Annotated in this window: 114 protein-coding genes, 2 tRNA genes, 1 other RNA gene and 1 pseudogene (2 of these 118 running past the window's edge); 54 read left to right on the top strand and 64 right to left on the bottom strand. The window is 61.9% G+C overall.

Translation table 11 applies throughout. The annotated features are described in order from the left end of the window. On the bottom strand, positions 1-200 hold the start of the coding sequence (locus tag J2T57_RS17390) for a pentapeptide repeat-containing protein (protein WP_253482274.1). 571 nt of this gene lie to the left of the window's left edge; only the first 200 of its 771 coding nucleotides appear in the window; the start codon lies at positions 198-200; its stop codon lies beyond the left edge, outside the window. A gap of 175 nt (positions 201-375) precedes the next feature. Here J2T57_RS17390 and adk point away from each other — a divergent pair, with 175 nt between their 5' ends. From adk to pdxH, 3 genes are all read left to right on the top strand, one after another. Continuing rightward, positions 376-1029 carry an adenylate kinase gene (gene adk / locus J2T57_RS17395; protein WP_253482278.1) on the top strand — a complete coding sequence of 218 codons (654 nt, stop codon included), beginning with the start codon at positions 376-378 and terminating at the stop codon, positions 1027-1029. Positions 1030-1182: 153 nt separating this feature from the next. Then, positions 1183-2634, top strand: a complete 1452-nt coding sequence (locus J2T57_RS17400; protein ID WP_253482281.1) for an NfeD family protein — start codon at positions 1183-1185, stop codon at positions 2632-2634. A 29-nt stretch (positions 2635-2663) separates the two neighbouring features. After that, positions 2664-3251 (top strand): pyridoxamine 5'-phosphate oxidase, encoded by a 588-nt coding sequence (pdxH, locus tag J2T57_RS17405; protein WP_253482283.1) that lies wholly within the window; start codon positions 2664-2666, stop codon positions 3249-3251. A 14-nt stretch (positions 3252-3265) separates the two neighbouring features. Here pdxH and J2T57_RS17410 read toward each other — a convergent pair whose 3' ends face one another. Continuing rightward, positions 3266-4510 carry a hypothetical protein gene (locus J2T57_RS17410; RefSeq protein WP_253482300.1) on the bottom strand — a complete coding sequence of 415 codons (1245 nt, stop codon included), beginning with the start codon at positions 4508-4510 and terminating at the stop codon, positions 3266-3268. A gap of 302 nt (positions 4511-4812) precedes the next feature. Here J2T57_RS17410 and J2T57_RS17415 point away from each other — a divergent pair, with 302 nt between their 5' ends. Then, a complete protein-coding gene (locus J2T57_RS17415) occupies positions 4813-5130 on the top strand; it encodes an H-NS histone family protein (protein ID WP_253482303.1) in 318 nt (105 codons plus the stop codon). 55 nt (positions 5131-5185) lie between these two features. Here J2T57_RS17415 and J2T57_RS17420 read toward each other — a convergent pair whose 3' ends face one another. After that, a complete protein-coding gene (locus J2T57_RS17420; protein WP_253482306.1) occupies positions 5186-5959 on the bottom strand; it encodes an ABC transporter permease in 774 nt (257 codons plus the stop codon). A gap of 19 nt (positions 5960-5978) precedes the next feature. Then, the gene (locus J2T57_RS17425) at positions 5979-6911 is read right to left on the bottom strand and encodes an ABC transporter ATP-binding protein (RefSeq protein WP_253482309.1); all 933 of its coding nucleotides are present in this window, start codon (positions 6909-6911) and stop codon (positions 5979-5981) included. Between the two features lie 301 nt (positions 6912-7212). On the opposite strand from J2T57_RS17425, the gene J2T57_RS17430 reads away from it, so the two are divergent. The 3 genes from J2T57_RS17430 to J2T57_RS17440 all read left to right on the top strand — a co-directional run bounded on the left by J2T57_RS17430 (position 7213) and on the right by J2T57_RS17440 (position 9282). Then, a complete protein-coding gene (locus J2T57_RS17430; protein WP_253482313.1) occupies positions 7213-7743 on the top strand; it encodes a hypothetical protein in 531 nt (176 codons plus the stop codon). 64 nt (positions 7744-7807) lie between these two features. Continuing rightward, positions 7808-8218 carry a DUF2721 domain-containing protein gene (locus J2T57_RS17435; RefSeq protein ID WP_253482316.1) on the top strand — a complete coding sequence of 137 codons (411 nt, stop codon included), beginning with the start codon at positions 7808-7810 and terminating at the stop codon, positions 8216-8218. Between the two features lie 101 nt (positions 8219-8319). Then, positions 8320-9282 (top strand): glutathione S-transferase family protein, encoded by a 963-nt coding sequence (locus J2T57_RS17440; protein ID WP_253482329.1) that lies wholly within the window; start codon positions 8320-8322, stop codon positions 9280-9282. A 47-nt stretch (positions 9283-9329) separates the two neighbouring features. Here J2T57_RS17440 and J2T57_RS17445 read toward each other — a convergent pair whose 3' ends face one another. Together J2T57_RS17445 and xseA are read right to left on the bottom strand one after the other, a co-directional pair. Continuing rightward, positions 9330-9551, bottom strand: a complete 222-nt coding sequence (locus tag J2T57_RS17445; RefSeq protein WP_253482331.1) for a hypothetical protein — start codon at positions 9549-9551, stop codon at positions 9330-9332. 148 nt (positions 9552-9699) lie between these two features. Further along, positions 9700-11100: an exodeoxyribonuclease VII large subunit gene (gene xseA, locus J2T57_RS17450; protein WP_436262718.1), complete on the bottom strand. Its 1401-nt coding sequence runs from the start codon at positions 11098-11100 to the stop codon at positions 9700-9702. Between the two features lie 228 nt (positions 11101-11328). Between xseA and guaB the strand changes: the two genes are divergently transcribed. From guaB to tadA, 4 genes are read left to right on the top strand one after another with little or no spacing between them, the layout of a single operon-like run. Then, positions 11329-12789, top strand: a complete 1461-nt coding sequence (guaB, locus tag J2T57_RS17455; RefSeq protein ID WP_253483034.1) for an IMP dehydrogenase — start codon at positions 11329-11331, stop codon at positions 12787-12789. 52 nt (positions 12790-12841) lie between these two features. After that, positions 12842-14419, top strand: a complete 1578-nt coding sequence (gene guaA, locus J2T57_RS17460) for a glutamine-hydrolyzing GMP synthase (RefSeq protein WP_253482354.1) — start codon at positions 12842-12844, stop codon at positions 14417-14419. A 21-nt stretch (positions 14420-14440) separates the two neighbouring features. Continuing rightward, a complete protein-coding gene (locus J2T57_RS17465; protein WP_253482357.1) occupies positions 14441-14857 on the top strand; it encodes a hypothetical protein in 417 nt (138 codons plus the stop codon). Further along, positions 14854-15354 (top strand): tRNA adenosine(34) deaminase TadA, encoded by a 501-nt coding sequence (tadA, locus tag J2T57_RS17470; RefSeq protein WP_253482378.1) that lies wholly within the window; start codon positions 14854-14856, stop codon positions 15352-15354. Before J2T57_RS17465 ends, tadA begins: the two co-directional genes overlap by 4 nt. Here tadA and mltF read toward each other — a convergent pair. Further along, positions 15343-16812, bottom strand: coding sequence for a membrane-bound lytic murein transglycosylase MltF (gene mltF, locus J2T57_RS17475; protein ID WP_253482380.1), 1470 nt, complete (start codon positions 16810-16812; stop codon positions 15343-15345). The genes tadA and mltF overlap by 12 nt on opposite strands. A 65-nt stretch (positions 16813-16877) precedes the next feature. On the opposite strand from mltF, the gene J2T57_RS17480 reads away from it, so the two are divergent. Both J2T57_RS17480 and J2T57_RS17485 read left to right on the top strand, forming a co-directional pair. Continuing rightward, positions 16878-16967 (top strand) — tRNA-Ser (locus J2T57_RS17480). Positions 16968-17022: 55 nt separating this feature from the next. Then, a non-coding RNA gene (locus J2T57_RS17485) (RtT sRNA) lies at positions 17023-17147 on the top strand. A 384-nt stretch (positions 17148-17531) separates the two neighbouring features. On the opposite strand, the gene J2T57_RS17490 is transcribed toward J2T57_RS17485, so the two are convergent. The 4 genes from J2T57_RS17490 to modA are packed head-to-tail and all read right to left on the bottom strand — an operon-like array spanning position 17532 to position 20751. After that, entirely contained in the window at positions 17532-18185 is a 654-nt protein-coding gene (locus J2T57_RS17490) for a class I SAM-dependent methyltransferase (protein ID WP_253482384.1), read from the bottom strand. After that, the gene (locus J2T57_RS17495) at positions 18182-19303 is read right to left on the bottom strand and encodes an ABC transporter ATP-binding protein (RefSeq protein WP_253482386.1); all 1122 of its coding nucleotides are present in this window, start codon (positions 19301-19303) and stop codon (positions 18182-18184) included. The genes J2T57_RS17490 and J2T57_RS17495 overlap by 4 nt, the downstream gene beginning before the upstream one ends. Next, positions 19293-19964, bottom strand: a complete 672-nt coding sequence (gene modB, locus J2T57_RS17500; RefSeq protein WP_253482395.1) for a molybdate ABC transporter permease subunit — start codon at positions 19962-19964, stop codon at positions 19293-19295. Before modB ends, J2T57_RS17495 begins: the two co-directional genes overlap by 11 nt. Positions 19965-19968: 4 nt before the next feature. Further along, positions 19969-20751, bottom strand: coding sequence for a molybdate ABC transporter substrate-binding protein (modA, locus tag J2T57_RS17505; RefSeq protein ID WP_253482397.1), 783 nt, complete (start codon positions 20749-20751; stop codon positions 19969-19971). A 132-nt stretch (positions 20752-20883) separates the two neighbouring features. Here modA and J2T57_RS17510 point away from each other — a divergent pair, with 132 nt between their 5' ends. Genes J2T57_RS17510 through J2T57_RS17520 form a run of 3 tightly spaced genes read left to right on the top strand, consistent with a single transcriptional unit; the run spans position 20884 to position 24008 of the window. Further along, the gene (locus J2T57_RS17510; protein ID WP_253483037.1) at positions 20884-21207 is read left to right on the top strand and encodes a winged helix-turn-helix domain-containing protein; all 324 of its coding nucleotides are present in this window, start codon (positions 20884-20886) and stop codon (positions 21205-21207) included. A gap of 51 nt (positions 21208-21258) precedes the next feature. Then, positions 21259-23082 carry an AsmA family protein gene (locus tag J2T57_RS17515; RefSeq protein WP_253482399.1) on the top strand — a complete coding sequence of 608 codons (1824 nt, stop codon included), beginning with the start codon at positions 21259-21261 and terminating at the stop codon, positions 23080-23082. A 26-nt stretch (positions 23083-23108) separates the two neighbouring features. Next, positions 23109-24008: a mechanosensitive ion channel domain-containing protein gene (locus J2T57_RS17520; RefSeq protein ID WP_253482402.1), complete on the top strand. Its 900-nt coding sequence runs from the start codon at positions 23109-23111 to the stop codon at positions 24006-24008. A 25-nt stretch (positions 24009-24033) separates the two neighbouring features. On the opposite strand, the gene J2T57_RS17525 is transcribed toward J2T57_RS17520, so the two are convergent. The 3 genes from J2T57_RS17525 to J2T57_RS17535 all read right to left on the bottom strand — a co-directional run bounded on the left by J2T57_RS17525 (position 24034) and on the right by J2T57_RS17535 (position 28180). Then, positions 24034-25746 carry a hypothetical protein gene (locus tag J2T57_RS17525; protein ID WP_253482404.1) on the bottom strand — a complete coding sequence of 571 codons (1713 nt, stop codon included), beginning with the start codon at positions 25744-25746 and terminating at the stop codon, positions 24034-24036. 145 nt (positions 25747-25891) lie between these two features. Continuing rightward, on the bottom strand, positions 25892-26296 hold the full coding sequence (locus tag J2T57_RS17530) for a DUF423 domain-containing protein (protein WP_253482407.1): 405 nt from the start codon (positions 26294-26296) through the stop codon (positions 25892-25894). 81 nt (positions 26297-26377) lie between these two features. Further along, entirely contained in the window at positions 26378-28180 is a 1803-nt protein-coding gene (locus J2T57_RS17535; protein ID WP_253482410.1) for a monovalent cation:proton antiporter-2 (CPA2) family protein, read from the bottom strand. Between the two features lie 44 nt (positions 28181-28224). Between J2T57_RS17535 and J2T57_RS17540 the strand changes: the two genes are divergently transcribed. From J2T57_RS17540 to J2T57_RS17570, 7 genes are all read left to right on the top strand, one after another. Beyond that, on the top strand, positions 28225-28758 hold the full coding sequence (locus tag J2T57_RS17540) for a hypothetical protein (protein WP_253482414.1): 534 nt from the start codon (positions 28225-28227) through the stop codon (positions 28756-28758). After that, on the top strand, positions 28751-29464 hold the full coding sequence (locus J2T57_RS17545; protein ID WP_253482417.1) for a BCCT family transporter: 714 nt from the start codon (positions 28751-28753) through the stop codon (positions 29462-29464). The genes J2T57_RS17540 and J2T57_RS17545 overlap by 8 nt, the downstream gene beginning before the upstream one ends. 185 nt (positions 29465-29649) lie before the next feature. Beyond that, positions 29650-30303 carry an ABC transporter permease gene (locus J2T57_RS17550; protein WP_253482420.1) on the top strand — a complete coding sequence of 218 codons (654 nt, stop codon included), beginning with the start codon at positions 29650-29652 and terminating at the stop codon, positions 30301-30303. After that, positions 30300-31043, top strand: a complete 744-nt coding sequence (locus tag J2T57_RS17555; protein ID WP_253482427.1) for an ATP-binding cassette domain-containing protein — start codon at positions 30300-30302, stop codon at positions 31041-31043. The genes J2T57_RS17550 and J2T57_RS17555 overlap by 4 nt, the downstream gene beginning before the upstream one ends. A gap of 2 nt (positions 31044-31045) precedes the next feature. After that, positions 31046-31495 carry a JDVT-CTERM system glutamic-type intramembrane protease MrtJ gene (mrtJ, locus tag J2T57_RS17560; protein WP_253483040.1) on the top strand — a complete coding sequence of 150 codons (450 nt, stop codon included), beginning with the start codon at positions 31046-31048 and terminating at the stop codon, positions 31493-31495. 84 nt (positions 31496-31579) lie between these two features. Continuing rightward, complete coding sequence (locus J2T57_RS17565; protein ID WP_253482430.1) at positions 31580-33001, top strand: autotransporter outer membrane beta-barrel domain-containing protein; 1422 nt, start codon at positions 31580-31582, stop codon at positions 32999-33001. Positions 33002-33080: 79 nt separating this feature from the next. Continuing rightward, a tRNA-Arg gene (locus J2T57_RS17570) sits at positions 33081-33157 on the top strand. A 744-nt stretch (positions 33158-33901) separates the two neighbouring features. On the opposite strand, the gene J2T57_RS17575 is transcribed toward J2T57_RS17570, so the two are convergent. Beyond that, the gene (locus J2T57_RS17575) at positions 33902-34039 is read right to left on the bottom strand and encodes a hypothetical protein (RefSeq protein WP_253483050.1); all 138 of its coding nucleotides are present in this window, start codon (positions 34037-34039) and stop codon (positions 33902-33904) included. 309 nt (positions 34040-34348) lie between these two features. Between J2T57_RS17575 and J2T57_RS22490 the strand changes: the two genes are divergently transcribed. Then, complete coding sequence (locus J2T57_RS22490) at positions 34349-34981, top strand: restriction endonuclease (RefSeq protein WP_366519127.1); 633 nt, start codon at positions 34349-34351, stop codon at positions 34979-34981. Positions 34982-35300: 319 nt separating this feature from the next. Next, on the top strand, positions 35301-37496 hold the full coding sequence (locus J2T57_RS17585; protein ID WP_253482433.1) for a lactonase family protein: 2196 nt from the start codon (positions 35301-35303) through the stop codon (positions 37494-37496). A 225-nt stretch (positions 37497-37721) separates the two neighbouring features. Here the strand turns inward: J2T57_RS17585 and J2T57_RS17590 are convergent, their stop codons facing one another. Then, entirely contained in the window at positions 37722-38414 is a 693-nt protein-coding gene (locus tag J2T57_RS17590) for a GntR family transcriptional regulator (RefSeq protein ID WP_253482436.1), read from the bottom strand. A gap of 254 nt (positions 38415-38668) precedes the next feature. On the opposite strand from J2T57_RS17590, the gene J2T57_RS17595 reads away from it, so the two are divergent. The 6 genes from J2T57_RS17595 to J2T57_RS17620 all read left to right on the top strand — a co-directional run bounded on the left by J2T57_RS17595 (position 38669) and on the right by J2T57_RS17620 (position 43909). Continuing rightward, positions 38669-39445, top strand: coding sequence for an ABC transporter permease (locus tag J2T57_RS17595; protein ID WP_253482439.1), 777 nt, complete (start codon positions 38669-38671; stop codon positions 39443-39445). 45 nt (positions 39446-39490) lie between these two features. Further along, positions 39491-40486 (top strand): ABC transporter substrate-binding protein, encoded by a 996-nt coding sequence (locus J2T57_RS17600; protein ID WP_253482442.1) that lies wholly within the window; start codon positions 39491-39493, stop codon positions 40484-40486. 87 nt (positions 40487-40573) lie between these two features. Further along, positions 40574-41344 (top strand): ABC transporter ATP-binding protein, encoded by a 771-nt coding sequence (locus J2T57_RS17605; RefSeq protein ID WP_253482445.1) that lies wholly within the window; start codon positions 40574-40576, stop codon positions 41342-41344. Positions 41345-41393: 49 nt separating this feature from the next. Beyond that, a complete protein-coding gene (locus tag J2T57_RS17610; protein WP_253482447.1) occupies positions 41394-42212 on the top strand; it encodes an alpha/beta hydrolase in 819 nt (272 codons plus the stop codon). 33 nt (positions 42213-42245) lie between these two features. Next, on the top strand, positions 42246-43229 hold the full coding sequence (locus J2T57_RS17615) for an ornithine cyclodeaminase family protein (protein ID WP_253482450.1): 984 nt from the start codon (positions 42246-42248) through the stop codon (positions 43227-43229). 32 nt (positions 43230-43261) lie between these two features. After that, a complete protein-coding gene (locus tag J2T57_RS17620) occupies positions 43262-43909 on the top strand; it encodes an isochorismatase family protein (RefSeq protein ID WP_253482453.1) in 648 nt (215 codons plus the stop codon). A 189-nt stretch (positions 43910-44098) separates the two neighbouring features. On the opposite strand, the gene J2T57_RS17625 is transcribed toward J2T57_RS17620, so the two are convergent. Further along, positions 44099-46708, bottom strand: a complete 2610-nt coding sequence (locus tag J2T57_RS17625) for a hypothetical protein (RefSeq protein ID WP_253482456.1) — start codon at positions 46706-46708, stop codon at positions 44099-44101. A gap of 181 nt (positions 46709-46889) precedes the next feature. Between J2T57_RS17625 and J2T57_RS17630 the strand changes: the two genes are divergently transcribed. Then, positions 46890-47525 (top strand): class I SAM-dependent methyltransferase, encoded by a 636-nt coding sequence (locus J2T57_RS17630; RefSeq protein ID WP_253482459.1) that lies wholly within the window; start codon positions 46890-46892, stop codon positions 47523-47525. Between the two features lie 66 nt (positions 47526-47591). Here J2T57_RS17630 and J2T57_RS17635 read toward each other — a convergent pair whose 3' ends face one another. Together J2T57_RS17635 and J2T57_RS17640 are read right to left on the bottom strand one after the other, a co-directional pair. Further along, a complete protein-coding gene (locus J2T57_RS17635; RefSeq protein ID WP_253482462.1) occupies positions 47592-47981 on the bottom strand; it encodes a hypothetical protein in 390 nt (129 codons plus the stop codon). Between the two features lie 87 nt (positions 47982-48068). Continuing rightward, positions 48069-48257, bottom strand: a complete 189-nt coding sequence (locus J2T57_RS17640; RefSeq protein WP_253482466.1) for a hypothetical protein — start codon at positions 48255-48257, stop codon at positions 48069-48071. A 380-nt stretch (positions 48258-48637) separates the two neighbouring features. On the opposite strand from J2T57_RS17640, the gene J2T57_RS17645 reads away from it, so the two are divergent. The 3 genes from J2T57_RS17645 to J2T57_RS17655 are packed head-to-tail and all read left to right on the top strand — an operon-like array spanning position 48638 to position 50228. Then, entirely contained in the window at positions 48638-49072 is a 435-nt protein-coding gene (locus J2T57_RS17645) for a phage tail protein (protein ID WP_253482469.1), read from the top strand. Further along, on the top strand, positions 49072-49479 hold the full coding sequence (locus J2T57_RS17650) for a DUF8453 domain-containing protein (protein WP_253482472.1): 408 nt from the start codon (positions 49072-49074) through the stop codon (positions 49477-49479). Before J2T57_RS17645 ends, J2T57_RS17650 begins: the two co-directional genes overlap by 1 nt. 5 nt (positions 49480-49484) lie before the next feature. Beyond that, a complete protein-coding gene (locus tag J2T57_RS17655) occupies positions 49485-50228 on the top strand; it encodes an FMN-binding negative transcriptional regulator (protein ID WP_253482475.1) in 744 nt (247 codons plus the stop codon). A 44-nt stretch (positions 50229-50272) separates the two neighbouring features. Here J2T57_RS17655 and J2T57_RS17660 read toward each other — a convergent pair whose 3' ends face one another. After that, a complete protein-coding gene (locus tag J2T57_RS17660) occupies positions 50273-50722 on the bottom strand; it encodes a DUF302 domain-containing protein (RefSeq protein WP_253482478.1) in 450 nt (149 codons plus the stop codon). A gap of 137 nt (positions 50723-50859) precedes the next feature. Between J2T57_RS17660 and J2T57_RS17665 the strand changes: the two genes are divergently transcribed. The 5 genes from J2T57_RS17665 (at position 50860) to J2T57_RS17685 (ending at position 53971) form a co-directional block, all read left to right on the top strand. Beyond that, the gene (locus J2T57_RS17665) at positions 50860-51714 is read left to right on the top strand and encodes a hypothetical protein (RefSeq protein WP_253482481.1); all 855 of its coding nucleotides are present in this window, start codon (positions 50860-50862) and stop codon (positions 51712-51714) included. A gap of 6 nt (positions 51715-51720) precedes the next feature. Next, positions 51721-52194 (top strand): hypothetical protein, encoded by a 474-nt coding sequence (locus J2T57_RS17670; protein WP_253482484.1) that lies wholly within the window; start codon positions 51721-51723, stop codon positions 52192-52194. Positions 52195-52257: 63 nt separating this feature from the next. Next, positions 52258-52464: a hypothetical protein gene (locus J2T57_RS17675; RefSeq protein ID WP_253482488.1), complete on the top strand. Its 207-nt coding sequence runs from the start codon at positions 52258-52260 to the stop codon at positions 52462-52464. A gap of 75 nt (positions 52465-52539) precedes the next feature. Next, the gene (locus tag J2T57_RS17680; RefSeq protein ID WP_253482491.1) at positions 52540-53226 is read left to right on the top strand and encodes a DUF3047 domain-containing protein; all 687 of its coding nucleotides are present in this window, start codon (positions 52540-52542) and stop codon (positions 53224-53226) included. 4 nt (positions 53227-53230) lie between these two features. Continuing rightward, complete coding sequence (locus tag J2T57_RS17685; RefSeq protein ID WP_253482494.1) at positions 53231-53971, top strand: glutathione S-transferase family protein; 741 nt, start codon at positions 53231-53233, stop codon at positions 53969-53971. Positions 53972-54013: 42 nt separating this feature from the next. Here J2T57_RS17685 and J2T57_RS17690 read toward each other — a convergent pair whose 3' ends face one another. The 3 genes from J2T57_RS17690 to J2T57_RS17700 form a co-directional block, all read right to left on the bottom strand. Further along, positions 54014-54295, bottom strand: a complete 282-nt coding sequence (locus J2T57_RS17690; protein ID WP_253482497.1) for a hypothetical protein — start codon at positions 54293-54295, stop codon at positions 54014-54016. A 340-nt stretch (positions 54296-54635) separates the two neighbouring features. Continuing rightward, the gene (locus J2T57_RS17695; RefSeq protein WP_253482500.1) at positions 54636-55880 is read right to left on the bottom strand and encodes a sulfotransferase family protein; all 1245 of its coding nucleotides are present in this window, start codon (positions 55878-55880) and stop codon (positions 54636-54638) included. A gap of 73 nt (positions 55881-55953) precedes the next feature. Next, entirely contained in the window at positions 55954-57129 is a 1176-nt protein-coding gene (locus J2T57_RS17700) for a DcaP family trimeric outer membrane transporter (protein ID WP_253482503.1), read from the bottom strand. Between the two features lie 313 nt (positions 57130-57442). On the opposite strand from J2T57_RS17700, the gene J2T57_RS17705 reads away from it, so the two are divergent. Then, positions 57443-58123 carry a hypothetical protein gene (locus J2T57_RS17705; RefSeq protein WP_253482506.1) on the top strand — a complete coding sequence of 227 codons (681 nt, stop codon included), beginning with the start codon at positions 57443-57445 and terminating at the stop codon, positions 58121-58123. Positions 58124-58280: 157 nt separating this feature from the next. Here the strand turns inward: J2T57_RS17705 and J2T57_RS17710 are convergent, their stop codons facing one another. The 4 genes from J2T57_RS17710 to corA all read right to left on the bottom strand — a co-directional run bounded on the left by J2T57_RS17710 (position 58281) and on the right by corA (position 62218). Then, positions 58281-58979: an AbiTii domain-containing protein gene (locus J2T57_RS17710; protein ID WP_253482510.1), complete on the bottom strand. Its 699-nt coding sequence runs from the start codon at positions 58977-58979 to the stop codon at positions 58281-58283. A 146-nt stretch (positions 58980-59125) separates the two neighbouring features. Then, positions 59126-59917: a phage baseplate assembly protein V gene (locus J2T57_RS17715; RefSeq protein WP_253482526.1), complete on the bottom strand. Its 792-nt coding sequence runs from the start codon at positions 59915-59917 to the stop codon at positions 59126-59128. Next, positions 59802-60974 carry a hypothetical protein gene (locus J2T57_RS17720; RefSeq protein ID WP_253482529.1) on the bottom strand — a complete coding sequence of 391 codons (1173 nt, stop codon included), beginning with the start codon at positions 60972-60974 and terminating at the stop codon, positions 59802-59804. Before J2T57_RS17720 ends, J2T57_RS17715 begins: the two co-directional genes overlap by 116 nt. Positions 60975-61141: 167 nt before the next feature. After that, complete coding sequence (gene corA, locus J2T57_RS17725) at positions 61142-62218, bottom strand: magnesium/cobalt transporter CorA (protein WP_253482532.1); 1077 nt, start codon at positions 62216-62218, stop codon at positions 61142-61144. A 308-nt stretch (positions 62219-62526) separates the two neighbouring features. Between corA and J2T57_RS17730 the strand changes: the two genes are divergently transcribed. Both J2T57_RS17730 and J2T57_RS17735 read left to right on the top strand, forming a co-directional pair. Continuing rightward, entirely contained in the window at positions 62527-62844 is a 318-nt protein-coding gene (locus tag J2T57_RS17730; RefSeq protein WP_253482535.1) for a c-type cytochrome, read from the top strand. 101 nt (positions 62845-62945) lie between these two features. Next, positions 62946-64226 carry a PQQ-dependent sugar dehydrogenase gene (locus J2T57_RS17735; RefSeq protein ID WP_253482538.1) on the top strand — a complete coding sequence of 427 codons (1281 nt, stop codon included), beginning with the start codon at positions 62946-62948 and terminating at the stop codon, positions 64224-64226. 147 nt (positions 64227-64373) lie between these two features. On the opposite strand, the gene J2T57_RS17740 is transcribed toward J2T57_RS17735, so the two are convergent. After that, on the bottom strand, positions 64374-65435 hold the full coding sequence (locus tag J2T57_RS17740) for a class I SAM-dependent methyltransferase (protein ID WP_253483046.1): 1062 nt from the start codon (positions 65433-65435) through the stop codon (positions 64374-64376). Positions 65436-65585: 150 nt separating this feature from the next. On the opposite strand from J2T57_RS17740, the gene J2T57_RS17745 reads away from it, so the two are divergent. Both J2T57_RS17745 and J2T57_RS17750 read left to right on the top strand, forming a co-directional pair. Continuing rightward, on the top strand, positions 65586-66629 hold the full coding sequence (locus J2T57_RS17745) for a GlxA family transcriptional regulator (RefSeq protein WP_253482541.1): 1044 nt from the start codon (positions 65586-65588) through the stop codon (positions 66627-66629). Positions 66630-66732: 103 nt separating this feature from the next. Next, on the top strand, positions 66733-67461 hold the full coding sequence (locus tag J2T57_RS17750; RefSeq protein ID WP_253482545.1) for a class I SAM-dependent methyltransferase: 729 nt from the start codon (positions 66733-66735) through the stop codon (positions 67459-67461). Between the two features lie 8 nt (positions 67462-67469). Here the strand turns inward: J2T57_RS17750 and J2T57_RS17755 are convergent, their stop codons facing one another. Further along, positions 67470-68273 carry a pirin family protein gene (locus J2T57_RS17755; protein WP_253482548.1) on the bottom strand — a complete coding sequence of 268 codons (804 nt, stop codon included), beginning with the start codon at positions 68271-68273 and terminating at the stop codon, positions 67470-67472. Between the two features lie 213 nt (positions 68274-68486). Between J2T57_RS17755 and J2T57_RS17760 the strand changes: the two genes are divergently transcribed. After that, positions 68487-69392, top strand: coding sequence for a LysR family transcriptional regulator (locus tag J2T57_RS17760; protein ID WP_253482551.1), 906 nt, complete (start codon positions 68487-68489; stop codon positions 69390-69392). A gap of 67 nt (positions 69393-69459) precedes the next feature. Continuing rightward, positions 69460-70398 carry a VOC family protein gene (locus J2T57_RS17765; RefSeq protein ID WP_253482555.1) on the top strand — a complete coding sequence of 313 codons (939 nt, stop codon included), beginning with the start codon at positions 69460-69462 and terminating at the stop codon, positions 70396-70398. 82 nt (positions 70399-70480) lie between these two features. On the opposite strand, the pseudogene J2T57_RS17770 reads toward J2T57_RS17765, so the two are convergent. Beyond that, positions 70481-70567, bottom strand: a pseudogene (locus J2T57_RS17770) (nucleoside deaminase); the annotation flags it as partial. Positions 70568-71094: 527 nt separating this feature from the next. Between J2T57_RS17770 and J2T57_RS17775 the strand changes: the two are divergent. After that, the gene (locus J2T57_RS17775) at positions 71095-71427 is read left to right on the top strand and encodes a hypothetical protein (RefSeq protein WP_253482558.1); all 333 of its coding nucleotides are present in this window, start codon (positions 71095-71097) and stop codon (positions 71425-71427) included. A gap of 24 nt (positions 71428-71451) precedes the next feature. Then, positions 71452-73143: a B12-binding domain-containing radical SAM protein gene (locus J2T57_RS17780; protein WP_253482561.1), complete on the top strand. Its 1692-nt coding sequence runs from the start codon at positions 71452-71454 to the stop codon at positions 73141-73143. 12 nt (positions 73144-73155) lie between these two features. On the opposite strand, the gene J2T57_RS17785 is transcribed toward J2T57_RS17780, so the two are convergent. Together J2T57_RS17785 and J2T57_RS17790 are read right to left on the bottom strand one after the other, a co-directional pair. Further along, positions 73156-73482, bottom strand: a complete 327-nt coding sequence (locus J2T57_RS17785) for a DUF4387 domain-containing protein (RefSeq protein ID WP_253482564.1) — start codon at positions 73480-73482, stop codon at positions 73156-73158. After that, positions 73482-74858 carry an acyclic terpene utilization AtuA family protein gene (locus J2T57_RS17790; protein ID WP_253482568.1) on the bottom strand — a complete coding sequence of 459 codons (1377 nt, stop codon included), beginning with the start codon at positions 74856-74858 and terminating at the stop codon, positions 73482-73484. The genes J2T57_RS17785 and J2T57_RS17790 overlap by 1 nt, the downstream gene beginning before the upstream one ends. A gap of 197 nt (positions 74859-75055) precedes the next feature. Between J2T57_RS17790 and J2T57_RS17795 the strand changes: the two genes are divergently transcribed. Beyond that, positions 75056-75412: an SDR family oxidoreductase gene (locus tag J2T57_RS17795; protein ID WP_253482570.1), complete on the top strand. Its 357-nt coding sequence runs from the start codon at positions 75056-75058 to the stop codon at positions 75410-75412. A 74-nt stretch (positions 75413-75486) separates the two neighbouring features. Here the strand turns inward: J2T57_RS17795 and phnN are convergent, their stop codons facing one another. The 16 genes from phnN to phnG all read right to left on the bottom strand — a co-directional run bounded on the left by phnN (position 75487) and on the right by phnG (position 88617). After that, positions 75487-76080, bottom strand: coding sequence for a phosphonate metabolism protein/1,5-bisphosphokinase (PRPP-forming) PhnN (gene phnN / locus J2T57_RS17800; protein WP_253482573.1), 594 nt, complete (start codon positions 76078-76080; stop codon positions 75487-75489). A gap of 213 nt (positions 76081-76293) precedes the next feature. Further along, a complete protein-coding gene (locus J2T57_RS17805; protein WP_253482576.1) occupies positions 76294-77265 on the bottom strand; it encodes a permease in 972 nt (323 codons plus the stop codon). Positions 77266-77375: 110 nt separating this feature from the next. Continuing rightward, on the bottom strand, positions 77376-77684 hold the full coding sequence (locus J2T57_RS17810) for an ArsR/SmtB family transcription factor (RefSeq protein WP_253482598.1): 309 nt from the start codon (positions 77682-77684) through the stop codon (positions 77376-77378). Between the two features lie 96 nt (positions 77685-77780). Beyond that, the gene (gene phnX / locus J2T57_RS17815) at positions 77781-78638 is read right to left on the bottom strand and encodes a phosphonoacetaldehyde hydrolase (protein ID WP_253482601.1); all 858 of its coding nucleotides are present in this window, start codon (positions 78636-78638) and stop codon (positions 77781-77783) included. Between the two features lie 13 nt (positions 78639-78651). Next, positions 78652-79476 carry a phosphonate ABC transporter, permease protein PhnE gene (phnE, locus tag J2T57_RS17820; RefSeq protein ID WP_253482604.1) on the bottom strand — a complete coding sequence of 275 codons (825 nt, stop codon included), beginning with the start codon at positions 79474-79476 and terminating at the stop codon, positions 78652-78654. Continuing rightward, positions 79477-80295: a phosphonate ABC transporter, permease protein PhnE gene (gene phnE / locus J2T57_RS17825; RefSeq protein ID WP_253482608.1), complete on the bottom strand. Its 819-nt coding sequence runs from the start codon at positions 80293-80295 to the stop codon at positions 79477-79479. Beyond that, positions 80282-81148 (bottom strand): phosphonate ABC transporter ATP-binding protein, encoded by an 867-nt coding sequence (gene phnC / locus J2T57_RS17830; RefSeq protein ID WP_253482611.1) that lies wholly within the window; start codon positions 81146-81148, stop codon positions 80282-80284. Before phnC ends, phnE (J2T57_RS17825) begins: the two co-directional genes overlap by 14 nt. A gap of 62 nt (positions 81149-81210) precedes the next feature. Next, positions 81211-82107, bottom strand: coding sequence for a phosphate/phosphite/phosphonate ABC transporter substrate-binding protein (locus tag J2T57_RS17835; RefSeq protein ID WP_253482614.1), 897 nt, complete (start codon positions 82105-82107; stop codon positions 81211-81213). A 138-nt stretch (positions 82108-82245) separates the two neighbouring features. Beyond that, positions 82246-82968, bottom strand: a complete 723-nt coding sequence (locus tag J2T57_RS17840) for a DUF1045 domain-containing protein (RefSeq protein ID WP_253482616.1) — start codon at positions 82966-82968, stop codon at positions 82246-82248. Beyond that, positions 82965-84104 carry an alpha-D-ribose 1-methylphosphonate 5-triphosphate diphosphatase gene (locus J2T57_RS17845; RefSeq protein WP_253482620.1) on the bottom strand — a complete coding sequence of 380 codons (1140 nt, stop codon included), beginning with the start codon at positions 84102-84104 and terminating at the stop codon, positions 82965-82967. Before J2T57_RS17845 ends, J2T57_RS17840 begins: the two co-directional genes overlap by 4 nt. Continuing rightward, complete coding sequence (phnL, locus tag J2T57_RS17850) at positions 84101-84808, bottom strand: phosphonate C-P lyase system protein PhnL (RefSeq protein WP_253482623.1); 708 nt, start codon at positions 84806-84808, stop codon at positions 84101-84103. The genes J2T57_RS17845 and phnL overlap by 4 nt, the downstream gene beginning before the upstream one ends. 27 nt (positions 84809-84835) lie before the next feature. Continuing rightward, positions 84836-85612, bottom strand: a complete 777-nt coding sequence (gene phnK / locus J2T57_RS17855) for a phosphonate C-P lyase system protein PhnK (RefSeq protein WP_301289519.1) — start codon at positions 85610-85612, stop codon at positions 84836-84838. Beyond that, the gene (locus J2T57_RS17860; RefSeq protein ID WP_253482626.1) at positions 85609-86466 is read right to left on the bottom strand and encodes an alpha-D-ribose 1-methylphosphonate 5-phosphate C-P-lyase PhnJ; all 858 of its coding nucleotides are present in this window, start codon (positions 86464-86466) and stop codon (positions 85609-85611) included. Before J2T57_RS17860 ends, phnK begins: the two co-directional genes overlap by 4 nt. After that, on the bottom strand, positions 86463-87554 hold the full coding sequence (locus J2T57_RS17865; RefSeq protein ID WP_253482628.1) for a carbon-phosphorus lyase complex subunit: 1092 nt from the start codon (positions 87552-87554) through the stop codon (positions 86463-86465). The genes J2T57_RS17860 and J2T57_RS17865 overlap by 4 nt, the downstream gene beginning before the upstream one ends. Next, complete coding sequence (gene phnH, locus J2T57_RS17870; protein ID WP_253482642.1) at positions 87539-88141, bottom strand: phosphonate C-P lyase system protein PhnH; 603 nt, start codon at positions 88139-88141, stop codon at positions 87539-87541. The genes J2T57_RS17865 and phnH overlap by 16 nt, the downstream gene beginning before the upstream one ends. Continuing rightward, positions 88138-88617, bottom strand: coding sequence for a phosphonate C-P lyase system protein PhnG (phnG, locus tag J2T57_RS17875; RefSeq protein WP_253482645.1), 480 nt, complete (start codon positions 88615-88617; stop codon positions 88138-88140). The genes phnH and phnG overlap by 4 nt, the downstream gene beginning before the upstream one ends. A gap of 92 nt (positions 88618-88709) precedes the next feature. On the opposite strand from phnG, the gene phnF reads away from it, so the two are divergent. Then, on the top strand, positions 88710-89426 hold the full coding sequence (gene phnF, locus J2T57_RS17880; protein WP_253482648.1) for a phosphonate metabolism transcriptional regulator PhnF: 717 nt from the start codon (positions 88710-88712) through the stop codon (positions 89424-89426). 10 nt (positions 89427-89436) lie between these two features. Here phnF and J2T57_RS17885 read toward each other — a convergent pair whose 3' ends face one another. The 5 genes from J2T57_RS17885 to J2T57_RS17905 form a co-directional block, all read right to left on the bottom strand. After that, on the bottom strand, positions 89437-90408 hold the full coding sequence (locus J2T57_RS17885) for a pirin family protein (RefSeq protein WP_253482651.1): 972 nt from the start codon (positions 90406-90408) through the stop codon (positions 89437-89439). A 16-nt stretch (positions 90409-90424) separates the two neighbouring features. Beyond that, a complete protein-coding gene (locus J2T57_RS17890; RefSeq protein WP_253482654.1) occupies positions 90425-91708 on the bottom strand; it encodes a phospholipase D-like domain-containing protein in 1284 nt (427 codons plus the stop codon). Between the two features lie 82 nt (positions 91709-91790). Continuing rightward, positions 91791-92348: a hypothetical protein gene (locus J2T57_RS17895; RefSeq protein ID WP_253482658.1), complete on the bottom strand. Its 558-nt coding sequence runs from the start codon at positions 92346-92348 to the stop codon at positions 91791-91793. Between the two features lie 114 nt (positions 92349-92462). After that, positions 92463-94043 (bottom strand): methyl-accepting chemotaxis protein, encoded by a 1581-nt coding sequence (locus tag J2T57_RS17900; RefSeq protein ID WP_253482661.1) that lies wholly within the window; start codon positions 94041-94043, stop codon positions 92463-92465. 193 nt (positions 94044-94236) lie between these two features. Further along, on the bottom strand, positions 94237-96648 hold the full coding sequence (locus J2T57_RS17905; RefSeq protein ID WP_253482665.1) for an EAL domain-containing protein: 2412 nt from the start codon (positions 96646-96648) through the stop codon (positions 94237-94239). 144 nt (positions 96649-96792) lie between these two features. Between J2T57_RS17905 and J2T57_RS17910 the strand changes: the two genes are divergently transcribed. Next, positions 96793-98058 carry an FAD-dependent oxidoreductase gene (locus J2T57_RS17910; protein WP_253482668.1) on the top strand — a complete coding sequence of 422 codons (1266 nt, stop codon included), beginning with the start codon at positions 96793-96795 and terminating at the stop codon, positions 98056-98058. Positions 98059-98080: 22 nt separating this feature from the next. Beyond that, on the top strand, positions 98081-98836 hold the full coding sequence (locus J2T57_RS17915) for a creatininase family protein (RefSeq protein ID WP_253482672.1): 756 nt from the start codon (positions 98081-98083) through the stop codon (positions 98834-98836). A 294-nt stretch (positions 98837-99130) separates the two neighbouring features. On the opposite strand, the gene J2T57_RS17920 is transcribed toward J2T57_RS17915, so the two are convergent. The 5 genes from J2T57_RS17920 to glnT are packed head-to-tail and all read right to left on the bottom strand — an operon-like array spanning position 99131 to position 104100. Further along, on the bottom strand, positions 99131-99784 hold the full coding sequence (locus J2T57_RS17920) for a helix-turn-helix domain-containing protein (protein ID WP_253482675.1): 654 nt from the start codon (positions 99782-99784) through the stop codon (positions 99131-99133). Continuing rightward, entirely contained in the window at positions 99771-101105 is a 1335-nt protein-coding gene (locus J2T57_RS17925) for an FMN-binding glutamate synthase family protein (protein ID WP_253482678.1), read from the bottom strand. The genes J2T57_RS17920 and J2T57_RS17925 overlap by 14 nt, the downstream gene beginning before the upstream one ends. 29 nt (positions 101106-101134) lie before the next feature. After that, entirely contained in the window at positions 101135-101818 is a 684-nt protein-coding gene (locus tag J2T57_RS17930) for a GltB/FmdC/FwdC-like GXGXG domain-containing protein (RefSeq protein ID WP_253482681.1), read from the bottom strand. Continuing rightward, positions 101815-102741 carry a class II glutamine amidotransferase gene (locus J2T57_RS17935; protein WP_253482683.1) on the bottom strand — a complete coding sequence of 309 codons (927 nt, stop codon included), beginning with the start codon at positions 102739-102741 and terminating at the stop codon, positions 101815-101817. Before J2T57_RS17935 ends, J2T57_RS17930 begins: the two co-directional genes overlap by 4 nt. A gap of 24 nt (positions 102742-102765) precedes the next feature. Next, on the bottom strand, positions 102766-104100 hold the full coding sequence (gene glnT / locus J2T57_RS17940; protein WP_253482686.1) for a type III glutamate--ammonia ligase: 1335 nt from the start codon (positions 104098-104100) through the stop codon (positions 102766-102768). A gap of 318 nt (positions 104101-104418) precedes the next feature. Here glnT and J2T57_RS17945 point away from each other — a divergent pair, with 318 nt between their 5' ends. Continuing rightward, positions 104419-105615 carry an amidase gene (locus tag J2T57_RS17945; protein ID WP_253482689.1) on the top strand — a complete coding sequence of 399 codons (1197 nt, stop codon included), beginning with the start codon at positions 104419-104421 and terminating at the stop codon, positions 105613-105615. Between the two features lie 340 nt (positions 105616-105955). On the opposite strand, the gene J2T57_RS17950 is transcribed toward J2T57_RS17945, so the two are convergent. The 6 genes in view from J2T57_RS17950 to J2T57_RS17975 are tightly spaced (at most 3 nt apart) and all read right to left on the bottom strand, a layout consistent with a single transcriptional unit that may run on beyond the window. Beyond that, entirely contained in the window at positions 105956-106144 is a 189-nt protein-coding gene (locus J2T57_RS17950) for a hypothetical protein (protein ID WP_253482692.1), read from the bottom strand. A gap of 3 nt (positions 106145-106147) precedes the next feature. Then, positions 106148-107134 carry an ABC transporter ATP-binding protein gene (locus tag J2T57_RS17955; protein ID WP_253482695.1) on the bottom strand — a complete coding sequence of 329 codons (987 nt, stop codon included), beginning with the start codon at positions 107132-107134 and terminating at the stop codon, positions 106148-106150. Then, on the bottom strand, positions 107131-108108 hold the full coding sequence (locus tag J2T57_RS17960; protein WP_253482698.1) for an ABC transporter ATP-binding protein: 978 nt from the start codon (positions 108106-108108) through the stop codon (positions 107131-107133). The genes J2T57_RS17955 and J2T57_RS17960 overlap by 4 nt, the downstream gene beginning before the upstream one ends. Then, a complete protein-coding gene (locus tag J2T57_RS17965; RefSeq protein WP_253482701.1) occupies positions 108108-109439 on the bottom strand; it encodes an ABC transporter permease in 1332 nt (443 codons plus the stop codon). Before J2T57_RS17965 ends, J2T57_RS17960 begins: the two co-directional genes overlap by 1 nt. Further along, complete coding sequence (locus tag J2T57_RS17970; RefSeq protein WP_253482705.1) at positions 109436-110560, bottom strand: ABC transporter permease; 1125 nt, start codon at positions 110558-110560, stop codon at positions 109436-109438. Before J2T57_RS17970 ends, J2T57_RS17965 begins: the two co-directional genes overlap by 4 nt. After that, positions 110557-111360 carry the final stretch of an ABC transporter substrate-binding protein gene (locus tag J2T57_RS17975; RefSeq protein WP_253482708.1) on the bottom strand. The gene runs 1731 nt beyond the window's last position, so the window shows 804 of its 2535 coding nt (coding positions 1732-2535); its start codon lies beyond the right edge, outside the window — the gene reads right to left on this strand; it ends in the stop codon at positions 110557-110559. The genes J2T57_RS17970 and J2T57_RS17975 overlap by 4 nt, the downstream gene beginning before the upstream one ends.

Here is a 111360-nt window from a genome sequence, read left to right on the forward strand (position 1 = left end):
TCGAGACTTGCCCTGCTGAATACCGCGTTGTCGAGATTCGCGTCGCGGAAAGACGCGCCATCGGCCGTCGTGCGGGACAGCAGTCCGCGGCTGAGGTCCGCGCCAGTCAGGTCTCGATCACGCAGATCACAGCCATGCCAGCGGGCTCCCGGCCGTGGTTCCTCTTCATTGCAGTCGGCGAGGGCAGGTGATACGCTCACCGCCAAAAATATCAGGGTGATCAATGTGATCGGCAAAAATCCACGGTAGCTGCGACGACGCGCTGATACGCCGTGGCCACCTTCCGAGATTGGCGTTTTGTGGTTCCCGCCAGCCGCATTGGTCGTCGGCAGACAGAATTTTTCGACTTTGCATTTTTGAGGAGGTAGATATCGCATGCGTATCATTCTATTGGGGCCGCCCGGCGCGGGCAAAGGCACCCAGGCAGCGTTCATTTGTGAGCGGTATGGAATTCCCCAGATTTCCACAGGGGACATGCTGCGCGCCGCCGTGAAGGCCGGGACGGAATTGGGCAAGGCTGCGGACAAGGTTATGAAGTCCGGTGGGCTTGTGTCCGACGAGATCATTATTGGCCTCGTCAAGGAACGCATTGCCGAAGACGACTGCGCCAACGGCTTCCTTTTCGACGGATTCCCGCGGACCATCGCCCAGGCAGATGCCCTGCGCAATGAGCAGATCGCCCTCGACTACGTGCTTGAGCTTCAGGTTGCGGATGAGGAAATCGTCAGCCGCATGGCGGGTCGGCGCGTGCATCCGGGTTCCGGTCGCGTCTACCATATCGAGCACAATCCGCCGCGGGTCGAAGGCAAGGACGACGAGACGGGCGAGTCGCTGGTTCAACGTGATGACGACCGCGAGGAGACCGTTCGCAAGCGCCTTGAAGTCTATCATGAACAAACCAAGCCCCTGGTTGATTACTACCGCAAACTCGCGGAGGGTGGCGCCGAACTGGCGCCGAGTTATGTCACGGTCAATGGTGTCGGCGAGCTTGCCGCCGTGCGAGAGCGCATTGTCAGTGCCCTGACCTGATCCCGCCCGGCTGTAGTCCCGACCTTCGGCCCACGGGTCTGGACTACAGCCATCGCCTGCAGCGTTTAGACTCTGATTGACGAACATGTTCACTGGTGGAACGCCGGCAGTTCCGCGCAGTCGAATCTCTGCAGGCGCAAGAAGGTCATTATCATGCGACGTCATCTTGTCATCATGCTGCTGTTGTTCGCGGCATTTCTGGTAACCGGCAGTCAGGCGGAAGAGTCCCAGAGCCGTGCCTACGTGCTGAAGGTCGAGGGTGCGATCGGGCCAGCCACCAGCGATTACCTGATTCGGGGCTTTGAGCGGGCACGGTCCGACGGCGCCGGGCTCATTATCATTCAGATGGATACGCCCGGCGGCCTCGATACCGCCATGCGGGACATCATCCGGCAGATCATGAATAGCCCGATCCCTGTGGTGAGCTATGTTTCGCCGGGCGGCGCGCGTGCCGCCAGCGCGGGCACTTACATCATGTATGCCTCCCATGTTGCAGCCATGGCACCCGGAACCAATCTGGGCGCGGCAACGCCGGTCCAGGTGGGCGGCCCGCAGCCACCGGGAACAGACGACAGCGATGACGACGACGGCAACGGCAACGGTGACGACGCCGCGGTCGAGGAGAATGGCGAGGAGGCCGAGGAATCGTCGGGTGAGGGCGGAGATCGCTCTTCCCGAGAGCGGGAGGGTGCCACGGCGATGGAGCGCAAGATGGTCAATGATGCCGTCGCCTACATTCGCGAACTCGCTGAGACACGCGGCCGCAATGCAGATTGGGCAGAGCGGTCCGTTCGTGACGCTTCCAGCCTCGGAGCCCGGGAAGCGTTGGAGAAAAACGTCATCGACCTGATGGCGGATAACATCGAAGACTTGCTTGAGGCTATCGATGGGCGGACCGTCCGGGTCTCCACCGGTGAGACCACCATCTCCACTGAAGGCATGACCCTGGAATACATTGATCCGGACTGGCGGACCGAGTTGCTCTCGATCATCACCAACCCCAATGTCGCCTACATCCTGATGCTGGTGGGCGTGTACGGCATCATCTTCGAACTGATGAACCCCGGTGGCATCGTGCCAGGTGTGCTAGGCAGCATCTGCATTCTGGTGGCCTTATTCGCTTTCCAGGCCCTGCCCATCAATTATGCAGGCATGGCGCTGATGATATTGGGCGTAGCGTTCATGGTGGCGGAGGCGTTTGCCCCCAGTTTCGGCATACTCGGTATCGGTGGTTTAATAGCCTTTGCACTTGGCTCGCTGCTGTTGATTGACACCGGGGTTGAGGCCTACCAGATTTCCCTCGAAGTGGTTCTGGCCGTCTCCGCCCTGAGCCTGGTGATTTTCCTTGGCATCAGTTCCATGGCCGTCAAATCCTGGCGACGGCGAATCGCCTCTGGTGCCGAGGCCATGGTTGATGAAACCGTGCTGGCGGTCACCGACTTTGTGGATGGCGGCGGCAAGGTTCGCTTCCAGGGTGAAGTCTGGAATGCGGAATGTCCGGTTCCGGTGCGCCGTGGGGATCGCCTGCGGATCAACCAGGTCGAGGGGCTGCGACTGCACGTCGAGCCGGCCAACGGGGCATCCCGGGACGCGGTTTCTTCCTGAAAGAACACAGATTTTGACGAGGACCAACCATGATCCTGCCGGATGAGGCTGTACGTCGTTTTCGTGAGGTTTTTGATCTGGCCAGGGCCGACGCAGTGCCGGAGCACAACGCCATGACACTGGCCACGGCGCGGGCTGACGGCCGGCCATCAGCGCGTACGGTGCTGCTCAAGGCCATGGATGAGCAGGGCTTCGTCTTCTATACCAACAAGCAGAGTCGAAAGGGCGAGCAAATGCTTGCAAACGCGCATGCGGCCTTGTGCTTCCACTGGGCACCATTGGGTCGGCAGGTACTGGTGGAAGGCTCTGTGGAGCCTGTCAGCGACGAGGAGTCCGATGCCTACTTTGCCAGTCGTCCACGGCTGAGTCAGATCGGTGCCTGGGCGTCCCGGCAGTCGCAACCGCTCGATGGACCGGAGCAGTTGGAGGCGCAGGTCAAGGACGTGGAGGTGCGCTTCGAGGGGCAGAAGGTCCCCCGGCCGCCCCACTGGGGCGGATTCCGGGTCCGTCCCCGCATGATCGAGTTCTGGACTTCACGGGAGGGCCGCCTGCACGTGCGGGATCGATACGAGATGGACGACAGTGATCGCTGGTCCCATTTCTATCTGAACCCGTAGCCAGTGCCCGGATGTCAGTGCCGCGCGGCTGAATCGACTTCGGTGGCGGGAATCAACGCCGGCGGATCCGTCCGATAGCAGAGGCTTTCGGGTCGGTGCATGGTCAACTCCACACCCAGTTCCCTCGCCTCGGCACGCCAGTTATCGGGAATTTCCTGAACAGCCTGGGGCAGTAGGGGATAATCGTTGATCATGGCGAGGGTCTCGCCGCGCGGGCCCTCGAATACGGCGGTGTAGGCCACGGGTCCCAGGCCGGGCAGGCTGTGCTCCGTCAGACTGATCCGCGTGGCGGTGGCGCGATTTCCCTCATCGATGATGACGTCGCGCAGGTTCAGCGTATCGCCCGGGGCTGCCGACATCGCTGCGAGGCCCCAAGCCTCGGCGACGGGTTGTTCGGCCAGCCCTCCTACCTCATTGCCCGATGTCACACGAACCTCGATACCGTGCGCCAATAGCCCCGCAGTGAACTGCCTTTGCCTGCGGTGCCAATGGCCCCAGGCCTCTTCCAGTGAAGCGTCACCCGAGTACTGAGCCGCCCACTGCCCGAAAGGCTGGAATCGCGTAAAGCAGGACGCCTCCCGAAGTAGAAACAGATTGCCTTCCGGCAGACTGACCCGCCGCACCGTCTCCGACGGAAATAGTGCTGCTTCCAGCAGTTCCCAGAGTTCGGCAAAGCCGTTATGTTCCAGTTGGATACGCAGCAGGGCGCACAGGTCATTGAAGGTGGCATAGCTCAGGTTCACCGGACGGACGCCGAAGTGCTCGGTGATGAGTTCGCCGGTCCGCATGGATGCCTTTCCCTTCTCCAGCAGCGTTTTCTCGAGCTTTCCGCTCAACTCGTCAATATCTGCACGTTTGCCAACAAACAGGAATGGCACTGCAAACAAAGGACCGCTTCCCGGTTCACAGGCTGGAGCAATAGAGGGTATCGGGAAGCTGTCACCCTGCGTACCGATGGTCATGAACTGTGGCTGAAAGCGGCTATCCGGAAGGCTCCTCAGATAAAGATCCATGAGCACGTCAACCAAGGGCAGCCCGGGGCGAAGTAATTCTGTCATGTCATAGAGACCGCCCAAAATCACCAGCCCATGGGATTCCAGTTTGCCGACCATGCGTGTGAGATCCTCGGCGATCGCCCAGCCCAGTGCGTCCGCCTGTTCCCGGGTCAGAGGTCCTGGGGGCGGGGCGTTGCTTGCGCTTCGCTGGAAATCGAGCTCGACGGTGAGTACGCCGGGGGTGGCTGAAACCTGATCTTGCATGTCAACTCCGGTTTTGGGCCGATATCAAACGCCGCGTCGCCAACCGTGTATACGGGCCGCGCCGAGGCGCAACTATACTCCGAACGGAAGTGCTGCCCAATGCCTGTCATGTTTTGAGGTTTGAATTGGGTTGTCTTCCAATTGCCATGGTGATTCCGCCTTTTTATTGGGAGATATCAAAAAAAATTCTAATCCATAAAAAAATGCGCAATAATGGCGCTGCTTAATGGTATCGGTCGGCTACAGGCAGTCTCCCATGCTGCCTTGTCGATCGCAGTTTGTCGGGTTCTCGAGGAGAAGTAATGGATCTTTCAAAGTACAACCCACAGCAACTCAAGCAATTGAAAAAAGATATCGACAAGGAGCTCAATCGTCGGCGCAAGGAAGATGTCAAGGAAGCTCAGAAAGAGCTAAAGAACATAGCAGAGCGATTCGGCATCACGGTTCAGGACCTTGTTGCTGGTGCCGCGGGCGTCAAGACAGCAAAGAAACCGGCTCAGGTCAAATTCCGCCATCCCGACGACCCGTCAAAAGGGTGGAGTGGTCGCGGTCGCAAGCCTTCCTGGATCAAGGAGTGGGAACAAAAAGGTCGTTCCCTGGACGCGCTCAAGGTCGATTGATCCGCCATTTCCCGCGTCGCCCTGCGCGAACTATCGCGCAGGGCCTCATTCTCGCCTAAGACCGTAATCCCACTCCACGCTCCAGCAGCCAGAGGCTGAAACCTGCCAACGCAACAATGAATGCAATAATGATTGCGTAGGCGAACCAGATGTTGATATCCGACGTGCCCAGAATGCCGTAACGGAAGGCATTCACCATATAAAGTATCGGATTCATCATGGAAACGTGTCGCCAGAAGTCAGGTAGCAGCGTCACTGAGTAAAAGACACCGCCCAGGTAGGTGAGGGGTGTCAGCACGAAGGTCGGTACAATCGAGATATCATCGAACTTTCGCGCGAATACGCCGTTGATAAAGCCCCCGAGCGAGAACAGCACTGCTGTCAGGAAAATCACCGAGATAGTAATGGTGATGCTGTGAATGGGCATGCGCGTGAACAAAAGTGAAACGATGGTCACGATGAGGCCAATCAATAGGCCGCGTCCGACACCGCCGGCGACATAGCCCAGGAGAATTACCGCATTCGGTGTGGGCGAGACCATGATCTCTTCCACATGTCGTTGGAACTTTGCTCCGAAAAAAGAAGAGACGACATTGGCATATGAATTCGTGATCACCGCCATCATGATGATGCCGGGCACAATAAAATCGATGTAGGTGTAGCCGTCCATCGATCCGATTCGCGGCCCGATTAGATTGCCGAAGATCACAAAGTACAGGGCCATGGTGATGGCGGGAGGAACAAGAGTCTGCACCCAGATCCGCAGATAGCGATGGGTCTCCTTTGAGGCGATGGTTAGCAGAGCGGTGAGCGAGCGTTGCCAGTACATGGTGGTCTCCGATTCGATATCAGGACGCCTGGGCCGCGTGGTTCTGCTGAAGCATGCGCAGAAAGAGCTCTTCCAGCCGGTTGGACTTGTTCTTCATACCCGTCACTTCGACCCCTTGCGCTGAAAGTTCGGTGAACAGGTGACTAAGGCTCTGGCCGCGACTCACCTCCACTTCCAGTTGTTTCGGTGCCAGCAAAGTTACTGCGTAGTCGGTCAGTGCTGGGGGTTCGCCCATGGCGGTACTTGTGTCGAGGATGAAGGCCTGGGTGCTCAGCCTTTCAAGCAGGGACTGGGTGTCCGTATCCTCGATAAGCCGCCCCTCGTCGATGATGGCGATCCGGCGACAGAGGCTCTCCGCCTCTTCCAGGTAGTGCGTGGTCAAAATGATGGTCACGCCCTCATCGCGGTTGATGCGGCGCAGAAATTGCCACATCGAGCGGCGGACCTCGATATCCACTCCGGCGGTGGGCTCGTCCAGGATCAGCAGCTTCGGGCCGTGTATCAGCGCCCGGGCGATCATCAGGCGCCGCTTCATGCCACCGGACAGGGTTCGCGAGACCGCGTGGCGTTTTTCCCACAGATCGAGTTCCCGCAGGAAACGCTCGAGGCGTGAACGTGCCTCCTTTCGGGGCATGCCGTAGTAGCCCGCCTGATTCAGTACGATCTGCTCCACGGTTTCGAAGTTGTTGAAATTGAACTCCTGGGGAACCAGGCCGAGTTGGCTTTTCGCCTCCCATGGTTTCGCCATGAGATCGTGTCCCATGACCTCGATTCGGCCACCGCTTGGCGTGACCAGCGAGCTTACGATACCGATTAGCGTCGATTTTCCCGCGCCGTTGGGGCCGAGCAGACCGAAAAACTCCCCCTGCTCAACATCGAGGGTGATTTCGCGCAGGGCAACCACCCCGGACTTGTACGTCTTGGAAAGCTGATGCAGCGACAGCGCTTTCATGGTGACGTTCCTTGAGCGGCCGTGGGTCAGTGTGCCCGGACCACCGTTGCGGTTTTCAAAAAGGCGCATAAGTCTACCGGGGTGCCGTAAGCATGAATAGGGAGGCTGGGGGAACGTTTCCCTGTTGGCGGCGGTCGGAGCACCACAACAATAAACAGGCCTGGCCGGTTGAAGTCGTTGAAAAGCGACTATAAAACCGACACTTGCTTGACAGGGCTCCGGCCGACACTGGTATGGTGAGCGGCTAAGTCGACAATTCACTGGCTACATTGAGAGCCATCGACAGGAGATAGAACGCGTCATGATGCGTCTAGTCTGTGCACGTAATTTCATAGTGGCAGGAATCGCCATGCTGGCGTTTGCCTTCACCGGGTCCGCAATGGCCCAGCAGCAGGGACAGGAAGAGATCCAGCAACTGCAGCAGCGGTTGATCCAGATCCAGCAGCAGGCCGTTGAGAACAATCCGGAGCTGCAGGATCAGGCTGAAGAACTCGAGAGCATGGTTCGCAGCACCATGGAAGATGCAGGGTTCGATCCGGATGGAGCCATCGCGCGATTGGAGCAGATCCAGGCGGAATTCGAAGCCGAGGGAACTAGCGACGATCAGCGTCAGGCCATGATGGAAGAAGCTCAGGAGATCCAGATGGACCTCCAGCAGGGACAGCAGATGGCCCTGCAGGATGAGCAGGTCATTGCTGCCCAGCAGAGCTTCGAAGATAACCTGATGGATGCCATGCGGGCCGAGGATCCGGACACGGACGAGTTGCTTGCCCGCTTTGACGAACTGCGGTCGCAGATGGAACAGCAGTTCCAGCAGCAACAGCCGCAGTAAGCATAACCGCAGCGTGTGAAAAGCCGCCGTGGGCATTGGCCCACGGCGGTTGCATAATAGGGCAATGGAACTGACCCTCTCTACGCCAGCACTACTCTTTCCCGCAGTCTCTCTGTTACTGCTCGCCTATACCAACCGCTTCCTCGCCTTGGCCGCCTTGATTCGCGACCTGCAGTCGAAATACCGCGACACCCACGATCGGTTGCTGATGGGACAGATCGATAACCTCCGCCGCCGGGTCATCCTGATTCGCTCCATGCAGACAGCGGGTGTGGCCAGTCTGTTTCTCTGCGTTTTCTGCATGTTCCTGCTGTTTGCCGGCTTCATTCTTCTGGGAAAACTTATTTTTGGCCTGAGTCTGATTTTGCTGATGGTGTCGCTTGGTCTGTCCGTACGGGAGATCCAGATGTCGGTTACGGCCCTGAACCTCCAACTCAGTGACCTCGAGGAAGAGCGCCGACAGGGCGGTCGCTGAACTGGCGAGAGAGATGGTGTAGAGCTTGATTGGACAAATAGTCCGATAATGGACTAATATCGTCCACATTGAATGCTTGCTCCGCATTGACTGGAGGTCCCATGGGCGGTCGACTCATCGAAGGTGTCTGGTACCAGCAGGGCTACGAGCCGGACGACAAAGGGCGCTTTGTCCGGCAGCAGTCGAAGTTTCGTAACTGGGTGCGTGACGTCGAAGGCGAGCGCTTTCGTCCGGAAGGCGGTCGATACCATCTGTACGTGTCCCACGCCTGCCCGTGGGCACATCGCACGCTGATCATGCGCCGCCTGAAGGGTCTGGATACGGCGATTCCCGTCTCAGTCGTGCATCCGCTTATGCTGGAAGAGGGTTGGGAGTTCAAGGACTGGCCTGGCAGCACGCCGGATCCGGTGCACAATGCTCGCTACATGCGCGACGTCTATACGGCCGCCGATCCCGAATTCACTGGCCGGGTCACCGTCCCGGTGCTGTGGGATCGTCGCGAGAACACCATCGTCAACAACGAGTCCCGTGAAATCCTGCGCATGTTTGACCATGAATGGAACAGCGTGGCGCAGGACACCACGGATTATGCACCGGAAGATCTGATGGACGAAGTAGAGCGTGTCATCGACGCAATCTACGAGCCCATCAACAACGGGGTGTACAAATGCGGGTTTGCCCAGTCCCAGGAGGCCTACGACGAGGCCGGTGATGCGCTCTATGCAGCGCTTGACCATTGGGATGAAGTGCTTGGCGGGCAGCGCTTTGTGGCTGGAAACAGGGTGACAGAGGCGGATATCTGCCTTTTCACCACCCTTGTGCGCTTCGACGCGGTCTACTCAGTGCACTTCAAGTGCTCGGAACGTCGTATCGCCGACTACCCCAACCTTTGGAATTATGTGAAGGATCTCTACCAGCGCCCCGGTTTCGGTGATACCACGAATATGGACCATATTCGCAATCACTATTACCGCAGTCATGAATTCATCAACCCGACGCGCATCGTCTCCCGGATGCCGCGGATCGACTTCAACGAAGCTCATGATCGGGACCGGTTTGCGTGACGATCTACGGGTGAGTCGACCAGCAGGGCGATTCACCCGCACAAACGTCAGAGTTCCGGGTAGTCGCTATCCAGATCGCTGAGCAGGCTGCGCAGCATGCGCTGCTCCTGCAAGTCCTCGATCCGTCGCCGATGCGATACCGCATCGGCTCTGCGGCCATTTAGACTTCGATGCGAGCGGTGGTTGTCTGTCTGATCCCACCGATCCTCGAAATCCCCGTCACCTTCCGCTCCGATCAGGTCGGATTCATCACGCACGCGACGAGCCATCTCTACACCCTCGAGCGCCCAAGGACAGCGGCTCCGAACCGCCACTTCCGCGCCGCGACGGAAGACCGTTCTCGGCCGGATACGCGCTATATACACGTAGTGCGGGAGCTTGAAAAGTGCCTGATGCGCTGCGGGGATGTCCAACTCGTTATTTCGGTAGCAGGGGTGTCTCCGGCGCTACATTGACGACTGGTTCAACGTCCTCGACGCGGCAGTGCAGGGCGCCCTTGCCGAGGGTTGCAACGATCCTGTCGCCCGGGGTGGCGGCTCCCGCCTCCCGGACGACGCGGCCCTGCTGATCGCGGACAATGGCGTAACCCCGGGCCACTGTCGCCAGGGGGCTCACCGCCTCCAACTCGCGGGCAAGCCCGCCAAGGTGACGCACTCTTGGGTCATGGCCATTGCGCCAGCTGTTTCGCAACCGCTGACCAAGCTGCTGGATCTGCTCCCGGTATTGCTGCAATCGTTTCCGTGGGTGCTGGGCGGTCAACCGCTGCTGAGCCGCATGCAGGCGCTGGGCATCGCGGCGCGACAAACGGTTCATGGCCGCTGCCAGCCTGAGTTGCAGTTCATCCAGCCGTTGGCTGTTGTCCCGCAGGCGACGCGCCGGGTGCTCCCGTGCAAGGCGCCGCTCCAGTGTCGACAGACGTTCGGCTTGCCTGCTCAGCTTCAGGTGGATTCGCTGTGCAAGCCGGCTGGAGAGGCTGCCGATCCGATCAAGTAGGGCGGCGCCATCCGGGCTCAGCAGTTCGGCGGCGGCTGATGGTGTTGCGGCGCGGTGATCTGCCACGAAGTCGCTGATGCTGAAATCGATCTCGTGCCCCACGGCGCTCACCACCGGCAGTGAGCAGGCGGCAATGGCGCGGGCCACGATTTCCTCATTGAATGCCCAAAGATCCTCCAGAGAACCACCGCCCCGGGTCAGGAGCAGGGCGTCGACTTCCTGCCTGTTGTCGGCGAGCTTCAGCATGTCGGCAATGGCTTGCGCTGCGCCGCTGCCCTGCACAGGGACCGGGTAGATCAGTACGTCAATACCGGGGAAGCGCCGGCCCAGCGCATGCAACACATCGCGAATGGCGGCACCGCTGGGGGAGGTGACCACCCCTATGCGCTTCGGGAACGGTGGAAGAGCCTGCTTGCGCACCGGATCGAACAGGCCCTCACGTTCCAGGCGGGTCTTCAGTTCCTCGAACTGTCGGCGCAGCGCGCCGTCGCCGGCCTCTTCCAGGCTGTCGATGATCAGCTGATAGTCGCCACGGGGCTCGAACAGGCTGATCCGGCCCCGGGCAAGGACTTGCGCGCCATTGGAGGGCCGAAACCGCAGCAGCCGGTTGCGGCCCTTGAACATGGCGCAGCGGATCTGGGCGCGACTGTCCTTGAGGGTGAAATAGAGGTGACCGGATGCTGGTTGGGCCAGGTTTGAGATTTCTCCTTCCACCCAGAGGAGCGGCAGCCCCTGTTCAAGCAGATCGCGGACCTCCCGGTTCAACTGGGACACCGTGAGCACAGCGCGGTCGGGGGGTTGATGTTGCAAGGTATTTTCGGCCATCGCGGCATGATACCTGCGATGGCCCGAGCCTTGCCATTATGGCGCGTAGGCCATTGGTCGTTTACGGCGAGGGGCAAGAGTTCTTATACTAGTCGGCTTACTCAAGGAGCGGTGCCGCACTGCCGCAAGACGCCCGGGGCAGGTCACCCAGACCGCTTGACCGGGCATAAGTCGATCGCTACTTGGGCTACCGGCCTACCCACTCCCCGGATGCAAGGTGTCTCGATGATTCGAATTGCTCAGGAAGCACTGACCTTCGACGACGTGCTGCTGTTGCCCGCCTATTCCGCCGTGCTGCCCCGCGAGGTGCAGCTCCAGTCCATGGTCACACGTGAGATCACGATCAACATTCCATTGCTGTCGGCAGCCATGGACACGGTCACCGAAGCGCGGCTTGCCATCGCCCTGGCCGAGCAGGGCGGCATTGGCGTGGTGCACAAGAATATCGGTGTCGCCGAGCAGGCGGAGCACGTCCGTCGGGTCAAGAAATTTGAAAGTGGAGTGATCAAGGAGCCCATCTCGGTCACCCCGGATACCACCATCGGCGATGTGCTCGCCCTGACGCGCGCGCACAGCATCTCCGGGGTTCCGGTGACGGATGGCGAGCGACTGGCGGGTATCGTTACCAGTCGGGATCTGCGGTTCGAGACGCGCCATGATGCGCCGGTGCGCGAGATCATGACCGGGCGCGATCGCCTGGTGACTGTTAAGGAAGGCGCGAGCCGCGGGGAAGTCCTCGATCTGATGCATCGCCACCGGATCGAGAAGGTGTTGGTGGTGGACGATGACTTCCGGCTGCGTGGGTTGATCACTGTCAAGGATATCCAGAAAGCCAAGGATTTCCCCAATGCCTGCAAGGACGAGCAGGGGCGCCTGCGTGTCGGCGCGGCGGTTGGCACTGGTGGAGACACCGAAGAGCGGGTTGATGCCCTGGCCAGGGCCGGGGTGGACATGGTGGTGGTGGACACCGCTCATGGCCACACCAAGGGTGTGATGGACCGGGTGCGCTGGATCAAGCAGCACTATCCCGAGGTGCAGGTGATCGGCGGCAACATCGCCACCGGAGACGCAGCACTGGCATTGGTCGAGGCCGGTGCCGATGCGGTCAAGGTGGGAATTGGGCCCGGTTCCATCTGTACAACCCGCGTCGTCGCGGGTGTCGGTGTTCCGCAGATCACTGCCGTTGCCAATGTGGCGGCCGCCCTGAAAGGCACCGATGTACCACTGATCGCCGATGGCGGCATTCGTTATTCGGGTGATCTGGCAAAGGCGCTTGCCGCCGGCGCGCATGTGGCCATGGTGGGTGGCATGCTGGCCGGTACCGAAGAGGCGCCAGGTGAGGTGGAGCTGTTCCAGGGCCGCAGCTACAAGTCCTATCGCGGCATGGGTTCCATGGGTGCCATGCAGCAGGGCTCCAGCGACCGCTACTTCCAGGACACGGTCGAAGAAGTGGAAAAGCTGGTGCCGGAGGGCATCGAAGGGCGTGTGCCCTACAAGGGCAGCATGGTGGCCATCGTCCATCAGTTAATGGGTGGCTTGCGCGCCAGCATGGGCTACGTCGGTTGCGCGAGCATGGAGGAAATGCGCACCCGGCCGGAATTCGTGCGCATTACCGGAGCCGGCGTGCGGGAAAGCCATGTGCACGACGTCTCGATCACCAAGGAAGCGCCCAACTATCGCAGCGACTGAATCGCAGGGCGCCCCGGTGCCGCCGTTATAGATACGATCCAGCAGGAGTTCCATGGCCGTCGATATTCATGCAGACCGCATCCTCATTCTCGACTTTGGGTCGCAGTACACGCAGTTGATCGCCCGGCGCGTGCGCGAGGCGGGGGTCTACTGCGAGATTTATGCCTGCGATGTGGCGGATCAGGCCATTGTCGACTTTGCGCCCACCGGGCTGATTCTGTCCGGTGGCCCGGAGTCGGTGACCTTTTCCGAGACGCCACGTATTCCCGCCGCCGTTTTCGAGCTTGGCGTGCCGCTGCTGGGCATCTGTTACGGCATGCAGGCGATGGCGTCGCAGCTTGGCGGCAGCGTCGAAGCCTCTGACGAGAAGGAGTTCGGGTACGCCAGCATCCGTGCTCGGGGGCACTCGCGGCTGCTGCGTGACATCGAGGATCACACCACGCCGGAAGGCTACGGCATGCTCGATGTGTGGATGAGCCATGGGGATCGGGTCAGCGTGCTGCCGGACGGGTTCAAGATCATCGCCAGTTCCGAGTCCGCACCCATTGCCGGTATTGGTGATGATGAGCGCGGCTGGTACGGCGTGCAGTTTCACCCGGAGGTCACCCACACCACCCAGGGTGCGCGAGTCCTGTCCCGGTTCGTGCACGACATCTGCGGCTGCGCCGGTGAGTGGACGTCCGGGAATATCATCGAGGACAGCATCGCGCGGGTGAGGGAACAGGTGGGTAACGGCAAGGTATTGCTGGGGCTCTCCGGCGGGGTCGATTCCTCGGTGGTGGCGGCGTTGCTGCACCGGGCTATCGGTGATCAGCTCACCTGCGTGTTCGTGGACAACGGCTTGCTGCGCCAGGATGAAGGCGACCAGGTGATGGCGACCTTCGCCCGTCACATGGGTGTGAACGTCATCCGCGTTGATGCCGAGGCGCGATTCCTCGCCGCGCTGGAGGGTGAGACCGATCCCGAGCGTAAGCGCAAGATCATTGGAAACCTGTTCATCGACGTGTTCGATGAACAGGCGGCAAAGTTGCAGGATGTGGACTGGCTGGCCCAGGGCACAATCTATCCCGATGTCATCGAATCCGCAGGTGCGGCCACCGGCAAGGCCCATGTGATCAAGTCCCACCACAATGTGGGTGGGTTGCCGGAGCACATGAAGCTCAAGCTGGTAGAGCCGCTGCGAGAACTGTTCAAGGACGAAGTGCGGCGCATCGGTCTTGAGCTTGGCCTGCCCTCCGACATGATTCAGCGCCATCCCTTCCCGGGGCCGGGTCTTGGTGTGCGCATACTCGGCGAGGTCAGGAAGGAGTATGCAGATCTGCTGCGCCGTGCCGACGCCATCTTTATCGATGAACTGCGCCGCCATGACTGGTATGACAAGGTCAGCCAGGCGTTTGCCGTTTTCCTGCCGGTGAAGTCCGTGGGTGTCACCGGTGATGGCCGACGCTACGAGTACGTGATCGCGCTTCGTGCCGTCGAAACCGTCGACTTCATGACCGCCCGCTGGGCGCATCTGCCCTATGAGTTCCTTGATCTGGTGTCCCGGCGCATCATCAACGAGATTCATGGCATTTCCCGGGTGGTTTACGATATTTCCGGTAAGCCACCGGCCACCATCGAGTGGGAGTAGGGGGCGCCCTCGGAGCAAGCCATGGATCTTCACTCCGCCGCTGCGACCATCGAACAGGTACTGGAAATCGCGCAACGCCGGTACCGGCGGCATGGGCGTTCCGCCACGGAGCTGGAAGCCGAGAGGCTAGGCAACCTGGCAGCACTGGAGCAGGTCGATCACCTGTTGATGGACTACTGGGACACGCTGGATGACATCGCCGCGGGTCGGCCGAGCGATGATCTGAGCAGCGGCTATCAGCCCCATGTCTGGGAATTGAGCAGCGGTGTCCGGGTGGCGCAGCCACCCAGCGAGGCGCTAAAGCGGGTCGCCAGGCTCGCTGAGCTGGATCTCAGTGACCCGAGCGTCGGGTCGGCGTCCGACCGGCAAGCTGTCCGCTGGCTGCAGGAGTACGTCCGCCGCCACGCCGCGACCCTGGATCGCGTTTCCGACACATGAGTAGTGATGACGATGTTGCGCCGTCCTCAGTGGAGGATCAGCGCTGGATGGATCGCGCGCTGACCCTTGCAAGACAGGGCGAAGCGGCAGGCGAGGTGCCGGTCGGTGCGGTACTCGTCAAGGACGGCGAGGAACTGGCTGCGGGATGGAATCATCCCCTTGGCGCCCATGATCCGACCCTGCATGCGGAGATCCACGTGATCCGGGAGGCGGCGCGGCGCCTGAGCAACTACCGTCTCCCCGGCACAACCCTGTATGTCACCCTGGAACCTTGCGTCATGTGCGTCGGGGCCTTGATCCACGCCCGCATCGCAAGGTTGGTCTATGCAGCCCCGGAGCCGAAGACCGGCGCGGTCACCAGCCGATTTCAATTGCTAGAACCCGGCTTGCACAATCACACAATCGAGGTGCTCGGCGGAGTTCGGGCCGATGAGAGTGCGGAACTGCTGAAGCGTTTCTTCATGGCGCGACGGCGAAGATGCCGTTCACAGTGTTGACTGCAACAACCCCGCCAGATTCAGGGCGCGGCGGCGGGCCTCCGGTTCATAGGGCCGTCCCACGGTCACAAGCGTAGTGCCTGGTTCCGGGTCGGTAATGCGCGTCAGCAGATCGTAGTAGGTGCGGATCTGCGCGACGTACGTGACCGGCTCCTGGCCGCGGGCATAACCGAATCGCGTCTGTTCGTACCATTCCCTCTGACTCAATAGCGGCAGTGAGTCCTTGATGTCCTTCCAGGTGTCGGGGTCGCCACCGCGGATCTCCGTCAGCCGCCGCGCGTCTTCGAGGTGGCCCATGCCCACGTTGTAGGCGGCGAGTGCCAGCCAGGTGCGAACCGGCTCCTCGATGCGTTCCGGGATTCGCTGTCGCAGGCTGGCGAAATAACGTGCTCCGCCGTCAATGCTTTGCACCGGATCCAGTCGATCCTCAATGCCCATTTCCCGGGCCGTAGGCAACGTCAGCATCATGATGCCACGCACCCCAGTCGGGGAGACAGCGCGGGGATTCCAGTGGGACTCCTGATAACCGATGGCTGCCAGCAGCCGCCAATCTACCCCGGTGCGGGCAGCGGCCTCTTTGAATACCTCGCGGTATTCCGGGAGGCGTTCGGTGATGTGGCGCAGGAAGACCCGCGCGCCAACGTAGTCGAACTGTCCCAGGTGGCCAAGATAGCGCTCCTCGATTTGCGCCAGGCGACCACTGTTGCGCATCTGCTCGAAAAAGTGTCCAGAGGCACGGTACAGCGTATCGTCGCGGCCGTTGCGAAAGGCCCAGACCAGATCGCGGGCGCCTTCCAGGGTGAAGGCAATGCGAAGCTCGGGGTAAAAGTGCTGGGTCAGCTGCAGGTCGATGGAGTCCACCACGGTGAGTTCCGCCTCGCGATTCCACACCCGGTACAGTAACTCTTCGGTACCGGGGCTCGCGACCTCGTTCCAGGACAGCTCCGGGTAATCGCCGCGCAGGTGCTGCAGCCGCTCGATCTGGCTACCATAAGCCGCTATCTGTAGATCGGCGCTGTCCATGGCCGCCAGATCTGCGACCGTTTCCGGCCGACGCTGTCCGAAGCGATAGATCACGTGCTGCTCCACCGACAGATAGGACTCAGTGAAGCGGAAATGCCGATTACGTGCTTCAGATGGGCTCAGCCCCGCCGCCGCGAGGTCAGCCGAACCGGTGGCCAGCGCGTGATAGACATCCGCCTTGCTGCTCGCGACCAGCATGTCCAGTTCAACGCCCAGATAGTCTGCAAAGGCCCGCGCCAGATCGTATTCCAGGCCGGTGGGCCCATCCGAGGTATGGCTCAAGGTCGCGGGGCCGGCAACGGTTACCACGCGCAATACACCGGATTGCTGTACGCCCTCGAGCGCCGTTGGCTTGTACAGAAGCCCGGAGGCCGAAGCGCCAAGCAGCCCCAGACAAAGCGTCGCAATGAGTATCCGTAGCACACGTGACGGCATGGGCGTCATTCAAAAGCAAAGGGCTTTTATTGTAGACTACGCGCTCGCTCAAGTAAGCGGCCTGCGGAGAGGTGCCAGAGCGGTCGAATGGGGCGCACTCGAAATGCGTTGACCCCTCGCGGGGTCCGGGGGTTCGAATCCCTCCCTCTCCGCCACATACACAAAAGCGGCTCCCATCGGGAGCCGTTTTTGTGTATGTCGAATAGCCGGGATTCGAGCCCCCGGGGATAGACAAGTCGGGTTCGACGACCGAGCGTTGCGAGGGAGAACGTCGCCGCAGGCGGCGGCCCGAAGGGTGAGGCGCGCGGCGCCGAATAGGACCTCCCTCTCCGCCACATACACAAAAGCGGCTCCCATCGGGAGCCGTTTTTGTGCGTGGGTCGAATAGCCGGGAAATGTTGGGCGCGCCAACGCACTGACAGACTTCGCTGACCGTATCATTGTGCGCCTGTAAGCACCCCTTGGTTTCCCCCGGGTGCTCTAACAGCACGAGGCACGCCATGGTTAACGATTATCCCCAATCTGCAGCCCGAGACAGCAATACCCCTCCCCGAAAAGCGCCTCCGGGGCCAGCAGGAGGAGAGGACCGTTCGAAGCAAGCACCCGGCAAGCAGGCTGAACACAAACCCCGAAAGGCGCCTCCTGGGCCGGCAGCGCATCAGGGGAGTGGCGATAAAGAGCGAGAATAGCTGGCAGTCTCAAGGGCTGGTGGACAACGACTAGCCCTTGCGAAACAGCACGACATTTTTGGCTGGCACCTGCATTTCCCATTCAAATAGTTCCGCCAGCCACGCCAGGCTCTTCTCGCTGTAGAAGGATACGTGGGTCGGGTCGCGCACATAGTGCCAGTTTGCGAACCGCTCTTGCTCGGGGCGAAAGCCCGTCATTACCGCTAGCCACCCCCTTGGCCGCAACAAGCTGTCGAGTTCGCGGAATTCCGTGCCGGGGTTGTGGAAGTGTTCTGCGGTTTCGGTGCAGGTTACGAAATCGTACTGGCGCTCTAGCGCTGCCTGAGCGGGTGCAAAGTAGGGATCATACAGCGCCATCGTGTGTCCGGCCTCCTGCAACATGTACGCAAGGGCTGGCCCTGGCCCGCAGCCGTAGTCGAGCCCGTGGGAGCCGGGGGCAAGGCGCGCTAGTAGTGGCTCTGCAGCGCGGCTTAGGAAGCGGCGATACCCCGGATCTCGTGGATCATTCTCGTGGGTCGCATAGTAGGTGCGCTCGGCGGCGGGGTTCAGGCGTTGGGCGGGGTCAAGCCAGACCAGATCACAGTTTTCACAGTGCAGATAACGGCGCTCCCGCCAACTGGCATAGGGTACACCGCTTGTTGTGTCGCAGAGTGGGCACATGCTCGCTTCGGCCGTTGTGTTCACCGTGGTTCCTGCACCGTTTCGGGCACCATGACGTGAATGCCGTCACTCAAGAGCGAGACGCTAGCCTCGGCCCCGGGGGTGAGGCCATTGCGCGCCGCCGCGTGGGTGGAGACGTTGATCTGCAGGCTGTCCGCCGTCTCGCTGCAGTGCAGGGTCACGTAAGTCTGCGCCCCAAGCGTCAGGCACTCCTCAATCACGCCATTGACGGGATTCTCGCGCTCACCACGGGACGGGCGCTCGCGGCGGTGCAGGACGATATCCGAATCCGGCACGTACCAGTGCACCGGTGTACCGGGCGGCAGCCCCGTGGTGTCGCGGATTTCCAGCTCCAGGGAGCCCCAGCGCAGGCGCTCTCCCTGTCCGTTATTGACAATCATCCCCTGGAACACGTTCGGCCTGCCCAGTAGCCGCGCTACCTGGGGAGAGGCTGGGCGTCGGAACAGTGCCTCGGGCTCGTCCGTCTGCAGGGCATGGCCCTCGTGCAGCACGCAGATGCGGTCCGCCAGGGCGGTGGCTTCGGTGAGGTCATGGGTCACGAAGAGGATGGGGATGCGGATATCGCGCCGCAGGGCGGCAAGCTCTCGCTGCAGCCGTTGCCGCGTCATCATGTCCACGGCGGAAAAGGGTTCGTCCAGCAGAAGGATGTCGGGCTCCCTGGCCAAGGCCCGTGCCACGGCCACCCGTTGTTGCTGGCCACCGGAGAGTTCGCCAGGCAGTCGTCTTTCAAGTCCCTCCAATCGCACGCGTGCCAGCAGCGCACGCGCCATGGTGGCTCGCTCCGAAGGGCTGCCGCGATCCATCGCCAGCATGAGGTTCTCAAGCGCATTGCAATGCGGAAACAGCGCGTAGTCCTGGAAGACCATGCCGACCCGTCGCGCCTGGGGCGATAGCCTTAGCCCCCGCGCTGTGTCGAGCCATACCCGACCCGCGCAGCTGATGCGGCCAACGACGCGCCGCTGCAAGCCGGCAATGGTGCGAAGGATAGTGGTTTTGCCGCTGCCGGATGGGCCTACCAGAGCCAGCAGTTCGCCGGGCTTCACGTGGAAGTCCACCGCCAGCGGAATCGGGCGCTGGGCCTTCAGCTCGATGGACAGGCCGTATTCTCTATCAGCGGACACCGACCCCCCTCGCGCGCCCGGCCAGTCCGTAGACCAGACCGATTGCGATGAACGACGCGATCAGCAGGACCAGGGACATGGCGCCGGCAGCCTCGTCGTCAAAGGCCTGAACGCGGTCGTAGATGGCGATGGCCACGGTCTTCGTCTCGCCGTCGATGGCCCCGCCCACCATCAGCACCACGCCGAATTCGCCAATGGTGTGGACGAAGGTGAGCACCATGGCCGAGATGAGGCCCGGCCAGATCAACGGTAGTTCGATGCGCGTCAGGGTGCGGGAGGTGGACAGTCCACAACACCAGGCGGCCTCACGTACATGGGCGGGGACGGTCTCGAATGCCCGTTGAACCGGCTGTATTGCGAAAGGGAGATTGAAGATCACCGATGCCAGCACGATCCCGGCAAAGCTGAAGTTCAACCCATCGCCGGTGAACGCAAGCCACAGTTGGCCGATGGGAGCGTCGCGGCTGAAGCTGACCAGCAGATAGTAGCCGAGGACGGTGGGCGGCAGCACCAGGGGCAGGGCGATCAGCGCTTCGACGAAGCCACGACCACGAAAGCGATGATAGGCCAGCCAGCGCCCCACCAGCAGGCCAATGGGTAACAGGATGGCGGTGGTCCAGGCCGCGAGCTCCACTGAGAGTCTGAACGCCGTCCAGTCCATCGTGTCAGGGTGTGTCCGGCAACTCGAAGCCGAAGTCCGCGAGCACGGCGCGGGCCGCTTCTTGCTGCAGATAGTCGTAAAAGGCCCGAGCTGTCTCACCGGCATCTGCCACCAGTGCCATGCGCTGCCGCAGGGGATCGTGGGCGCTTTCCGGAATCAGGGCGTAGGTAGCACGCTCGGCCAATGGCCCACCGCGCACCAGGGAGTAGGCGATGATGCCTCCATCGGTGTCACCGGAAAGCGCGTATCTTGCGGCCTGCGACACGTTCTCTCCATAGACGAGCCGTGGCTCGATCAGCTCCCACTGTCCGGCAGCCTGCAGTGCCTGTCTGGCCGCAACGCCGTATGGCGCATGGTCCGGATTGGCGATGGCGAAGCGCCGCAGCGTGCGGTCATCCAGGGCGGAGCGCAGGCGGACCAGGCTGCCATCCACAATCCTGTCCTCTCCTCGGGGTGCGACAATAACGATGCGGCCGATGGCATACAGGATGCCGCCATCCTCGAGATGCCCTTCCTCGTGCAGAGCATGGACGTAAGTCTCGTCCGCCGACAGGTACAACTCATAGGGAGCACCCTGGGCGATCTGCCGGCGGAAGTTACCGCTGGAGCCGAAATTAAGCCGGACGCTGCGGCCTGTTTCGGCCTCGAATTGTTCGGCAATTTCCGATAAAGCAAACTGCAGGTCCGAAGCGGCAGCGATTACCGGACGGTCCTGCTGGGCATGCATGGATAAGGGCAGTGCCAGCGTGGTGCTCAGGATTGCGGTGCGCAGAAGGGCTTTTAACACGGTAGGCTCCCATGAACCGTCTGGCGAATTCGCTGTATATCAGAAAATATAACGGACGTGACGATGACACAAATCAGGGCTGTTCGCGACGTGGCTTCGGAGGACGGCGATGACGTGCGGCTGAGTCTGCGCATGCGCCTGGGGCACGGCGTTCGCCTTGGCCCCGGCAAGATCCGTCTGCTTGAGGCCATCGACGATACGGGTTCCATTTCTGCAGCGGCCCGCAGCATGGGCATGTCCTATCGACGGGCCTGGCTGCTGGTGGACAGCATCAACCAGGCCATGGCCGAACCAGTGGTTGAGAGCCACTCCGGGGGGGCCCGGGGAGGTGGTGCCCGGTTGACGCCTGGCGGACACGAAATCATTCGTCTCTACAAGGCCATGGAGGAAAAGGCTCTACAGGCGGTTGCTACTGAACTTGATGCGCTGGGGGCGCTTGCCCGTGCGCCCGACTGATCCTCCTCCCACAGTCGATGACGCTGCTCGCTGTCTGGCCGGGGTCTCCCGATGTTGACGGGATTGCTGCGACTCGGGCTCGCGGCCCTGGCGTTTCTGTTGTTTATCGTCATCGCGGTCGCTGCGGCGCTGCTCTGGTTTGACCCGAGTGCCCATCTGCCCCGGGCGAATGCCTGGCTCAGCGAGGCCGTGGGTGCGCCGGTCGAGATCGAAGGGGAGTTCACGCTTGCTCTGCTGCCCAGGCCTGCGATCAGTGCCGATCGGGTCAGTGTCGGAGATGTCGATCCGCTGGACGGAGCAGTGCTGCACGGGCTGCGCGCCGATGTTCACCTTCTGTCGCTGCTATCCGGTGAGCCGGTGTTGCGCCGCGTCTGGATCGAGCACCTGACGGCGGATACGGCCGTGGGGCATGTGCAGGGGTCAGACATTGAACTGTTGGAAGCCGGGCTCAACACCGAGGCCCGACTGCGCATGAACCTGTCGCTCGACCACACCTCGGGCAACACGGCCACGGGCACATTTGCGGCGAGGCTACGCCCGGATCCCGATGCGAACAGCCTGCAGGTCCAGATCGATGATCTGTCGCTCCACGTCGGCAACGGGAGCGAAACGCGTGAAGGCTGGCCGCTGACGTTGCAGGGGCTCGTGGGGCTCAATCAGCCGGATCGCGAGGTGACCCTGCAGGATGTTCAGTTGCAGGCCGCAGAAATCGCAGTGGTAATGACCGGCGCGCTCAGAGCGGAGGCGGATGGCTATTCAGCCCTGGGCAGGTTGGCCATCGAATCGGACAATTTCCGCGCCGGTCTCCAGCGTCTGTTCGGGTTCGAGCTGGACGCGGAAGACGATACCGCCCTGCGTCGGGTGAGCCTGGAGAGTGGGTTCCGGCTGGAGGCTGGCGAGTTCGCATTCCGCGACGCCGATCTGCGGGTCGACGAGGCGTCCGCCGAGGCAAGCATTCGTTACACCGGCGGTGAGGATCCGTTGCTGCAGTTCGACGCGGCGATCATCGACCTCGAAGCTGATCGTTACACCCCCGAGGAGGTGGATCCGGCGATCATAAGGTTTCTGGTGCACGGTCTGCTTGATCTTGCCAGCGCCATGCGTCTGGACGGTTCGCTGGACTTCAACGCGCTGACCTCCCTGGGTCTTGTTCTCGATCGCTTGCAACTGGGCGTGACGAGCGACCGCAGCACGCTACGCTTTGAGCCTGCCCGTGCCGACCTCTACGGCGGCAGCATCCACGGTAATCTCCGCGCCGACTTGGGAAGTGAGCCCGAGCAGGCCCGTATGGATCTCTCCATCGTCGATGTCGATCTTGCCGAACTCCAGAACGTCCTTTTTGACCTGGTGGCATTGGACGCGCGGGTAGACGCCGATCTGCGGGCCAGGTTCATCGCCCGGGAGCCCGCCGACTTTCTCGATAGCCTGGATCTGGAAGTGGACCTGCTGCTCCGCGAAGGGGAAATCCTCGGTTTCAGCCTCAAGGACATGGTGGAAGACGCCGTCCCCCGAGCCCTGGGTGGACAGGATCGGGATGCCTTCGCCGATGGCGCCGGTACCCGATTCACCAATCTCACCGGGGATCTGACGCTGCGGGATAGGCAGTTGCGTAATGACGAGGCACAGGCGCGCTCTGACCATTTCCGCGCCGATGGGCAGGGCGAGTTAAGCTTACCCGGCGGCGAGTTGGACTATCGTATAGACCTGACACTGGTCGAGGCCTTCGACACGCCCAGCGAGACGCTGCTCGGCTGGCTTGAGGGGCGCAGCGTTCCCCTGCGCCTGCATGGGCCGCTCAACGACCTCAGCCTCGATGTGGAGTGGGGTGACGACGTCGAGGATCTAGAGGACGAACCGTCGGCCGGGGCACACTGATCGGCGATGGCTTCGGAGGAGTGACGATGTTCGACGTAGCAACGGAGTGGTTCAGCGCCCATAAGCTTTTCTCCTCCGTTATTCTGATAGCGGCCTATCTGCTCCTGCGGTGGATGTCCAACCGCTTCCTGCGCGGGGAAGACGAGTTCGTCAACGAGGAACGCCGCCGCCTGCTGTCCTATGTGCGCAATGGGCTGGTCCTATTGCTCGTGCTGGGGTTGGCAATGGTCTGGGCGCCGGCACTCCGGGTCTTCGCATTGTCGATCACCGCTTTCCTTGTGGCCCTGGTTCTGGCCACCAAGGAACTCATTCTGTGCGTCACCGGCGGCCTGCTGCGCACCGCGGCTGGCGCGTTCAGCGTGGGTGACTGGATACGCGTCGGCCAGCATCGCGGTGAAGTGGTGGATCAATCCTTCCTGTCCGTGACCTTGCAGGAGCTGGAAGCGGGCCCCCACAGTCACGAGTTCACCGGCCGGACCATTACGCTGCCCAACAGCCTGTTTCTGAGCACGCCGGCGATCAACGAGCATTTCTACAAGCGCTACGTCTATCACCCTGTCGAGATCACGCTGCAGGAAGGCGATGACCCCATGGCCACGGCGCGGCTCATGGAGCGCACAATGGCTGAAGCCGCCGCTGATAGTGAGGAAGTCGCCCGGCGCTATGCTGCGCTGATTCGTCGTGAAGCCGGTGTTGCCATGCCCCCCATCAACCCGACGGCACGGCTGACCACAAGCGCCGAAGGCCGCACCCGGATTACCGTGACGGGCTTTTTGCCCACCGGAGAAGTCGACCGCATCGAAAAAGCCGTCATGGAAGCGACTGTTACGGAGCTGTACCGGGGCCGGGAAGCCAGGGCCGCCCAGAAGCTGGCCGCCGCCGCCCAGCCTGTTCCTGACCGGGCGACACCCCCGGCAACGCCTTAAGCCCCGCCGGCCACGCTGCCTGCGCTCACCGCGCGGTGATGCCGTATCCGCGGGTTCGCGATCCGCTCCCCTGTGTGCCGGTGACCGTGTCGCGCTGATTGATGATCTTGAGCCAGTAGGTCCCGGAACTCGGTCCCTCTCCCAGGTCAAGCTGGACCAGGCAGTCCCGCGTGCTTTGGCGTTGCACAATCAGGTTGTCCGTGCTCCATGCCTGCGACGGATCTCCCGTGCTCAGGCGGTAGAGATGGAACGTCGAATTGTCACCGATGAAGCCGCATGAGGTGCGTTGTTCGATATCAATCCTGGAGAATCCGGCTCCGAGATCGAAGCGATAGTAGGAGTGGTTGTTTTCGATGCTGGTGGTGTTGGTCGTGCTGCTGCCATTCTTACCACCGGCGAGGGTGGATTCAGTGCGTCTGTCCGGATAGATGCGCCGTGGATCAGTGGGGGAGCCGGCATTCAGATTCCCCGGTGTGATCGTGAGCTCCCTGCCGGCCGTCAGGCCACTACTCAGACTGACGCGAACGTAAATCTTGCTCCCCCGGGATACGATTCTTGTGCCGAGACCGCGGCCGTCGCCTGAGGGAACCCGCTCGTGGGCTGACGGTGGCAGCGTGCCATCGGCGTTTCTGCTGAGATAGACGTTGAGCTCCCTGCCCGCCGTGCCGCCAGGCGTGAGAAACCGGAAAGCGCCGTCATAGGGTGCCTCGAAGCGGAACAGCTGTTGTTCCCCCGGCTCCAGGGTGAAGTCGTAGCGCTGGCTCAGGCAGAGCTTGATGAACCCGTACTGGTCCGCTCCCCCCTGGGAGCAGGAGGCCGTGAGCCCCAGGCCTCCCTGATCCGAGAGCTGCCGTGAAACCTCCAGCGCGTCAAAGTTGTCCGCCAGGCGGGTGAGCGACTCCACGATGGTGCCATCTGCCACCAGTTCCCGGGCGTCGGCGCGCAGTTCGCTCCACAGCGTCTGCAGGGCATTGCTTACATTAGAGGTGCTCCAGGCCTCCGGGCCACTGAGCAGCGCCAACGCCTCGGTCACATCAGATCTCGCCGAGAGTGCTGCCATCAGCTTCGTGAACACGCCGCTCAGCTGTTGATCAAGCGGATGCTGATCAGGTAACGCGAACAGGTTGACTGACCGCGGATCCGTCGGGAAGTCCAGGTCCTCGTCCAGACGACGCAGAGCAAAATCGACGCGACCATCGAATTCCTGCCCGGCGGCCATGCGATCCAGCACATACGTGGTCATCACGGTTGTCAGCACATTCACCGCCGTCGGGAATGGAGGCGGCGAGGACTCGTCTTCCGGAATACGCACCACACTGCGAAGCGTTACCGGGCTCCCCGCGACGGTGCCAGTGGCCTCGCTGAACCAGTCACCCGTCACCGTAATCAGTGACGGGCCATGCCAGTCGATATTGTCGAAGCGAAAATCCCCGTAGGTGTCCAGGGTTGTTGCGACGCCCTCGCTTGCTGCGGTGCCATCTGCGGCGAGTGGCTGGATGGTGACGGTTCCGCCGGGTGCCAGCGGCCCCTTTTGTGCGAAACCATCTGCTGACTGCAGCCTGGCCAGGAGTGACTCCGGCGCTTCACTGTCCCCACCGCCTACGGCGGGGTCACCTTCCGTGTCCGGGTTTTGTGCGCTCGACCCGCCGCCACCGCCACCACCGCTGTTACAGGCGGAGATGGCAAGGGCGCCCACCAACAGGCAGAGCGGCCAGAACCCGCGTAGCTTGAATGTCATCGTTCATGTTCCTCATCAGAGAAGCGCCGCCGGGAACCCTTCCCGGCAGATAGGGTTGAACGTGGCATTAAGCGGCTATCGATGGGATTGCGGTATGACCCGAATGGGCTAGCCTCCGGGCTAGCCCGGTTGCGGATTCAGGACACTACTGCGGGCTGGGCGAACGCCCCGGTAACGCCGTAAGCGCCGCCCAGGCCAGCACTAGCCAACCGAGCATCAACGTGATGCCGCCCACCGGCGTGACCATGGTGATGGCTGGTTGGTTGAGCACCGCCGAGAGGTAGATGCTGAAGCTGAAGAGCAGGGTGCCGGCCACGAACAACCAGCCGCTCAGCGCCAGGCGCTTTGCCGTGTGTCGCGCCAATGGGGTGAGCAGTGCAAGGCCGATTGCCGTGACGATCAGGGCGCCGATCTGGTGGTAGCGGACTGCCGTCATCAGGTGGCGAAAGACTTCATCGCTCACCGACGGGCGCAGCGCGTGTTCGGCGGATGCACCAATGGCCACGGACAGAAAACCCAGAACGGCACCAACTGCCAGTACGCTGCGCAAGATCCGATCTCCTCTGCGAAGGCGCCCCGTTTGGCGCCGAATGCTGCCCGCCGTGAGACTCCCGCGCCGGCCTGTGGTTCCTCAGCCTGGATTCTTCTTGCGCCGTTGTTCGGCGTCCGCCGCATAGAGTGTCTGCAGTTCCCGCGCCGCCTCCTGCGTTGTCTGGATCAGTTTCTGTTCATCGCCGAAGACAGAAAGCTGCCGCAACAAGGTGGCCTCGTCGTGGATACGGAAGGTCTCCACGGCCCGCTCGGCCTCGACTCGGGGCATACCCAGGCGGCGGAGCAACTCCTGGGTCAGCACCAGGCTGGAGTGCAGCGTTTCCCGCACAAGCCGATGAACGCCAAGGCGCAACAGCCGGTGCGCATGGTGCCGCCCGCGGGCCCGGGCCAGCACGGGCAGCGTTGGATACTGACTCCGGATCAGCTCGGCGACCTGCATTGATGCATCAATATCGCCAATGGCGAGCACCAGCGCCTGCGCATCCCGCACGCCGGCTGCCTCGAGGAGATCCAGCCGGGTGGCATCGCCATAGTAGACCTGGTTACCATAGCGCCGGACGAAATCGACCTGTTCGGGATTGATGTCCAGCACGGTGTAGGGGATGTCCAAGCCTTGCAAGACGCGGCCGACAATCTGCCCGAAGCGGCCGAATCCGACAATGATCACCCGGGGCTGGGTGTTCTCCGGTTCGTCGAAGCTGCGTGCCGGTGTTTCTATCCGGAAGCGGGGCCGCAGCCAGCGGCTGCTGGCAAGGAACAGCACCGGTGTCGTCGCCATTGACAGGGAAACCACCAGGATCAGCGTGTTGACCAGATCCACCCCCAGCACCTGGGCTGTCACTGCTGCGGTGAGCAGCACGAAGGCGAACTCACCGCCCTGGGAGAGCAGCACGCCAAGGTCGGCAGATTCGCGCCAGGGCAGGCCGTAGAGGCGGGATGCGAACAGGATGGATACACCCTTCAGCACCAGCAGCCCCAGGGTCAGCGCCGCAATTACCAGGGGTTGTTCCAGCAGCAGCCCGATTTCCGCGGTCATGCCGACGGCCATGAAGAACAAGCCGAGCAGCAACCCCTTGTAGGGCTCGATATCCGCTTCGATCATGTGCCGATACTCGGAATCGGCAAGCAGCACGCCGGCAATGAAGGCCCCTAGCGCCATGGATAGTCCGGAGACGTCCATGAGAAGCGCTGCGCCGATCACCACCGTGAGTGTCATGCCGGCGAAAACCTCCCGGCTTGCTGCCCCCGCGGCCAGGCGAAACAGGGGGCGTAGCAGGTAACGCCCGCCAACGGTAAGCGCGATCAATGCGGCCGCGGCAATGCCGACCTCCGCCAGCGCCTGCAGGGGCGCCTCGGTAAGGAGCAGTCCACCCCCCAGGATGGGCACGATGGCCAGCACCGGGATCGCCGCCAGATCCTGGAATAGCAGCAGAGCGAAACCGTTCCTGCCGTGCCGCGTCTGCAGCTCGCGGCGTTCTGCGAGCAGTTGCAGGACCAGCGGCGTGGAGCAAAGCCCCAGGCTGAAGCCGACCACCAGCGCTGCGATGGGGGGCAGGCCCAGTGCCAGACCAGCCGCGGCCAGAATTGCCGTGGTGATGAGGACCTGCAGGCTGCCGAACCCGAAGACCGGTTTGCGCATGGCGCGCAGACGGGAGGGCTTGAGTTCCAGCCCGATGACAAACAGCAGGAACACGATGCCGACCTGGGCGAACTGGAAGACGTCTTCCGGGCCAGGCACCAGGCCAAGCAACGACGGGCCGATCACGACCCCCGCCGCCAGGTAGCCGAGCACTTCACCCAGGCCGATGCGCTTGAACAGCGGTACAAGCACCACCGCTGCAACCAGGAATATCAGGGCATTAAGGAACAGGCTTGTATCCAAGTGTTTGATCTCGCGTTTCTTTCAAACCAGGTCGGAGGCACGTTATGGAAGCGCTGAAGTATTCGCGCCGTTGCGCTCGAGTCCGGTTTTCGTTCGTGGCTAGGAGCAAGGTGCCGCAGGTAGTGGTTCTACCTGTGGTGGCTTGCGACAACGCCATGGGCGAAAACCGGCCGAGCCCCATGGGGTTACACACGGATTTTCCGCGCTGCGTTGTTGCGACGCTTGGTCGTGGAACCACCACGACGCTGCGCGCCGCGCCTAGCATCACGAAAAATCGATGTGTAACGCAGCGGCGTGAATACTTCAGCGCTTCCTTATACCAAAGCAACATGTACCATAACGCTTCCGGGCGCTATGCTGACTTGACGTTATGCTTTTGCCGGCACGTCGCTGCCGGTGTCTCCTGCCATCCCGGCATTCTGATCGTGATGGCGTCCGGACTCTCTCGCGCCCTGTCGCGCGCAACCAGGGAGGAGCGAATGACCGCTTCAGAAAAGCGCATCAAGACAACCATCCTTAGCCTCTGGCGGGGCCCAGAACACGCCGGTATGGCAGAGGGTATTCTGGGCGGTGATTGAGGGCCTGATCGCGTCGATTCTGCTGATCGCCGGTGGACTCAGTGCATTGCAGACCGCGTCCGTTGCCAGCGCATTGCCGTTTGCGATCATCATGCTCATTGCAGCTGTCGGTATGTGGCGCGCACTGGTCATCGAGGTGCACCACGAGGCGAGCCTCCAGGCACACATGCAGCGTGGCCATCAGGGCACGAAATCCGGCATGGGGCTCTGGAAGCAGCGTCTGTCCAGCCTGGTGGGCTTCCCTGCGCAGGACAAGGTCTGGGGCTTCATCCGCGAGACGGTACACCCGGCCCTGCGGGAGGTTGAGCGCGAGTTGAAGCGCCGCGACTGGCCGGCCGAAGTGGTTACCGATGACGAAAACGGTCGTGCCTACCTCAGCGTGGTGAAAGAGAACCAGCTCGAGTTCGTCTATGACGTGCGTCTGCGGCAGTACACCAAACCGGACTATGCCTATCCGGAGCGCAGCCGTGGTGACCAGGACGCAGAGCACTACTATCGGGCGGAGGTGTTCCTGCAGAAGGGTGGTCAGGCCTATGACATCTATGGCTTCGACCAGCAGGACATCATTAATGACATTCTCGATCAGTTCGAGAAATACATGAACTTCCTCGAGAATTCTCCCGGCATTCTGCCATGGAAAATGGGCGAGCACGACGACGACCTCCGGGAGCGGGAAGAAGGCCCTGCGCCCGGCACGGCGTCGTGATCATGGGGCCCGGTCGGTTCTCCCGGCCGGGCCTTCTACTGCATATACCTGCGTTTGCCTGTGTTTTGTCCCTGAGCGGGTGCGAGATGCTGCCTGAACGGGCATGATGCGCACTTTATCGGTGCGGGTGGGCGAAGAGCGTGGGTGAAGGCGCTTTCAGAACAGCGTTTGAATTGATTGTCGGAATGGACGCGGTGCTGATGAGCATCGTGGCCCTGTCTCTGCAGGTGTCTCTCTCGGCGGTAATCATCGCCAGCGTCGTCGGTTTGCCGCTGGGCGCGGCGCTGGCGCTATGGCGCTTTCCCGGCCGAGGGGCGCTGATCACGCTGCTTAACGCTTTCATGGGCCTGCCGCCAGTGGTTGCCGGGCTGATGGTCTACCTGATGCTGTCCCGGGCCGGGCCGTTGGGCCAGTTTGGTCTGCTCTTCACGCCCACGGCCATGGTCATTGCCCAGGTGCTGCTGGTGCTGCCTATCGTCGCGGCGCTCTCGCGACAGATCATCCAGGATCTGTGGCAGGAGTATCACGAGCAACTGCAATCCCTGGGGGTCTCACGCCTACGCGCAATCCCCACCCTGCTCTGGGACGCCCGATTCAGCCTCGTGACCGTGGTGCTGGCCGGGTTCGGTCGGGCCAGTGCCGAAGTGGGCGCTGTGCTCATTGTCGGCGGCAATATCGAGGGCGTGACCCGGGTGATGACTACGGCCATCGCACTGGAGACGAGCCGCGGCAATCTGCCGCTGGCGCTGGGGCTTGGTATCGTGCTGGTGCTGTTGGTAGCCCTGGTCAACGGTGCTGCCTATGTCATTGGTGAAACCGCACGCAGGCGGCTGGGATGACCGAGATGAGCCAGGGTGCTTCCCTACTGCCGCTGGAACTTGATGGTGTTCGTTTCGAGCGGGAAGGGCAGGTCCTGCTGCAGGGCGTCTCACTGCGCCTGGAGCGCTATGGACGCACCATCATCATGGGGCCGAACGGTGCCGGCAAGAGTCTGCTCATGCGTCTCTGCCACGGGCTGCTGAAGCCCAGCGCCGGCCGGATTCGCTGGGCCGGTGGGCTTGGTGGCAATGCACTGGCCCGGCGGCGCCGACAGGCCATGGTGTTTCAGCGGCCGGTGATGCTGCGCCGTTCAGCCCTGGCGAACGTCACCTACGCGCTGGCGGTGGAGGGTGTACCCCGCAGTGAACGCCAGCAGCGCGCCGTTCAGGCGCTGGATCGATTCGGCTTGGGCGAGATCGGCCATCGACCGGCACGGGTGCTATCCGGCGGTGAGCAGCAGCGGCTCGCGCTGGCAAGGGCCTGGGCGTTGCGCCCGGAGATCCTGTTTCTGGATGAGCCCACGTCTGCGCTTGACCCTGCTGCCATCAAGGCGGTGGAAGACGCGGTGCAGGGCTTCTATCACTCCGGCACGCGGGTGGTGATGACCACCCACGATCTGGGGCAGGCCCGGCGCCTGGCCGATGACGTGATCTTTGTCTGTCGCGGCCGCTTGCTGGAATACACCCCCGCTGCAGAGTTTTTCCACCAGCCGCGCAGCGCCGAGGCTGCAGCCTTTCTGCGTGGAGAGCTGGTCTGGTGAGCATGCGGCACCTGCGCTTTGCGGGCGTGCGGTGGCGTGATCGCCAACTGTGGCTGGCGCTTGCCCTGGGGCCGCTGGCCTGGGCTGCACTGGTGCCGGTTCTGCCGTTGACCGAGCAGCCGTTATGGCCTTTCGCGGCACCGCTGACGCTGCTGCTTGCCGTCGTCATCTATCCGGTGCTGGAAGAGATCGTATTTCGCGGCGTGATTCAGGACTGGCTGGCGGAGCGTTTCAGTCGCAAGTGGTGGCCTCTTTCCCTGGCCAACATAGTCACCAGCGCACTGTTCGCGGTTTTTCATCTCTGGAGCCAACCCCCTCTGTGGGCCTTGCTGGTGTTCTTCCCCTCCCTGGTGTTCGGCTATTTTCGCGAACGCCACGACACGCTGGGCACGCCGATTCTGCTGCATGCCCTCTACAACCTCGGGTTGGTCTGGCTTTTTGTTGGCCCATGAACAGCGATTCGTGCCGGGGGAGCACATCGTGACCACTGTTCTATAGTTGAGTGGAATGCCGGAAGCCGTCGGGGGGGATCGGTTATGGGCACTGCGTGTCGACTTCATAGTCACGTTCGCCATTGCTACCTGGCCAAGGGCGGCCTTCTTCTTGTTGCACTCCTGTCTGTTTCTCCAGCCTTCGCGCAACTTGCCGACATACCCGGCCTGACACCGGCGCAACGGGAAGCCGCGCAAGCCGGGCAGGATGTGTACCAGGCGCTACGCCCGCAGGGCGAACAGGGTGAGCTGCCCGCGCGGCAGCAGATTCTCTTCAATGCGGTCGAGGCGGCTGTGCACACGGCCAATGAACTCTTCGACGTGGAAGGAGAGCCCACGGCCCGATCCCTGCGCTACGACAACGTCGACGCGCTGATCGAGGTGCTCGACTGGGTGGCGAACGAGGAGGTGGGTTCCGGCTCGGGGCTTGCGCAGGATACTGCCTACGCCCAGTTTGCCCATGTGATCGGGCGGCTAAGCATGCTGCAGGCCGGCGGCGTCACCTACGCCGGTTCGCCCGGCGCCACGGACCAGGACGGCCGGATTATCGCCTTCGGTCATGGGGCGGCCGGGGGAGGGGCCGGCGATCTTGTCAGCCGCTGGGGCGGATTTGCGGCAATCTCCTACGGAGCAGTCAAGCGCGACCCCACCGATCGGGAGAATGCCTACGACGCCGATCGACTGGGGCTGACCGTTGGTGCGGACTATCGGGTGACGGATACCGTTGTGCTCGGGGCCTCGGTGGGCTACAGCCGGGCGGACTTGGACTTTGACTCGTCCCGCAGCACGGTGGGGGGCGGTATCGATGCGGACTCCATTGCAGCCTCCGGTTACGGCCTATACGACGATGGCGAGTTCTACACCACCGGCATTGTCACCTTCGGCCATGTCAGCGTGGACATGGACCGCGATATCACCTATCCGTCGAACAACCCTGATGTGCCAAGTGCCAATGAGACCGCACGCTCATCCACCAGCGGCCAGCAGTTGCTGCTTGGGCTCGGGGCCGGCTACCAGTTCGACCTGCAGCCCATGTCTGTTGGCCCCTTTGCCCGGCTGGATGTCATGCGCATTCGGATGGACAGTTATCGTGAAAGAGGCGCGGCCCCCTACAACCTTCGGGTGGACTCGCAGACCATCAAATCGTTGCGCTCCACCTTGGGTGTCGAGGGCAGTTATCCCGTGGTCATGAATTTCGGTGCCCTGGTGCCGGGGTTCTCCTTAGGCTGGCATCACGAGTTCGAAGACGATCGGCGAGAGGTGGCTTCCCGCTTCGTCGCTGATCCCAGCGGCACGCGATTCAGGGCTGAAGGTGATCGCCCGGATCGGAACTACTATTCCCTGAACGCAAGAGTGACCGCGATTTTCGCTCACGGGCTGCAGGCCTTCGCCGAGGCCGAGACGATTCTCGGCCTTCGCAACGCCTCTGCCTACGGATTCACCGTGGGCGGCCGAATGGAATTTTAATGTCGTGCGTCATGGGTTAGCCCGGCAGCGTTGACGATCGGGGACGATTTCGCCATACTCTGCGGCCTCGAAAGAGCACGCGCCCGTAGCTCAGCTGGATAGAGTACCTGGCTACGAACCAGGTGGTCGGAGGTTCGAATCCTTCCGGGCGCGCCATTTTTCAAGGGTTTACGGCTGCTTCAGGCGACGCCCTGTCCCATAAACAAGCAGCTGTCCCATAGAATGCAGCGCTCGCTGCTCTATTTCACCGGTTTCACACGTGCAGGCTTGCGACGATAAACATGAATCGTTGCCACATGCTCTCCCATCCGTTCGCGGTGCCTCTTGTCGTATCCAACGTCAACTAGTCTGGCGGAGCAACGCGCGGGAAGACGTCAATAACAGGCTCTCTTCGGGATCACTCCTGGTCGGACGGCTGCACGTGCCTTAACCAGGATGAAATAGCAGAACATCAATTCAACGCTGGAACGATACCGAATCAGTTCACCGAGCTGCAGAGTACTGTGTTCAGTGCAGGGACAAGGCAGTCGAGTCTGGCGAGAGCCTGGCTCTGGAGACGGTGTTTTCGTCAGGCGACAAGCTCGACGCTTTGCAGCGTGCCAAACGATTCGGGTTCTTGGTCCGCATGTTTCTGTTGGAACTAACTCCCCGGAAATCACTGCAGCTCGAATTACCCGACGAGTGATGGAGGGGGGCATGCGGTACCAATGGACTCAATCATCGAACGGTATAAGCGGTCCATGGTGAACTGTGAGATCGCGATGCACTCGGTGAAATAGGCACGTGAAGCCGGGAGTGACAAAGATTCCAGGCTGTTTTGGCCGATATTCACCGTTTTCAGGCTCTTCGGCCCGCCGGTTGCCGTGTTCAAGACGTAATCCTTCCCAGGAGCGCGGGCATTCATCGCTGTGCGAGCACCAGGTTGGTAAGCGCGAACAGCGAGAAGAGCTGCGCTTCGTTCTTGGCCGGGCCGCGATAGCGCACCTTGCGATGACTGATGTGAACGGTATTGCCTGGGAGCGATTTACTGCACAACATCAAGATGATGAAATCAGTGAAATATGGCCATAGGCCAGCTATCCGCCCTGAACTACGAATCTGCGCCGCTTGCTTCGGTAGTTTGGGTTCGAACACAAGCAGAAAACATTATTTGCAGTGACAGGGAGGGTCGATATGGGGAGGCGCAAGTCCAGTCTGCTAAGCGATCTGGCTAGTCTTCCATGGTGGGTCGGGGTCGCCATAGGAGTTGCAGGCTACCTGCTATTTGCCCATGGTGCGCGTGTATTTGCATCCGGCAATCCCTTGCTTGAGGGAGTGGCGCAGAGCGCCGCATCCTTCCTGGCACCGATGTGGCTTTTGCTTTGCCTGTTCGGTTCAGGTTTCAGCGGCCTTAAAGACTGGCGAACCCGACGTCTATACGATAAGCAAAGAGGCAGGCCTAATCTCGCTGCCTTGTCCTGGCAAGCGTTTGAGCGCCTGGTAGGCGAGCATTTCCGACGGCGGGGGTACCGCGTCAGCGCGACTGGGGGCTCTCGGCCGGATGGCGGAATCGATCTGGTGCTGACAAAAGACCAGGAGCGCTATGTTGTTCAGTGCAAGCACTGGAAGGCACGTCAGGTCGGAGTTTCCGTGGTCCGCGAACTCGTTGGGAGCATTACGCAATCCGGGGCGGCCGGTGGTTTTCTCGTGACCTCAGGCAAGATGACCGGGCCAGCGATGGAATTGGCCAATGATTCAGGCATTGAGGTCGTTGACGGAACCAGCTTGCGAGCAGACCTGAGTCCTCATGATTCCCTTGACGGTGTCAACGATCTGTCCGAGACCAGCGCGCCGCCCGGTTCGCCGGCGTGCCCGATTTGCAGTAATGGGATGGTCCTACGCACTGCACGAAGAGGAAGACAATCAGGACAGCAGTTCTGGGGCTGTTCCAACTTCCCGAATTGTCGCGGGACAAGGCAACTGTCGGAAGTTCGGCGGTAAGTTGAGGGCAGCTGAAAAGGACGCCACATAACGCGTCGCTACAGTTCGCTCTGGTCCTTGGGCCGCCGCCCGACGGCACTGCTCGCCTAGATTCTTGGGGAGATCACGAAAACGGTGGACTGCCGGAGGTGCGTTTACATGGGTCAACTGTAGACTCATATCGCGCCTGGATTGTCATGAGCCCGGAGGTGCCCCTGTCTATGCGTCGGGTAACTTTCCGACACTTCACCATACTCCTCATTGTGGCATTCACACTTTCCGGATAAGCACGCTCCGGGCTGCCATCATTTCCAACTAAACATAATAAGGGGATGGCAGAGTGAATAGTCTGCTTGGACGATTTTCCGTCTGGGGGCTCTGCCTCCTGCCTGCGTTCGCATTAGTCGCTTGTTTTGGTGGCGGCGGCGGTGGTGGTGGAGGAGGGAGTTCAGGTTCCTCCGGTTCCTCCGGTTCCAGCCAACCCGCAGACCGTTTTGTAGTCTCTGGCAACGCTGACGGGACCCTCAGTATCCTGCGCGCCGACCCGGTCGCGGGATTCGCCAATGCGATCGCGTACCTCAGCGTCGGGGCCTTCCCCTTCCAGGACATGATCCACGACCCGGCAAACGGTCGCCTCGTGGCGCTCACCAGCACCGCCTTGCATGTACTGACTGTTGATGCGAACACGGGCGAGGTCACCGAAACGGACAGCCGGGCCACCAGCGGCAGCAGTTCCCACCTCGCCCTGAACAATGACGGTTCGGTGGCCTATGTCGCAAGCGGCTTTGGCCCGAACGTTAACCTCGACGTCTACACAATTGGCGGGGGTGGCACCCTGTCACCCTCGGTCTCCACCGCGTTGGCGGTCGATCCGGACTACGTGACACTGAACCCGACGGGCACCCGACTTTACGTGGTCAGCCGCACCGACGACCAGATTGTCATATTGGGCGTTAATGCCGATGGCAGCCTCGCGGCAAACCCCACAACGATCGACACCGACGTGAATCCCACCGCGCTCGTGTTCAACGCGGCCGGGACTGTCGCCTACCTGACACGTGCCGACAACTCCCAGGACAGTCTCGGCGTCTACGACGTCGATACGGACGGCGCATTCACTCTCAGAACGTTCTTTAATGTCGATACCAGTGCGATCGATCTGGTGCTCAGCGCGGATGGTGCGCACCTGTACGTCATCGTGGCTGGCAACAGGGAGATACACCACTTCAGTGTCGACAACGCCACAGGCGACCTGACCTTCGTCGATTCCTTCAATCTGGGCTTTACCCCGACCGACCTGACTCTGAGCCATACCGGGGCTGAGTTGTACATCAGCCACAGCGAGGGGGATGTCGTCTCGACGCTGGCCGTCGATGGATCCGACGGCACACTCACCCTCATCGACTCCGCCCGGGTCTTCAACAGCGCCAATACCGTCGCCGCGATCGGCGGAAACGGCGCACTTGTCCCAACCGCGACCTTCCTGCTGACGCCCGATCGATCCGGCCTCAGCATCTTTGAAGTCGGTGCGAACGGGGGGCTGAACCTGGTGGACAAGAAGAGCAGCCCGGAATCGTTGATCAACGGGCAGGTGGCGGTGCAGTACGCAGCTGAACTGCTGCTGGGCGCGGGCCGCAACGCGGATAGTCGGGATCTGCTGACGAGCTACGAGTTCGATCCTGAAGGTGGTAGCCCGGTCGTTGTCGACTCCGTGGATGCGACGGTCACAACGAAAACTTTCATTCCCGGCTTTCAGCGCATCGAACTGGGCCGGTCGGGCCGATTCCTTTACGTGCTTAACCAGGACGAAACGACGCTCTCAGGTTCCGTAAGGGCCTATGCCTACGGGGAAGACGGGTCGATTACGCCGACGGCGATCGATAGCGCTTCCGTCGGGGCGGGTCCGGAGAACCTGGCCCTGCACCCGGCGGGGCGGTATCTCTATTCGATGAATAGTTTCGGAGACACGGTTTCACGATTCCAGATCAATGCAACGGACGGCACGCTTACCAGTCAAGGCTTCGCCACGCCAGGCGGCACGGGCACGGGAGCAGGCAGACCGATTGAAATGAAATTCCATCCGAACGGCCGCTATGCCTATGTGAGTCTGCGAAACGACGGCCAGATGGTGCGCTACCTGGTGAACAACAACGGCCAATTGGAGAATATCAGTCGAACGAACCCGCCACAGGTCGACGGGGAAGACGCGCAGCCGGGTCCGATAGGCATGCACCCCAGCGGCCTGTATCTCTATGTCGGGGAAGAGAATGCCTCGACCGGCATCGCGATCTACGACATTGACCAGAATAACTACAACCTGGTCTACCGCTCGCGGGTCGCTGCGGACGGTATCCCGTCCTGGATCGAGGTCGATCCGCTCGGGCGGTTCCTGCATATCCGATATCGGGACGAGCGCGTACACGTGTTCACGATCGATAACGCCACCGGCGGCCTGACCGACACGGCGCAGATCGTCGACGCGGGTACTTCCGCGGGCTTCCTGCCCAGCATGACGCTGGTGACACCGCTGCTGTAGCAGGTCTCTGCGTATGGAGCTCGAGATCGTTTGCGTTAATCTTTTCCCTTTCCAGATGCGGATGATCGCCAGCGGGCCAAAGGCGTCTTCAAATGATGACTAGCGTCTCTGTTGGCCATGGAGCGTTCGATACCTTGATGTTTTAACGTAAAATTGCTGACCAGGCTGGTGCCTCAAGGTTGACTGCAAAACATAGGGTTGCATTCCGGAAAGCTGCTGAAATGGCTATTCGTCCGCAATGGCAAGACCGGTATCCTCGTCCTGCCGCCGCGATAGGGCGGCGAGCGTGGTAGCGCGGGCCTGCTCGAGATGCTCCTCGCATGCCTTTCTCGCCTCTCTCGCACCACCCATTGCGATCGCATCGGCGATCATCTGTATCTCGCCCGCCGTGTGCTCAAGCCGACCTGGCTCCGACATGGAAATGCCGCGCAGAAGCTGAATGCGGTTCTGCAGCCCCCGAACCGTCTGTTCGAGAACCGGATGGCCGCAACCTGCGACCAGAATCCGATAGAATTCATTCTTTCGCTTTATGGCCAGGGCGCATTGATCTGCCCGGATAGCTTCTTCGATTTGCCCGGCCACTTCGGCCAGTAAGTCGCGCTGCTCGTCAGTGGCATTTTCAACGAAGCGACTCGCTGCAAACGGCTCGAGCAAGCTCCTGACGTCGTAAAGTTGCCGCGCCTCCTCTATGTCGACACTGGCTACGCGCATGCCTCCATGCGGCTCGCTCGTGACAAGCTTCTCGGCCTGAAGCTGACGAAGGGCCTCCCTGATCAACGGGCGACTGACGCCAAGCCTCTCGCAGAGCTCCCGTTCAACAAGTCTCTGCCCCGAGAGCAGGTCGCCTTCGAGGATCTCCTGACGGATTGCGTCTTCCACTTGTCGACGGACAGGGGCTGTCACCCTCTCGATATGCATAGACTTCTCCAAGTTCCGCGAATCATGCCGCGTCGAGGCTCTGAGGTGGCTTTCACTATGTTCATCATGCGTCCCAAAATCTTGCGGTCAACCTAAAAGGCTGGTAAGACTGTCAGACAATCATACCGTCTAACAAGAATCGTGTTAAGCCGCGTCAAGCTTTTCGGCGTGCACATAACAAGCCCGAGCGTTTGCTGCCATTGCATTCGAGCGACTTCGGCGAAAACAACGTATTCACCCAGGCGAGGTAGACCGTGCTTGATTTTCGTAACAGGGAAGAAATCCCTCCTTTACAGTCCCGCATCATCCAGATCGTTACGGCCTTGGTGATTATCGGTGGGTGGGAACTGGCGGCGATGAACGCGAATCCGTTGCTGGTCCCGCGTCCGAGTTCCGTTGCAGTGGCGGGCTGGGAAATGCTGCTGAGTGGAGAGCTGCTTCGGGCCTTCAATCAGAGCTTCATCAGCTTCGGAACCGGATTTCTCATCTCGCTCGTGTTCGGTATTGCGATTGGTGTGTTGATGGGTGTGAGCAAGGTGATCGAGAAAATTCTCGATCCTTATGTCAACGCTCTCTATGCCATGCCCATCATCGCTCTAATCCCATTCATCATGCTCTGGGTGGGAATCGGGTTCGAGGCAAAGGTCATCATCGTCGTTCTCTTCGCCATCTTCCCGATCATCATCAGCACGGCGGCGGGCGTGAAAAACGTCGACAAACACTATCTGGATATCGGGGTAGCGTTCTGCGCAAGCCGCTATTCGATGTTCATGAAGATCGTCGCTCCGAGTGCGCTGCCGTTTGTAGCGAGCGGTATTCGGTTGGCGGTCGGCCGCGGGATTATCGCCATGGTGGTCGCGGAGTTCCTCACCGCCATCGCTGGCCTCGGGGGACTGATCATCAACTATTCCAATAGCTTCCAGACCTCAAAGGCATTCGTGCCCGTGATTGTGCTGGCACTGATGGGAATTGTGCTGACCTATTTCGTTCAGGTAATCGAATACAAGCTCGAGGCTTGGAAGCGAACCTGATTTTCGCAACGCGAGTGCTTGATGTACTAGGAAGGAGAAAGACCCATGCGCCAATACTTTAAGAACGCAGTTATCGCGGGTACCGCTGCAGCGGTGACCCTGTTTTCCGGAGTGTCCGCAGCGAACGATACAATCCGCGTCGGGATGCCCGAAGTCATGTTCCTGAATCTCACCCAGTTCGTGGCTCAGGAAAAGGGCTTTTACGAGAACGAAGGACTCACGGTCGATCTGCAGCACATCGCGGACAGTTCGATCCCCGTGCGAGCCATGATCGCGGGTCGTCTCGACATCGTCCAAACCGGTATGCCGGAAACGCTATCGGCTATCGACAAGGGAGCTGAACTCATCACCATTGGTGGTGTGCATACGGGTCTTCATTACTCCTTCTTCGTCAATCCGGATGCCGACATCGAAAGCATCGAGGACCTTCAGGGCAAGCGCCTGGGGATCTCGGGTCCGGGTACGCTCCCGCACGTGGTGATGGTAGCCATGATGCAGGCGGCCGGGATGACCGCGGAGCAGATTGACGATGTAACGTGGGTCTCTCTCTCTGGCTCGAGTTCCCGTCGCAACGGCATTGCCACTGGGGTGATTGATGCCACGGTAGCGGGCTTCAATCCTCGCGCCATCGCCGACCCGAACATCGACGTCAAATTCGATGTTCCCGGCACACTGCCCAACTATGTGATGACGCCTTGGGATGTCCGGGTCAGCTTCCTGGAAGAGAATCCCGATGTCGTGAAGCGTTTCATTCGTGCCGAACTGCTGGCCACTCGCTGGGTGTTCGAGAATCGTGATGAAGCGTTGGAAGTGGCGCGAAACTATTTCGACTACGACGATGACGAGCTGATCGCGTTCTACGACTTCTACAAGAACGGCATCTGGAATCCGAACGGTCGAGTGACGCCCGAGCAGGCTCAGTACATGCAGGAGTTGAACCTCGACGGCGGCATGCAGGATGCGGTTCACCCCGCCGAGCGCGTGCTTGATACCAGCATTCTTGAAGAAGTGCTGGCTGAAATCGGCGAGTACGAACACTAAGTTCGAGTCCATCGGGACGGTGGGCGCCAGGGTATGCGTCCCCTTGGTGTCCACCGTCCCGTTTTCATCAGCTGCCAGGTTAAGAGCATGCCAAAACTGCAAGTGAATCATCTCAGCAAGGTATTCGGAGATCCCAAAAACGGCGGTGTCGTTGCGCTTGACAACGTTTCAATGGATGTGACGGAAGGCGAAGTTGTCGCCATCGTCGGCCCGAGTGGATGCGGAAAGACGACCTTGCTGCGGATCATCCAGGGCCTGGAAACGAAATCTGACGGTGAAATCCGTATCGATGGACAGCCCACCAAAGGCGTCGGCTTCGATCGTGGGTTCGTTTTTCAGCAGTACGGGCTCCTGCCCTGGATGACCGCAAAGCAGAACATCACCTTTGCGCTCGAGCCAAAGAAGATTCCCAAACAGGAGCGCATTCGCAAGGCAAAGGAAGCGCTTGAGAAAGTTGGCCTGAAAGATTTCGAGGACTCCTATCCCCGGCAGCTCTCTGGCGGGATGCAGCAGCGCGTTGGTATCGCGCGGGCACTCGCCATCGAGCCCGATATCTTGTTGCTCGACGAGCCTTTCGGCGCACTGGATGCTCTCACGCGAGAGGTTTTGCAGAACGAGATACTGCGCCTCATCGAGGAAATGAGAAAGACCGTGATTTTTGTGACGCACTCCGTCGACGAGGCCGTTTATCTGGCAGACAGAATTGTTCTGATGTCGCCGAGGCCGGGCCAGATCAAGACGATTATCCCGGTCGAGATACCGCGTCCCCGGGCCCAGAAAGCTGAAGAAGTACGGGGCACGCAAGCCTACCAGTCCGTACGGCAAAATCTCTGGAGACAGCTGATGGAGGTGATGTAGGGGCTCCGCGCCGTCTTGTTTTCATACCATGCCCCGGAGACTGTCCCCCATGAGCGATCCATCAGATCACGAGTATCAGTTCAATCCACGCGTCGCTGTCGGTGACGTGGAGCCCTATACCCAACGTGCGACCGAGGCCAGTGCCACAGCGCGTCAGCGACTGACCGCCGAGTACGACGTCTCCTACGGCGATTCGCCCCTGATGACGTGCGATATTTTCCCGGCGTCGTCGGATGACGCTCCAGTCCACGTGTTTGTCCATGGTGGCTACTGGCGAGGCCGTGACAAGGCTGACTACAGCTTTCTGGCGGGCACACTCGTTCCGGAAGGCATTACGACGGTCGTGATCAACTATGACCTTTGTCCTTCCGTCACGGTTGACGTAATCGTCGAGGAAATCGGCATCTGCTTCGACTGGGTGAGGTCGCGAATGGGACAGAGTGCGAAGCGGCTTGTTGCGTCCGGTCATTCCGCTGGAGCACACCTTCTCGCCATGGCAGACATCAGGAGCCAGCGGGGGAAGGCCAATGCCCTGGGAATCGATCATGCCGTCTTGATCAGCGGTCTCTACGATCTTCGGCCTGTGCTCGAAGTCAGCGTGAATGAGACTATCGGACTCACCCGCGAATTCGCTTGCCAACTCAGCCCATCCCTGTATCCGCTCAGACCCAGTATGCCCGTTGACATTGTCGTAGGCGGCGCGGAATCCAGCTCGTGGGTAGGGCAATCCCGTGACTATGCCAGTCATATCAGCGCCAGGGGTGGGTGCCGGATACTAGAAGGGCATGACCACTATTCGATCATGGAAGAGTTTATGGTCCCGACGTCAGAACTCTCCCGACTTCTCATCGAGCGCTCCCACGGCTGACCCGGGCGCACTCTACACTAGCGGTATAGATCAATGATTGTTATCTCGGAAGCGGATGCACGCGAACTGCTGACCATGGCTGACGCGATCCAGACAATGGCAACGGCCTTTCGTGCGATCCATGCAAAGCACGCGGTCGCTTTCCCTCTGGTGCGCGAACAGATCAGCGAGTGCAATGCGGTCTTCGGCGTGAAGAGCGGTGCCTGCATCCAGGACGATACGCTGGGCTTGAAAGCCGGAGGCTACTGGGCAAGCAATAGTCAAAAGGGTTTGACGAATCACCAGTCTTCGACCGTCCTCTTCAATCCCGAAACGGGGCAACCACTGGCTTTCGTTGGTGCCAACTATCTGACGGCCCTGCGAACGGCGGCGGTTGCCGGCTTGGCGACCGATCGACTTTCGCGACCGGAGTCCTCGGTCATGGGCATCATCGGGGCCGGTACACAAGCAGTATTTCAGATCGAAGCGGTACTCGCGGTGCGCCCCATTAGCAAACTGATTGTGGCTTCACGAACCGAGGAGAGTGCCAGGCGGCTGAGCGAACAGGCACGACTGCTGGGCATCCAGGAGGTCACCATTGGATCGACCGTGGAGGCCGCCGAGCAGGCGGACGTGCTAACGACAATCACGCCAGCGAGGGAGGCTGTCGTTGAATTGGCGGCGGTGCGGCCAGGTACGCACATCAATGCCATGGGAGCCGACACCGCCGGGAAGCAGGAAATTGACTCATCGCTGCTGCGAGTCGCCCGGGTCTTTGTGGATGACTGGACCCAGGCAGCGGCTGTCGGTGAGTGTCAGCACGGCGTCAGTCACTGGAAAATGACACAAGGGGACCTGGCCGGGACATTGGGCGGGCTCGCCGCCGACGCCGTACCGGGGCGAGTCACCGCAGACGACATCACGATCTTCGACAGCACGGGTATGGCCTTGCAGGACCTCAGTGTTGCCCGGGTGGTTGTCGACCGAGCGCGACAACGAGGTATGGGTCAAGAGATCGTCCTGGAGTCTGCCAGTTAGCAAGTGTATGGATATTGCGGAGGGCGCAGTCGATGAATTCAGTGGCGTCGAAAACATGGGGACGGAGAGTCGGCTTCGGCGCTTCTCCCGCGTTGGTGGTCGTGGATTTCACGATCGCGTTCACCGAGCCGGGAAGGGCGCTTGGCAGCGACGTTTCGTCCGCCATTGCCGCTACCAATGACCTGCTTGACGTATCGCACGCCTCCAACTGGCCGGTGCTGTTCACAGCAATTGCCTATTCGGATCCGAACTTCGCCGATGCGGGAATGTGGCTCGCAAAAGTTGGCGGGCAGGAGGACTTGAGGGCGGGCAGTGACGGTGTCGACGTCGATCCTAGACTAAACCGAACAGCGCAGGACACTGTCATCATCAAGAAGTATGCGTCAGCCTTTTTCGGGACGGATCTGTCGAGTCGTCTTGTAACGAGTAATGTTGACACGGTCTTGATCACGGGTTGCTCGACGAGTGGATGTGTTCGTGCTACCGCCGTCGACGCCATCCAGCACGGCTTTCGTCCCATTGTCGTACGGGAGGCTGTGGCCGATCGTTGGGAAGATGCGCACAAGCAGGCCTTGAAGGATCTTGACGCCAAATATGCCGATGTCGTCTCGCTCCAGGAAGCTCTGGAGTACCTCCAGCGAAATTCCGGGATAGAGGGTCTCGTAGCGGCTCGCGACTAGGTGTGGACTTCCTCCTATGCTCGAATCATGGCGTCGGAGTGCCGCTGCACTGGGGGAAGTCCACAGGCGTTTCCGAACCGTCCGTGGAAACTGGGTAGAACCCGTTCGGAAGAGGAGTAGAACCCCTCCACCGGAAACCGTTGGTTTCGGATGGGACTAATCACGGGAATTCGAAACAGGTAACAGCCGTCAATAGGACCAGTGCGGCTGTTCGCCCTCGGTGATGAATACCGGCGGCTCGTCCGGCTGCTGCCCTGACGCCCTATAGAGGCTGCCATTCCGGTGGAACGCCACCCATGCACCATCCGGTGACCAGGTCGGGGATGTGCCTTCCGCCAGCGTGATGACGTCGCCGCTGCCATCGCGGTTGCGAATGCGCACCATCCCGTCGAGAACATAAGCCAGGCGCTCACCATCGGGCGACCAGGCCGGCTCGTTGGCATCGGCAAAGCCCGAGACTCGTCCGCGGTTGCTGCCGTCACGCCCCACGGTGTAGAGACGCACGCGCGTGGAATTCGGATCGAGGGACCAGTCCTCACGCACGCTGAAGGCCAGTTCCTCGCCATCAGGCGACCAATGTGGGTAGCGTTCCATGTCGTGGGCGCTCTCCGTGCCTGTCAGGTGACTGCCCTGACCACCGTCCGGTGTGGTTACATAGATGAGAAACGGGTTCGAGCCCTGGCCTTCCGCACGGCGGACGTAGGCGATCTCGTCGTGGACCGACCATGACGGTTCTGTCGCCGCGACGTCGTCGACATTGGTCAGGCGCACGGTTTGCTGATTCTCGATGGAATAGCGCCAGAGGTCGGAATTGAAGCTGGCGCCATCCACGAAGACGATCTGGCTGCCGTCGGGAGACCAGGCGGGGGCCGGACTGAACGTGTTGGTGCTGACCAGTAGCTGGGAATCGGACCCGTCCGGCCGGATGGTCCGGATGTTGCCGTCGTCGTGGAAGACGATGCGCCCGGGGATATCACCGAAAGGGTCGGAACTGCTGCCGAGAAAGAGGTTGCCGCCGCAGTCAATGAAGTCACCGTTGAATACGGGGTTGCTGTTGTCGGTGAACGTGGTCGTGCAGATTTCCCCGGCCACTGCGACCAGCAGGCTTTGTGGAAAGTCCGTCTGGTTGTCAGTGAACTCCGAATCGAACACGCGGATATCGGCCTCGTCGGCCCATGCAATGGCCGCCGAACCGTCGCTGCTATTGCCGGTGAACTGCGAATCGCGAACAAGAACATGACCGCCGGCGATCACGGGATCCCCGGAGAACTGTTCAATCTCCGCGTTGGTGCTGATCGTGACCGCACCGCTGACCGATGTGTTGTCCTCGAAAACCGAGTCGGAAATCCTGACGGTACCCACTTCCGACACGAACAGGGCGCCGACGAGGATCGCGCCACCCCGATCACCGCTGGCGTGGTTATCCGTAAACACAGTGTCATGAATCTCGAGGTCGTACGGTCCCTGGCGATTGGGTTCCTGACGAGCGTGTATGGCGCTACCGCCATGGCTGGCGCTCGTTCCGGCCTGTTGGTTGCCTTCGAATATCGTGTGACACACACTGATACCGGAGTTTGTCACAACGGCACCGCCCCATTGCCGCGAAAAGTTGTTGCGGAACTCGGAATGCGCGATCAGTACCGGACCAGTGGCCACCACGGCCCCGCCTCTGCCCGAGGTCAACAGGACCCGCGAGCCGGCCTCGTTGTTGATGAAGGCGGTGTCGTGCAGGACCAGCCGGCCTGTATGGCGCACATGGACCGCCCCTCCCTGGAGACGAAAACTGGGCCCGTTGCGAGCATTTCCATTGCGCAGCTCCAACCCGGAGAGAATGACCCGATCCGCCATCGGCTGCGCGTATAGGATCCGCGAGTTCTGGCCGGCATCGATGACCGCCCGGCTGCCGTCTTCTTTCTGGCCGATCAGCACCAACTCCTTGTCACCCTCGAATTGCCATTCGTCGCTCCCTTCATTGAAGCCCGTGGTGATATCACCCGTGATGGCGATGACCAGCCTGTCGCCGGCAAGCTCAGACGGGTCGGTCAGCGCGCCCACCATCTGCTCGTGGGTCTCGACCTTGTAGTGAATGTCGTCCTCGTCAATGTCGATTTCGAACCCGGTGCAGGCAACATCCGGCTCGAAGCCGGCGTCCGCGCCCGGCTCGGACGTCGGCAGCAGAATGCCGACAGGCAACGCGCCGATGTCCTCCGTAATCCAGATCAGCAGATCGATGAGCCAGCTGTCCAGATTCCTGCCAGCGTCAAGATGGCCTCGAAGCGCCAGCAGGTCGAAGCGTCCCTCCGCATCCTCTGGCGATGCAAAGGGATCGAAGGCGATGCCGATACGATTGCCGAGCAGGGCTCGCGCATCCTCGAACTCCATCCCCTGCTGCTCCATCAGCTGCACAATCGCGGTGCTGATTGGCGTGACCGAGCATGAGATCGCCGCGTGGCAGCGGGCCTCCAGGTGACCCGCATAGCTCGTGCCGTCGACAGCGCCACCGGAGGTTTCAACCGTATAGGGGCCAGGCTCATCGAGATCAGCGGAAAACAGGCCCTGCGCATCCGCAGTGATGGTTGTCAGGTGTTGCGCGTCGGGCCCGAAAACGTCAATTTCGGCGCCGGCAAGCGGGCCGTTGATGACCTGACCCGAGAGCGTGTTCCCAGAGCTCTCGGAAGGAGCGTCGGAACTGGCGCCATCGCCGCCGCTGCTGCCGCCGCCGCTGCCTCCAAGGCAACCGGTCAGAACCAATGCAGCGACTGCGATGCCGAGCATTTCGCTGTGTCTTGACCGAGCCATGTTGTGCACCTCGAATGTCAGTCATGAGGCCGAGCCTCGAAAGAGCAGTAGAAGCGCTGGTGAAACCCAGTGGAATAGTGCAAATGCACCATGCCACCGCATTTTCTGAAACGGATTGAAACTGAAGGGCGAGGAGTTGTTTACTACTTCCCTAGCCAGAATCTGAAATTCGGGGGCGGTTGTGCAGGGTTTCGACAGAAAGACGCATTGGCAAAACGTCTACGAGCAGAAGAAGACGACGGAAGTCAGCTGGTTTCAGGCCAGGCCTGCCGTCTCGCTGGACCTCATCGCCAACTGCTGCCTTGACCCAGCTGATCCGATTATTGATGTCGGGGGCGGGGCGTCGGTCCTGGTCGATTACCTGTTCGCGCAAGGGCACACGAATTTGACGGTTCTGGACATTTCCGGGGCTGCGCTGGCGGCATCTCGGAACAGGCTGGGGGCGAATGCCGGCGCCGTGAAGTGGGTCGAGTCAGACGTGACCACATACTCCCCTGAAATCCGTTATACGCTTTGGCATGATCGTGCAGTCTTTCACTTCTTGACAGACGCTGAAGATCGTCGGCGCTACGTCGAGACACTCAAGAATGCTCTTCGCGTCGGTGGGCATCTCATCCTTGCGTCATTTGCAATCGGTGGGCCTGAAAAATGCAGTGGCTTGCCAATTGTTCAATACGACGCCAGAAAGCTTCAATCGGAGTTTGGCCCAGGCTTCGAATTGGTGGAAGAACGAGCCGAGAGCCACGTGACTCCAGCGCACCGAGTGCAGGATTTTGCATACTTCCGCTTTCGGCACATCGAAGAAAAGGGCAGCTAACGCCAAGTGCAGGGGAGGAAAAAGTAGTGCGCCGCGTGCTGTTTTTGATTTCCCCTGAAGCTTTTTTTAAGCCCTTGCTTCGGCGCAAACCCGCTTATACCCCACCATCTGCATGACACCAAATGCGCCAACCATTGTCGCGATGAGCAGCGATACCACCGTACCTTGAGGCGAGGTGATAACAAAGCCTAGGCCAACCAATACGAGAGTTCCAACGACCCATAGGAAATCGCCAGCGACAAAATATAGGATTTCAGGGCAGAGTGGTTTAGCCCGCTGGCTAGCAAATACGAGGTGAAAGCCATTGAATAGCAGCACGGCACCGAGTGCAGGGACAACCCAAGCGAGCGGGTTCCCAATATAGTCACTTACGGGACCAGCAAATGCGATGAAAATAACACCAAAAATAATGCAAGACGAGGCGTGTAAAAGTAGTGCGGTTTTGAGAAAGTTCATGCATTTATCTCCTTGCATGATTTAAATGGCTTAAGGAAGCGCTCAGGATTCCCCGTCCTTTGCCGGCGCAGCGCGCCAGCGGTGGCTTTACTCCTCGGTCCTGTTTCGGTGATGGGCATCGTCCCCGTCAAGTGACATGCGGATGAGGAACTCGCCGCGTTCGCCGGTGATCAGCCCTGGTCCATCAGGCATCTGGTCGGGATGCAATGCGGTGTCGCGTGGGCTATCAGGGGTTAGTCCGCAGCCCACAAGCATGGCGCTCAGAATGAGCGCCATGCTTGCTGGGATCCACCGACCTGCTCTGCTTCGAAATGCAATGGGCCTCGACTGTTTCGTTTTCAGAAAAATATTTCAGTTAATTTGGATAGTGTTTTTAAAGGCTGTAGCAGCTATTTATTGTTTGCCAATTCATATTGATCGGGTCCGTTTATTTTCTCCATTGGAGGTAATACTTACTCGGTTTTCCACAATGGATGGGCACAATATTTCTGCCTTCCAACGTCGCTAAACCGGGGAGTGCTTCGTTGGCGTGGCCGATGCCGCGGCGTAAGCTATAGGATTGGAAATAAAGCGGCTGTCGGCTTGCGGGCGCCTGTCGCAGAAGGTATGTGTCCCGCTGGCGATGGCCCCACCGCCGTGCCATGAGGGAGGTTCGCATGTCGAGGAATGATCCTTTCGCCGCCACCAGGTTCCTGCTGGAGATCGACGGTCTGGTCCCGGCCGGGTTCATGACCTGCACAGGGTTGGAAAGCTTCACTGAAATCATCGAGTACCGCGAGGGCAGTGACCGCGCGACTCTACGAAAGCTCCCCGGCTTGCACAGGCACGGCAATATCGTGCTTAGCCGGGGCGTGACGACGAGCACCGAACTGGCTGACTGGTACAGAACCACCCTGACTGGGCAGACAGAGCGGCGAAATGGTGCCATCGTGCTGATGGATGACGCTGGCGAGCCTGCTACTCGGTGGGAGTTCCGGGAAGGGTGGCCATGCCGTCTTCAGGGGCCTGATCTGCACGCCATGGAGAGCGCGGTTGCCATCGAGACGCTGGAAATCTGTCATGAGGGTTTGCAACGGGTCGGAGGGCGGTAATGCCAGGACCGTTGCGACGCCGGCTTGAAGCGGTAACTGACGGGCGCCCGGATGTCGTGCTGGATGTCCTGTTCGACGATGGGTTGTTGTATCTGACTCTACAGAACCTGGGGTCCGCTCATGCCCATGATGTGCATGTGCGCTTTGACCGTAGCATCCGGGCGGTGGAAGGCACCCGGGATATAACGGCACTGGAGATCTTTCGGGATCTTGCATTCCTGCCCGTCGGCAAGCGCATCGAGGTTTTTCTCGATACATCGGGGAACTTCTTCGCGCAGCAAGGCGATACTGAATTCGTCGCGCATATCCGTTTTCATGACGCCACAGGCAGGCAGTACCAGCACCGCGCGAGACACAACCTGGCAGTGTATCGGGATCTCGGCTACGTCCGCCGCTCACCCGTTTGACAGGCATGGCCGAGAGTTATGGCCAGCGTGGTGATGGGACTAATCGGCTGGCCAAGCGGCGACGCAGCGCGTCCGCGAAGATTGGGATAGGAATCGGGGAAATGTACCTGCCTGAGCATTTCGAAGAGACGCGGGTTGAAGAGCTTCACCGCATCATTGCCGAGTATCCGCTTGGCACCCTCGTGGTCAATGGGCCGTGCGGGCTCGACGCCAATCACCTGCCCTTTGAGTTGGACACCAGCGCCGGAAAGCACGGGCGGCTGATGGCGCATGTCGCGCGCGCCAAACCGGTCTGGACAGAAGCCAAAGACGGCGATGACGTGCTGGTGATCTTTCGCGCTGCGGACGCCTATATCTCACCGAACTGGTATCCCAGCAAGCATGAGTTCCACCGGCAGGTACCGACCTGGAACTACCAGGCGGTGCATGTTCACGGAAAGGTCAGCATTTTGGACGACGAGCGGTTCGTGCGGGGTGTTGTCGCGCGGCTGACGCGTACGCATGAGGCCAGAAGTGAGTCAGGCAAACGCCCATGGAGGATGACCGATTCGTCAAAGGACTACATTGACGCCAAGTTGGCGGCCATCGTCGGTATCCAGATCGATATCGAGAAGATGATCGGCAAGTCCAAGCTCAGCCAGGAAAAGGAAGAGAGAGACCGCATCAACGCGGCCGAGGAACTGCGCAAACGCGACGAGCGGATTATTTCGAAAGCAATGCTGGAGACTACCGGCAAGAAGGGCCGATAGTCTCCGGGAAAACTGCCTAAACAGTCACTGCCTATGTTCCAGGCCTATTGCCCTGCAGCGTGGGTCGCAAAGCGGTTCAACGCTCCGGATACCTGCTCAAGTACCTGATCGCAGCCCACCAGACCATGCCGATCAGCCAGGTATTCGGCGTCGTTGTAGCCGATGTAGACCGTGCCGTCTTCTTCCCATATCAGGGCCTTCATGGGCAGGTCGATGGCGACACTGCGGCCGCACTCCATGAGCCGGGTGCCAACCTCGGGGTTGCCGAACATCACCAGGTAGGTTGGGTCCAGTGTCATGCCGGCGCGCTCCGCTCCCGCGGCGTGATCGACCTCGCCGAAGACATTCATGCCGGCTTCGTCCAGCGCGGACAGCAGCCGCTCCACCGTGGTGTCGAGATCGTGCTCGCTCTCGACGGCTGTGAGCCCGTCCGCTGCCTGGGCCGAGCCGATCATCGCTGCTGCGAGGGCAACTGATGTGAGGAATCGTTTCATGGCTTGCTCTCCCTGTTACTTGAACCATTGCGACAGGTACGCCGGCGGATCGTTCGAACTAGATCGAACGCTCTATGGTTGATTGTGGGACCGCCGGCTAGCATCAGAGTCGGAAAAAATTGCCATGGAGGCGAGGAATGAACTCACCGGGCGTGCACGATGAAGGGCTGTTGCGGGCGCAGGCCCCGGCATTGGGGATTGGGTCACCCGGCACGGGGGGCGCTGGCAGCAGTGCGGCGTTTCAGGCCAGCATGGATCGCATGGATGCGGAAGGCGGGCCGCGTGCCCCGGGCGTGCCGGCTGATGACGACCGTGCCGCGTTCGACAATGCCATTCGTGCCCTGGAGGCGCAGATCGCCAATGCCGGTGCGCATCTGGCATTGGATTCCTCCACCCGTGCGGCATATTCTCGCAAGGTCGCCGAATTGGCGGATGAACTGCGCGGGCAGGCTGCCAGCGGCCAGATCACCTGGCGTCAGGCGGCGGAACAGGCGACCGAGGCCAGGAACCTCACCATGGAATCCATGCGCTGGCGCAGCACGCCTGTTGGTCAGGCCATGGCCGAGAGCCTCAAGAGCCAGGGACGCACCTTCAATGAACTCATCGCCCGCAAGACCCAGCAGCTTTACGGCAATAATGCCGACTTCAACCGGCTCACCGAAGCCCAGCGCAGCGCTGTCTACGGGGAAGTGGTCAAGTCCGCCGGCAAGTCGAATCCACGGATCGACGCCCAGATGCGTAACCTGTCCCATGCTGGCCGTGGCCTTGTCGGTTTCTCTCTTGCGCTGTCCGCCTATACGGTGATGACGGCGGAGGACAAGGGCGAAGCTGTCCGCAGGGAGGCGGCAATCACTGGCGGCGGCGTCCTCGGCGGGCTGGCCGGCGGCGCTGCCGCCGGGCTCGCTTGCGGGCCGGGTGCGCCGGTCTGCGTGGGTATTGGTGCCTTCGCGGGCGGCGCGGCGGCGGCATTCGGCGTGGCAAGTTTCTGGTAGGGGCGCATGGTGCAACGGGCGACCGGGTTCGAAGCACGGTTGGTGGATGGGGCTCGGGATGCGGCTGCGCTCTGCAGCGAGGTCTGGCTTTCAGGTCAGCCGTTTGGCGGCCAGCTTGAGGGCGCCGTTCTTGAGGCAGCCGTGCAGGCCGATTCAGGAATGTATCTGCTGTTCCTGACCGACGATGTTCCCCACGAGGACTTTCTTCATGTTCACCTGCTCAGCGCGGAAGGCGATCTGCTGGACAGTGCTTCCCTGGGGTATCCCTATGCTACCGGCACGTTCTCGTTGCTGGAGCTTGAGCCGCCAGACCGCATCCGGTTCGGCTTCTTCGGCGAGACGGATTGGATTGTCGAACTGCTGCCCAGGCCAGAGTTGTGCCTGCCGCTTATCGCCGAGCCCCGCGGGGTGCGACGCGCACTGCGGCTGCGCCGTCACTTCAGGATTCATGGAGATCCCCGGCGGGCAGGGCGTTCCTGATCATCCGAAAGAGGCGGTGCTGTAACGAACCGCACCAGCAACACTTCAGCCGCTTATTTCGTAATGAACCGCGCCCGCATGCTGCCGAAGTGGCTTTTCCCATGGTTGCTCCCGCAGTGCGAGCTTGCCATCGTCATAGCCGCGCATGCGGTGATTCGCCAGGGTCTGGGGAAGAAACGTGAAATCCTTGGCCCAGAAGCGGTAGGCCTGGCGCCGAGCGGTGTCTGGATTCCGGATCAGGGCGTCAGCCGATATCGTGGTGGCGGCTAGGTTTACGGGAACTACGCATGGAGTCCGTTGACTGCTATTGGAACACTGGCGTTTTTTCCATCGCGAGGATCCGATATGCACCGCAATAACCGACGTTCCCGTCAGTTCGATCTGTCGCGGCTCCGGGCTGTATCGTGCGCCTTTCTGCTGGGTCCGCTGCTGCTTGCCGCCGGTGCAGCGCATGGTGCGGAGCGCACCTTCGAGCCTGCCGATATCGTCGACTGGGACAATCATTCCTTCGAGGGGGAGACCCGTTACGATCTGGTGGAGATCGACGGCCGGCCCGCCGTGCATGCTGTATGCACCGACTCCACGGCGTCCGGGCTCTTTTTCCGCGAGGAAATCGATCTCGAGCAAACCCCGATTATCGAGTGGTCCTGGCGGGTTGACGAGGTGTTCGACGATCTCGACGAGACGGTGAGGGCGGGGGATGATTATCCGGCGCGGCTCTATGTCGTGGATGAGCGAACCGTCCTGCGCTGGCGCACCCGCGCATTGAATTACGTCTGGAGTTCGGACATGGAGCAGGGCGCCGATTGGCCCAATGCCTATGCCTCCCAGGCTCGTATGATCGCGGTGCGGTCCGGCACCGAAGACGGCGGCACCTGGGTCACCGAGCGGCGCAACATCCGGGATGATTTCCAGCGCTTTCACGACCAGGACAAGACATCCATCAACGCAATCGCGATCATGACCGACTGTGACGACACCGGCCAGGAGGCCGAGGCCTGGTACGGAGAGATTCGTTTGCTGGCGGAGTGACGATGTGACGGAGCAAGCCCCCAGCCTACGCCTTTACCATTCGCCGGACAGCGCCAGCGTGGTGGTCAAATTGGCGCTGGAGGCTTCTGGCACGGCATACGACTGCGTTGTCGTTGATCGCGCCGCCGGAGAGCAACGCGGCGACACCTTTCGTGCGTTGAATCCCCAGGGGCTGGTTCCGGTGCTCATCGACGATGGCGACGTGCTCTACGAGACTGGTGCGATACTTCTGCAACTCGTGGATACCCATGGAGCGCCGGGGCCGCGGCCGGGTGCCGCGAAACGCGCGCAGTTCTACAAGTGGCTCTTCTTCCTCAGTAACACCGTGCATGCCGACCTTCGCGTGGCCTTCTATACGCACCGCTACACCGTAAATCCCGATTGTGTGGAGGCTGTTCGCGCAGCTCTGTGTGAGCGGCTGAGACAGCACTTCACGCTGCTGGACAGCGCACTGGCCGACTCATCGGGTGACTGGCTCATGGGGCGGGAGCAGACAGTGGCAGACTTCTACCTTGCCGCCTGTGCCCGATGGGCCGCGCTCTATCCGTTGGATGCGCCGGTTTGCGGCAAGGAGCCGGCTCGCCTGAAACACGTACGAGTCTGGCTCAAGCGTCTGGAGCAAGTGCAGGAAGTGAAGCGTGTTTTTGCCAGTGATGGCGTCAGCGGGGACGTTTTCACCAAGCCTGATTATCCGCCGGGAATCGAGCGCTTGCTGCGCAGTGCGGGGCCCGGGAAGGAGTGCTGACGATGCCCCCCGGCGGGCGGGGGGCATGGCCAGTCGATGAGATCAGCTTCCTCCTCGAAAGGGGTAGTCGGGGGCAGTCCAGTCGAAGCTCACGGCTTGGTCCCGCTCGGCGATCCGGCGGTCCGGATGGCCGAGGCCGAGGTGGGAGTAGACTTCCTCGTCCACCGGCGGGACATCCGCGAGGGAAATGGCCACGTCGATCGTGGTCTGCGTCGTGGCAGGCAGTCCGAGTGTCCAGTAGACATCGACCTGTTCGGACGACATGGCGGAAGAGGATGCGCCGGCCAGCAGTGCTGAGGCGATGGTGGCGATTAATGTTTTCATGACGGGCCTCCAATGAATCGTGTTTGATTCCATTCGCTCGTCGAATGGTGATTTCATTGTTGACCTTTTCGCGCCTTTTCACTATTCGCTATTTTACGAATCGTAATTACCACAATAAAAAATAGCACCGCGATTAGGCGGTGCTTAAGGGCGCCCCTCAAAGAAAAGTCTACGCTGTTGCGGAAGCCTCGGATTTTTGCAACGCATTAGCGTTCACGAAAACGTTCCTGCTCGACTTTCATGTACTCAACCAGGGTCGCCAGATCCTCCGAACCCCACTCAAATGGCACCGAGCCTAGCATCACGAAAAATCCGTATGTAACGCAGCGGCGTGAATACTTCAGCGCTTCCCTCGGTGCACTTCGGTCATGCCGAAATCATGGTCGGGCCATTGCGTCAGCAGTGGGCCGATGTGTTTCGAGAAGCGGTGCCAGCGACCAATGGAGCGCTGGTGAGGTGGCTCACGAACCTGCCAGCGACTGGCGCTTGTCACTGGCTGCGAATTCTTGAAATACCCGAGGCACGACGCATCCCAGGGCAGGCCACAATGGTCGAGCACACCCTTCATGACCAAGGCCGGTTCGCGCACCAGGGCTTCGTAGTCCACTTCGTGAAGCATCCCCGGCGGCAGCGCTGCCCGCCAGTGCGTCATCAGGCGCTCGTAGAGACGGTAGGCAGTGACCAGTCGCTCAAGGCTGTAGGTGAACGACTGGCCGCGCTGGAAGTGGGTGGTAAAGCAGGAGACGCAGGTATCGAGTGGACTGCGCCGGGTGTGGATGATGCGCGCCGTTGGCAGCACCTGCGCCACCATGCCGGCACGGAGATAGTTGCTGGGCAGCTTGTCCACGATGCGTCTGCCCTTTCCCACGTCCACCCTGCAGGCGTCTCTGTAGGCAGCCGCAAGACGCCTCCTGTCACCCGCGATGAGGCGGGAGCAACCCACGGCGAAACTGCTGTGCGCGCTGATGTCCCGTAACGTCTGGGCCATGACCAGGAGATCATCGCGCTCGCCGCCGCCCACCAGTGCGGGATGGGCGGCAAGCATTTCATGGAGGAGCGTTGTTCCGGAACGCGGCATGCCGATGATGAATATTGGCCCCCTTGGCTCGGCCAGCGGCGTCTGTGCCAGACAGTCCGGTGAGAAGGCAGTCTTGATGGCGTTCGTTTCCCGTTCCAGCGTGTCGCCATCGAAGGGGCGTTGGCCGGCAATGATCGTGTTGGCTTCCTCGTAGGCAGCAAATGCACCATCGGAATCATGGTGACGATCGCGCTCCCGAGCAATGGCGAAAAGCAGGAGCGCGCGCTGTTCGCTGTCATCGGGCGTGTCTCGGACTAGCATCGGAAGCCGTCTGTACTCGAGGTCGCTCAACCGCCCCAACTCCGACAAGCCATGCCATGCCGCGCCGCAGCTTGTGTCATCCTGCAGCGCCGCGCGGTATGCCTTCTCGGCGGAGCCGGCGGCGTTGAGTTGCTCATGGATGGCTCCTGACCGAAGCAGCCAGGCGATTCGTCCCTGGCCGGTCCTGGCCCTCTTGGCCTCTCGCCTGCAATGCGCAAGAGCCTGCCGGGCTGTTGGCTGCTTCATGGATGCTCCCTCCTGGCGGCAAAGATGGGTAACGTCTCCATGGACGTTACCCATCTCTCCCAGGCATGCGTTGTCAGAAGTCCAGGCGTGCCGCGAACTGAACGCGTGTTGCGTTCGCGTCGGATCCGTCACGCAACTCGCGTTGACCCCACTGCAGTTCAACGCCGTACATCAACTGCTCCACCGGGCGATACCGCAGGTTGGCGTGGGCGGTGTAGAGCTTGTCGTCCGCGATCCCGGCGGCCTGTTCGGACGCGGCATCGGAATCGGTATCCACGAAGCCGAACACCAGGCCACCGTTCACGCGCGGGCTCAATGCCTGATCCAGGAAGAGCATGAGGCCGAAATCGCTCACCGTCTCGATGTCTCCACTATCATCCACGTAGCCGTTGAAGAAGCCCGTGCCGTTCTGCCAGAGATAACGGTTGGCCCCGTCGTAGTAGCCGACCTGGCCCCCCAACCGGGTTCCACCGAAAGAATACGAGCCGGCAGCATTGACGCCGAACCCGCTGGTCCGGTCGCTGTTGTTGCCGTCGTCCACTTCGAGTTGGGTGACAACCCCGGACAGCGAATACACCCAGCCGCCGGCGTTGCCTGCAAAACGCAGGGTCACATCTGGGAATGGGTCGTTGCTGTCGCCCGCCGAACGCGTCCCGTTATCCAACGATGTGACCACGTTGGACTCGGGGTTTTCCAGCGAGACCGAAAACCTGCCAGCGTCCGCACCGGGAAACGTATAACGGACCTGGGCCTGCCGGTTGAAGATGTAGCCCGCCGGTCCGCCGAAATCCAGCGTGGGCGCGAATACCATTGGCATGAAGTTGGACCAGGTCTGCCCGGCCAGTATTCCGTTCCATTCAAGGAACGCATGGCGCAGTCTCAGGCCACTGGAGTTGGAGACAACCTCGTTGCCGCCGCCACCGAAGAAGTCCGTCTCGATGTAGCTTCTGACGGGGCCGTGGGCTGTCGGTGTGCGCGTGCCGACCGACAGCCGGGTTTCGTTGGCATGGAAGCGCGTCTTGCCGGTGACATCCGTGCCGTCGTTATCAGCGCCTACGTCGATGCCTCGGAAAAAGGCCGTGTCGCCCAGGTCTTGGTCGACGTTGTAGATGGCATCGAGTTTGATGTAGCCACCGATCTGCAGGGTCGTGTTGCCTGCCTGCAGTTCCAGGGCCTGTGCCGGCGCCGCGGCAATAGCCAGGGCGGATAGCGAGACGAGTCCCGCGGATTTAAGGCTCAGTACTCTCATTGAAATTCTCCTTCGCGTTGACGAATGCCTGATCCACTGATGCTGCTCAGGCCTGTGCCCGGATAAAGTTCTTCCGAAAAATCGGAAGAGTGCCGGCGGTTTCTTGAAGATCTTTATAAAGATCCATTCGAATTCTTGTTTAATTTAAAATTACGACAATGCGTAAAAACTCTTACGTAAATTCCGATTAAGTATTTCCCGAGGGCCTGTGAAGAATTCTTCCTTGCGAATTCGGTTAATACCGATATTGGGGATATCTTTTTGTGACTAGGCTTTGGGTTTAGAGAGCAATTGCACTTAATGGATGTGGGTCATGGTTGCAGCGTCTGAATTCGAAAAGGTCTTTTCCACGCTTTTAGGCGTCGCCGGGAGGCGAACTTTTCATCTGCTACTGCTTTCCTATCTGGAATGTCCGTCGGCACCGTCTGCCACGGCGGAGGGATTGCTGGAGGGGTTCCACGCCTTCGTGGGCCGTTCACAGTTCGCGCGGTCGCTGCCGCATGTCGGTGCGATGGCCAGGCTGGACTGGGCGCTGCATTGTGCGCGGGCCTCGAGTCCCACCCGCGGCCTATCGCCGCGGCAACTCCCCCGACTGGAGCCCACGTCCCTGAGGTACTGTGCTTTCGATGTGCACGAAGGCGCTTCCCTGGTGCTGGTCAGTCCCGCGCACTTCGGTCTCTGGCAGGCCAATGTCAACGGGCCGCGCCCTTTGGGTGATCGAAGCCTCGAGGGCTTCGATGCTGTCCTCTTCTCCCGGGGCGGTGACGAGGTTCAACTCACCGCCTGTGCGGGGCAGGTCGGAGTCCTGCTCGACGCGCTCCGGGATGGGCTAACACTGGAGGAGGCCGTGCGTTACGCCCTGCTCACGGGTCAGAGGTTTGATCTGGCAGCGGCGCTGCGGGTTCTGATGAACGCGGGCGTGGTGACGGCTCTCACCTGCCGGCCAGCGTTAACCAGCTTGCGAAATTCCGACCGTTTCTTGCCGGTACTGTAGCGTCGATTTGGCAACGCCCACGTTGGACTTCCCTCGGCTCAGTAGCGACTGATCGAAGCGACACCTGTCGCCAGCAAAAAGTCGCGCGGAGTGCGTCGGCGCGTAAAGCACCGCCAACCAACCGTACATTGCGCGATCTTGGCGAGCAGATAGCAGATCAGGCCGTGATTCGGTCCATGAGCCGGGACAGGAGGCCGCTTTTGCGTTTGCTCATTTCTGCGGCTGCTGCGGCACCGGATTCCCTGGCGGTTTCGAGCAGAGTATCCAGCGTGAGCGCGATCTGCTCGGCTGCGCTTTTCTCTTCTGCACTGAACGACGAGCCTTGTCCATGCACGCCGGCTTCGAGAAGGGCGCCGCTCCAGTCACGAATGCCATGACGGACCGTTTGCATGAGCAGGTTGACGGCCATCGTCGGCACCACGAGGCAGAGGTCCGTATCAAGGCGCACCAGCGCGCGAATCTCGGCCTGGCGCTCATCATTGAGGGGGCAACGACAGCCCCCGTTGCGAAGGATATCGGCGTAGTTTTCCTCGAGTTCATTTATCCCTGTGGGAAGGCTGAAGCCCGACACGGTGCGTCGCTGAGCGTCGCTTATGGGTGCCTCCACCCAACCTAACCCAGGCCGCCATGCGAGCAGGGCGGCGGTGTTCCCCTGGCGATGGAGCGGCAAGTCCGAATCGTCCGTATAACCGTCAAGCTCCTGGCGCAGCCATTGCGAAACCTGCGTGTCACGCAGGACGGTAGCGACGAAAATGCTGCGCTGAACCAGGTCGGAAAGCTTGTGATCCGGATCTCCGCATTGCTCGTGAATCGATGCGATCATTGACGTCATGGTTCCCTCCCTTGCGTCGAACATACGACGCACCAACTCCGCCGTGGCGAATCCACACAACCAACGCCAAGCCGTTGGCGTTGCTTCGGCTGCACGGCCCAAGCATTTGAAGCTAGAACTTGGCAAGATGAATGAATGCCGACTCAGTCACAGAAAACGGGATATCCCCGCTACCAGATGTTTCCGTCGCCGGGTGTGTATGTGACTGCCGACACGGTGGATGCGATGATCATGTCGGCCTGAATCACTCCGGACGCCTTGAGCATACCGGCGTCAACGTTGACCACCCCAGCACTTAACCGGACGGTCGAGGCCTTGATAGTCACCTCAGTCACCGCATCGATCTCGATTTGCTGGTTGCCGACGGATACCCGCGCGTCACCGTTCCGGATCTCCACACCGTGCCCCTCTCGCAGAACCACTGAAAGCTGCTCGTCACCCAGAGCGAGAGTCACGGAGCCCTGTTCCGGGTTGTCGTCAATCACCAGCGTGCCTTTGTGCGTTGTGATGCTGTGTCGATGGGGCGTATCCGCAGCCGGCGGCGGTGCGGTCTTTCCGTTCCAGAGCGATCCAATGATGAATGGGCGGCCCGGATCTCCCGCATCGAAAGCGATCAGGACTTCATCACCCACGTCCGGCACGAACCATGCGCCGCGTCCCGAGCCGGCCAGGAACTGGGCCAGTCGCGCTGCGACTTCCAGCGGGTGATTCGCTGCCTCTGCGAGTGAGGGCAGTGCGACCCGGAGAATGGCTTGCTGTCGGGCGGACTGATTGTCAATGACGATCCCGCTGTAGACTCCGTAGAGCCGCTGGCCTTCCAGTGCTTTCCGGTCCCTCTCGGCATGCTCATCGACGGATGCGCCCCAAGAAGGAAAAAAGGGTGTCGAATGTACGGATGGGGCGGGGTGGTCCGCCGCTGCTGGGATCGTGATCCCCTGAATCTCTTCGATGTTCACCGGCATGGCGTCGGACCTCCTGGTGTCCCGCCGACGGCCGCTCGCCCAGAAAGCGAGTTTGCAGACCATCCTGCGGTGTGTAGTGATGGGTGACGGAGCGAAGGTAGAACTCGGTGTCCAGTTCCCGGTCGATGCCCTCCAGCGCCAGCCAGTGGCCGGGTTTGAGCCAGGGGCTGTCAGTTGCGATTCCATTAGCCTGCAGATAGCGGAACGCGTGACGGGTAAAGGTGCCACTTGCCAGGGCAGTCGCATGGTCAACCGACGAGGCGGCGATGGGGACAATGCGTTCGTTCTTCAGTCCAAGCTCTGTCAGTCGCGTGATAACCGTTGTGGCCTCGGAGCCTGTCCCCAGAGACGACTGTTGCTCAAGGATCGCCTGTGCAATCGCCATGTCCCATCCTGCTGCTGTTGCGCCAGTGGCTGACGCAAGCAGATCGTGGCGAATGCCGACATCCTGCAGGGTTTCTCCCAGCCGCAACGACTGCGTCGCTCCCGGTGCCGACAGGGCGTCTTCGACGTGCAGCACGCTGTCGCTGTCACACCAGAACTCCGTGCAACAGTGCGCGGCGATCTGGGTGAGGAGTTGCAGGTCAGTCTGCCTGATCTGCGACCAGGTATGCGGGCGGTCCAGCAACGCGGCGTTAGCCTGCAAGGTGAGACCGGCTTTTTGTGCAATGGCGGATAGCACTTTGCGGGCGGTTTCATTTGCGTATTGCCAAACATGCTCCCCGGTCATTGCGTGCCGAAGTGCATCATGGGCCTCCACAACCAGAACCGGTGGCTCGCTGGTCCCCCAGCGTTGCTCGATCGCGGTGATGCGCCCCGCGAATAACAATTCATCACCTACCCGCAACCGCACCGCCGCATGCAACTCCACCGGGGGTTCTTCGGCCCTTGCCGGTTGCACCCCAAGGTGCATGTTCAGGGCCGCCGGCATCCCCAGCGAGTGCGTGACCTCCGCCAGCTTGAGCGCAGCGGATAGGGAAGGATATTTTGCGCCGTCGATCTCGATCTCGATCTCGGGACGCGACGCGACCAAAGGAAGGTCTGGGGATGGAGGCATCACGACTCTCCCAGCAGCTAGCCTGCCCGACGCCGACCCATGCGCTGAAAGCCTGGCGCATGCGCGACGCCTTCTGGAAAGAATAACCTGCCTTGGGCGAAGTGTTGGCGCCCTTGCAAAGGGCGCTGCCATTCGCCGCCTGGGCGGAGAGCCGCCGCGAACGTCTGCTAGAACCAGCGCATGCGCTTGAAGCGCCAGATCATGAATCCGGCGATGCCGATGATCACCAGCCAGACCATGGGATAGCCCCAGTACCAGCCAAGCTCCGGCATGGCAAAGGGACTATTCGGATGCTCGAAATTCATGCCATAGACGCCAACAATGAACGTCAATGGCATGAAGATGGTGGCGATCACCGTGAGTCGGCGGATGCTCTCGTTGAGTCGGTTGCTCATGCTGGAAAGATAGACGTCGAGCAGGCTTGCGATCATGTCCCGGTAACTCTCCACCAGGTCCATCACTTGCACGGTATGGTCGTAGACATCGCGCATCCACAGCAATGTGTCGGAGGTAAAGACATCGGCATGATCCCGCAGCAGCTGATTGATCACCTCCCGCGTCGGCCAAAGATGGCGTCGTAAAACGATCAGCTCCCGCTTCAGGCCGTGCAGTGCGTGCAGGGTCTCCATACCCGGGTTGTCCAGAATGGCCTCCTCCAGCGCATCCACCCGCTCGCCGATGGCATCCAGCACCGGGTAGGCATGGTCGACGGCGGCGTCGATCAGGGCGTAAAGCAAATCGTCGGGCTCGGTGATATGTCGGCCATGTCGCCCCTGCAGACGACGGCGGACCTCTGGAAACGGATCATGCCCGTTCGAGGTAATACTGAGTACAAAGCCCTTGCCCAGAAACAGGGATATCTGGTGGATGTGCAGGGCTCCATCGTCGTCCTTCAGTGGCAGACCAAGGATCATGGTGAGCGTGGTGTCGTAGTCGTCGGCCTTGGGGCGCTGCCCCGTGTTGAGGACGTCTTCCATGGCAAGCGGGTGCAGGCCGAGCCGTTCGCCCAGGCGGTGCAATTGCGCGACCGATGGTGTTCCTTGCACGTCGATCCAATGAAAGTCGTCCGCCGCCGCGGTCGGAGGTACATCCTCAATGGTGACGGTGCTGGTTGCGCTCCAGTGCCCCCGGATACAGGGACTGACCTGGATGCGTTGGACGCCACCATTGGCCTTGTCATCTGTGCTCAGTGTTCCTGGTGCCGTTCCAGGTGGTGGATAACTCTTGTCGAAGATCAGGGCCATGGAACGTCACCGTGGGTCCGCGAAGCCAGATCGGTCCCATTTGAATCGTCTGGAACCGGACTGGCAAGCGTTGATCACAGCGACCGTTGATATGGAAAGGGCACATCAGGAATGCGCAACATGAACTTGCGCGATGGATCAGTGCTGATGTTGACGGTCGTGTGAGGCGGGTCTATATCATTCAACGGACTGATAAAAAAGATGGAGAACGGCCAGTCCACGGTAATCGAGAGGCAATAAAGCGGCTGCGCAGATCCCACTGGCGAGTCTGCATAAGAACGCCTCCAGACAATCGCGTGGTGACCTCGATGAAAAGACCAGTACTTTTCCTTATTGGCGCTGCCGCTGCCCTGGCTATGGCACAGGCCCAGGCTGACGACATCATGGCTGGAGAAGCGCTTTACGCGGAGTCGTGTGTCAGCTGCCACGGTGGATCGGGGCGGGGCATGGCGAGTTTCCCGTCACTTACCGGACGGGATGCAGACTATATCTCCAAGCGGCTCATGCAGTATCGCGCCGGGGAACGAGTGGGGCCGAACAGCGCGTTGATGGCGCCGGCAGCCGCCGAATTGTCCGATGATGACATCGCCAACCTCGCTGCCTATATCTCGACGACTTTCGAGTGAACCAAAGGAGAAACCGAAGTACTACCGCCCCACTGCGGGGTGTTTCGAAGAAGGCCAAAAAACAAGAAAAAAGCAGTGAAAATAAACGAGGAGGAGCATCCATGATTAGGCGCATGACCCAGTTGTCGCTCTGCGCGTTGCTGGCCTCTGGCATGGTCCATGGTGTGACGCATGCCGCAAGCTCAGGCAACGACGTTCCCAGGCTCACGCATACCAGTGTGCTGTCAGGCTTGGATAACCCCTGGGATATGGCGTTTCTGCCTGATGGAACCATGTTCTTCACCGAGAAGTGCCAAGGCTTGTCGGTGCGACTTCCCTCTGGTGATGTGAACGGCTTGCTGGGGATGGACGGTACGGAAGATTTTGCCGAAACCGCTGACGACCTGTTCTGTCATGGTCAGGCCGGCATGAACGGAGTCGCTCTCGATCCCGAGTTCGACGAGAATCGATTTGTCTACGTCTACTCGGCATCAAAGCTCACCACGCCCCACAACAATCGCGTGATCCGGTTGGTGGTCAATGACGATCTCACCGGTGTTTCGGATCGCACCGATATCGTCGAGGACATCGCCTACAAGCAGGAGGCCAGTGATCACCCGTTTGGCGATGCCGGTGCGCACAATGGCGGGCGCATCCGCTTCAATCCGGGCGACGGCTATCTGTACGTGACCACCGGCGATACCCACAACGGCGAGGTGCCGCAACACCCGACGCGGCTGGGCGGAAAAGTGCTTCGTATCGATCGGGACGGCAATGCGGCGGAAGGCAACAACCCGCCGGAGGGTTTCGACCCGCGGATCTTTACCTACGGTCATCGCAACGTGCAGGGCATCGCCTTCCGTCCTGATTCCGACGAGCCGTTCGCGGCGGAACATGGGCCCTGGCACTCCGATGAGGTGAAGAAGCTGGAAGCCGGCGGCAACGCCGGGTGGGATCCCCGCCCCAACGTCGGCGGCCGTGGCGACTGCCCCGACGACTACTGTGGCTATATGCCGAGCCAGATGGAGGCCATGGACCCGGAAGAGCGGATGGCTTTCATGCCGATGACGGATACCGAACGTTTCCCCGACGCAATACGGCCTGCCTGGACCAACAATGGCCTGTCCCAGGGCATGTCTTCCGCGGCGTTCCTGACCGGCTCGCAGTGGAAGGACTGGGAAGGCCGGATGGTTGTCGGCTTCCTGGGCATCGGAATCCATGGAACGCCGATCGGTCACCGACTCGACGTGCTGGATATTGCTGAAGACGGCTTGTCCGTCGAGGTCAGCACCATTTCCCTGCCCATGCCTGCCGGTCGGTTCCGGTCAGTAGTGCAGGGGCCGGACGGCGATCTTTACGTTGCCCTTGATGAAGGTGAGATCTACAGGCTTAGTCCCAACTAGTGTCCCTAAACAGCGGTTCGGCTCAGCCGCACTGCCACCGGGCAGTGCGGCTGGCTTCGGGGTCGGACGCCGCGGCATGCAGCTGTTTCAGGGACGCTTGTTCGACCAGGCAAGCATCCCACTCGATTTTTTGATGGGCCATGGCAGTCACGATGGCATTTCCATGACGCGACAAACGAAGTAGTCGTTCTGGATGTCATGAGCGAGTTCATGGACCTGAATATCGCTGAAGCCCGCCTTGCGGAAGTACTCGAACGCTTTTTCGCGCCCCCACATGGTCCCGAGACCTTCGCCGCCCTGGGCAAGCGACACGGTCATGCAATGCATGATGGACATTGCATAGAGAAAAGCGCCCAGCGGATGGTTGATGTTTTCGTGGTGATGGCTGTGAGCACGGATATCCTGGGCGAGGTAGACGCCATCGTCGGTGAGGGAATGGCGGATACCCCGCAACACCGCCAGGGGATGAGCCTGGTCATGGATGGCATCGAAGGTCGTGATCAGCTCGAAACACCGGGGGATGGCGGTCTCGTCGAAATTGGAGGCATCGCGCATCTCGAATTCGATATTCTTCAGCCCTTTTTGTTGCGCCTGCGTGCGTGCCCAGCTGATCGCTTCTTCGGACAGATCATAGCCAGTGAACCGACTGCGCGGGTATCGCTCGGCCATCATGATCAGGGCTTTGCCTCGACCGCAGCCGACGTCAAGGACCCGAATCCCTGTCTCCAGGCGGGTCGGTAGCCCGGGCACCAGCGGCAGAATATGTTCGAACAATGCGGCCAGCACTGTCTGGCCGCTGTCCTCGGCCATGATTGCCTGGAACCGTGGGTAGCGTTCGTAGGGGACCCCGCCACCATGGCGGAAGCAGTGGAGGATGTCGTCTTCTACCTGCCCAAGCATGGGAAGGAACTGGGCGTAGACGCCCAGGTTGGTTCCCCCGCTATCGGTGATGAGCGCGGCATGGGCTGGGGGCAGGCGATAGGTTGCCCGCTGCGGGTCCATGATGACGACGCCTGCGGCGGTCATGGCCCCGAGCCATTCCCGTACATAGCGTTCGTTCAGGCTGGTCCTTTCGGCCAGGCTCTCGCTGTCCACTGGTGCTCCATTGGCCATGCTCGCCAGTAGTCCCGAACGGTGGCCTAGGGAGACCATCAGCAGCATCCCGGCCTCGTTCAGGGCTTGGACCAGACGCCTTTCGAAGGCGTCCATCGCCTCGGCTAAGACAGGTTCGGACTCTTCAATTGACGCAGTGCCTTGACTCATGGTGGTCTCCTTTTCGGGTCGATGACAGCCGAATAATCGATCATCCCGACGGCGTTCTGCTAGAGTGAAAAAAGCCACTAACTGGTGGTTTCTGCCATGCCGGAAAAGCAAAACCACTTGCGGATTGCCTTCCTGACTCTGCCGGAGTCCACCGGCTCGACACTCTATGGTATGTACGACCTGTTCGCCGCCGTGGACCGCGACTGGGGGCTCATCACGACGGGGAGGCCAGCGTCGTCCCCTTTTCAGCCGGCCACCGTCGCCGCGTCGGTCGGGGGCTTTTGCATGGCAAATGGCGTGCATGTACTTCCGGACCTCAGCCTGGAAGAGGCGGGGACGCCTGAGGTCGTGTGCGTGCCGGAACTGATGGTTTCCCCTAAGACGGATATTCACGGACGCTACCCCCGCGAGGTGGCCTGGCTTCGGCAGTGTTACAAGGCGGGCAGTTACCTGGGTTCGGCCTGTTCCGGCGCCTTGCTGCTGGCCGAAGCGGGGCTGCTGGACGGGCGCGATGCCACGACCCACTGGGGCTACTGCGACAGTCTCGCCCGCCGCTATCCCACGGTGCGGGTCCATCCGCGCCAGGCATTGGTGACCACTGGCGAGGGCGGACGCATTGTCATGGTAGGTGGAGGCTCTTCCTGGCAGGATCTGGCGCTGTTCCTGATCGCCCGGCTGGTTGGGCTTGAGCGGGCACTGCAAGTGGCAAAACTCTATCTCATCGACTGGCACCACGTAGGCCAGCAGCCATACGCTTTGCTCACGCGGCACGTGCAGACAGAGGACGCCACGATCGCGCGGTGCCAACAGTGGCTAGTCGAGCATTATGACCAGGCCCATCCAGTGGCAGAGATGACGCGAATAAGTGGTCTGTCGGAACGGTCCTTCAAGCGTCGGTTTCGGCAAGCTACAGGTCTGTCGCCCATGGTTTACGTCCAGAACCTGCGTCTGGAAGAGGCCAAGCAGTCCTTGGAATCCAGTGATGAGCCGGTGGAGTTGGTAGCTGTAGCCGTGGGCTATGAGGACGCAAGTTTCTTCAGCCGCCTGTTCCGGCAGCGGGTAGGGCTGACACCTGCGCAATACCGCCGCCGCTTCGGCGGTCTCCGACGAGTTCTGGCGGCGGAAGCAGCGTCTCCCTGAGAGTCATCAGCTGACGGGTGACGAGACTGAATTCGGGACCGTCTGTTCGATAATGAGCGGGTGCCACAAATTTTCAGACCCTGAAAACTGCGATGAATACGCAATGAGCAGATCATTTGGCGACGAACAGATTATTGAATCGTGGGCCATCAACGCCAGACCCTGGACGGTCGCGGTGCGCGAGGGGCAGATCGAGAGTCGCAAACGGGTGACGGATCAGGCGATTCTCGAGGCGGTACTCGATCGGCGGCCAGGTTCCGTTCTTGACATCGGTTGCGGCGAAGGCTGGCTAGTCCGCGAGCTTGTGGCCGCAGGCATACAGGCTACGGGGACTGATGTCGTCCCTGAGCTTGTCGAAACAGCACGCCGAGCTGGGGGCGGCGAGTTTCACAGACTGTCCTATGAAGAGATTGCCACCGGCAAGCTCACCGCGTCGGTTGATCTGGTGGTCTGCAATTTCGCCCTGCTGGGAAAGGAATCGGTAGAAGGCCTGTTCAAGGCTATTCAATCCTTGCTGAATGAACGTGGCACATTCGTCGTACAGACTCTGCACCCCGTGATGGCATGCGGTGAGGCGCCATATCTTGACGGGTGGCGAGAAGGCTCATGGGCCGGATTCAGTAAGGACTTCTCCAACCCGGCCCCCTGGTACTTCAGAACCGTGGAGAGCTGGATTGCCCTATTCGTCGAAAGCGGTTTCCAGCTTGTCGCGTGTCGCGAACCACTCCATCCCCAAACCGGTAAGCCGGCCTCCATCATTTTCATCGCGGAACCTGCTGGCTTAACCCGCCCGGCGGGAAATAAGAAACGGCGCTACCGGACGGACCGGTAGCGCCGTGGTTAGTGGCTGCTCTGGCCGAAGCGACCGTTATGGAAGTCACTGATGGCCTGTTGGATCTCCGCGGTGGTGTTCATGACAAAGGGTCCATGGCCGACCACGGGCTCGTCGATGGGCTCACCGCTCAACAGGAGCAACGTGGCATCGTTGTTGGCCTCCAGTGTGATGTCGGTGCCTTCCCTGCCCAGCACGACCAACCCGGCATTCCGGCTGATGGTGGTGTCATTGACCAACACCGGGCCATGCAGAGTCACCACACTCCCACCCCAGCCTTCCGGCAGGGTCAGGGTCGTGTTGCGGCCCGCCTTGAGGCGGACATCCCACACGTTCATCGGCGTATGGGTCCTCGCAGGGCCAACGCGCCCGGCATGTTCCCCGGCGATGACGCGCAAGGTACCTGCACCGTCGGGGAGTTCCATCATGGGAATATCCTCGGCGGTGATGGCCTGGTAGTCCGGGGCCACCGTCTTGTACCGGGCAGGCAGATTGACCCAGAGCTGCACCATCTCCAGGGTGCCGCCATCCTTCGCCAAACGATCACCGTGGTACTCCTCGTGGATGATTCCTGCGCCGGCGGTCATCCACTGCACGTCGCCGGGCCCGATCAGCCCGCCGTTGCCCGCCGTGTCATGGTGCGCAACCTCACCCTGGTAGACGATGGTGACCGTCTCGAAGCCCCGGTGGGGGTGCGGACCGACGCCACGACGGAACCTGGTGGGCTTGAATTCAGCCGGGCCTGCATAGTCGAGCAGCAGGAACGGGCTCAGCGACTCGGCATTGTCCTGGTAGGAGAACAGCGAGCGCACGGGAAAGCCATTGCCTACCCAGTGCCCGGAGCCGCCGGAGCCGGTATGCAGAATCGTTTTCGTTTGCCATCTCCTTTAGGGAAGCGTGAATACTTCAGCGCTTCCCTGGTTCATTGCAAAGTCTGACCGCAAGTCTATGTTCGAGACGATGTTTTGTTTAGATGGCTAATTTCAGACTCAGTGTTTCAGAATTAGAACGATAAAAGGCGGGTGATGGAGAATCTCAACGACCTCTATTTTTTCGTACAGGCCGTGGAGCACGGTGGTTTCGCGCCGGCCGGACGCGCCCTGGGCGTGCCGAAGTCGAAGCTAAGCCGGCGGGTCGCCTTGCTGGAGAAAAGGTTGGGCGTACGCCTGATTCACCGCTCTACCCGGCGCTTCGTGCTGACGGACGTCGGTCGGCGCTATTTCACGCACTGTCAGGCCATGCTGGTGGAAGCGGATGCCGCCCAGGAGGTGATCGACAGCCTCACTGCCGAACCGGCCGGCGTCATTCGGCTGACCTGTCCCATCGGCCTGCTCAACTTCCATATTGGCGAGATGCTTGCCCGGTTCCTGGCCCAGTGCCCGAATGTGTCGATTCAACTGGAGGCCACCAATCGGCATGTGGATGTGATCGGCGAGGGCATGGACATGGCGATCCGGGTGCGGCCAAGGCCGCTCGAGGATAGCGACCTGGCGTTGCGGGTGCTGTCCGATCGCGGGCAGTGCCTTGTCGCCAATCCGACACTGGCCGAACGCATGGGATTGCCGGACAAACCCGAGGATTTGAGTAACTGGCCGAGCCTGAGCCGCGCCGTGCCGCAGGAAAACCATGCCTGGGTGCTGGAAAACGCTGCCGGCGAGACGGTAACCGTCCAACACACACCGCGCTACATTACCACCGATATGCTGGCCTTGAAGGCTGCCGCGCTCGCCGGGGTGGGCGTTGCCCAGTTGCCGGTGCTGATGCTGTCCCGTGAGCTTGAAAGTGGCGCACTGGTCAGTGTGCTACCCCAGTGGCGGCCGCCGAGAGAGGTCATTCATATCGTGTTTCCCTCACGGCGAGGCATGCTGCCTTCGGTACGGGCCCTTATCGATTTCCTTGTCGACAGTTATCGTGGGTTCGAGGAGGACTAGCCGCACGTCGATTCATTCCGGAGTCACTCGACAATACATCCAGAATGCACTGACGGGAGACAGGACCATGACAGCAAACAAATGCACAATCGTTCCTCACCTTTGGTACGACACGAATGCCCGGGAGGCTGCGGCCTTCTATTCATCGGTCTTCCCTGACTCGGGCATCACCCACACGACGACGCTTCACGACACACCCTCGGGGGACTGCGACATCGTGTCCTTCCGCATCTGGGGGCAGCCTTTCATGGCGATCAGCGCCGGGCCGCTGTTCACCTTCAATCCTTCAGTCTCGTTCATGGTCAACTACGACCCAATGCGATTCGACCCGTCGCCATCCCGTGAGGCCAATGCCAGGGACAGCCTGGACGAAGCCTGGGCACGGCTGTCCGAGGGCGGAACAGTGCTGATGCCCATCGACGAATATCCCTTCAGCACCCGTTACGGCTGGATTCAGGATCGCTACGGTCTGTCCTGGCAGTTGATACTGTCCGATCCGGAAGGTGAGCCGAGGCCCGCCATCATCCCGGCGCTATTGTTCACCGGCAATGTATGCGGCAAGGCTGAGGAGGCGGGCGCGTTCTACCGCTCCGTCTTTCCGGGTTCGGTCGCCGGACAACTCGCCCGCTATCCGGCGGGAATGGAGCCGAATCGCGAAGGAACGCTGATGTTCTCCGATTTCCGACTTGGCAAGTCATGGATGGTGGCCATGGATAGCGCCCTTGATCACGGTTTCGCCTTCAATGAGGCGGTTTCCTTAATGGTTCACTGCGACACCCAGGACGAGATCGATCACTACTGGTCCAGGCTTTCATCTGTTCCCGAGGCAGAGCAGTGCGGTTGGTGCAAGGATCGATACGGCCTGTCGTGGCAGATTGCCTCGCGGTTGGCGGAGGCAGCCATGACCAGTGGTGATCGGAAGACGATCGACCGGGTCACGCAGGCATTTCTGAAAATGAAGAAACTCGACCTGGCGGTTCTGGAAAAAGTCTGCCGGCGCGAATGAGCCCTGGCGATGGCGACCATGACCGGGTAGCGCCGCTACTCATTGCCCCGCTGCATGGGTCGCAAAGCGGTTCAACGCCGTGGACATCCACCGTCACGCCGCGACTCCTGGGCAGGGCCTCTTCGCCAAGGAACGTGTGATTCTCGCCGACGACAACGCGGGGAATGCCGCCCTCCCGTCTGCCGGCTTCAGCTTCTTCAATGGCGGCCAGCATGAATTCGTCCATGCTCCTTGAAACCTGATTGCAATGAATGGGTTCAGGCATTTCGGGGATTCCCGCATTTGCCCGGTGAACCAACTATACTCCGAACGTGTTCTCGGAATCGAAACACAGCCTTCTAGGGAAGCGCTGAAGTATTCACGCCGTCGCGTTACACACGGATTTTTCGTGATGCTAGGCGCGGCGCGCAGCGTCGTGGTGGTGCCACGACCAAGCGTCGCAACAACGCAGCGCGGGAAATCCGTGCGTAACCCCATGGGGCTCGGCCGGTTTTCGCCCATGGCGTTGTCGCAAGCCACCACAGGTAGAACCACTACCTGCGGCGCCTTGCTCCTAGCCACGAACGAAAACCGGACTCGAGCGCAGCGGCGTGAATACTTCAGAGCTTCCCTGGTGCCTTTTGCAAGATAAATACAGCGTGAATTCAACAGGGTGGTTGAACGTAATTGTGGTCATGCACAAACGAGGGAATGACAATGGTCACGAATTTCAGCGCTCTTGTGGCACAGGTGCAGATTCTCAAGCGTCGTTTTGATTTTCTCGAGGAACTGATTCTCTCCGGCCGGTTTCCCGATCTCGGGCCCATTACTGACCCCGCGCCGGACGCGGGGGTGGGTGGCGGTTTCGTGGGCGGAACCGTTGGCCGCTGGCCCGGCGGGTTCGGGCCCGTGACCGACCCCTCGCCGGAGGATCTCGTCAACCTGGGCAAGGTGCAGATCGAAGCCCGGCTGGCGGAGATTGCCTTTACACGACAGCGACTCGACCGCATGGAAGGCCTGCTCAAGGAACAGCTGGGCAAGAAAAAATAGCGGCCGCGAAAAGGAGGGGCTGTCATGACGTTTCCGGTTGCGGAGAGGCGGCTGCGCGTGTTGTTCGTGGGGTTCCAGGACCAGGATAACCTGGGCCTCAGATACCTCATGGCCGCCGCGTCGCAGGCCGGCCATGAGGTGGGTATCGAGACGTTTTCCTCCGATCCCCGGCAACTTGTTCAGCGCGTTCAGGAGTGGCGGCCCGAGGTGATCGGGCTGTCACTCATCTTCCAGTACATGACACCGCGCTTCGGGGCCGTCGTGGAGGCCCTGCGAAGCGCCGGCACGACTGCCCATATCACCCTTGGCGGGCATTATCCGAGTTTCGATCCCGCCGCCGTGCTCAACGGCATCCCCGGGGCCGATTCCGTGGTGCGATTCGAGGGCGAGGCCACCCTGGTGGAGTTGCTGGACTGCCTCGCGGCGGGGCGCGAGTGGCGCGGCATTCAGGGCATCGCCCACCGCCTGGACGATGGCGCGGTCAAGACCAATCCGCTACGGCCCCAGGTCATGGATCTCGATTCCCTGCCATGCCCCGTGCGCGACGATATTCGTTACGAACAGGCCGACCAGGCCACGGCGGCCATTCTTGGTTCCCGTGGCTGCCCCTGGAATTGCGAGTTCTGTTCCATACGACCCTTCTATGAAGCCCAGGAAGGCCAGCTACGGCGATTACGACGGCCGGCGGCGGTGCTCGACGAGATGCGCGCGCTCTACCACGAGCGTGGTGTCGCGCTGTTCCTGTTCCAGGACGATGACTTTCTGGCGACCGGCTCCCGCGCCCGGCGCTGGGCCGGGGAGTTGTCCGACCTGATTGCCGAGAGCGACATCGGTGGCCGCATTGCCTTCAAGATATCCTGCCGCTCCGATGAACTGCGCCCCGACATTATCGAGCGCATGAAGCGTGGCGGTCTCACCCACGTTTACATGGGCGTGGAATCCGGCGACGAGGAGGGGCTTGCCCACATGCGCAAGCAGATGAAGCCCCAGGCCCACATTGATGCTGGCAACATGCTGCGGGAGGCGGGGTTGTCCTTCGACTTCGGTTTCATGCTGCTGGAGCCCTGGTCGGACATGCGCATCACCCGCAGCAACGTGGATTTTCTTGATCGTTTCGTCGGCGACGGCTGGACGGTGGCCAGCTTCTGCCGAATGCTGCCGTACTCCGGCACGCCGGTGGAGCGCAAGCTGCTGCAGGAAGGTCGTTTGAAGGGCAGCGCCTTCGAGCCCGACTATTCGTTTCTCGATCCGAGACTGGACCTGCTCTACGCCTGGGTGCTGCAAACTTTCCACACCCGCAATTTCACCAGCGAGGGTCTGTGCCACATCCTTCGCGCCCTGAATTTCGAGGCCCGGCTACAGTCGCCGGCAACCCGCTGGATGCAGCCCGAGGAGGCACGCTGGTTGCAGCATGTGACGGCGCTGGCGAACGGCTCGGCCATCAGTGTCCTGCGGGCGGCATTGGATCGCATCGAGGCGACACCGCTGGATGAACTGAGCGTGGACGACCCGTTTCTCACCCACCTGACCGATATGGAACGCCGCGAGCAAGAGCGGCTCACCGCGATGGTCTCCCGCTTCTTCACCGCCCCGGATCGTCAGGCGCGACGCAGCGCGAGACGGCGCGCCCATGACCACCAGTTGCTGGGGGGGTTCGACCGCTCCTGGACCATGGCGCAGTCGGACTGGGAGGCCCGGGGTATCGGGGTGCGTTGACCGCCCCGCACATCAGGGCACCGGCACCAGCAGGCCATCGAGGAGGGGGCCATGCTGCTGGGCGCCGTACACGTCCGAGTCACCGAAGCTCCCCGACGTTTTCAGACGGCGGATCGTGACTTTCACCGCCAGGGCCGGTGGGTAATGGATGACGTCGCCGACATCCTCCAGCCCGCACCGGTAGAGGCGGGCAAAGGCTTCCCGGTTCAGCACGCCGCTGGCCTGCACCGCGTCGAAGGTGGGCCGGTCGGGTAGAATGATATCCAGCGTCAGCGTGAAGGGGCTGCAGTTCTTGCTGCGAATCACCCGGGCGACTTGCGACAGGGGGCGTTGCTGCATCAGCCGATCCTCCTTGCGACCGCCTCGAAAGCGGTCTGCTCAAGTTCCATGTCCAGCAGGTGATAAAGACTGAACGTGTAGCAGGGGCCGCAGGAAATGTCCGACGGGCTGAACGGCAGGGCCAGGTTACCTGCGGTGGCGATCCGTCCAGGGTAGCCGAAGTGCAGCAGGGTACTGCGCAGCATGCCGCAGCCCGCATCGGCGGCTTCCTGGGTTTCCGCAAGCACTTCCAACACCAGACCGACTTCGTGGCCGGGGTTCCGGTTGGGTTCCCTGGACCCCATCACGCCGTCGCGCCCGTAGACATGGGCCGCGATGCGGAGCGCTGGTTGCTCGGCGCGCACATCCGAGGAGATGCTGTCGATCACGTCGTCCAGTTGCCGGATGAACCGCGGGTCGCGGATGCCGGCGATGAACAGGCTCCGATACCCTTCGCGCCGGGCACCTTCGAGCTTGACGCAGGGCCTGGCCGGCGGCTGCAGGCGGCTGCCGGTGACCCGCACGCGCCCCCCGGACAGTGCTTCATAGCGGACATCCGTGAGATCCAGCGTGCCCTCCGGTCCGGGCAGGTGATAGGGGTCGGACTTCTCGTAGAGGGCGTGGGCGGCGACGGAGTAATCCGTGAACGAGCGAGCCGGACTCAGGGTCTCGAGGGTGAATCCATCCGCGTCCACGGTGCCCAGCACGCAGTCGCGGCCGCTGCCGGGATCGGCGGCGATGGCGGCACATTCCAATATCTTGCCCATGTGCAGCGCGGCGGCGTCGGGGTAGCCGGCAACCATGGCGGGCGCGGCAAACACGGCCGGATCGTAGGCGCGACCGCAGACGATGACCTTGAAGCCGCGCCGCAGTGCGCGCGCAACGGGCGGGCAGCCGATTTGGGCGACGATCCGCTCCGTGGCGGCCAGGCTGCCTTCGTCCAGTGCCGGCGCGTGATCCAGCGCCGTGATCTCGTCGGCGGCGAGGGCCTGGGCAACCCGTTGCGCCTCCACGTCCGTGTAGATCACGCCAACGTCCACCGTCATGCCGTGGTCACGGGCCACCTGATCAAGGATCTCAAGGGTCCAGTCCACGTGCGGCTTTGCCCCCGCGCCGCCAGCCGTACCGATGATCAGCGGTATGTCGCGCTCCCGGGCCGCCGGCAGAAGCAGCGCGAGATCCCGCAATGTCGCGCTGCGACTGACAAAGGGTTTGCCGGCGCCGAGGTAGAACGGGCCGGGGTCGACACTGCCGGCATCCACGGCGATCGCGTGGGGCTCTCGGCCAAGGCCGCGCCGCAACGACTCTACCGGAAAGCCGTACCCCAGAATGGCCGTGGGTGACAGAATGCGGAATTCGTCTGAGCTTGCCATGCCGATGTCCGTTGCTGAATTCATGTGTCTCTCACAAAGTCGGAATACTTCAGCGCTTCCCTGAACGTAAAATAACATCGGCCAGCAATTGCTGTTCGAACTGCCGCCCCCATCGTCGACCCGCACTGGGCATTTGTTGCGCCCTTCGGGACAGGCGTAACGTCTCATGGTTGGGGTCCGCGAGAGCGCCAGGGTTGCCATCGCCGACCTGAACAAGGGCGGTGCCGAGCAAGTCGCAGCGGAGTTGGGCGAGGCTGCTGTCGCGGCCAGGCCTGAATTGGTACAACGGTAGCAAGGCGGCGGCCATCACCCTGAGCAAGTCCATGGCCGTGGAGTTGGCGCCGGATGGTATCCGCGTCAACGCCATCTGCCCGGTCATTGGTGAAACCGCAATGCTGGAACGCTTCATGGGCGTACCGGACACCCCGGAGAATCGGAAGAAATTTCTTGCAACCATCCCGCTGGGCCGGATGTCCTGGCCCGCCGATGTCGCCAACGCCAGCCTGTATCTGGCCAGTGACGAGGCGGAATTCATCACCGGCGTCGCTTTGGAGGTGGACGGCGGACGTTGCGTCTGACTCAGGGTCAATGGGCAGGCCTCAGGCGCGATGCTTCATGCGCTCTATCAGCAGTCACTGCGCGGCCGCCCGGCCTACTCCATGGGCACACTGGATCCTGAAATGATTGGCGCGGCGCCGCGCGCTGCGCCAATCAGTCGGAGCAATGCCTCTCCTGCCACTTCCAGTGGGCCGTCATTATCGATGACTTGCAGCCGCGGATGGGCTACCTCACCGAACTGTCGAGCCCGTGCGATGCGCTGTTCGATGTTGGCGGGACTCTCCCGGCGACGCTTCAGCAAACGCTTGCGCAGGACTGCCTCCGATACCCGTATTAGCACTGGGTACAACAATGGGTAGCGGGCAGTCGCCTGTGCCAGGTATCCGCGGGATCCATTGACCAGAACGATGCGCCCGCGGGCCAACCAGGTGTCCAGGTCCTGCGGGATGCCGTAGTGCAGGCCGTTGCCGCCCCAGTGCATGGAGAACTGTCCGCACCCCAGCATGCGCTGGTAGTCGGCCTGTGAAATGGCAATGTGGTCTTCGCCACCGGCGTTCGCCGGCCGGGTAATGAAGCGGCGGGCAACCGTCACCACGCAGGGATCGGCACGGGCGGCGACGAAGCGCAGCAGGCTGTCCTTGCCTGCTCCAGACGCGCCAATGAGATACAACAACCGCCCTCGATCCATACGCTCCTCGCTGTCACTCGTTTCCGAACCGGAAGCGTATTGCGCGCCGATGACATAACCATGAGTTTGGCGTGACTTTCCGGAGAAGGCGACACGGATGATTCCGCGCCGTGATCGGTGGGCATGCGTTCACCCGCGGGAAGTCCGACTGTCCGCTGGGCGAAGTGGCGCGACCGCAACCACGCCCAACTGAGTGGGTCCGTTGGAGCGTCCTCACATCAACAGATAGAGGTGATAGGCAACGGCGCTGGCGAGGGCACCAAGGACGGCCAGCACCAGGTACCAGACAAAGACGGGCCAGCGGACCAGTGCGGCGACCGCCATGGCGGCCGGGATGCTGGTGACACCGCCGGCAATCAGAAAGGCCAGCCCGGCGGGGGGCGACATGCCCGCCTGCAAGAGACCGCCGATCAGTCCCACGGCCGCATAGCCGTTCAGGTAGGCCGGTATGCCAACCAGGATCGCCACCGGGATTGCGAGCAGGTTGTCCTGCCCCAGCAGATGCTGGATTGATTCCGCAGGGATCCAGGTCAGCATCATGTACTCGAGGGTGAAAGCCAGGGCGAGCCACTTGCCGAGGAACAAGCCGGTCTGCCGGGTCGATCGGAGAAACCGGGTAACGCGCTCCCGGTCCTGCCAGAACGCCCAGTGAACGGCGGTCACCTGCCGGACCTTCCCGGTACCGCAGCCCGCCGTGGCGACACCTTCACGCAACGGGTTGGAGAATCCGTTGCGGCGCGTGATCCAGAGGGTGGCATAGCCGCCCAGCGCACCGACACCAACGGCCGCAGCAAGCTTTGCCATCGCGAATTCGGTACCCGCCACGCCGGCGGTGAGCACGAACATGGAAGGGTCCATCAGGGGTGAGGCGAGCCAGAACGCCATCACGGCGGCGAGTGGCACTCCCATCCCCAGCATGGCCGCGATGAGCGGAATCACGCCGCAGGAGCAGAACGGTGACAACGCCCCCACGGCGGCGGCGATGGCAACGCCTGACCGCTCCCGGCCACTGAACGCATGGGCGATGAGCCCGTCGGCACCCGTGGCCTGCGCGTAGGCCGCGAGTAGGACAGCGAGGGCAAGAAAGACACCAATGCTGATGAAGGCCTCGCCGACGAATCGGATCGCACCGACGGCCAGCGTCGTGTCGATGAGCATCAACGCAAGTAGCAGGGCGATGGTCACCGGCCAGACGCGATCCAGGCCGCGCAGGCGTTCGCCGAGTCCGGGTTGGGCGGTAGTCGTGGTAATATTTTTATATTCCTAGAAAAATCGAAATATAAGGACAAAAAAATTCAGCTTGCCTTATCCCGCAGGGCAACCCCCTGGCAACACTCCGCGGTTAGGAAGTCCACCGTGTCGCGCATGCGCTTGAACTCTGCCGTACAGATGATTTCCCGGCCTTGCCGCGTCTGCTGGACCAGACCAGCCTGGGCCAGATTGGACAGGTGATGGCTCAGGGTGGATGCCGGTATCTCCATATGCCGCTGGATATCACCCACGTTCAAACCCGCTGTCCCGGCCTGCACCAGCAAGCGAAAGATCGATAGGCGCACCGGGTTACCGAGCGCGGCGAGACTTCTTGAGGCGTTTTCCAAGGTCATACGGGAAGCGTAGAACAGGATTTGTTTCGATACAACCAGTATTTTCGAAATAAATCGAAGGTGTGTCGCCCGTCTGGCCGCAAGCGACCGGGTGCATCAGGGTCTCTCGCCGTGCATGAGCCGCACCCTTATCGCTTCCAGGCATGCCGGCAGGTCGGCGACCGTGTCGATGACATAGTGGGCGCCGGCCTCCTGCAGTTCCTTGCGGGAGCGGGCGTTCAATACCTCGACCGCGGCCGCGTCCGTCTCGCCGATTTCCTCCAGGGACAGTCCCACACCATTGCCTGACAGACTGACACCCACCGTCCAGCAACCGGCCAGCAGGCCTTCGCTGATTCCTGGTCGCGTGTCGTCAACCTTCACACAGTGCCAGGCGGGATAGGCTGCCAGTTCCTCCAGGCAGCGGTAGATCATCAGCGGCCCTGGCCGGCCTTCGCGGGTCTCTTCGGCACAGACGGAACAGTCCGGTGTATAACCCTGCGCCGCGGCCACTGGAATGACGCGCTCCAGGATGTCCCGGGTATAGCCGGTGGTCGAACCAATGGCGATACCCCGGCGACGCAAGTCAGCCACGACGTCGGCGACCCCCGGGATCAGGTCGGCGTAGTTGGCCGCCACATCCCGATTTGCCGGCACGAAGGTCTCGTAGATCCGGTCGGCAGCGGCATCATCCGCCGGTGTGCCCCGGGCGTCCTCCCAGGCCGCAGCAATGCGCGGCTGCGCGAGCAAGGTACGGATATGGTTCCATTTCGGCATGCCCATGGGGCCGCGGGCTTCGTCGACGGAGATACTCACACCGTATCGTTGGAAAACGTCGACGAAGACGGCCATGGGTGCGCGGGAACCGAAGTCCACCATCGTACCGGCCCAGTCGAAGATGACCGCGTGAATGGCCTCTTCAGGGTCCTGCGTTGACTTGCCGTTCCGGCGGACATCGCTATTGTCTGCTGTCATTGTTAAAGCATCCTTATCTGTCGAGCCTGCGTCGCAGGAAAAGGCAGAAGCGGTCGATCACCACGATGATGAGCACCATCAGGATCAACGCCGCGGTGGCTTGTTCGAATCGGTAGGCATTGATGGACGTGAACAGGGTATAACCCAGGCCGCCGGCACCCACGAAACCCACGACCGTTGCCTGCCGGGTGTTGGAATCCCAGTAGTAGAGGCTGTAGCTGATGAAGGTCGGCAGAATCTGCGGCCAGGCGCCATACAGAAACACACGCCATTCGCCTGCGCCAGCTGCCCGCAGTACTTCCAGTGGCCCCGGATCGACGGCCTCCACCGCTTCCGAAAGCAACTTGCCGATCATGCCGATGGTGAAAAGCGCGAGTGCCAGCACGCCGGCAAAGGGTCCGAGCCCCACGGCCACCACGAAAATCAGCGCCCAGACGATTTCCGAGACGCCGCGGAATACCGCGAGAATGCTGCGCGTGACGCTGCAAACGATAGGGTGCGGCGAGAGATTTCGCGCGCCCAGGTAGGCTGTCGGAATAGCCAGCACGGCACCTAGCAGCGTTGCGGTCACGCCAATCTGGAAGGTTTCGATGGCCGGTCCGAGAAACCGTGTCATTGCCGCCCAGTCCGGTGGGAACATCAATGCAAGCAACTTGCCCATGGCGGGAAAGCCGTCGATGAAGTCCCTTGCGCTGATCTCGGTATCCGCGAAGACCCACCAATAGAGAATCACAGCGGCTACCGCCACGGTCACCCGGCCAGGCGTGATGCGCCGGCGCAGGCGATCAATGTCCACCGGTCTCTGTCCGGCCTGATCCAGGGTTTTCGTCTCGCGCATTCAGATCACCTTTGAGCGCAGGTAGCCGCTGATTCGATCCAGTATCATCAGCAGCAGGACGATAACGATGAGGCAGGTCAGCAGCTTCTCGTAGCGGAAGTCCTGCAGGGCGTGGAGCAGAACTACGCCGATCCCGCCGGCGCCGACGATGCCGAGGATCGTCGACGAACGGTTGTTGAACTCCCAGTAGAGCAACGTGGTGGACATCATCTGCGGCAGTGCGCTGGGCAGAATGCCGAACAGCAGGACCCGCAGTTTGCCCGCCCCGGATGCCTCCAGCGCCTCGACAGTCTCCGAGCGTACTGTCTCGATGGCCTCATAGTAGAACTTGCCCATGCCGCCGATGGCGTGCAGCGTCAACGCCAGTACGCCAGGGAACGGCCCGAGCCCGATGGCGGAGACCAGGAGCATGGCCCAGACAAGCTCTGGCACGGTTCTCAACGTGGCAAGCACGACCCGTATGGCCTGACCGAGGGCTGGCCACGGGGTGGTGTTCCAGGCCGCCAGCACAGCGAGTGGCAGGGCGATGAAGATGGGTAAGGTCGTGCCGAGCAGGGCCATCTGCACCGTTTCCAGCAATGGCCCGGCGAGACTGCGCAGTATGCTGAGATCCGGCGGTAACATGCGCCCGATCAGGTCTGCCATTTGGGGGATGCCGGCGATCAGGTTGTCCGGACGAAAGCCCGTGCCGGCGGCGGACCAGAGCCAGATCGCCAGCACCACGGCGCCGATTCCACAGGCCTTGAGACGGGCCTTGAGACGTCGGTCGGCAACGCTTCGCCCTACAATCTCCGCGTTGAGCGGACTAACGCGCGCCACTGATCAGCCCTTCATCGTCGATGTCGAAGATGTCCTGCACGATGCTGTCGGACAAATCGCCGGGCGGTCCGTCGAAGGCGACGCCGCCGGCGGACAGGGCGATGATGCGGGTCGCGTAGGCCCTTGCCACCTGCAGTTGGTGCAGGCTCATGACCACGGTAATGCCGTCGTCCCGGGCGATCCCGCGGATGAGATCCATGATCGTCGCCTGCATCTTGACGTCCAGACTCGCGATAGGCTCATCGGCCAACACCAGATCGGGCTGCTGAACAAGCATGCGGGCGATGCCCACCCGCTGTTTCTGGCCGCCACTCAGCCGATCAGCCCGCCGCAGGTAAAGTTCCTCGTCGTCGAGACCTGCCCGGCGCAGCGCCCTCACTGCGCGGTCGTAATCATCCCGCGGAAATGAGTAGGTCAGCGCGCGGAGGGCGCCCAGCGTGGCTAGGCGCCCGCAAAGCACATTGGTAATCACCGGTAGTCGCCCGATCAGGTTCGACTCTTGAAAGATCATCCCGATGCGTGTTCGGGCGGCAAGCAGTTGCCGTTTCGAGAGCTTGGCCAGATTCTCGCCACCGATGACGACGTCACCACTGGTTGGAGGGACGAGGTGATTCAGGCAACGCAGCAGAGTGGATTTGCCCACACCGCTTGGTCCGAGCAGGGCGACAAATTCGCCGTGGCGGATGCTGAGGGAGATATCCTTGAGGGCGGTCACCGCCCGGCCGTTTCTGCCATAGGTTTTGGTCAGCCCGCGGATTGATACCATCGGTTTCGCGAGTTCTTTTGGGGCAGCATCCGTGATCCCGGATTTCCGGGGCACGGCATCGGTACTCGTCAGCGGTTGCGTCTGCATGGGATTGCTCCTTCAACACACGGCGCATCCGCATGGTTGCGGATGCGCCGTGTCAGTGGACATTACTGCCCGTTCATTTCGGACATGGCCTTCAGCTCGTCGAAGTCCTCGGGTGTCGCCCGGGCAAAGCCGAGCAACGGGCCCCAGATCTCGTAGCGCTCGGCCACTTCTTCCGGAATGTTGGTGAAGGCATCGCGCAGCTCTTCCCGGTAGTCATGGCCCAGAGCGCCACGACCGATCATCACCACGCCCGGCACCCGCACCGCGCCGATGATTCGAATGTCTCCGTCGGCCAGGTAGTCTTCTTCTTCGATGTACTCGCTGTATTCGAGAATTCCCCGGTCGCGCCAGCGGGGGAAGTACAGGTCACCGGTCGCGCCCGCAGCAACTCGTCCGTTGGTTACGGCGAGGAACACCGAGTCATGCTGTTGCGCGTAGATGACGCGGCCGAGATCCTCGTCAGGGTCGATCCCGTTCTGTCGCAACAGGAAGCTGGGGGCGACGCCGCCGGAGGTGGATGTGGGCGTCACGAAGGCGAAGTCGTGGCCCTTGAGATCTTCGAAGCTGTGAATGTCACTATCCGCGCGGACGAAAATCGACGACTTGTAATACGGCCGGCCGGTGCCATCGATGGCAATGGCAAGCGGCTCCACATCGACACCGATCTCCAGGGCGCGCAGGTACTGGCTTCCACCAACGTAGGCGACATCCAGATGACCGCTGCGCATGGCCTCGATGAGGGCGTTATAGCTCTCCGATACCCACACCGTGGTCTCGGCCTGCAGGGTCTCGCTCAAGTGCGCCTCGATGCCCTCGAACTGTTCTACCATCACGCCGGCATCTTCGGCGGGTAGCAAACCGATGCGCAGGTTGTCAGGTCGCTCCGCGAGTGCGGAAGTGGTGAGGGCAGCAGTCATGCAGATGCCCGCGAGTAGGCGCATGCCGTTCTTGATCAACATGATTCAACGCTCCTGGTCTAGGGTCCAATGTTTGCCGTTCTCCACACTCTTCACGGTGTGGTCGCGGCATGGACGAAGAGGTTAGTGCGCCTCCATGACGCGGCCGTGAGACTTCGGTGAATCTTGCTTGAAGGCGGACTAGACGAATTCGTGGGGTGGGGCGTTGCGAGGCGTGAAATCGATGCGCTGCAGCAGGCTGAACATGCCGCCGGGCGTCGCTTCACGGAAAAGGCAGATGCTGTCCACGGGCGTTGTTTCCCCGCGGAGGGCCGGTTCGAAGTATGCCTCGGCAACGGCGTACAGCCGCTGGCGGGGCCCGTCCGGGAGTCTCTCGCTCAGGGTCATGTGAAAGCGGAATGCGTCCAGGACATGGGGATAACCCCATTGCTCGAAAAGCGCCCGCTGGCGCGGCGGTAACCGCGCCGCATCACGGCGACGGCGATCCGTATCGGTGAGTGGGGCACGGAAGGCATCCAGCTCTCGCACGCAACCCGCTGCCAGATGATCAAGCGCGTTTGTCGGCGACTTCGGCAGCAGCGCGATAAAGCCGTCAAGCTCGCCGACTTCCAGCGTGATGGAAAAGGCCTCGTGGCGGGTACACAATGCCTGTGCTGCGCGAATCAACGCGGCTTCAGTACAGTTACCGTGCAAATGAAATGGCGCCTTGAGGGTCGCATGAAAGCCGTAATGGCGGGGTCTGGCGGTGGCCACTGCCAGATCCACCGGGACATCGGCTGGCAGGGATGGCTGGGGGCAACTGCTGTTGGTAACTGCATCACGACCCAGCCAGGCAGACCCGCATTGTCCCAAGCGGGACTCAGGTCGCGGCGCGAAGTAAACCGCATAGCGCCGAGCCGTCATGCGATGCGCTGTCCGCCGCGCAGAACTTCGCGGATCACCGTCGCGCCATTGCGATGAACGCGCGCGATATCGGCCCGTTTTCCCGCTTCCAGTTCGCCACGGTCATGCAGACCAAGCATGGCGGCAGGCTGCCCGGCGACTACCCGGAATGCTTCCGGCAGGCTCATGATGCCTTCCTCGTTAAGCTGCCAGGCCCCTTGCATGAGACTGATGGGCACATAGTCGGAAGACAGGCAGTCCAGCAGGCCGAGCCGGGCGAGATCGCCAGCCGCGACGTTGCCGGAATGTGATCCACCACGCACCAGGTTGGGAGCGCCCATGACAGTTGCGAGCCCTTGGGCGTGGGCCGCTTCGGCGGCTGCCACGGTGGTGGGGAACTCGGCAATGCGGACGCCATCAGACACAGCTTCGTTCACATGTTCCACCGTGGCGTCATCGTGGCTCGCCAGGGTGATATCGCGACGACGGGTTTCGGCGACGACCTCCGCCCGGTTTCTCGGGCCGTGCTCATCCCGCATGGCCTGGCGCTCGGCAATCATGGTGTCGAGTTCCCGGTCGCTGAGACCGTGCTTGCCCTTGTAGTACTCCCTGAACTTGTCCATGTCCACGAACTGCCGGGCGCCGGGCGTATGGTCCATGATGGAGACCAGACGCACGTAGGGGTTGTCGATGGCCTTGGCGAAGGCCTCGGGCATGTCCGCAGCCACGATCTCGCAGCGCAGGTGCAGCAGGTGTTCGGCGCGCAGATGACCGCCGCGTCTCGCCTGGTCAATCCCCCACACCGTAGTGTCGCAGATGTCCCGCCGCCACTCCTTGCCGTGATCGCTGCCACAGGCAATGGCATCAAGCACTGTAGTGATGCCGGCGCTGGCAATGGTTGCATCATGGGCCAGGATCGCCGGCATGGTCGGCCACACCACCCCCGGCCTGGGGATGAGGTGACGCTCGACGTTGTCAGTATGAAGCTCCACCAGGCCGGGCGTCAGGTAATCACCCTCCAGATCCTCTGCGGCCGGGCTGCGGCTGCGGCCCTCCTCGATGGCGACAATGAGGTCACCGCGAATCACCAGATGGCCGTCGATGACGGCGTCGGGACAGATGATCCGGGCGTTGTCCAGTATGCGCTCTGCGATCATGCGGCTGCTCCAGCTCGAGTCAGTTCGTGGGTGCGGTGGGCGACTGCGCGACGGACTTCCGCGTCATGGAAAATGCCGATGACGGCAGCGCCCCGGGCGCAGGCATGTTGAATGAGTTCGATGACAATCTGTCGGTTCTCGGCATCCAGTGACGCTGTCGGCTCGTCCAGAAGCAGGATCGGGTACTCCGCGATCAGGCCCCGGGCGACGTTGACCCGCTGCTGTTCACCGCCAGAGAACGTGGCCGGTGCCAATTGCCACAGCGTGTCGGGAATGTTGAGCTGGGTGAGCAATGCCTCTGCCCGCCAGGCGGCCTCGTGCTCTTGAACGCCCCGGGTCAGCAACGGCTCCATGACCAGGTCCAGAGTCGACACCCGGGGGATCACCCGCAGAAACTGGCTGACGTAGCCGATGGTCTCGCGGCGGATCTCCAGCATGAGCCGATGTGCTGCGCCCACCAGGTCCATCAACTGGCCAGCGTGGCGAATCCTCACGTGTCCGGACTGTGCGAGATAGTTGCCGTACAGGCAGCGCAACAGCGTGGACTTGCCGGCACCAGACGGCCCGCCGAGGACCACGCACTCGCCAGCACGCACACGGAGGTTCACACCGCGCAGCACGGGTATGCGGACGCCTCCCTGCATATGCAGAACGAACTCCTTGCCGAGGTCCGAGACCTCCACCATGGTGGAGCGATCGATCATTGTCCGTCTCCTGAGTCGAGGTGTTGGTCAGACCCGCAGAATCGACGACACCAGCCGCTGGGTATAAGGGTGCTGGGGGTCATCCAGAACCTGGTCGGTCAGACCGTGTTCCACCACCTTTCCGCCCTGCATGACCATCAGGTGATGCGCCAGCAGGCGAACCACGCCCAGGTCATGGGTCACGATCACCGCTGCCAGATTGAGTTCCGAGACCAGGCGGCGCAGCAGATCCAGCAGTCTCGCCTGGACGGAGACATCCAGGCCGCCAGTGGGCTCATCCATGAGCAGCAGCCGCGGATTGGTCACCAGGTTGCGGGCGATCTGCACACGCTGCTGCATTCCGCCGGAGAAGGTGGTCGGCATGTCATCCATCCGGGACAGATCGATTTCTACCTGGGAAAGCCAGTGGGCGGCCTGATCCCGAATATGTCCGTAGTGCCGATCGCCCACCGCCATGAGCCGTTCGCCGACATTGCCGCCAGCGGAGACGTTCAGTCTGAGGCCATCGCGGGGGTTCTGGTGTACCAGCCCCCACTCGGTGCGCAACAGCATGCGCCGTTCCGGCTCCGACAGGGAGAAGACGTCCCGCAGTGGCCCATTGCCGGCCCGGTAGGCGATCTCGCCCGCGGTGGGCTCGAGTTCCGTGGAGAGGCAGCGCAGCAGTGTTGTCTTGCCGGCGCCGGATTCTCCCACCACGCCGAGGACCTCGCCGGGGTAGAGGTCGAAGCTCACGTTCTGGCAGCCGAAGAAGCTTCCGTAGTCGTAGGCGAGATCGCGCACCCGCAGCAGCAGTTGTTCACTCAAGACGCCGCCCTCCGCCTGGTGGTGGACGTCTGCCTGCGCGAGCAGTAATCGGTGTCGGAGCAGACCAGCATGCGACTTCCGGCATCATCGGTAATGATCTCGTCCAGATAGCTGTCGGTTGCCCCGCAGAGCGCACAGGGTGCGTCCCAGCTCTCCACGTGGAAGGGATGATCTTCGAAATCCAGGCTGCGAACGGTGGTGTACGGCGGCACCGCGTAGAGCCTGCGCTCCCGGCCGGCCCCGAAGAGCTGCAGTGCCGGGCAACGATCCATTTTCGGATTGTCGAACTTGGGAATCGGGCTCGGGCTCATGATGTAGCGGTCCGCTACCTGAACCGGGTAGTCGTAGGTCTTGGCAATCTGCCCGTGCCGCGCCACGTCCTCGTAGAGCGAAACATGCATCACGCCGTATTCTTCCAGTGCATGCATGGTCCGGGTCTCGCTCTCCCGGGGCTCCATCCAGCGCAGCGGTTCCGGTATGGGGACCTGGTAGACCAGCGTCTGCGATTCCGACAGCGGTGTTTCCGGGATGCGATGCCGCGTCTGGATGATGGTCGCCTCGTCCGTCGCGCCGGTGGTCGCCACCCCGGCGGTGCGGGCGAAGAACTTGCGGATGGATACGGCATTGGTGGTGTCGTCGGCCCCCTGGTCGATGACCTTCAGCGTGTCGTCTGCGCCCAGAATGGCTGCCGTCACCTGGATGCCCCCAGTACCCCAGCCGTAGGGCAGGGGCATTTCGCGGGAGCCGAAGGGCACCTGATGACCCGGGATCGCCACCGCCTTGAGCAGACTGCGACGAATCATCCGTTTGGTCTGTTCATCCAGGTAGGCGAAGTTGTAGCCGGTCTCCGTCATGGCTGTTGCTCCTTGTCGGTTTCCTGTCCATGGCGCTGGCGCAGGGCGCGGAGCATCGCGAGCTCCGACTGGAAGTCCACGTAATGCGGCAGTTTCAGATGCTCCACGAAGCCGGTGGCCTGGATGTTGTCGCAGTGGTACAGCATGAACTCGTCGTCCTGGGCCGGGGCAGATGCGGGTTCGCCCAAGTCCCGGGAGCGCAGGGCGCGATCGGTCAGCGCCATGCTGATGGCCTTGCGTTCACAGTGACCGAATCCGAGTCCGTAGCCCCGCGTGAACTGTGGTGGCGCCGCATCACTGCCCGTGAACTGGTTGACCATCTGGCATTCCGTCACCGTGATCTCTCCCAATTCCACCGGAAATCCGAGTTCCTCCGGTGTGAATTCGATGGCGATCTCGCCGAGGCGGATCTCGCCGGCGAAGGGGTGGTTCCGGCCGTATCCGCGCTGGCTGGAGTACGCCATGCCGAGCAGGAAACCCTCGTCCGCCCGTGCCAGCGCCTGCAGGCGCACATCGCGTTTGCTGGGGAAGTCCAGGGGCTCACGCGTGATGTCACCCACGGGCTGGGAGTCGTCGGCCAGTTCTTCCTCGATCAGCCCCTGCTGACCGAGCATGTCTGTGACACGAGGCATGCTCGTGGGCAGTGGCTCCCGGGCACTGGGTGCCGTTGGCGCCTTGCCGTCCACCGCGAGTTGGAAGTCCAGTAGCCGATGTGTGTAGTCGAAAGTCGGTCCGAGAACCTGTCCGCCGGGCAGATCCTTGAAAGTGGCAGAGATGCGCCGTCGGATCCGCATGGAGGCGGTATCCAGGGGCTCGCTGTAGCCAAACCGGGGCAGGGTGGTGCGATAGGCTCGCAGCAGAAAAATGGCCTCGATCAGGTCGCCCCGCGCCTGCTTGATTGCCAGAGCGGCGAGGTCCACGTCGTAGAGTGACGCTTCGGTCATCACGCGATCGACGCTGCCCGCCAGTTGCTCGCGAATCTGTGCAAGGCTGAGCTCGGGCACGGAGGTATCGCCGCGGCGGCTTTCCGCCAGCCATTGATGGGCATTGTCGATGGCCTGCTCGCCACCTTTCACCGAGACATACATGGCGTCTCCTTGATGATCGTGGTACGGGGTAGACCGCACAGGCGGTTCCCTGAAGTCAGGAAGATATCGACGCCCCTCGGGAACAGAGGCGCCAGCATGGCACGCTCGCGCAGCCACTCGGTTGGCAGGCCCTGGATGCCGATACGATGCACGCCGTCAATGCCCGGCCCGGAAAACTCGAATGATCCCTGGTCGTCCAGCGCGGCCACCTGGATGATCAGCGTTGCCGATGCCTCGGGTGCCTTGTCGCTTCCCAGCTCGAAATCCGCTAGTGGAAGGGCTTCCGCCGGGTTGGCAAGGCAGGCGATGACAGCGCCGCCGCGCTCCCGGGTGAGTGGACAGCCGCAGTGAAAGCGGAAGTATTCGCCACTCGCCGCTGCACCTGCGCCCAGCCAGACAGGTGTTTCGAAATCCGCCAGGCTCAACATCAATGTCGTCGACGCCGGGCCCAGGCCCGGTGCCGTGGGTCCATCGGCTGCAACATGTGTGATACGACCGGGGCGGGACAGGGCGTCCAGTGCAGCCCGAAAACCTTGCTGAGCATGTCGCACCGGTTCGGTGAAGCCGCTGGCCAGTTCTGCCGTCATCGATTGTCCTCCCGCGCCATGGTGAAGAATTCAACACGCGTGGCCGCGGCCTTCTGTGCGGTGGCCCGCTGCGCCGTTTCGGCTTCCCGAACCAGGGGCTGGATCAGGCAGCCCTGGAGTGCCTGGTGATGATCCGGTGTTTGCAGCAAGGCATCGAACAGTGCTGCGATCTCAGCCTTGCGTTGATCCCGGCCGGCAACGTAGGCATGACCGACGGTATTGTCGTCGAGTTTCACCGCACAGCGTGTGACGGTGACCTCGCCCAGATTGAACCGTTGGCCAGTGCCGCCGGCGCGTCCCCGTGCCATGACCAGCCCGGTCTCGGGCGTTCGGAGCAAGCTGTAATGCGGAATTTCCAGCTGCTCCAACGCCTTTTCCAGCCGATCTCTCGGCGCTTTCGCAAGGGTGCCCATCCAGGCGCGCCTCGCATCCTGATCGATCATGTCAGCTTGATTGCTCACTAGGTCCTCAGTCATCTAAACATCTAGACGAATTGTGATGAGATGATGCATGCTGTCAGCCAACGCAACAAGATGGATCATCACCCCTATTGGTCGAGGTCTCGGGCATGGAACGTGTAACAGGCATGGCGCTGTGGCGGCAGATAGAGACCGAACTGGCGGGGGAGATCCAGGCTGGGCTACTGCGACCGGGGGATCGCCTGCCCACCGAGTCCGAGTTGGCCGCTCGCTTTCAGGTCAATCGTCATACCGTTCGCCGCGCTGTGGCGGCCTTGCAGGAATCCGGGGTGGTGCGCGTCGAACAGGGGCGGGGCACCTTTGTGCAGGAAGACGTGGTGGATTACCAGGTCGGCAAGCGCACGCGTTTCTCGGAGAATATCGTTACACTCAACCGGCACCCCGGTGGCCGGCTGTTACGCGCTCTTGAAATTCCGGCGGACGGCGAGGCCGCCCGCAACCTGGGAGTCCGACGCGGTACACGGCTTATCCTCATCGAGCATCTGCGGGAGGTGGACGAGCGCCCGATCAGTGTGAGCACGCACTACTTTGTCAAACAGCGCTGCGACGGGTTGATTGAGGCCTATCGGGAATGTGGTTCCATTACCCAGGCCCTGTTTCGGGTTGGCATCAAGGATTACCTGCGGGACGTGACGCGGGTGACCGCGCGCCTGCCGGATGCCGACGATGCGCGATTGCTGCAGCAGCCACGGACGCAGCCGGTGCTGGTGAGCGAGGGAGTCAATGTTGACCTTCAGCAGCGCCCGATTGAGTACGCGCTGGGGCGTTTCTCCGGCCAGCGCGTCCAGTTCGTGTTTCGGCCCTGAGGGTGACGGGTTAGCTCCCCGCGTTTCTGGGCCGCGCGTTGGGCGGGTCCTCCGGCATGGTGATGAACTCGTCCCTGTCGTCCGGGGGCAATGTAAAGCGTCCGTTCTCCCAGTCGGCAGTGCGCCACTCGTCCTTGGCCTGCTCTATCCGCTCCGGGCTGGAGGCGACAAAGTTCCACCAGATGTACCGGGGCCCCGGCATGGTCTCTCCGCCGAGTATCATGAGGCGCGCGCCTTCCGGGCCGGCCTTGACGGTCATGCGGTCCCCAGGGCGGAAGACCAGCATTCGGCCCGCTTCGAAGGATTGTCCGGCGATCACCACCGAGCCTTCCGTGACGTAGAGTCCGCGGTCCTCGTGGTCATCGGGCATGGGCAGCAGGGCATCCGGCTGCATGGTGACGTCGGCGTAGAACATCTCCGAGAACATCTTCACCGGCGCTTTCTCGCCGTAGGCCGAGCCGAGTATGAGCCGCAGGTGAACGCCGTCGTGTTCCAGTTCCGGCAGCGTCTCCCGGGCATGGTGCTCGAACGAGGGCTCTACGTCTTCGGCGTGATCCGGCAGGGCAACCCAGGTCTGGATGCCGAACAGCGAGTGGGGTGCCTGCCGGGTGGCTTCACTGGTGCGCTCGGAGTGGGTGACGCCGCGTCCGGCCACCATCCAGTTCACGGCACCAGGCAGAATGATCTGATTCGACCCGAGGCTGTCCCGGTGCTGGAATTCCCCCCGATACAGGTAGGTCACCGTTCCCAGGCCGATGTGCGGATGCGGCCGCACGTCAATTCCCTGACCGGTCACGAATTCCGCCGGCCCCGCCTGATCGAAAAAGATGAACGGCCCGACCATCTGTCGCTTGGGTGCGGGCAGCGCTCGGCGCACTTCGAAGCCGCCGATGTCGCGGGCCCTGGGGATGATCAGTGTCTCTATGCTGTCGAGGCTACCTGCTTCCGGGCATTGCGGCTCGAGGGTCGGGTTCCAGCTCATGGGCATTCCCCGGGGGTCACAAGTGCGGGCCGATGGTCATGCTGATCCAGCCGAAAAGGCGCTTGCGCCAGGGCCGTTGTTGCCAGCGTTCGAGATCATAATGCGCCGCGTCGGCGATATCGCTCTCAACAAGCTCTCTGATCATAAGGGCAAAGGCATCATCGTAAATATTCAGATTAGCCTCGTCGTTGATGCGGAACGAGCGGTTGTCGAGATTGGTGGAGCCGATGGTCGCCCAACGATCATCAACGCTCATGAGCTTGGAGTGGTACATGCTGGGCTGGTATTCGTAGAGCGAGACACCCGCTTCGAGCATCGGGCCCCAGCGGTTGACCGACGCGTGGCGGACAAAACCCTGGTCGATGCTGTCGCCGGGCACGAGGATGCGGACGTCCACGCCCCGTTCGGCGGCAGCGGTGAGGGCATCGAGGAAATCGGCATCAGGGTAGAAATAGGCGGTGCCGATGGTGATACGCTCTTCCGCCGCAGCGATGGCATAGAGAAGCATCTTGCGCACCCGGTGGCGGCCTTCCCGGGGTGAACTGTTGACCACCTGTACTGCAAGGTCGCCCGCTGGTTCCAGTGCCGGATAGTACGCATCGCCCAGCAGAAGTTCGCCGCTGGCGTCGATCCATGTCTCCGCAAATGCCGCCTGCATGTTGCCCACCACCGGGCCGCGCACCCGGAAATGGTTGTCCCGGTAGGCGGTCCGGTCGTTCCCGGGTAGCCAGTTGTCCGCCACGTTGGCGCCGCCGATAAAGCCCGTGTGCCCGTCCTTGACCAGCAGCTTGCGATGGGTGCGGTGATTGAACCGCGCGAGGTCGTACCAGCTCGGTTCCCGCCAGCGGATCAACTCGACGCCGGCATCGGTCATGCGATCGAACTTGTCGGTGTCAGCTTGGGCCGAGCCAATGAAATCCAGCACTGCATGCACCGCCACACCGCGCTCGGCGGCGTCGGCAAGGGCACTGGCCAAGCGGCCGGCGGAATCCTCCCCCCAGAATTCATACGTTTCAAAGGTGATGGAGTGTTCGGCAGCGTTGATTGCACCGAGCATGGCGGCGTAGATTGCCTTGCCGTCGCGCAACAGTTCGATGTCGTTGCCCGTGGTGATGGGCTGCTGCAGGACCAGCCCCATGCTGCGTTCGAAGCGCGCGTCCGCCACGCCATAGTCGAGGGTAACCGGCGCTGTGAGCCGCATGGGCTTCGGTAGCGCATTGAACAGCAGTATGTTGCCGACAATAAACAGGGAGGCCAGTCCGGCCGTGGTCCAGAGTAGCCAACGGGTGCGCCGCTTCATCGGGGTCCTGCAGTCTGCCTGGCATTGTTCATGCCTCCAGTCTGACGCAGAACCTGCGTGTGGCAAGAAAATTTCGGGGCTTCTATCCAGTCATGGCGGCTGCGGGAGCCTGCTCCCGGTGCTCCTGCAGCGTGAAGGGGTCGCGACCCAGATGACGCACCGCTGCCACGGAGCGTTTCAGCCGCCTGGCGTCATCGCCGGCATGATGCAGCCGGGCACGGACATCATGGCCGCGGCGGGCGTGATGTAGCGCTGTGGCGATCTCGTAGTCACGAACGCCATTTGGATCGAATACCTGTGATTGGCGCGACAATCGCGCTGGCCATGCACTCCCCAGCAGGTTGCTCAGCAACTCTACGTCGAACCAGGGGTGGTCGTTGACCAGCGTGTGCCGGCCGGGGAAGCTCGCGATCCAGCGGGCGATCCTCCCGGCTGCTTGCCGACGAGGCATGCGCGCGGAGCCCTGCTCCAGGTGAGGTAGCACATAGGCGAGGACGAAATCAGAGCAATCAGCCAACTGATAGCCATCCACGAGCTCAACGTAGAGAGACGTCTCCGGGGTGCTCTCGGCGACCAGTCCGATGCTGATGAGCTTTGGAGCCTTGAGGCTGGTGAATTCCGTATCCAGGTAGAACAGCATGTTTCGAGTCCTTTACCGCGGTAAGGTGGGGCCGCAGCCCCACCTCGTTCCATTCATCCTGCCGTCTCGGTGTGCCTGGGTAAGTGCGGAAGGTCACATACTGTGAATCGGCTTTCAGTGGCCCTTGAACTGCAGCATCACGCCCTGGAGCTCTTCCACCATGGCCACCAGCTGATCACTGGTCTGCTTGGTACGCCCGGCAATGTCTGCCGTCTGGGCGACGCCGTCGTTGACGCTGCTGACGCGGCGGTTGATTTCGTCGGCTGTGGCCGACTGTTCTTCGGCGGCCGTGGCAATCTGAACTGTCATGTCGCGAATCTGTTCCACCGATCGTTCGATATCGATGATTACACGGCTCGATTCCTCGGCATCCGTTGCGACGACGTTGGCCGACTCCTGGCTTTGCCGCATGGTGCCGGCAGCGCCTTCGGCGCGGGTTTCAAGCTGCTCGATCATTCGCCCGATATCCCCGGTGGACTCACTCACCCGCGCCGCCAATTCCCGTACCTCGGTGGCCACGACGGCAAAGCCCCTGCCGGACTCGCCGGCCCGCGCCGCCTCGATGGCCGCGTTGAGGGCCAGCAGGTTGGTCTGCGCGGCAATCGCGTTGATGACCTCCAGCACCTTGCGGATGGAACGTGTCTCCTCCCGCAAGGCCTCCATGGCCGCAGTGGCTTCACCCACATCCGTCGCCAGCGAGCGCATTGCGTTGGCGGTGCGGACAATGGTGTCGCGACCCGTTTCCGCCTGTTGTGACACTTCCAGGGTCGTGGTGGACGCCTCGGATGTATTGCGGGAGACTTCCTGCACAGTAGCCGCCATTTCTTCCATGGCGGTGACCACCTGGAGGATCTCCTGTTCCTGGTCGGAGATCGCGCGGCGACCATCCTCCGCTGCCTGGCTGGAGTTGCGGGCCGCTCCAGCAAGTTCCGTCGTCAGGTCCTCGACGCGACCGCGCAGGGCCGTGAGTTGCGCGCTCTGCATGGCAAGGGCCAGCTCTGCTTCCGCCACCACATCGTGGCCGTCCCCGTAGGTGACACAGCCCACATCGTTATCGAACACTGAGCGTGCGTGGCTCGACAGTCTGGCCAGATTGCGGGTGGCATAGGCCGTACCGCCACAAGCAATCAGCACACCGAGGAGCGCAATCAGCCCGCCAATTGCCGCCTCGCCCTGGCCGGCAAGAAAGCCTCCCAGCACGCCAGTCACGAGGCCGACGAGGGCGAAAGCGCCGATACGTTGGCGTATGTCGCCGCGGTGCCAGAGGGGACGAACCGCGCCGCCCTTGCGGACGCGGGCGTAGAGCGCCTCGGCACGTTGTTTCTGGGCTTCCGTGGCGCAGGTACGCACGGACTGATAGCCGGTCTGCTCACCGTTGAGGAAAACGGGGGAGACGTAGGCACTGACCCAGTAGTGGTCGCCGTTCTTGCAGCGGTTCTTGACCACTCCCATCCACGGTTTGCCAGCTTTGAGTGTGTCCCAGAAGTTCTGGTAGACCGCTTCGGGCATGTCCGGGTGGCGCACAAGATTGTGGGGTTTTCCCGCCAGTTCGTCGATGCTGAAGCCGGAAACGCGGACGAAGGTGGCGTTGGCGCTTTCGATCACTCCCTTGAGATTCGTGGTGCTGATCAGCCGTTCATCGGCACCGAAGGTTTGCTCCTTATTCGTTACAGGGAGGTTGACACGCATGCTCATCGCCTCGCGATTTCTGTGGTCGTTATTGTCGGTTTAACGGCGCCGGCTCCGTGTACATGAACACCCGATCGGAGGCGGTCACGTCAGTCTCCGCTTCCCGGGCCGGAAAAGATTGATCTGCGTCAAAATCCATCAGCACGATAGTGCATTGCAGGGGCGTTTATCTCGAAACTGTGACGGTGTGCGCAATGCGTCAGGCGGGTATGTTTCCGGGGAAGATGCTTCCGCTGCGAAGCAGTCGCGTCGTTTCAGTTGCGTCCTGGGGCATGGCAACCCAGTAGCCCTGGATTTCGTCACAGCCGAGATCACGAAGAGCTGCGGCCTGCTCGCCGGTCTCCACGCCCTCGGCAATTGCGTGCAGGTTGAGCCCGTGGGCGAGCTGGATGATCGACCGAACAATGGTGGCGGCCTCATCGCTCTTTGCCACATTGCGCGTGAAGGAGCGGTCGATCTTCAGGCGGTCCACGGGAAAGCGCTGCAGCTGACTCAGCCCGGAGAAGCCTGTGCCGAAGTCGTCGATGGCGACGGCGACCCCCCGTTCCCGAAGCACGGCCAGCGTGCGGACCAGGTACTCATTTTCCTTCATGGCGAGGCTTTCCGTGACTTCCAGTTCCAGGTCGTGGGGGTTGAGGCCGCTGGACTCCAGCGCCTCGTCCACCACGTCCAGCAGATTGCCGTGTCGGAACTGTGCCAGGGAGACATTCACCGCAATGCGGAACGACGGCAGCCCCACCCGCTGCCACTCGCGCATCTGCTGGCAGGCCGCATGCAGCACCCAGGCGCCGATGGGCACGATGAGCCCGGATTCCTCCGCAACACCGATGAACTGGGCCGGATTGATCAGCCCGAATTCCGGGCACTCCCAGCGGATCAGCGCTTCGATGCCCACCAGCCGCATTCCCGCAATCTGCGCCTGGGGTTGAAAGTGCAGATGGAACTGCTGCTGCTCCAGCGCACGCCGCAGGCGCGATTCCAGGCTGACGCGACCGGACAGCGGGTCGAGCATCCGTGGCATAAAGCAGCGGAAAGTGCCACGGCCGTAACGTTTGGCCTCATACATGGCGATATCCGCATGCTTCAGCAGATCCGCTGCGTTGTTGCCATGTTCCGGGAACACCGCGATGCCTACGCTTGCCGCAGGCATGATGTCGTGCTCATCCACGCTCGCCGGTTGGCAAAGCGCCTGTAGAAGCTGGCTGACCCGTGATGTGGCATCGTTCTGGTCGGCCACGGCGGGCATCAACACCACGAATTCATCGCCGCCAAAACGCGAGATGACTTCGCCCGGGCGTGCCGCTTCCAGCAGCCGGGCGGCGGCCAGTTGCAGTATGCGATCACCGGTACCGTGGCCGATGGAGTCGTTGAACAGCTTGAAGTGGTCCAGATCGAGAAAGGCCACTGCCATGTGCCGCCGCTGGCGGCAGGCCTGCTTCAGGGCGTGGGCAAGCTCCAGTTCCAGCAATGTCCGGTTGGGCAACCCGGTCAGGTCATCATGGGTGGCCTGATGGGCCAGGGCCTCGGAGTACTGGCGCTGTTCGGTGATGTCGTTCTGAATGCCGATATAGTGGGTGACGGTTCCGTTCTCGTCCCGAACCGGCGAAATGCTCACTTCGTTCCAGAACGGCGTGCCGTCCTTCCGGTAGTTGCGCAGCACGACCCGGGCATCCCGGTGTTCGCCGAGCGCGGCGCGGAGTTCAGTCAGCGCCCGCTGGTCGCGATCATCGCCCTGCAGGAATCTGCAGTTCCGGCCGATCACCTCTTCGGCTAAGTAACCGGTGATGCGCTCGAACGCTGGATTGACAAAGGTCATGGGCATGTCCGGGTGGGTCGCGTCGACAATGACGATGCCGTCGGCAGACGCGGACATGGCCTTTTCGCTAATGCGGAGCATTTCCTCCGAGCGCTTGCGTGCAGTGATATCCACCTGAATGCCCGCGACACGCGCCGGGTGACCGGTGTCGTCATGGTAGAAGCAGCCCTTGGACCACAGCCAGTGTGTGGAGCCGTCTGGCCAGCGCACGCGGAATTCAACGTCGTAGTCGCCGCTTTCCTGCAGAGCCTTGCTGTATACCGCGTGAACCCGCGCGCGGTCCTCGTCCACGATATGAGAAAGAAATGTGTCGTAGCCCCAATGCTCCACCGGCTCGTCGTAGCCAAAGCAGGCGTCGTGGAGGAAGGAACGCCGGGCAATGTTTTGCTTGATGTCCATATCCCAGTCGCCGATGCCTGCGGAGGTGAGCGCAAATTGCAGGCGCGCCTCGCTGACCTCGCCTTCACGGCGCTCCTGTACCTCTCCGGAGATGTCCCGCAGAAAGCAGAGCAGGGTGTCGGCATCAGCGCGCCGAACGTTCACCCTGACGGGAAGCAGGCCGGTGGATTGCTTGAGGCTGGTGTCGAAGGTGCAGTCGGTCATGTCCCGCAGAGCACGGGACAGATCCGCGTTGCCCTCGAACAGATCCGTGAGCCGTGTTGTGGGTGTGATGTGCAGCAGCCTTTTGGCCGCTGGGTTGGCGCCTCTGAGGGCGCCGTTGCTGTCGATTCTGAGTATGGCATCCGGGTTCAGGTTGAAGACTGCGTCCTCTGGTCTGAATGCGGATGCTGGCATGGTAACGCCTCGGAGTGACGCCCACTGGGCTGAAACACGCCTCCATGCCGTTCGTATCGAGGCTATCACGATAACCTGAAACATGCGTAGCATGTGCGGCGCAGCATCACATTTCGGATATTCAGGGCAGGGGAGGCACATCAGTTGAAGGTTCTGGTTCTGGGTGCGGGGCTCACGGGAACGACAACGGCGTACTTTCTTGCCCGAGCCGGATGCGACGTCACCGTGGTGGATCGCGCGTCCGCGCCAGCTTCCGAGGGCAGTTATGCCAACGCCGGCTTGATTCACGCCAGCCTGGTGGAACCCTGGAACTCGCCCCAGGCCGTGCTGGAGTTGCTGAAGAGCCTGGCGACCAAGGATGGCACGCTGCTGCTTAATGCCCGTGAACTGCCCAATCTCATGCTCTGGGGGATACGCTTTCTCTACCATGGCCTGAGCGGCCCGAGAGAGGCCAATACCCGCCTCAATGCGGGACTGGCGGTCTACAGCCAGCAGATGCTGGCGCACATTCGTGATGAGACCGGCATCGAGTACGACAATACCCGCCACGGCATGCTCAAGCTTTTCCAGAGCCGGGCGCGGCTCGAGACGGTGCTCAAGACATCGCGCCTGCTTGAGCCCTACGGCATTCCCCATGAGCAGCTTGATGTGGATGAGATCATTCGTCGGGAACCGCTGCTGGAACCCACCCGGGATCAGCTCGCCGGGGCCGTGCTCTACCCCAACGACGAGCGTGGCTGTCCCCGGTATTTCACCCGGCGCCTGGCAGCCGTCGCGGAAGACCTGGGGGCGCAGTTCATCTACGACACGCGTATCGATGCTCTACATCGCAAGAGCGATCGTATTGAGCGGGTTGCCACCAGTCGGGGCGACATGACCGCGGACTTGATTCTGCTGGCCGCCGGGCCGGAGGCCGCCGGGCTGGCCCGCAAGGTGGGACTGCGCTTGCCCATACGCCCGGTGAAGGGCTATTCCACCACGCTGCCGGTGACCCCGGATCTGCCAGTGCCGACCCTGCCGCTCTCCGATGATGCCCGCAAGCTCACCATCAATCGCCTGGGAGACCGGTTGCGTATCTCGGGCACCGCCGAGTTCGCCGGCTACGACCGGACGGTGCGGCAGGATCGTATCCGGCAGGTGCTGGATCGTGCCTGCGAGACGCTGCCTGCACTGGCTGATCATGTCTACAAGGCCGATCAGGAGCCGTGGGCCTGCTTGCGGCCCATGACCGCGGATGGGCCGGCCCTGCTTGGCGCGACCCCCATCAGCAACCTGTACCTGAACGCCGGGCCCGGGCACCTGGGCTGGACCATGGCTGCCGGCTCCGCGAGGCTGGTGGCTGATGTGATGCTGGGCAACAAGCCCGCGCTACCCATGGAGGGGTTTTCCGTGCAACGCTATCGCTATTGAACGCCGAACGCGGAGTGTGAACATGCGGCTCGATCTCTGCACATGGCAGGAAGTGGAACGTTATCTCGAACACTCTCGGGGCATCATCATCCCCATTGGCTCCCATGAGCAGCATGGGCCCAACGGATTGATCGGCACGGACGCAATCTGCCCGGAGGTGATCGCTCGTGGCGTCGGTGAGCGGCACCAGGTGCTGGTTGGCCCGACCCTGGGTGTGGGCATGGCACAGCACCATCTTGGCTTCGCTGGTTCGATCTCCCTGCGACCAAGCACTCTCATGGCCGTGGTGGCTGACGTGGTGAGTTCGCTGGTACGCCACGGCTTCACTCATATCTATTTCCTCAACGGCCACGGCGGCAATATCGCCACCGTCACGGCGGCCTTTTCGGAGTTGTACGCCGAGCAGAGTCTTGCCGGTGGTGCCGCCGGGTTTCACCTGAAGCTCGCGAACTGGTTCCTCGGCCGACGGGTGATGGAGGTGACGGACTTCCTCTATGGCGGCTCGAACGGCAGCCACGCCACGGCGGCAGAAGTTTCGTTGACGTACTACGCCTATCCCGATGCCGCGAAACAGGTTGAAATGTCTCCCCGCGTGGCACCGGATGGCCCGTTCCGCGACAGCGCCGATTTCCGCAGCAAGTTTCCCGATGGGCGCATGGGGTCCGATCCGTCGTCCGCCTGCGCCGAACATGGCGAGCAGTTGTTCGAGGCGGCGGTGGAGGACACCTGGCGCACCTATAGCCAGTTCGTCGACGGTGCGTTACGCGCTGCGCGCTAACACACCCTACAAGAGGCCGTGCCACATCGAAGCCCGCCGTAGGGTGCTGTTAGGCCGAAGGCCGTAACGCACCGATACAGCGGTGACAATGCCCGCCCCACAAGGGCACAAACGGCTGGCGGGTGCGCCGCTCATGGACCGTCAGCGACAGGGATGTCGCTGTCGAGCCCCCAGGGATGGGTTTACGGCGTGTCCATGAGCGGCGTACCCGCCAGCCGTTCCCGGGCATGCCGCTGTAGGGTGTGTTAGCGCGCAGCGCGTAACGCACCGAAACCCACGTTTATCGACGCCCAATCACTGGTCGAAAATCGTCATCGCCAGAAAACGGATAGGCACCTGGATCAGCCGCTCCGGCCCATGGGGCACGCGGGCATCGAAGGTCAGCGAATCCCCCTGATCCAGACTGTAGACCTGCTTGCCGTGGCGATACTCCAGGCGGCCCTGCAGCATGTGAATGAACTGCATGCCCTCATGCTGAAAGGTGGGAAAGGCCTCGCTTTCGTCATCCATGGAGATCAGGAAAGGCTCGAAGTTGCGTTGATGGCCGCGGCTGTAGGCCAGCATGTGGTAGGTGTGACCCTGGCGCGTGCCACGCCGGACCACCTCCAGCCCCTCGCCGGCCCTGACAAGCTGGGCGCTGCCTTCCGGTGAGTCGTAGTCCCGGAACAACTGCGAGAGTGTGAGGCCGAGTACGCCAGTGAGGCGGGCCAGGGAATCCAGGCTGGTGGCCACCTGGCCGTTCTCGATCTTGCTGACCATGCCGCTGCTAAGCCCGGCCAGCTCGGCGACGTCGGCGATGGTCAGCGACTGAGCCGCCCTTGCCTGGCGCAGCATGGCGCCGATGTAACGCTCCAGGCCATGACTGCGCTCGGCATCGGTGCGGCGGGTTGCCAGGGTCTTGGGGACGAATGCGTCGCCCCTGTCCGGCCCCTGGTCAGAAGCCGCCATTGCCCCGGCCCGGAATCCATTCCGTCCCCGCCAGCGGCACCCGTGCCATGGCGGCCGCCTCGATGGTGATGGCCACCAGGTCCTCTGGTTCCAGATGATGCAGATGGGACTTGCCGCAGGCCCGGGCGATGGTCTGGGCCTCCATGGTGATCACCCGCAGGTAGTTGGCGAGCCGGCGTCCGGCGTCCACCGGGTCGAGTCGGCTGGCCAGCTCCGGATCCTGGGTCGAGATGCCTGCCGGGTCCTGGCCAGCCTGGTAGTCGTCGTAGAAGCCAGCGGCGGAGCCGATCTTGCGGTAATCCTCTTCCCAGCGGGGGTGATTGCAGCCAAGCGCAATCATTGCTGCGGTGCCGATCCCCACGGCATCCGCCCCGAGGGCGATTGCCTTGGCCACGTCGGCGCCGTTGCGGATGCCGCCGGAGACGATGAGCTGCACCTTGCGGTGCATGCCCATTTCCTGCAGCGCCTGCACGGCCTGGGGGATGGCTGCCAGAGTGGGTATGCCCACGTGTTCGATGAATACTTCCTGGGTCGCGGCGGTGCCCCCCTGCATGCCATCCAGCACCACCACGTCGGCGCCCGCCTTCACGGCGAGCTTCACGTCGTAATAGGTGCGGGTGGCACCGATCTTCACGTAGATCGGCTTCTCCCAGTCGGTGATCTCCCGCAGTTCCTCGATCTTGATGGCGAGGTCGTCGGGCCCGGTCCAGTCCGGGTGGCGACAGGCACTGCGCTGATCCACGCCCTTGGGCAAGGTGCGCATCTGGGCCACGCGGTCGCTGATTTTCTGACCCAGCAGCATGCCGCCGCCACCGGGCTTGGCGCCCTGACCCAGCACCACCTCGATGGCATCGGCCATGCGCAGGTGGTTGGGGTTCATGCCGTAGCGGGAGGGCAGGTACTGATAAACCAGATGGCGCGACTGGCCCCGCTCTTCGTCGGTCATCCCGCCATCACCCGTGGTGGTGCTGGTGCCGACGGCCGACGCCCCCCGGCCGAGCGCTTCCTTGGCCTGGGCGGAGAGGGCACCGAAACTCATGCCGGCGATGGTGACGGGGATATCCAGATGCAGCGGCTTGCTGGCATACCGGTTGCCCAGAATCACATCAGTGGAGCACTTTTCCCGGTAACCCTCCAGCGGGTAACGGGACATGCTGGCGCCGAGAAACAGCAAATCGTCGAAATGCGGGACCTTGCGCTTGGCGCCGAAACCGCGAATATCGTAGATACCGGTGGACGCCGCCCGCTGGATCTCGTGGATGGTGCTGCGGTCGAAGGTGGCGGATTCCCGCAGCCCCGGCCGATAGTCCTGGTCACTCATGGTGGTGCTCTCCCAATCGGGTTGCACGCCTAGTAGGCGTCGGTGTTGTCCACCTTGAAGTTGTAGAGCTGGCGGGCGGAGCCATAGCGCCGGAAGACCTTCGGGTCGGCGTCGATGCCTGCCTGTTCCAGCAGGGCGGCCAGCTCTTCCAGGTGTTCCGGGCGCATGTCCTTTTCGATGCAGTCCGCACCCAGGGAGGCCACCTTGCCGCGCACGTAGATCCGGGCCTCGTAGAGCGAGTCGCCCAGGGCGTCGCCGGCATCACCGCAGACCACCAGCCGTCCCGCCTGACCCATGAATGCGCTCATATGGCCCACGTTGCCGCCGACCACGATATCCACTCCCTTCATGGAGATGCCGCAGCGGGCCGAGGCATCCCCCTCAATCACCAGCAGACCGCCGTGGGCCGTTGCCCCGCCGGACTGGGAGGCATTGCCCTTCACCCGCACCATGCCGGACATCATGTTCTCGGCAACGCCGACCCCCACGGTGCCGTGCACCGTCACGGTGGCTTTCTGGTTCATGCCGGCGCAGTAGTAGCCGGCGTGCCCTTCGATATCCACCGACAGGTCCTGATCCAGTCCGGCGGCGATTGCATGACGGCCGTCCGGGTCGCTCACGCGCCAGGCCGGTTCGGTGAGTTCCCGGGCCTGGTCGTGGAGCAATTGATTGAGTTCACGCACGCTGTGTTCAGCGAGGCTGATGTGCTTCATGTACCGGTCTCCTCGACGTGCCGTGCACTGTGCTCCCAGACGTAGACCTTGCCGGGCTCCGGTTCCCAGACCTTCGCATTGGCGATTCCCGGCAGGCGTGCCAGTGCCCGGTATTCCGAGGCCATGGCCACGAATTGCTCGGTTTCGGCGAGTACCGCCGGTTTGCAGGCTATGGGGTCACGCAGTACGGCGAAGCCGTGGCGGGTGCCAACGGTGAAGGTATAGAAGCCGTCCAGGTCGTCGATGGCGCTTCGTAGTGCCTCGCTCAGGCTCGCGCCCTCGCGCATCCGCCAGGTGAGATAGCCGGCGGCCACTTCGGAGTCGTTCTCGGTCTCGAAGCGCAGGCCGTGGCGCACCAGTTCCCGGCGGAGCTGATTGTGGTTCGACAGTGAGCCGTTGTGGACCAGGCAGAGATCATGCCCGGTGGAGAACGGGTGACTGCCCGACATGGTGACCGCGCTCTCCGTCGCCATGCGGGTATGGCCAATGATGTGACTGCCCGCCATGCCGGAGAGGCTGAATCGTTCCGCCACCAGCCGTGGATGTCCCACACCCTTGAGGATCTCGATGCTGCGGCCGACGCTCATGACCCGGGTGTCGGGAGAGTGGGCGGCCAGGTAGTCCCGCACGGAGGTCTCGTCAGCGCTGGTCTTGACCACTGCCGCACTGGTGTTGCGGAACCAGTCCAGCTTGCCGTCCAGCGTGCTCCGCAGTCCCTGCATGAGGCCGTCCCAATCATGGGCCGGATCCTCGTTCTGCAGTGTGAACTTGATGTTGCCCGCCGCTACCTCGTCGCCATAGATGGCGAAACCGGCACTGTCCGGTCCGCGATCGCTCATGGATAGGAGCATGGGCTCGAACAACGCGCCGAGCCTGGATTCCAGTCCGGCGTCCTTGAGATACAGACCTACAATGCCGCACATGTTGTGTCTCCCGTTGCAGCCGTCTCAGAAGAACTCGGCATAGCGTTCCACCTCCCACTGGGAGACGTGGCGGTTGTACTCGATCCACTCATCCCGCTTGAGGCGAATGAATTCAGAGATGATTCCGCTGCCCAGCGCTTCGGAGAACAGGGAATCCGCCTCCAGATCATCCAGGGCCTCGTTCAGGGTCTGCGGCAGTACGTCGATACCGCGCTGCCGGCAGTCGTCGGCGCTGAGGCTGTAGAGGTTGATGTTCTGGGGCTTGCCCGGATCCAGCTTGCGTTCCACGCCGTCCAGTCCGGCGGCGATCAGCCCTGCCGTGACCAGGTAGGGGTTGCAGCCCGCATCCGGCAGCCGGTATTCCAGGCGGCCATAGGGGATGCGCACCATGGCCGAGCGGTTGTTGTCGCCGTAGGTGACATACACCGGTGCCCAGGTGGCTCCCGAGTTCGAACCACCAACCACCAGCCGCTTGTAGGAGTTCACCGTCGGCGCGGCCAGGGCGCAGAGGCCACGGGCGTGGTGCAGCAGGCCGCCCAGGAAGTGGTAACCCATCTGCGAAAGGCCCAGCCCCTGGCTGTCGCTGTCGTCGTGGAACAGGTTGGTGCCGGCCTCGTCGGTGATGGACATGTGATAGTGCATGCCGTTACCGGTGCGGCTGGACAGCGGCTTGGGCATGAACGAGCAGATCATGCCCAGGTCGTGGGCGATCTCCCCCGCACCCATGCGCAGAAACACGAAGCGATCGGCAGAGGTGAGTGCGTCGCTGTAGGTGTAATTGATCTCGAACTGGGCGTTGGCGTCCTCGTGGTCGATCTGGTAGATGTCGAACCCGACCTCTTGCAGATTGCACACCAGCCGCTCCAGGAATTCCCGGGACCTGGACAGGCCCTTGTAGTCGTAGCAGGGCTTGTCCAGCGTATCGCTCTCATCCACCGGGCGCAGGCCGCCATTGATGTCCCGCTGGAACAGGCACATTTCCGGCTCCAGGCCGGTGTTCAGTGTCCAGCCGTGTTTGCTCAGGCGCTCAATCTGCTGCTGCAGCACGTAACGCGTATCCAGTGGGTAAGGCTTGTCGTCCACGTAGCCGGTGCAGGCGATGCGGGCATAGCCCGGCTGCCAGGGGACCAGGCTGAGGGTGCTGAGATCCCCCCGTGCCATGAAGTCCGACTCATGGGGCTCCATGCCAAGGCCGGAGACGGCGAAGCCGGCAAAACCGGCACCTTCCTCCACCACCGCCTGCAGGCAGTTGGCAGGTACCGATTTGGTCTTGGCCACGCCGTGGATGTCCACGAACTGGGCCAGGATAAAGCGGACGTCGTTATCGGAGAGCAGGCTCTGGACGTGATCGGGCAGCATGTGGAGGGCTCCTTCTGGTTATCAGTGCCTGTTGTGAGGACACTGCTGAATTCACGTCGCCCCGGTGTGCGCCGGCACCGGACTTCGCACACTTCAACCGGGGCGATGTTTCCTGTCAAGAACAATTCTTTCCTATGGGGAATGCAAGCAACCTGCCAGACTGTGCGCTGATCGCCGACCATGTGCGCACGATTCCTGCATCAGAGGCCCGATTCGGATTTCGTGTCTATCCGGCGCTGAAACTTCCAGGCAGATGCCTCATGTTGGTGCATCTGCGTCATTCACGCACCAGGGATGTGCATGCCCAGGGGGTGAGACTTGAGTACACGGCTCCTGCGTGACGACACCGTCAACGCCTTTATTTCAACCGATGCGATGCCAGCCAAAGGGAAGGGGTCACTCTCCGGCTTACGCTTTGGCGTAAAGGATCTTTACGACGTGGCTGGCCAGGCCACGGCCTTTGGCAGTCCTGTCTGGCTGAGGACGCATCCCGTCGCAACCACGACTGCATCCTGTGTTCAGGCGTTGCTTGATGCCGGCGCCGAGATGGTGGGCAAGACCCACACCGATGAACTGGCCTACAGCCTGGCGGGCCGCAACCATCACTACGGTGCGCCGGTGAACACCCGTGCACCGGGGCGCAATACAGGGGGATCGTCCTCCGGGTCTGTTTCGGCAGTGGCCGCCGGGCTGGTTGACTTCGCCCTGGGCAGCGATACCGGCGGTTCAGTGCGTATTCCGGCGAGCCTCTGTGGGGTGTACGGCATTCGTACCACGCAGGACCGTATCGCCATGGATGGTGCCGCGCCGCTGGCGCCGAGCTTTGATACCTGTGGCTGGTTCGCGGACGATGCAGCGATCATGAGCCGGGTTGGTGCTGCGCTGCTGGGGGACGATGAGCGGAAACTCACGCCGACTCGTCTGTGGTTGCCGAGCGATGTGCTCGACCTGTTGCGCCCCGCTGTGCGGGAAGCGCTGATGGCTGCTGCCGGCACGATCGCGCAGCGCCTTGGTCTGCCATTGGTCCACGATGAGATCGGCACGGTGGAGGGTGGTCTGGCAGGTTGGGCAGAGCTTTTCCGCCGACAGCAGGGCTGGGAAGCCTGGCAGGCCCACGGCGACTGGATCACCGAGCATAAACCCGAGATGGGACCGGATGTGGGTGAGCGCTTCCGTATCGCGTCGACTATCACGGAAGAGGATTACGCCTTGGCCAGGGCTGGGCGGGATCGGGTGCGCGCCTATCTGGCCGAACAGTTGAAAGGCGGTGCAGTCCTGCTGCTGCCCGGCGCACCGGACGTGGCCCTGCGCTTCGAGGCGACGGCGGAGGAGGTGCAGGATTTCCGGGTTCGCGCCATGCGTATCACCTGCATCGCCGGCTGCGGTGGCCTGCCCCAGGTGGTCATGCCGTGGATGCAGATCGACGGTTGCCCCGTTGGTATCGGCTTCGCGGCGGCGGCAGGAACGGACTGCGCCTTGTTGGCCCTTGCCCAGCGGGTGGGGAACTCGGCGTGATGGTTTCTGCCGTCGGGTCGGGGGGTCACGGCCGGCGTTGAGTCGGTGCGTTACGCGCTGCGCGCTAACACACTCACGGGTTGGATCGGGGAACCGCGTTCCGGCACGCCGCTCATGGACACGCCGTAAACCCATCCCTGGGGACTCGACAGCGACATCCCTGTCGCTGACGGTCCATGAGCGGCGCACCGGACCGCGGTTTGTGCCTGTGTGGCCCTGGGGGCATCACCACCGCCGTTGTGGTGCGTTACGGCCTTCGGCCTAACACACCCTACGTTTGGCCTTGCCCGCCGTAGGGTGTGTTAGCGCGCAGCGCGTAACGCACCGCTGACAAGGGCTCCTAAAACCGTCGCGGTCCACGGCTGGCGATGCGGATGATGCCGCCGATCATCATCAGGGTGCCGGCGAAGGCCGCGCAGAAGCCCAGCAGCGACAACAGCAGCCCCGGCTCCAGGGCACGTGCCACCATCGCCAGCAGCAGGCCCAGCCCGGATGCGCTCACCAGCAGGCCCCCAAGCAGCATCGGCATGGGCTACTCCTGCTCCCGGTGCAGCCAGCAGGCCGACAGATGGCCGGGCCGTGGTTCGAAATCAGGGGGTAGCTCCACATCGCACAGGCCGCCCATGGCCTGTGGGCAGCGGGGATGAAAGCGACAGCCGGCAGGCGGGTTGAGCAGGCTTGGGGCCTCACCCACCGGCACGTCGCGCTGGTGGTCGGCATTGTCCGGGTCGGGGTCGGCGATGGCGGCGAGCAGGGCCTGGGTGTAGGGGTGCTGGGGATGATCCAGCAATTCCTCCACCGGCGCTGTCTCCACGATCCGCCCCGCATACATCACGAAGATGCGCTCGGCATAGTGCCGCACGGTGGAGAGGTCGTGGGTGATGAAGGCGAGGGAGAGCCCCCGGTTGATCTGGATATTGCGCAGCAGGTTGAGAATCTCGACCCGTACCGAGGCATCAAGCATGGAAACCGGCTCATCGGCGATGATCATCTCCGGCTCCAGGATCAAGGCCCGGGCGATCACCACCCGTTGCTGCTGGCCGCCGCTCAACTGGTGTGGGAATTTGGGAAGGAAGTCATCCGCCGGGCTGAGACGCACCTCTTCGAGCACCTCGCGGATGCGCCGGTCCCGCTCAGCGGCATCCTTCACCCCATGGACGATCAGCGGCTCGGTGAGGATGCGTCGAACATCCATGAACGGCGGCAGGGCGCCATATGGGTCCTGCTGCACGTAACCCACCTTGGCACGATAGGCGTGCAACTCCGCCTTGCTCAGATTGCGCATGTCCTGACCGTCGAAACTGACATCGCCGTCAGTGGGGAGATGCAGGCCCAGCAGGGTGCGGGCCAGCGAGCTCTTGCCGCAGCCGCTTTCACCGACGAAGGCCACGGCTTCGCCCTTGGCGAGGCTGAAGTCGACGCCGTCGACGGCGCGCACGAAGCCGACACGGAAGAATCCCCAGCGGCGGACTTCGAACCAGGTATGCAGCCCTCGGGCCACCAGCAGCGGTGTGCTCATGCTGGGGCCTCCCGGTCGAACAGCCAGCAACTCACCCGGCGCCGCTCGTTCAGCGCCATGGGCGGCGGATCCGCCAGGCAACGGTCGAAACGAGACGGGCAGCGCGCCGCAAAGCGGCAACCATCCGGCGGATTCAATAGGCTCGGTGGTTGCCCCGGGATGGCACCGGGGCGCTCTGTCTGGCGCAACCGGGGTACGCTGGCCATGAGCAGCTTGGAGTAGGGGTGTGCCGGTTCGTTGAAGAATTCACTGGCAGAGGCCGTCTCGACCAGTTGGCCGGCGTACATCAGCGCAACCCGATCGGCCAGTTCGCTGGAGGTGCCCACATCGTGGGTGATCATCAGGTAACTCGTTCCCGTCTCCTGCTTGATCCGTTTCAGCACGTTCATGATGCTGGCCTGGGTGAGTACGTCCAGCGCCGAGGTCGGCTCATCGAGAATGATCAGTTCAGGACGGGTGACCAGGGCCATGGCCAGCACTGCCCGCTGCCGCATGCCGCCGGACAGCTCGAAGGGGTAGCGCTGCAGGAAGTCGGTGGAGATCCCCACCAGCGCGAAGACTTCCGCGACCCGCGCCATGGCCTTGGGGCGACTCCACTGCTGCAGCACCCTGAGCGGCTCCGCCACCTGCTCGCCAACCCGCACCACGGGGTTGAGGGAATTCATGGCGGCCTGCATGACCATGGAGATGCGGCTCCAGCGGACGTCCCGGCGGAAGCGCTCTTCCGTCATCGGCATGGTGTCCTTGCCGTGGAGCAGTACCTGCCCGGAGTAGGTGGCCACGTTTCGTGGCAACAGGCGCAGCAGCGCCTTTGCCAATGAGCTCTTGCCGCAGCCTGACTCACCCAGCACCACCAGGGCTTCATTGCGGTGGATATCCAGATTGATGCCGTCTACGGCCCGGACAATGCCGCCACTGCTGTGGTAATGCAGATTGAGATCCCGGATCGACAACAGCGGTGTCTGCTCGCTCATCAGACGCTCCGTAGCCTGGGGTTGAAGACCCGGTCCATGGCGAAGCCGAGCATGGCAAAACCAAGCCCCGTGAGCATCAGCAGAATGGCCGGGGAGATCACCCAGTAGTACTGCTCGTTGTAGAGCGCGCTCTGGGCCTGGGCGTCATTGAGCACCTTGCCCCAGGTGGGTAGAACCGGGTCGCCCAGCCCCAGCACCGCCAGCGACGCCTCGAGAAAGACAAAGGTCGGGATCAGGGTGACGAAGGTGGGGATCAGCACCGGCAGAATGCGCGGGATCATGTAACGCAGGATGATTCGCGTATCGCTGGCGCCATAGGCACGTGCCGCTTCGATGTAGGCGGCCTCACGGATGGGCAGCAGCATGGCACGGTACATCTTGATCCCGGCGCTGAAGATGCCCAGCGCCACCACGATACCGAGCATCAGCCAGATACTGGTGGAATACAGGGTGCCCACCATGACCAGGATGGGCAGCAGCGGCAGGATCATGTTGATCTCGGTAAGGCGCTGGATCACCGCATCCACCAGGCCCCCGAACCAGACCCCCACGGCGGCGATAACCAGTGTGGTGATTGTGGTGCCCACGGCGGCGATCAGCCCGAAGGCAAGGGCCACCGGCGTGCCCCAGAGTAGCGCCAGCAGGAGATCCCGCCGCTGATGGTCGGTACCGGCGATCCCATGGACCTGGCCGTAGAGCACCAGGTCGCCGTCGATGGTGGCCTCGTCGTCGAAGATCACCGCTTCCAGAACCAGCTGATAACGGCCCTGGAGCACCTGCGGCTCCGGGCCGCTGTCCGGTTGCTTGAGCAAGCCGATATGCGGGACATGGCCGAGGCGTCGCTCCAGGGTCAGGTTCTGGGAGATCGAGACCCTGTCTTCACGGGCAATACGTCGCCCGCCAAGAGCAATCTCGCGGCCATCGGGGGTGACCCAGGTCATGCGAACGAAGGGCTCCCGGTCATGGCCCCTGGCGCGAAGGAACAGGTTCATCTCGCTGGGAAAGCCGCGGTATCCGTAATCGATCTCCAGCGGGATACGGACCTGCCGGCCGCCTTCGAACAGCTCCTGTTCCATCGACGTATCTGCAATGGACACCACGGTGGTGCGGGCCTGACCGCCGCGGGTGATGGTGTCTACCCAGGCTGGCGCGGCATTGCTTGGGTGCAGGCGCCAGTGATCCCCGCCGCGCCAGAGATCCAGCGCCTGGGTGTAGGGGATGGCGATCACCGTGTAAACCGACAGCGCTACCAGAAAGGCGATGATCAGCATGCCGGCCACGGCCGATGGATACTTGCGAAGCTCCAGCAGGCCCTTTCTCCAGCCAGTCATGCGCCGCCCCCCTGGGCGATGCGCACCCGCGGGTCCAACACACCGTAGAGCAGGTCCAACAGGAACACGGTCAGGGCCAGCAGGTAGGCGAAGATCACCACGGAGCCGATGATCACCGGGGTATCCCGATGGCCGATGGCCTGGAACAGCAGGCTGCCGAGGCCTGGCCAGTTGAATACCTGCTCAAGAATGATCGACCCGCTCCACAGACCGATCAGCATCAGCAGGAAGCTGGTGATGATGGGCGAGAGTGTCGGTCGCAGGATGTAGCGCCGCTCGATCATCCGCGGCGATAGCCCCTTGGCCCGGGCCATCTCCACGTAGTCCTCGCTGGAGTGAATCAGAAAGAATGTTCGCCACGAGTAGATGGAAATGAAGATCTGCGACAGGAACATGGCAACGACGGGCATGATCATGTGACGCAGCACGCTCAGCCCGTAATCCAGCCGGCTTTCGGGCGGCGGTGCCTGCACCATGCCGCCGGGGGGGAGCACCGGCGCCAGAAAGGCGAAAAAGAGGATCAGGAAAATCCCGTAGAACCAGGCCGGCGCCGCCGAGCTGGGGGCAAGGGCGATCACCGAGCGGTCCGCCACGCTGCCATAGCGCCTGGACAGCACCAGGGCGGCGAATACCGATACGAAAAAGATCAGCAGATTGGCCGTGCCGAACAGCAGCAGTGTCGCGGGAAGGCGCTCGACGATGATGGAATAGACATCCCTCGCGCCGCTGTCGCTGTGCATCTGCTCGGCCCTGCCGAGATCCAGGATCATCGCCTGGTAGAGGTAGTTGAAGCTGCGCAGGATGAAGGGCTGATCCAGTCGCAGGCGCTCCACCTCCAGCTGCACCTGACGTTCGATGAGGCTGTTGCGCTCCTGACTTGGCAAATCGAAGAATGCCGGGTCGGCCCGTACCATCTCCGCCGCTTCGCTGCGAATCTGCACCAGGCGCAAGTCGTCCACCCGACCGCCCATGTTGGCGATGAGTATGGTCAGGTAGACCCCGACGAGTACGGTCAGGAACAGAGCAATCAGCCGACGCGCAGTGAAACCACCGAGCCGGCGCAGGTCGCGCACCAGGGCGCCTTTGGTGGTGGCTTCCACGTTCTGGCCCAGAGTGCTCATGGCTCCAGCCCCGCTTGTTCCGCGGGCCCCGGTATGGTGGCAAAGACGTGTGAGACGAAGGCGGGCAGGGCGACGCGGTGGGAGGTCACGGCGACCTCCAGGCTGTTGGCGCCGCTGCCGAGCCCGGATACCTGGTCGCTGCTAAGGCGGATCGTCCAGGTGCCGGGGCCGGTGGCCTCCGCCTCACCACGGGCGGCAGGAATGTTCTCCCCGTCAAACAGCAGGTACTGGACCCCGGCTACATCTTCCTCCGGGTAGGGTTCGCCGAGGAACGTGATGCCCAGAGTGAATTCCGCCTCCTGGCCTGCGCGGAGCAGCAGAGGGCCCGCCAACTCGAGTTCCGGGATTTCGGGTTGGGTCAGGTCGAGCCACTTGGTGGACGGATCGGGGAAGTCCTCGAAACGGCGCAGCACGACGGTGCGCTCTACCGGATACACCGCATGCAGGTAGAGCGGGCCATCGCCCACGTAGAAGTGACCCCGCTGCTCCCGCCAGTCGGCGAGGGCAGCGTAGCGAACCTCGGGCTCGTTATCGCGCAGGAATGGCTGCAGCGCGTCCGCGTAAGGAATGTAGGCATCGTTGCGGGCGGTTTGCAGGCGTCGGTCGAGAATGGGAATGCTTGGGCCGGCGGCAAAGCTCATCCAGTCGACCCGCAAGCGGTCCGCCTTGTTCGAGGAAAACGCCAGCTCCTCTCCGCGCTCCGCCAGGATGCCCAGCGCCAGTGTGTGCCAGGGCAGGGCGGCGGGTACCCGGGCGGCAATGATCGTTTCGGCATCGGGATAGATCTGATCACTGTAGAT

The sequence above is a fragment of the Natronocella acetinitrilica genome (assembly GCF_024170285.1).
In the GTDB taxonomy this organism is placed as follows: Bacteria; Pseudomonadota; Gammaproteobacteria; order Nitrococcales; family Aquisalimonadaceae; genus Natronocella; species Natronocella acetinitrilica.

Bases quoted from the DNA above. Each gene is read 5' to 3' on its own strand.
- J2T57_RS17885 (WP_253482651.1), bottom strand. From the start codon at position 90,408: ATGAGCTGGAACCCGACCCTCGAGCCGCAATGCCCGGAAGCAGGTAGC.
- J2T57_RS17400 (WP_253482281.1), top strand. From the start codon at position 1,183: ATGCGACGTCATCTTGTCATCATGCTGCTGTTGTTCGCGGCATTTCTG.
- J2T57_RS17620 (WP_253482453.1), top strand. From the start codon at position 43,262: ATGAATTCAGTGGCGTCGAAAACATGGGGACGGAGAGTCGGCTTCGGC.
- J2T57_RS17730 (WP_253482535.1), top strand. From the start codon at position 62,527: ATGAAAAGACCAGTACTTTTCCTTATTGGCGCTGCCGCTGCCCTGGCT.
- J2T57_RS17765 (WP_253482555.1), top strand. From the start codon at position 69,460: ATGACAGCAAACAAATGCACAATCGTTCCTCACCTTTGGTACGACACG.
- J2T57_RS17435 (WP_253482316.1), top strand. From the start codon at position 7,808: ATGGAACTGACCCTCTCTACGCCAGCACTACTCTTTCCCGCAGTCTCT.
- J2T57_RS17865 (WP_253482628.1), bottom strand. From the start codon at position 87,554: ATGTATGTCTCGGTGAAAGGTGGCGAGCAGGCCATCGACAATGCCCAT.
- phnH (WP_253482642.1), bottom strand. From the start codon at position 88,141: ATGACGGCAGAACTGGCCAGCGGCTTCACCGAACCGGTGCGACATGCT.
- J2T57_RS17635 (WP_253482462.1), bottom strand. From the start codon at position 47,981: ATGAACTTTCTCAAAACCGCACTACTTTTACACGCCTCGTCTTGCATT.
- phnL (WP_253482623.1), bottom strand. From the start codon at position 84,808: ATGATCGATCGCTCCACCATGGTGGAGGTCTCGGACCTCGGCAAGGAG.
- phnX (WP_253482601.1), bottom strand. From the start codon at position 78,638: ATGACAGCAGACAATAGCGATGTCCGCCGGAACGGCAAGTCAACGCAG.
- xseA (WP_436262718.1), bottom strand. From the start codon at position 11,100: ATGGCCGAAAATACCTTGCAACATCAACCCCCCGACCGCGCTGTGCTC.
- phnF (WP_253482648.1), top strand. From the start codon at position 88,710: ATGGAACGTGTAACAGGCATGGCGCTGTGGCGGCAGATAGAGACCGAA.
- J2T57_RS17790 (WP_253482568.1), bottom strand. From the start codon at position 74,858: ATGAATTCAGCAACGGACATCGGCATGGCAAGCTCAGACGAATTCCGC.
- J2T57_RS17445 (WP_253482331.1), bottom strand. From the start codon at position 9,551: ATGGCTCGTCGCGTGCGTGATGAATCCGACCTGATCGGAGCGGAAGGT.
- J2T57_RS17515 (WP_253482399.1), top strand. From the start codon at position 21,259: ATGTTGACGGGATTGCTGCGACTCGGGCTCGCGGCCCTGGCGTTTCTG.
- J2T57_RS17895 (WP_253482658.1), bottom strand. From the start codon at position 92,348: ATGCTGTTCTACCTGGATACGGAATTCACCAGCCTCAAGGCTCCAAAG.
- J2T57_RS17440 (WP_253482329.1), top strand. From the start codon at position 8,320: ATGGGCGGTCGACTCATCGAAGGTGTCTGGTACCAGCAGGGCTACGAG.
- J2T57_RS17810 (WP_253482598.1), bottom strand. From the start codon at position 77,684: ATGACCTTGGAAAACGCCTCAAGAAGTCTCGCCGCGCTCGGTAACCCG.
- J2T57_RS17935 (WP_253482683.1), bottom strand. From the start codon at position 102,741: ATGTGCGGCATTGTAGGTCTGTATCTCAAGGACGCCGGACTGGAATCC.
- J2T57_RS17695 (WP_253482500.1), bottom strand. From the start codon at position 55,880: ATGAAGCAGCCAACAGCCCGGCAGGCTCTTGCGCATTGCAGGCGAGAG.
- J2T57_RS17615 (WP_253482450.1), top strand. From the start codon at position 42,246: ATGATTGTTATCTCGGAAGCGGATGCACGCGAACTGCTGACCATGGCT.
- J2T57_RS17550 (WP_253482420.1), top strand. From the start codon at position 29,650: ATGGACGCGGTGCTGATGAGCATCGTGGCCCTGTCTCTGCAGGTGTCT.
- J2T57_RS17920 (WP_253482675.1), bottom strand. From the start codon at position 99,784: ATGGCGGCTTCTGACCAGGGGCCGGACAGGGGCGACGCATTCGTCCCC.
- glnT (WP_253482686.1), bottom strand. From the start codon at position 104,100: ATGCTGCCCGATCACGTCCAGAGCCTGCTCTCCGATAACGACGTCCGC.
- J2T57_RS17605 (WP_253482445.1), top strand. From the start codon at position 40,574: ATGCCAAAACTGCAAGTGAATCATCTCAGCAAGGTATTCGGAGATCCC.
- tadA (WP_253482378.1), top strand. From the start codon at position 14,854: ATGAGTAGTGATGACGATGTTGCGCCGTCCTCAGTGGAGGATCAGCGC.
- J2T57_RS17930 (WP_253482681.1), bottom strand. From the start codon at position 101,818: ATGAAGCACATCAGCCTCGCTGAACACAGCGTGCGTGAACTCAATCAA.
- J2T57_RS17970 (WP_253482705.1), bottom strand. From the start codon at position 110,560: ATGAGCACTCTGGGCCAGAACGTGGAAGCCACCACCAAAGGCGCCCTG.
- J2T57_RS17640 (WP_253482466.1), bottom strand. From the start codon at position 48,257: ATGGCGCTCATTCTGAGCGCCATGCTTGTGGGCTGCGGACTAACCCCT.
- J2T57_RS17700 (WP_253482503.1), bottom strand. From the start codon at position 57,129: ATGAGAGTACTGAGCCTTAAATCCGCGGGACTCGTCTCGCTATCCGCC.
- J2T57_RS17890 (WP_253482654.1), bottom strand. From the start codon at position 91,708: ATGAAGCGGCGCACCCGTTGGCTACTCTGGACCACGGCCGGACTGGCC.
- J2T57_RS17575 (WP_253483050.1), bottom strand. From the start codon at position 34,039: ATGTTGTGCAGTAAATCGCTCCCAGGCAATACCGTTCACATCAGTCAT.
- J2T57_RS17835 (WP_253482614.1), bottom strand. From the start codon at position 82,107: ATGTTGATCAAGAACGGCATGCGCCTACTCGCGGGCATCTGCATGACT.
- mltF (WP_253482380.1), bottom strand. From the start codon at position 16,812: ATGCCGTCACGTGTGCTACGGATACTCATTGCGACGCTTTGTCTGGGG.
- J2T57_RS17650 (WP_253482472.1), top strand. From the start codon at position 49,072: ATGCCAGGACCGTTGCGACGCCGGCTTGAAGCGGTAACTGACGGGCGC.
- J2T57_RS17780 (WP_253482561.1), top strand. From the start codon at position 71,452: ATGACGTTTCCGGTTGCGGAGAGGCGGCTGCGCGTGTTGTTCGTGGGG.
- J2T57_RS17410 (WP_253482300.1), bottom strand. From the start codon at position 4,510: ATGCAAGATCAGGTTTCAGCCACCCCCGGCGTACTCACCGTCGAGCTC.
- J2T57_RS17510 (WP_253483037.1), top strand. From the start codon at position 20,884: ATGCGCCTGGGGCACGGCGTTCGCCTTGGCCCCGGCAAGATCCGTCTG.
- adk (WP_253482278.1), top strand. From the start codon at position 376: ATGCGTATCATTCTATTGGGGCCGCCCGGCGCGGGCAAAGGCACCCAG.
- J2T57_RS17900 (WP_253482661.1), bottom strand. From the start codon at position 94,043: ATGAGCATGCGTGTCAACCTCCCTGTAACGAATAAGGAGCAAACCTTC.
- J2T57_RS17600 (WP_253482442.1), top strand. From the start codon at position 39,491: ATGCGCCAATACTTTAAGAACGCAGTTATCGCGGGTACCGCTGCAGCG.
- J2T57_RS17750 (WP_253482545.1), top strand. From the start codon at position 66,733: ATGAGCAGATCATTTGGCGACGAACAGATTATTGAATCGTGGGCCATC.
- J2T57_RS17710 (WP_253482510.1), bottom strand. From the start codon at position 58,979: ATGTTCGACGCAAGGGAGGGAACCATGACGTCAATGATCGCATCGATT.
- J2T57_RS17420 (WP_253482306.1), bottom strand. From the start codon at position 5,959: ATGTACTGGCAACGCTCGCTCACCGCTCTGCTAACCATCGCCTCAAAG.
- J2T57_RS17715 (WP_253482526.1), bottom strand. From the start codon at position 59,917: ATGCCGGTGAACATCGAAGAGATTCAGGGGATCACGATCCCAGCAGCG.
- J2T57_RS17610 (WP_253482447.1), top strand. From the start codon at position 41,394: ATGAGCGATCCATCAGATCACGAGTATCAGTTCAATCCACGCGTCGCT.
- J2T57_RS17775 (WP_253482558.1), top strand. From the start codon at position 71,095: ATGGTCACGAATTTCAGCGCTCTTGTGGCACAGGTGCAGATTCTCAAG.
- phnG (WP_253482645.1), bottom strand. From the start codon at position 88,617: ATGACTGAGGACCTAGTGAGCAATCAAGCTGACATGATCGATCAGGAT.
- J2T57_RS17645 (WP_253482469.1), top strand. From the start codon at position 48,638: ATGTCGAGGAATGATCCTTTCGCCGCCACCAGGTTCCTGCTGGAGATC.
- J2T57_RS17740 (WP_253483046.1), bottom strand. From the start codon at position 65,435: ATGGACGCCTTCGAAAGGCGTCTGGTCCAAGCCCTGAACGAGGCCGGG.
- J2T57_RS17625 (WP_253482456.1), bottom strand. From the start codon at position 46,708: ATGGCTCGGTCAAGACACAGCGAAATGCTCGGCATCGCAGTCGCTGCA.
- J2T57_RS17745 (WP_253482541.1), top strand. From the start codon at position 65,586: ATGCCGGAAAAGCAAAACCACTTGCGGATTGCCTTCCTGACTCTGCCG.
- J2T57_RS17735 (WP_253482538.1), top strand. From the start codon at position 62,946: ATGATTAGGCGCATGACCCAGTTGTCGCTCTGCGCGTTGCTGGCCTCT.
- J2T57_RS17905 (WP_253482665.1), bottom strand. From the start codon at position 96,648: ATGCCAGCATCCGCATTCAGACCAGAGGACGCAGTCTTCAACCTGAAC.
- J2T57_RS17925 (WP_253482678.1), bottom strand. From the start codon at position 101,105: ATGAGTGACCAGGACTATCGGCCGGGGCTGCGGGAATCCGCCACCTTC.
- J2T57_RS17915 (WP_253482672.1), top strand. From the start codon at position 98,081: ATGCGGCTCGATCTCTGCACATGGCAGGAAGTGGAACGTTATCTCGAA.
- J2T57_RS17555 (WP_253482427.1), top strand. From the start codon at position 30,300: ATGACCGAGATGAGCCAGGGTGCTTCCCTACTGCCGCTGGAACTTGAT.
- J2T57_RS17665 (WP_253482481.1), top strand. From the start codon at position 50,860: ATGAACTCACCGGGCGTGCACGATGAAGGGCTGTTGCGGGCGCAGGCC.
- J2T57_RS17690 (WP_253482497.1), bottom strand. From the start codon at position 54,295: ATGAAAACATTAATCGCCACCATCGCCTCAGCACTGCTGGCCGGCGCA.
- guaA (WP_253482354.1), top strand. From the start codon at position 12,842: ATGGCCGTCGATATTCATGCAGACCGCATCCTCATTCTCGACTTTGGG.
- J2T57_RS17670 (WP_253482484.1), top strand. From the start codon at position 51,721: ATGGTGCAACGGGCGACCGGGTTCGAAGCACGGTTGGTGGATGGGGCT.
- J2T57_RS17675 (WP_253482488.1), top strand. From the start codon at position 52,258: ATGAACCGCGCCCGCATGCTGCCGAAGTGGCTTTTCCCATGGTTGCTC.
- J2T57_RS17845 (WP_253482620.1), bottom strand. From the start codon at position 84,104: ATGATCGCAGAGCGCATACTGGACAACGCCCGGATCATCTGTCCCGAC.
- J2T57_RS17525 (WP_253482404.1), bottom strand. From the start codon at position 25,746: ATGACATTCAAGCTACGCGGGTTCTGGCCGCTCTGCCTGTTGGTGGGC.
- J2T57_RS17540 (WP_253482414.1), top strand. From the start codon at position 28,225: ATGGAAGCGCTGAAGTATTCGCGCCGTTGCGCTCGAGTCCGGTTTTCG.
- J2T57_RS17660 (WP_253482478.1), bottom strand. From the start codon at position 50,722: ATGAAACGATTCCTCACATCAGTTGCCCTCGCAGCAGCGATGATCGGC.
- phnC (WP_253482611.1), bottom strand. From the start codon at position 81,148: ATGCAGACGCAACCGCTGACGAGTACCGATGCCGTGCCCCGGAAATCC.
- J2T57_RS17950 (WP_253482692.1), bottom strand. From the start codon at position 106,144: ATGCCGATGCTGCTTGGGGGCCTGCTGGTGAGCGCATCCGGGCTGGGC.
- J2T57_RS17565 (WP_253482430.1), top strand. From the start codon at position 31,580: ATGGGCACTGCGTGTCGACTTCATAGTCACGTTCGCCATTGCTACCTG.
- J2T57_RS17960 (WP_253482698.1), bottom strand. From the start codon at position 108,108: ATGAGCGAGCAGACACCGCTGTTGTCGATCCGGGATCTCAATCTGCAT.
- J2T57_RS17965 (WP_253482701.1), bottom strand. From the start codon at position 109,439: ATGACTGGCTGGAGAAAGGGCCTGCTGGAGCTTCGCAAGTATCCATCG.
- J2T57_RS17705 (WP_253482506.1), top strand. From the start codon at position 57,443: ATGGTTGCAGCGTCTGAATTCGAAAAGGTCTTTTCCACGCTTTTAGGC.
- mrtJ (WP_253483040.1), top strand. From the start codon at position 31,046: ATGCGGCACCTGCGCTTTGCGGGCGTGCGGTGGCGTGATCGCCAACTG.
- pdxH (WP_253482283.1), top strand. From the start codon at position 2,664: ATGATCCTGCCGGATGAGGCTGTACGTCGTTTTCGTGAGGTTTTTGAT.
- J2T57_RS17785 (WP_253482564.1), bottom strand. From the start codon at position 73,482: ATGCAGCAACGCCCCCTGTCGCAAGTCGCCCGGGTGATTCGCAGCAAG.
- J2T57_RS17520 (WP_253482402.1), top strand. From the start codon at position 23,109: ATGTTCGACGTAGCAACGGAGTGGTTCAGCGCCCATAAGCTTTTCTCC.
- phnE (WP_253482604.1), bottom strand. From the start codon at position 79,476: ATGCGCGAGACGAAAACCCTGGATCAGGCCGGACAGAGACCGGTGGAC.
- J2T57_RS17425 (WP_253482309.1), bottom strand. From the start codon at position 6,911: ATGAAAGCGCTGTCGCTGCATCAGCTTTCCAAGACGTACAAGTCCGGG.
- J2T57_RS17415 (WP_253482303.1), top strand. From the start codon at position 4,813: ATGGATCTTTCAAAGTACAACCCACAGCAACTCAAGCAATTGAAAAAA.
- J2T57_RS17590 (WP_253482436.1), bottom strand. From the start codon at position 38,414: ATGCATATCGAGAGGGTGACAGCCCCTGTCCGTCGACAAGTGGAAGAC.
- J2T57_RS17680 (WP_253482491.1), top strand. From the start codon at position 52,540: ATGCACCGCAATAACCGACGTTCCCGTCAGTTCGATCTGTCGCGGCTC.
- J2T57_RS17720 (WP_253482529.1), bottom strand. From the start codon at position 60,974: ATGCCTCCATCCCCAGACCTTCCTTTGGTCGCGTCGCGTCCCGAGATC.
- corA (WP_253482532.1), bottom strand. From the start codon at position 62,218: ATGGCCCTGATCTTCGACAAGAGTTATCCACCACCTGGAACGGCACCA.
- J2T57_RS17465 (WP_253482357.1), top strand. From the start codon at position 14,441: ATGGATCTTCACTCCGCCGCTGCGACCATCGAACAGGTACTGGAAATC.
- J2T57_RS17760 (WP_253482551.1), top strand. From the start codon at position 68,487: ATGGAGAATCTCAACGACCTCTATTTTTTCGTACAGGCCGTGGAGCAC.
- phnN (WP_253482573.1), bottom strand. From the start codon at position 76,080: ATGGATCGAGGGCGGTTGTTGTATCTCATTGGCGCGTCTGGAGCAGGC.
- J2T57_RS17955 (WP_253482695.1), bottom strand. From the start codon at position 107,134: ATGAGCACACCGCTGCTGGTGGCCCGAGGGCTGCATACCTGGTTCGAA.
- J2T57_RS17840 (WP_253482616.1), bottom strand. From the start codon at position 82,968: ATGACGGCTCGGCGCTATGCGGTTTACTTCGCGCCGCGACCTGAGTCC.
- modB (WP_253482395.1), bottom strand. From the start codon at position 19,964: ATGGACTGGACGGCGTTCAGACTCTCAGTGGAGCTCGCGGCCTGGACC.
- J2T57_RS17860 (WP_253482626.1), bottom strand. From the start codon at position 86,466: ATGACGGAGACCGGCTACAACTTCGCCTACCTGGATGAACAGACCAAA.
- J2T57_RS17430 (WP_253482313.1), top strand. From the start codon at position 7,213: ATGATGCGTCTAGTCTGTGCACGTAATTTCATAGTGGCAGGAATCGCC.
- J2T57_RS17655 (WP_253482475.1), top strand. From the start codon at position 49,485: ATGGCCGAGAGTTATGGCCAGCGTGGTGATGGGACTAATCGGCTGGCC.
- J2T57_RS22490 (WP_366519127.1), top strand. From the start codon at position 34,349: ATGTGGCTTTTGCTTTGCCTGTTCGGTTCAGGTTTCAGCGGCCTTAAA.